73 protein-coding genes and 1 pseudogene (2 of these 74 running past the window's edge) are annotated in these 115,343 nt (G+C 71.7%); 27 read left to right on the plus strand and 47 right to left on the minus strand.

Annotated elements, in window-relative coordinates:
- Positions 1–3,502, minus strand: partial view of a chemotaxis protein CheB gene (locus tag WME97_RS23060; RefSeq protein ID WP_437554903.1) — the 5' portion only. 506 nt of this gene lie to the left of the window's left edge; only the first 3,502 of its 4,008 coding nucleotides appear in the window; it begins with the start codon at positions 3,500–3,502; its stop codon lies beyond the left edge, outside the window.
- 261 nt (positions 3,503–3,763) lie between these two features.
- Positions 3,764–4,915 (minus strand): lysylphosphatidylglycerol synthase domain-containing protein, encoded by a 1,152-nt coding sequence (locus tag WME97_RS23065; protein WP_437554904.1) that lies wholly within the window; start codon positions 4,913–4,915, stop codon positions 3,764–3,766.
- Between the two features lie 321 nt (positions 4,916–5,236).
- Here WME97_RS23065 and WME97_RS23070 point away from each other — a divergent pair, with 321 nt between their 5' ends.
- Entirely contained in the window at positions 5,237–6,529 is a 1,293-nt protein-coding gene (locus WME97_RS23070; protein WP_437554905.1) for a PAS domain S-box protein, read from the plus strand.
- A gap of 53 nt (positions 6,530–6,582) precedes the next feature.
- On the opposite strand, the gene WME97_RS23075 is transcribed toward WME97_RS23070, so the two are convergent.
- From WME97_RS23075 to WME97_RS23090, 4 genes are all read right to left on the minus strand, one after another.
- On the minus strand, positions 6,583–6,786 hold the full coding sequence (locus tag WME97_RS23075) for a hypothetical protein (RefSeq protein WP_437554906.1): 204 nt from the start codon (positions 6,784–6,786) through the stop codon (positions 6,583–6,585).
- A gap of 64 nt (positions 6,787–6,850) precedes the next feature.
- A complete protein-coding gene (locus WME97_RS23080) occupies positions 6,851–7,669 on the minus strand; it encodes a HugZ family protein (RefSeq protein WP_437554907.1) in 819 nt (272 codons plus the stop codon).
- A gap of 59 nt (positions 7,670–7,728) precedes the next feature.
- Positions 7,729–9,558, minus strand: a complete 1,830-nt coding sequence (locus WME97_RS23085) for a radical SAM protein (protein ID WP_437554908.1) — start codon at positions 9,556–9,558, stop codon at positions 7,729–7,731.
- Positions 9,559–9,584: 26 nt separating this feature from the next.
- Positions 9,585–10,868: a glycoside hydrolase family 1 protein gene (locus WME97_RS23090; RefSeq protein WP_437554909.1), complete on the minus strand. Its 1,284-nt coding sequence runs from the start codon at positions 10,866–10,868 to the stop codon at positions 9,585–9,587.
- A gap of 58 nt (positions 10,869–10,926) precedes the next feature.
- Here WME97_RS23090 and WME97_RS23095 point away from each other — a divergent pair, with 58 nt between their 5' ends.
- The 3 genes from WME97_RS23095 (at position 10,927) to WME97_RS23105 (ending at position 15,043) form a co-directional block, all read left to right on the plus strand.
- On the plus strand, positions 10,927–11,703 hold the full coding sequence (locus WME97_RS23095) for a tetratricopeptide repeat protein (RefSeq protein ID WP_437554910.1): 777 nt from the start codon (positions 10,927–10,929) through the stop codon (positions 11,701–11,703).
- 101 nt (positions 11,704–11,804) lie between these two features.
- The gene (locus WME97_RS23100; protein WP_437554911.1) at positions 11,805–13,502 is read left to right on the plus strand and encodes an AAA family ATPase; all 1,698 of its coding nucleotides are present in this window, start codon (positions 11,805–11,807) and stop codon (positions 13,500–13,502) included.
- Positions 13,503–13,792: 290 nt separating this feature from the next.
- Complete coding sequence (locus tag WME97_RS23105) at positions 13,793–15,043, plus strand: zinc-dependent alcohol dehydrogenase (RefSeq protein ID WP_437554912.1); 1,251 nt, start codon at positions 13,793–13,795, stop codon at positions 15,041–15,043.
- Between the two features lie 52 nt (positions 15,044–15,095).
- On the opposite strand, the gene WME97_RS23110 is transcribed toward WME97_RS23105, so the two are convergent.
- Positions 15,096–20,789 carry a sensor histidine kinase gene (locus WME97_RS23110; RefSeq protein WP_437554913.1) on the minus strand — a complete coding sequence of 1,898 codons (5,694 nt, stop codon included), beginning with the start codon at positions 20,787–20,789 and terminating at the stop codon, positions 15,096–15,098.
- A gap of 336 nt (positions 20,790–21,125) precedes the next feature.
- On the opposite strand from WME97_RS23110, the gene WME97_RS23115 reads away from it, so the two are divergent.
- On the plus strand, positions 21,126–22,160 hold the full coding sequence (locus tag WME97_RS23115; RefSeq protein WP_437554914.1) for a cation diffusion facilitator family transporter: 1,035 nt from the start codon (positions 21,126–21,128) through the stop codon (positions 22,158–22,160).
- Positions 22,161–22,179: 19 nt separating this feature from the next.
- Here WME97_RS23115 and WME97_RS23120 read toward each other — a convergent pair whose 3' ends face one another.
- The 5 genes from WME97_RS23120 to WME97_RS23140 form a co-directional block, all read right to left on the minus strand.
- The gene (locus WME97_RS23120) at positions 22,180–27,882 is read right to left on the minus strand and encodes a sensor histidine kinase (protein WP_437554915.1); all 5,703 of its coding nucleotides are present in this window, start codon (positions 27,880–27,882) and stop codon (positions 22,180–22,182) included.
- 290 nt (positions 27,883–28,172) lie between these two features.
- Positions 28,173–33,860 carry a sensor histidine kinase gene (locus tag WME97_RS23125; RefSeq protein ID WP_437554916.1) on the minus strand — a complete coding sequence of 1,896 codons (5,688 nt, stop codon included), beginning with the start codon at positions 33,858–33,860 and terminating at the stop codon, positions 28,173–28,175.
- A 111-nt stretch (positions 33,861–33,971) separates the two neighbouring features.
- Entirely contained in the window at positions 33,972–39,686 is a 5,715-nt protein-coding gene (locus WME97_RS23130; protein WP_437554917.1) for a sensor histidine kinase, read from the minus strand.
- A gap of 219 nt (positions 39,687–39,905) precedes the next feature.
- On the minus strand, positions 39,906–41,798 hold the full coding sequence (locus WME97_RS23135; protein ID WP_437555468.1) for a phosphoenolpyruvate carboxykinase (GTP): 1,893 nt from the start codon (positions 41,796–41,798) through the stop codon (positions 39,906–39,908).
- Positions 41,799–42,155: 357 nt separating this feature from the next.
- Positions 42,156–42,710: a GNAT family N-acetyltransferase gene (locus tag WME97_RS23140; RefSeq protein WP_437554918.1), complete on the minus strand. Its 555-nt coding sequence runs from the start codon at positions 42,708–42,710 to the stop codon at positions 42,156–42,158.
- Positions 42,711–42,847: 137 nt separating this feature from the next.
- On the opposite strand from WME97_RS23140, the gene WME97_RS23145 reads away from it, so the two are divergent.
- Positions 42,848–45,580, plus strand: a complete 2,733-nt coding sequence (locus WME97_RS23145) for a protein kinase domain-containing protein (protein WP_437554919.1) — start codon at positions 42,848–42,850, stop codon at positions 45,578–45,580.
- 155 nt (positions 45,581–45,735) lie between these two features.
- Here the strand turns inward: WME97_RS23145 and WME97_RS23150 are convergent, their stop codons facing one another.
- Positions 45,736–47,697 carry a DUF6345 domain-containing protein gene (locus WME97_RS23150; RefSeq protein WP_437554920.1) on the minus strand — a complete coding sequence of 654 codons (1,962 nt, stop codon included), beginning with the start codon at positions 47,695–47,697 and terminating at the stop codon, positions 45,736–45,738.
- A 220-nt stretch (positions 47,698–47,917) separates the two neighbouring features.
- Between WME97_RS23150 and WME97_RS23155 the strand changes: the two genes are divergently transcribed.
- The 5 genes from WME97_RS23155 (at position 47,918) to WME97_RS23175 (ending at position 53,452) form a co-directional block, all read left to right on the plus strand.
- A complete protein-coding gene (locus WME97_RS23155; protein ID WP_437554921.1) occupies positions 47,918–49,030 on the plus strand; it encodes a polyprenyl synthetase family protein in 1,113 nt (370 codons plus the stop codon).
- Positions 49,027–50,037 (plus strand): mevalonate kinase, encoded by a 1,011-nt coding sequence (mvk, locus tag WME97_RS23160; protein WP_437554922.1) that lies wholly within the window; start codon positions 49,027–49,029, stop codon positions 50,035–50,037. Before WME97_RS23155 ends, mvk begins: the two co-directional genes overlap by 4 nt.
- Complete coding sequence (gene mvaD / locus WME97_RS23165) at positions 50,034–51,047, plus strand: diphosphomevalonate decarboxylase (RefSeq protein ID WP_437554923.1); 1,014 nt, start codon at positions 50,034–50,036, stop codon at positions 51,045–51,047. Before mvk ends, mvaD begins: the two co-directional genes overlap by 4 nt.
- Positions 51,044–52,036, plus strand: coding sequence for a hypothetical protein (locus tag WME97_RS23170; protein ID WP_437554924.1), 993 nt, complete (start codon positions 51,044–51,046; stop codon positions 52,034–52,036). Before mvaD ends, WME97_RS23170 begins: the two co-directional genes overlap by 4 nt.
- 528 nt (positions 52,037–52,564) lie before the next feature.
- The gene (locus WME97_RS23175) at positions 52,565–53,452 is read left to right on the plus strand and encodes a hypothetical protein (protein ID WP_437554925.1); all 888 of its coding nucleotides are present in this window, start codon (positions 52,565–52,567) and stop codon (positions 53,450–53,452) included.
- 113 nt (positions 53,453–53,565) lie between these two features.
- Here the strand turns inward: WME97_RS23175 and WME97_RS23180 are convergent, their stop codons facing one another.
- Positions 53,566–54,654 (minus strand): hypothetical protein, encoded by a 1,089-nt coding sequence (locus tag WME97_RS23180; RefSeq protein WP_437554926.1) that lies wholly within the window; start codon positions 54,652–54,654, stop codon positions 53,566–53,568.
- 236 nt (positions 54,655–54,890) lie between these two features.
- On the opposite strand from WME97_RS23180, the gene WME97_RS23185 reads away from it, so the two are divergent.
- Complete coding sequence (locus tag WME97_RS23185) at positions 54,891–59,042, plus strand: PAAR-like domain-containing protein (protein WP_437554927.1); 4,152 nt, start codon at positions 54,891–54,893, stop codon at positions 59,040–59,042.
- Positions 59,043–59,057: 15 nt separating this feature from the next.
- Here WME97_RS23185 and WME97_RS23190 read toward each other — a convergent pair whose 3' ends face one another.
- Positions 59,058–59,996 (minus strand): hypothetical protein, encoded by a 939-nt coding sequence (locus WME97_RS23190; RefSeq protein ID WP_437554928.1) that lies wholly within the window; start codon positions 59,994–59,996, stop codon positions 59,058–59,060.
- A 285-nt stretch (positions 59,997–60,281) separates the two neighbouring features.
- On the opposite strand from WME97_RS23190, the gene hisC reads away from it, so the two are divergent.
- Both hisC and WME97_RS23200 read left to right on the plus strand, forming a co-directional pair.
- The gene (gene hisC / locus WME97_RS23195; protein ID WP_437554929.1) at positions 60,282–61,373 is read left to right on the plus strand and encodes a histidinol-phosphate transaminase; all 1,092 of its coding nucleotides are present in this window, start codon (positions 60,282–60,284) and stop codon (positions 61,371–61,373) included.
- Positions 61,364–62,584 carry a tetratricopeptide repeat protein gene (locus tag WME97_RS23200; protein WP_437554930.1) on the plus strand — a complete coding sequence of 407 codons (1,221 nt, stop codon included), beginning with the start codon at positions 61,364–61,366 and terminating at the stop codon, positions 62,582–62,584. Before hisC ends, WME97_RS23200 begins: the two co-directional genes overlap by 10 nt.
- Before the next feature lie 36 nt (positions 62,585–62,620).
- On the opposite strand, the gene WME97_RS23205 is transcribed toward WME97_RS23200, so the two are convergent.
- The 8 genes from WME97_RS23205 to nuoE all read right to left on the minus strand — a co-directional run bounded on the left by WME97_RS23205 (position 62,621) and on the right by nuoE (position 72,797).
- On the minus strand, positions 62,621–63,604 hold the full coding sequence (locus WME97_RS23205; protein ID WP_437554931.1) for a hypothetical protein: 984 nt from the start codon (positions 63,602–63,604) through the stop codon (positions 62,621–62,623).
- Between the two features lie 309 nt (positions 63,605–63,913).
- A complete protein-coding gene (locus WME97_RS23210) occupies positions 63,914–65,440 on the minus strand; it encodes an NADH-quinone oxidoreductase subunit N (RefSeq protein WP_437554932.1) in 1,527 nt (508 codons plus the stop codon).
- Complete coding sequence (locus WME97_RS23215) at positions 65,437–67,449, minus strand: complex I subunit 4 family protein (protein WP_437554933.1); 2,013 nt, start codon at positions 67,447–67,449, stop codon at positions 65,437–65,439. Before WME97_RS23215 ends, WME97_RS23210 begins: the two co-directional genes overlap by 4 nt.
- Positions 67,446–70,010: an NADH-quinone oxidoreductase subunit L gene (gene nuoL / locus WME97_RS23220; RefSeq protein ID WP_437554934.1), complete on the minus strand. Its 2,565-nt coding sequence runs from the start codon at positions 70,008–70,010 to the stop codon at positions 67,446–67,448. The genes WME97_RS23215 and nuoL overlap by 4 nt, the downstream gene beginning before the upstream one ends.
- 1 nt (position 70,011) lies before the next feature.
- Complete coding sequence (nuoK, locus tag WME97_RS23225) at positions 70,012–70,323, minus strand: NADH-quinone oxidoreductase subunit NuoK (protein ID WP_272093012.1); 312 nt, start codon at positions 70,321–70,323, stop codon at positions 70,012–70,014.
- Complete coding sequence (locus tag WME97_RS23230) at positions 70,323–70,961, minus strand: NADH-quinone oxidoreductase subunit J family protein (RefSeq protein ID WP_437554935.1); 639 nt, start codon at positions 70,959–70,961, stop codon at positions 70,323–70,325. The genes nuoK and WME97_RS23230 overlap by 1 nt, the downstream gene beginning before the upstream one ends.
- Positions 70,958–72,310, minus strand: a complete 1,353-nt coding sequence (gene nuoF, locus WME97_RS23235; protein ID WP_437554936.1) for an NADH-quinone oxidoreductase subunit NuoF — start codon at positions 72,308–72,310, stop codon at positions 70,958–70,960. Before nuoF ends, WME97_RS23230 begins: the two co-directional genes overlap by 4 nt.
- Positions 72,311–72,314: 4 nt before the next feature.
- Positions 72,315–72,797, minus strand: a complete 483-nt coding sequence (gene nuoE / locus WME97_RS23240; protein ID WP_044965469.1) for an NADH-quinone oxidoreductase subunit NuoE — start codon at positions 72,795–72,797, stop codon at positions 72,315–72,317.
- 648 nt (positions 72,798–73,445) lie between these two features.
- On the opposite strand from nuoE, the gene WME97_RS23245 reads away from it, so the two are divergent.
- On the plus strand, positions 73,446–74,858 hold the full coding sequence (locus WME97_RS23245) for a zinc ribbon domain-containing protein (protein WP_437554937.1): 1,413 nt from the start codon (positions 73,446–73,448) through the stop codon (positions 74,856–74,858).
- A 93-nt stretch (positions 74,859–74,951) separates the two neighbouring features.
- Positions 74,952–75,335: a DUF2752 domain-containing protein gene (locus tag WME97_RS23250; RefSeq protein ID WP_437554938.1), complete on the plus strand. Its 384-nt coding sequence runs from the start codon at positions 74,952–74,954 to the stop codon at positions 75,333–75,335.
- Positions 75,336–75,338: 3 nt separating this feature from the next.
- On the opposite strand, the gene WME97_RS23255 is transcribed toward WME97_RS23250, so the two are convergent.
- Both WME97_RS23255 and WME97_RS23260 read right to left on the minus strand, forming a co-directional pair.
- Positions 75,339–75,905, minus strand: a complete 567-nt coding sequence (locus WME97_RS23255; protein WP_012236860.1) for a hemerythrin domain-containing protein — start codon at positions 75,903–75,905, stop codon at positions 75,339–75,341.
- 153 nt (positions 75,906–76,058) lie between these two features.
- Entirely contained in the window at positions 76,059–77,063 is a 1,005-nt protein-coding gene (locus WME97_RS23260; RefSeq protein ID WP_437554939.1) for a serine/threonine-protein kinase, read from the minus strand.
- A gap of 371 nt (positions 77,064–77,434) precedes the next feature.
- On the opposite strand from WME97_RS23260, the gene WME97_RS23265 reads away from it, so the two are divergent.
- Positions 77,435–77,989, plus strand: a complete 555-nt coding sequence (locus WME97_RS23265; protein ID WP_437554940.1) for an exonuclease domain-containing protein — start codon at positions 77,435–77,437, stop codon at positions 77,987–77,989.
- Between the two features lie 28 nt (positions 77,990–78,017).
- Here WME97_RS23265 and WME97_RS23270 read toward each other — a convergent pair whose 3' ends face one another.
- Both WME97_RS23270 and WME97_RS23275 read right to left on the minus strand, forming a co-directional pair.
- Positions 78,018–80,489 carry a hypothetical protein gene (locus WME97_RS23270; RefSeq protein ID WP_437554941.1) on the minus strand — a complete coding sequence of 824 codons (2,472 nt, stop codon included), beginning with the start codon at positions 80,487–80,489 and terminating at the stop codon, positions 78,018–78,020.
- A gap of 33 nt (positions 80,490–80,522) precedes the next feature.
- A complete protein-coding gene (locus WME97_RS23275) occupies positions 80,523–82,466 on the minus strand; it encodes an ImmA/IrrE family metallo-endopeptidase (protein WP_437554942.1) in 1,944 nt (647 codons plus the stop codon).
- 137 nt (positions 82,467–82,603) lie between these two features.
- Between WME97_RS23275 and WME97_RS23280 the strand changes: the two genes are divergently transcribed.
- Positions 82,604–83,296, plus strand: a complete 693-nt coding sequence (locus WME97_RS23280) for an HAD family hydrolase (protein ID WP_437554943.1) — start codon at positions 82,604–82,606, stop codon at positions 83,294–83,296.
- Between the two features lie 16 nt (positions 83,297–83,312).
- Here WME97_RS23280 and WME97_RS23285 read toward each other — a convergent pair whose 3' ends face one another.
- Together WME97_RS23285 and WME97_RS23290 are read right to left on the minus strand one after the other, a co-directional pair.
- Positions 83,313–84,545, minus strand: coding sequence for an AAA family ATPase (locus tag WME97_RS23285; protein WP_437554944.1), 1,233 nt, complete (start codon positions 84,543–84,545; stop codon positions 83,313–83,315).
- 287 nt (positions 84,546–84,832) lie between these two features.
- Positions 84,833–85,705 carry a helix-turn-helix domain-containing protein gene (locus tag WME97_RS23290; RefSeq protein ID WP_437554945.1) on the minus strand — a complete coding sequence of 291 codons (873 nt, stop codon included), beginning with the start codon at positions 85,703–85,705 and terminating at the stop codon, positions 84,833–84,835.
- Between the two features lie 109 nt (positions 85,706–85,814).
- On the opposite strand from WME97_RS23290, the gene WME97_RS23295 reads away from it, so the two are divergent.
- Positions 85,815–86,900: an aldo/keto reductase gene (locus WME97_RS23295; protein ID WP_437554946.1), complete on the plus strand. Its 1,086-nt coding sequence runs from the start codon at positions 85,815–85,817 to the stop codon at positions 86,898–86,900.
- A gap of 48 nt (positions 86,901–86,948) precedes the next feature.
- Here the strand turns inward: WME97_RS23295 and WME97_RS23300 are convergent, their stop codons facing one another.
- Complete coding sequence (locus WME97_RS23300) at positions 86,949–87,575, minus strand: DUF4276 family protein (RefSeq protein WP_437554947.1); 627 nt, start codon at positions 87,573–87,575, stop codon at positions 86,949–86,951.
- Positions 87,568–88,218 carry an AAA family ATPase gene (locus WME97_RS23305; RefSeq protein ID WP_437555470.1) on the minus strand — a complete coding sequence of 217 codons (651 nt, stop codon included), beginning with the start codon at positions 88,216–88,218 and terminating at the stop codon, positions 87,568–87,570. The genes WME97_RS23300 and WME97_RS23305 overlap by 8 nt, the downstream gene beginning before the upstream one ends.
- A gap of 90 nt (positions 88,219–88,308) precedes the next feature.
- Here WME97_RS23305 and WME97_RS23310 point away from each other — a divergent pair, with 90 nt between their 5' ends.
- Positions 88,309–88,701, plus strand: coding sequence for a hypothetical protein (locus WME97_RS23310; RefSeq protein ID WP_437555718.1), 393 nt, complete (start codon positions 88,309–88,311; stop codon positions 88,699–88,701).
- 6 nt (positions 88,702–88,707) lie between these two features.
- On the opposite strand, the pseudogene WME97_RS23315 reads toward WME97_RS23310, so the two are convergent.
- Both WME97_RS23315 and ileS read right to left on the minus strand, forming a co-directional pair.
- A pseudogene (locus tag WME97_RS23315) lies at positions 88,708–88,833 on the minus strand (AAA family ATPase); the annotation flags it as partial.
- A 28-nt stretch (positions 88,834–88,861) separates the two neighbouring features.
- The gene (gene ileS / locus WME97_RS23320) at positions 88,862–92,725 is read right to left on the minus strand and encodes an isoleucine--tRNA ligase (RefSeq protein WP_437554948.1); all 3,864 of its coding nucleotides are present in this window, start codon (positions 92,723–92,725) and stop codon (positions 88,862–88,864) included.
- A 97-nt stretch (positions 92,726–92,822) separates the two neighbouring features.
- Here ileS and WME97_RS23325 point away from each other — a divergent pair, with 97 nt between their 5' ends.
- A complete protein-coding gene (locus tag WME97_RS23325; protein ID WP_437554949.1) occupies positions 92,823–93,416 on the plus strand; it encodes a Uma2 family endonuclease in 594 nt (197 codons plus the stop codon).
- 29 nt (positions 93,417–93,445) lie between these two features.
- Here WME97_RS23325 and WME97_RS23330 read toward each other — a convergent pair whose 3' ends face one another.
- The 5 genes from WME97_RS23330 to WME97_RS23350 form a co-directional block, all read right to left on the minus strand.
- Positions 93,446–94,063, minus strand: coding sequence for a thiamine phosphate synthase (locus tag WME97_RS23330; protein ID WP_437554950.1), 618 nt, complete (start codon positions 94,061–94,063; stop codon positions 93,446–93,448).
- Between the two features lie 31 nt (positions 94,064–94,094).
- Positions 94,095–94,412: a tetratricopeptide repeat protein gene (locus WME97_RS23335; protein ID WP_437554951.1), complete on the minus strand. Its 318-nt coding sequence runs from the start codon at positions 94,410–94,412 to the stop codon at positions 94,095–94,097.
- Between the two features lie 107 nt (positions 94,413–94,519).
- Positions 94,520–95,851 (minus strand): glycosyltransferase family 4 protein, encoded by a 1,332-nt coding sequence (locus WME97_RS23340; protein WP_437554952.1) that lies wholly within the window; start codon positions 95,849–95,851, stop codon positions 94,520–94,522.
- A 202-nt stretch (positions 95,852–96,053) separates the two neighbouring features.
- A complete protein-coding gene (locus WME97_RS23345; RefSeq protein ID WP_437554953.1) occupies positions 96,054–97,319 on the minus strand; it encodes a glycosyltransferase in 1,266 nt (421 codons plus the stop codon).
- A 301-nt stretch (positions 97,320–97,620) separates the two neighbouring features.
- Positions 97,621–98,403: a thiazole synthase gene (locus WME97_RS23350; protein ID WP_437554954.1), complete on the minus strand. Its 783-nt coding sequence runs from the start codon at positions 98,401–98,403 to the stop codon at positions 97,621–97,623.
- 123 nt (positions 98,404–98,526) lie between these two features.
- Between WME97_RS23350 and WME97_RS23355 the strand changes: the two genes are divergently transcribed.
- The 4 genes from WME97_RS23355 (at position 98,527) to WME97_RS23370 (ending at position 103,369) form a co-directional block, all read left to right on the plus strand.
- Positions 98,527–99,225: a hypothetical protein gene (locus WME97_RS23355; RefSeq protein WP_437554955.1), complete on the plus strand. Its 699-nt coding sequence runs from the start codon at positions 98,527–98,529 to the stop codon at positions 99,223–99,225.
- Positions 99,212–100,201: a matrixin family metalloprotease gene (locus WME97_RS23360; protein ID WP_437554956.1), complete on the plus strand. Its 990-nt coding sequence runs from the start codon at positions 99,212–99,214 to the stop codon at positions 100,199–100,201. The genes WME97_RS23355 and WME97_RS23360 overlap by 14 nt, the downstream gene beginning before the upstream one ends.
- A 17-nt stretch (positions 100,202–100,218) precedes the next feature.
- Complete coding sequence (locus WME97_RS23365) at positions 100,219–101,409, plus strand: HRDC domain-containing protein (RefSeq protein WP_437555472.1); 1,191 nt, start codon at positions 100,219–100,221, stop codon at positions 101,407–101,409.
- Positions 101,410–101,614: 205 nt separating this feature from the next.
- Complete coding sequence (locus WME97_RS23370; RefSeq protein ID WP_437554957.1) at positions 101,615–103,369, plus strand: mechanosensitive ion channel family protein; 1,755 nt, start codon at positions 101,615–101,617, stop codon at positions 103,367–103,369.
- Here WME97_RS23370 and bioB read toward each other — a convergent pair.
- The 8 genes from bioB to WME97_RS23410 form a co-directional block, all read right to left on the minus strand.
- The gene (gene bioB / locus WME97_RS23375) at positions 103,311–104,360 is read right to left on the minus strand and encodes a biotin synthase BioB (protein WP_437554958.1); all 1,050 of its coding nucleotides are present in this window, start codon (positions 104,358–104,360) and stop codon (positions 103,311–103,313) included. The two genes, WME97_RS23370 and bioB, sit on opposite strands and share 59 nt — an antisense overlap.
- Positions 104,361–104,491: 131 nt before the next feature.
- Positions 104,492–105,544, minus strand: coding sequence for a type IV pilus twitching motility protein PilT (locus WME97_RS23380; protein WP_437554959.1), 1,053 nt, complete (start codon positions 105,542–105,544; stop codon positions 104,492–104,494).
- A gap of 123 nt (positions 105,545–105,667) precedes the next feature.
- Positions 105,668–106,366, minus strand: coding sequence for a thiamine biosynthesis protein (locus tag WME97_RS23385; RefSeq protein WP_437554960.1), 699 nt, complete (start codon positions 106,364–106,366; stop codon positions 105,668–105,670).
- Positions 106,363–107,748 (minus strand): phosphomethylpyrimidine synthase ThiC, encoded by a 1,386-nt coding sequence (gene thiC, locus WME97_RS23390; protein ID WP_437555474.1) that lies wholly within the window; start codon positions 107,746–107,748, stop codon positions 106,363–106,365. Before thiC ends, WME97_RS23385 begins: the two co-directional genes overlap by 4 nt.
- Before the next feature lie 170 nt (positions 107,749–107,918).
- On the minus strand, positions 107,919–108,365 hold the full coding sequence (locus WME97_RS23395) for an ExbD/TolR family protein (protein WP_437554961.1): 447 nt from the start codon (positions 108,363–108,365) through the stop codon (positions 107,919–107,921).
- 5 nt (positions 108,366–108,370) lie between these two features.
- Positions 108,371–108,787 (minus strand): ExbD/TolR family protein, encoded by a 417-nt coding sequence (locus tag WME97_RS23400; protein WP_437554962.1) that lies wholly within the window; start codon positions 108,785–108,787, stop codon positions 108,371–108,373.
- A gap of 111 nt (positions 108,788–108,898) precedes the next feature.
- Positions 108,899–109,615 (minus strand): MotA/TolQ/ExbB proton channel family protein, encoded by a 717-nt coding sequence (locus WME97_RS23405; protein WP_437554963.1) that lies wholly within the window; start codon positions 109,613–109,615, stop codon positions 108,899–108,901.
- A gap of 168 nt (positions 109,616–109,783) precedes the next feature.
- Positions 109,784–110,575 (minus strand): energy transducer TonB, encoded by a 792-nt coding sequence (locus WME97_RS23410; RefSeq protein WP_437554964.1) that lies wholly within the window; start codon positions 110,573–110,575, stop codon positions 109,784–109,786.
- Positions 110,576–110,841: 266 nt separating this feature from the next.
- Here WME97_RS23410 and WME97_RS23415 point away from each other — a divergent pair, with 266 nt between their 5' ends.
- Positions 110,842–114,036, plus strand: a complete 3,195-nt coding sequence (locus WME97_RS23415) for a TonB-dependent receptor (protein ID WP_437554965.1) — start codon at positions 110,842–110,844, stop codon at positions 114,034–114,036.
- Positions 114,037–114,066: 30 nt separating this feature from the next.
- A complete protein-coding gene (locus WME97_RS23420) occupies positions 114,067–115,080 on the plus strand; it encodes a hypothetical protein (protein ID WP_437554966.1) in 1,014 nt (337 codons plus the stop codon).
- Positions 115,081–115,334: 254 nt separating this feature from the next.
- Here WME97_RS23420 and WME97_RS23425 read toward each other — a convergent pair whose 3' ends face one another.
- A protein-coding gene (locus WME97_RS23425; protein WP_437554967.1) for a hypothetical protein crosses the window boundary here: on the minus strand, positions 115,335–115,343 show its 3' end. The gene runs 1,293 nt beyond the window's last position; 9 of the gene's 1,302 nt are visible here — the last part of the coding sequence; its start codon lies beyond the right edge, outside the window — the gene reads right to left on this strand; the stop codon is at positions 115,335–115,337.

Raw genomic sequence — 115,343 nt, forward strand, 5'->3', positions numbered from 1 at the left:
CCTCCCCGTCGCTCCGCGCGCTCACGGTGCCGCCATGCTTTTCAACGAGGCCTCGGACGAGGGTGAGCCCCACGCCGAGCCCTCCCGCCGATCGGTCCAGGGTGCGGCTCGATTGCACGAAGAGCTCGAACACCGTGTCGAGCATGTCCTTCGGGATCCCGACGCCATCGTCCTTCACGCGGACCACCGCGTGCCCGTCCAGGCGCTTGGCCTCCAGGGTGACATGCCCCCCTCGCGAGGTGTACTTCGCGGCGTTGTTGAGCAGGTTCACGTGGACCTGCTGGAGCCGCGCAGGGTCGCCCTCGACCCAGATCGGCTCGGGATCGACCACGACCGAGAAATCGACGCCGCGCGTGTCCATGAGGTTCTTGACCGCATCGGCGGCGTCCTTCACCACCGTGCCGAGATCGAGCACGCGCTTTCGAAGCTCGATCTTGTTCTGCGTGACGCGGCTCGCCTCCAGCAGATCGTCGAGCAGGCGCGCCATCTGCGCGGACTGACGCTCGAGGATCTGGACGACCTTCTCGTCGAGCCCGGACGCGCCGGAAGGCGCGGAGCAGTCTTCCTTGAGCAGCGCCGTGGCGTGGACGATCGCGCCGAGGGGGTTGCGGAGCTCGTGCGACAGCATGGCGAGGAACTCGTCGCGCCTGCGCACAGCGTCCTTGATCTGTTCCTCCGATCGCTTCTGCGCGGTGACGCTCCGGAAGATCCCGATGATACCCACGATGTGGCGCGCCGCATCGATGAGCGGGAGCCGCGTGACGAGGTCCCACTCCACGAAGCCATCCTGCCGCACGCGCTGCTCCAGCTTGTAGTGCTGCGCCTCGCCGGTCCGCAGCACCACCTCATCCTCCTGGTGAACGGCGAGCGCCGCCTCGTACCCAGGCAGCTCGAAGCCGGTCTTCCCCGCCGCCTCGCCTGGATCGGAGAGGCCGAGGCGCTCCGCCATGGCGTTGTTCGTGCGAATGAACCGGCCGCGCGCGTCCTTGAAGTAGATCGCGTCGGGCACGCTGCGGAGCAGGCTGTTCAGGAGATAGCGCTCGTGGAAGAGCGCGTCCTCCGCCGCTTTCAGGCCGCTCACGTCGATGAGCGTGAGCACGACCCCCGCGATGGTGCCCTTGGCGCGGTAGGGGAGGATGCGAAGGAAGAACGAGCGACCATGCCGGTCGCGCAGCTCGCGCTCCACGCGCTCCCCCGTCGCGAGCACGCGCTTGAGATCCGCGGTGAGCTCCGGGTGATCGACCGCATACGTGAACGTCTCGATCGGCCTGCCGACGTCCTGCAAGAGCAGGTTGAAGCTCTCCGCGATCTGCGGCGTGAACTTCCTGATCTTGAGCTCCCTGTCGAGGAAGATGGTGCCAATGTCCGTGCTCGACAGGAGGTTCTCCATGTCGTTTCCGAGCTCGGTGAGATCGGCGATCTTCCGCTGGTACTCCGCGTTCACCGAGTAGAGCTCCTCGTTGACGCTCTGGAGCTCCTCGTTCGTGCTCTGCAGCTCCTCGTTGGAAGCGAGGAGCTCTTCGTTCGCGGCCTGCAGCTCCTCGTTGCTCGCCTCGAGCTGCTCGGTCATCGCCTGCAAGGTCTGCTTCGTGTGCCCGAGCTCCGCCTCGAGCGCGCCGAGCTGCTCGCGCGACACGTCGTCCAGGTCGATCTCGATCTCCGGCATCGCCGCCCGCCGCGGCGCCCCGTCGATCGCCTCGAAGGTGATGAGGACGTGGGGCAATGTGCCTCGCCGGCTCTCGACCCGGCGCATCGTGATCTTGTAGGTGCCGCCCTCCGCTTGCACCCCCTTGAACACGATCGCCGTGCGCTCCTTGATGACGCGCCGGAGGCCCCCTGTCAGCACCATCTTGAGGTCGCAGTCCAGCATCTCGAAGGCGTCGAGCCCCTGTCTGCCGTCCTTGACCTTGAGGAACCGGCTCGCGCCGCCGAACGCGTGGACGAGCTCCCCGGTGTCAGTGACGAGGAGGCTCGGAGGCATGAACTCGTCGAGCAGCGCGTCGTAGGTCCCGAGCAGGTGCGACGGCGGGTGGCGCGTGACGGGCGCGGTGATCCCCGAGCGCGGGGCGCTCCGGGCCTTCGGCGACACCGGCTGGAAGCGGGGCTCGACCTGCATCCGCCGGTCGCTGTACTTCCGGTAGATCCGCCATTGCTTGTCGACGATCTCGAAGTCGTGCGCGAGTTGCCCCGGCGTCTCGCTGGGCCCGAGGAAGACCACGCCCCCGCGGTTGAGCGCGAAGTGAAAGAGGCTCAGGACCTTCTGCTGCACCGGCGGCTGAAGGTAGATGAGCATGTTGCGGCAGCTGATGAAGTCGACGCGCGTGAACGGCGCGTCCTTGATCACGTTGTGGTGCGCGAAGACCACCGCCTGGCGGAGATCCGGGACAACCTGATAGCTGCGTCCGCGCCGGATGAAATGCCGCTCGAGCCGCTCGGGCGAGACGTTCATCACCGCCTCTTCCTCGTAGAGCCCGCGCGTCGCGACCTCGAGCGATCCATGGTGCACGTCGGTCGCGAAGACCTTGAACGGGCGGTGGCCGATCCGGGAGGTGAGCTCGTGGAGGAGGATGGCGAGCGAGTAGACCTCTTCACCCGTCGCGCAGCCGGCGACCCAGACGCGGAACGGAGCGTCGCGCGGCCCCGCTCGCAGGAGCTCGGGGAGCACCGAGCGCTCGAGGATGCCGAACGCCTCCTCGTTCCGGAAGAAGCGCGTCACGCCGATGAGGAGATCACGGTAGAGCACGTCGAGCTCGCTCGACTTGCTCCTCAGGCGCTTGACGTACTGTTCGATATCGTCCGTGTGCGCGAGCTGGATCCGCCGCTCGATACGCCGGGTGACGGTGCTCGGTTTGTAGTGCGTGAAGTCGATGCCGAACTGCTCCTCGAGCATCCTGTAGACCGCGCTCATCCCCTGATCGACACTGGCCGCGTCCCGCTCCGGCCGGCGCCCCTTGGACCTCACGTGATCGAGGAGGACGCGCGGCATGTCCTGGGGAGGCAGTACGCAGTCGGCCACACCGGCGTCTCGCGCGGTCTTCGGCATCCCATCGAACTGCGCGCTTTCGACGTCCTGCACGACGACCAGCCCACCCGCGTCGTGGACCGCGCGGATCCCCCGCGACCCATCGCTGCCGCCCCCGGAGAGGACCACGGCGATCGCCCGCGGGCCGCAGTCCTGGGCGAGGGATCGAAAGAACACGTCGATGGGCAGCGCGAGCTCCTGGTCGCGATCCCTCTCGCTGAGGAGGAGGAGGCCTCCGGAGATGATCATCTCCTTCTTCGGCGGGATCAGGTAGACGTGGTCGGGCTCGACCAGCATGCCGTTCTCGACGAGGTGAATGGGCAGCTCGGTGCGGCGCCCGAGGATCTCGTCCATCAGGCTCTTGAAGTCCGGCGACAGGTGCTGGACCACGACGAAGGCCATCCCGCTCTCCTTCGGGATGTTCGCGAAGAAGTGCTCGAGCGCCTCGAGCCCCCCCGCCGAAGCGCCGATTCCTACCACGTAGGGCGCCACCTCTGGCCGGACTGTGCGGGTTCTTGTTTTTGTGGCGTCGCGCACCTCGCGCTCGGTCGACATGACCGACCTCGACGGCAGCAAGCGTGCCCAGGCTGTGGCCGCTGGCGAGCGCCTTCACCTGGGCCAAAATCCCCGGAATTCAGGCGGCGGGCGGGCGTCGGACGTGTGACAAATTGCCTCGCTGCGCGCCCCATGTGGTGGTCTTGCGGCGCGGCGACGGCCTCGTCATCTCGTCACCTCACCGTCTCATCCTCTCGTCGCATCGCTCCCCGTCATGGGGGCGGGCGCCGGGCAGAAGGCCGCCCGGCCGCCGAAGAACACGAGCAGGCCGAGCGCTATCCACACGAGCTCCTTGGCGCGCTTGATGAGGACGAAGGCGGCGCCCACCGTGGCGGCGGCGGGCACGCCGAGCGCGGTCAGGAAGGCGACATAGCCGGCGTCCTGCACGCCGAGCCCGGCAGGCACCATGAAGGCGGCGGCACGGAGGAGCGCGAGGACGACCTCGAACGAGAGGACCTCGGAGAGCGAGACGTCGACCCCGAGGAGCCGGAGGAAGAAGTACGTCTCCGCCCCCTCGGCGAGCCACATCCCGAGCAGCAGCAGCGCCGCCGCCACGAGCGCCGAGCGACGCTCCCCGAGCGCGGCCGCGTGCCGGTCGGTCGCGGAGAAGGCCGCCTCTCTCGCCTCGATAGAGGCCTTCACGCGCTGGCCGGGCAGGCGCTTCAGCCAGGCGAAGATCCGCGACGCGACCGTGCCCGAGAGGAGCGCGCCCCCGAGCGCGAGCGCCACGGCGAGCAGGCCGAGCCCCGAGAGGACCACGAGCCACGGGAGCCCCGGCCCGCCGATCAGGGGGCGCGAGGCGCGCTCCAGGTGGCCAAAGCCGAGCGCGAGGGCGATCGCGACATACGCCGCGTTCGCGAGGACGATCAGCGCCCTGCGCGCCGCGATGCCGGCGACGGCCTGCGGCCCCGGGATCCCGCACCACCGGTGCAGCAGATAGAACGTGACCGACTCGGAGAGGGCGGCGCCGGCGGGGACGCTCATGGTGAGCGCCTCGGTCGACAGCGTGAGCGCGAGATACCGGGAGAACGGCGCGTGGCGGCCGGACGCGGGGTTGCGCGTGCGCGTGCCAAAGACGCGCCGGCTCGCTTCGGCCTGGAAGAGCCGCGCGACGAGGTTGGGGACGAGGGCGAGCGCCATCATCGGCGCGGACGCGGAGGCGATGAGCGCCGCGACGCCCGGGAGATCCGCGCCGCGCAGCGTGCTCCAGAGCGCCGCCGCCGCGATGGCGACCCCGAGCCACCTCAGCGCGACGGCGCCGGCGCCCGGGCGGGATCGCGCCCCGCGGAGAGGCTCATCGTGAGAATCACGGGCAGCGTCAGGGGCAAGGAGAGTCATCGCACATTCGCGCTCCGGCGCCGGCCGAGGGCCTGAGGTCGAGGGCGAGCGCTCGTATCGCGCAGGCTCGTCGCGCGCTGATGTCATGGGCGCAACGCCGCGGCGACACGTCGCGGCACGCAGCGACAACGACAAGCGCAGCGGTTCGTCGAGCTCGTCCGCTCCGGTCGAGCGCGCCCGACGCGCCCGAGCAGCCGACGAGCGCGCGGCGTGACGCCGGGATCGGCTATCTTCCTGGTTCGTTGGAGACGCGCGGGAGGGGAGAGCGGCTCCTCGGCGGGGCGGAGGGGGGCGGCCGGAAGGATGGAAGGAAGAACGAACGTGGAGACGGATCAGGACAGCATCGAGCGGCTCCGGGTGGAGAACGCCGGATTGCGAAAGGAGATCGACAGGCTCCATGAGCAGCTGGGGCGCCAGGAGGAACGGACGCGGCTGATCCTGCAGGCGGCCGGCGAGGGGTTCCACGTCGTCGGGATGAACGGCGAGATCCTCGACTGCAATCCATCCTTCGCCGGCATCGTGGGTTACGACCGGAGCGAGCTCCTGACGATGAACATCGGCCAGATCGACCCGCGGCCGCCGCACGAGGTCGTCATGGTCATCGAGGAGATCAAGGCCAGGGGGTCGCTCCGCTTCCTCGCGAGGCACCGCCACAAGGACGGCCACCTGATCGACGTCGAGGTGAGCTCTCACCTCGTCCAGAGCGGTGATGAGCAGTTCTTCTCGGCCTTCTCGCGCCCCCTCACGGAGCAGCTGAAGCGCGAGCAGGCGCTGCGCGAGAGCGAGCAGAAGTTCCGGGCGATCTTCGACGAGACGTCGATGTTCATCGGCCTGCTCACCCCGCACGGGGACCTGATCGAGTGCAACCGGAGGATGGCCGACTTCACCGGGGCGCGGCCGGGCGAAGCGCGCGGCGGGCCGCTCTGGCAGGCGCCGTTCTGGGTCGGCGGAGCGAGCGCAGGGGAGCGGATCAGGGAGTGTGTCCGCCGGGCAGCTTCGGGCGAGCCGTCCTCGTGCGAGGTGAAGATCCACGGGCCCGGCGGGCGCGTGGCGACGCTCGACCTCAAGATGAAGCCGATCCTCGACACGCTGGGCCAGAGCGTCCTCCTGATCGCCGAGGGGTACGACGTGACCGAGCTCCGGCGGGCCGAGGCGGAGCGCGCGGCGCTTCAAGCGCAGATGATCGACGCGCAGGAGGCGACCATCCGGGAGCTCTCGACGCCGCTCATCCCGCTCGACGCGGGGATCCTGGTGATGCCCCTCGTCGGACGGCTCGACCGGGTGCGCATCGAGCAGCTGCTGGAGCGCTTGCTCCAGGGGGTGGTGGCGCAGCGCGCGGCCACGGTCATCCTCGATGTCACCGGCGTGCCGGTGGTGGACGCCGAGATCGCGGACTCGCTGATCAGGGCGGCCCAGGCGGTCAAGCTGCTCGGCGCGGAGGTCATCCTCACCGGCGTCGGCCCCGAGGTGGCGCAGACGATGGTGGGCATCGGCATCGACCTCCGGGAGCTCGTCACGCTGAGCTCGCTCCAGAGCGGGCTCCACCACGCGCTGGGGCGCTCGCGCCGCGGCGGCGGGAGGAGAGCGAGCGGCCCGCGGCGCCGCGACGGGTGACGGGCTGCGGAGATCCTGGCCGGCGAGGCGTCGCCGTCAGGATCGCGCTCGGGTCAGCGGCGGATCGGCTCGGCGAGCCACCGGACCAGCGCATCGGTGTCGAGATCGAGCAGGGCGTCCTCGACCTCGCCCGGCCCGATGGCCTCTGCGCGCTCGAGGATCGAGCGCTCCTCCTCGGCGGTCGGCTGGCGCCCGACCCGCCGCGCGAAGAGGCGGCCGAGCCGCTGGGCGATGGCCTGCTGCTCAGCCTCCCGCACCGCATCGCGGCGGCGGTGGCGTCCCGGGCAAGCGGCGGCAGGACGGCGCCCGCGCGGCGCGCCGCTAGGCGGTGCGGCCGCGCGCCTCGCGGACCAGCGCCACCATCGCCTTCCGCACCTCGTCCGTCCTCGAGACCGGCGCGCCGAACGGGAGGCGCGTCGCCTTCGGCCCCGCTGGCGTGATGACGTCCAGCTCGAAGCCGTAACGATCGACCGAGGTCATCGTGGCGCCGGTGGCGTCCTTGATGCCGGCGAGGACCTTCGCGTACGCGAGGACGGCGTCGGCGTGATCGGTGTTCATGTGCTCGAGGATCCCCACGGCGTCGGCCGCGAGCGGATCGGGCTCGGCGGCCGCGTACGCGTCGGCCTCGACCCAGGACATGCGGCCGAAGCCGCCGACGTAGCGGATCGACACCGGGTCGAGCCGGTAGAAAGAAAAGTCCGTGAAATCGACGTAGTACGACGCACGCGGGTGCGTCGCGAGGAAGCTCGTCCGGGCGGCGGCCGCCTCCGCGCCTTCGAGGGGGCGGCACGGGCCGATCAGGGTCATCCGGCCGAGCGCGAGCGGGTCGGCCAGGCCCTCGGCGGGCTCGGCGAGGAGCAGCGACGCCTCGGCGCGGACCTTGAGGTTGCCTGTGTGCTCGGCGAGCGCCGAGAGCAGCAGCAGCGGGCGCCCGTGCGCGTCCACGGTGACGGCGACGAGCGAGCCGTACGGATAGCCGGCGGGATCCCGCGCGAGCGTGCACAGCGTGGCGGCGCGGGCCCGCTGCGCCAGCGTGCGGCAGCGCTCCGCGTGGCTCGGCGCCTTCGCGCCCTGGAGAGGTGGGTCCGCCGCCGGATCCGGGCCGGCGCCGGGGCGGCCGTGGTCTGTGCTCGTCGACATGGAAGGGCGGGTAGCACGCCGGGAGGGCCGGAGGAACCGGGGCCCCGCGCCGCGCGGCGCTACGACGGCAGCACCCGGAGCCGCCCGCGCTGCGCCGCTGCGTCGCGGGCGGCGGCCTCGGCCGCGCGCGGCGGCGCCGGCCGCGCCACGGCCTGCGGCCACACGGCGAAGTCCTCCGGGAGCGGCCCCGGGAGCGCCGGCTGCGCCGTCCGCTCCAGGAGCTGGAAGTCGCAGCGCGCGACGAGATCGAGCGGGAGCCCCTTGCCCGGCCCGCCCTTCGCGAACCACGCGCGCGCCGCCTGCACGTTGCGGATGAGCACGGCGTGCTGCGGGTCGCGCTTGGCGGCCGCCGTGAAGTGGTCCTGCATCGCCTGCCAGTCGCGCCGGCCCGCCGCGACGCACGCGAGCGCGTTGAGCGCGAGCCCCGGCAGCGGATGGCCGAGCTCCAGCGCGCGCGCGGCGTGCCGCTCCGCGAGGTCGAGCTGCCCCGCGTCGAGGTAGGCGACGCCGAGCTCCAGGTGCGCCGCGTGATGATCGCCGAGGAGCTCGAGGATCGCCCTGCGCTCCCCCACCCCCTCGCGGTAGAGCTCGCGCAACCCCTTGTTCTGCTCGAACCAGGCGCTCATCAGCGCCGTGTCCTCCTCCGAGGCGTCGAACGGCGTCTTGAGCTCCTGGAAGTCGCCGCGGAAATAGACGTCGCGCTGAAGCCAGCCGGCCGCCTCGGCGTCGTCGAAGTCGCGCGTGCCGGGGTAGATGGACAGGCACGAGAAGATGTACTGGTGCGGCCTCGCCGCCTCCAGGAACGCGAGCGTCTCCCGGAACGTCTCCGCCGTCTCGCCGCGGTTGCCCAGCATCATGTAGTAGCGGACCTGGATCCCGTACTTCTTCGCGAGCTCCGTCGACTCGATGATCTTCTTGACCGTGATCTTCTTGTCGATGTTCTTCAGGATGGACGGCGAGCCCGACTCGACGCCGAGGCTCAGGCGCTGGCAGCCGGCGAGGCGCATCTCGCGGAGCAGCTCCTCGCCGAGCACGTCGACGCGCGTGTCGCAGCTCCACAGGAAAGAGATCTTCCGATCGCGGATGCCGCGGCAGATCTCGATGACGCGCTTGCGGTTCGTCGTGAAGGTGTCGTCCTTGATCTGGACCATCTTCACCGGCAGCTTCGCCACGGCGGCCTCGATGGAGTCGAGCACGTAGGGCACCGACTGGCCCCGGAAGCCGCGGCCCCAGGTCGCCTCGGCGCCGCAGAACGTGCACGCCCAGGCGCAGCCGCGCGAGGTCATCACGATGTGCGTGGCGAAGTGGTCGTGCGGCGACGCGAGCGCGTCGAGCTCCTCGATCGCGGGCCGGGGCGGGCCGAGCTCGACCCGGCCGTCGACGCGGTACGCCGTGCCGGGGACGCCGAGCGCGGGCCGGCCGGCCTCGAGGCGATCGAGCAGCTCGAGGAACGAGTGCTCGCTCTCGCCGAGCGTCACCGTGTCGATCTCGGGGTGGTGCCGCAGCATCTCGGCCGCGAGCGGGGTCGCGTGCGGCCCGCCGACGACGATGTGCGCCCCGGGGTGGAGCCGCCGGATGCACCGGGCGGTGAGCGCCACGCCGCGCCGGTTGGCGGTCCAGCACGACAGGCCGAACACGTCCGCGCCGAGCTCGCGCACGACCCGCTCGACCTGCGAGAACGGGTACGACGAGAGGTTCAGCACCTTCACCTGGTGGCCCGCGCGGAGCGCCTGCGCGCCCAGCGAGAAGAGCCCGTACGGGGTCTGGTGGAAGTCCGGGTCGAGGTCGCCCTCGCGGTACTCGGCCGGCGGGCCGTCGCCGCTCGTGTCGGGCGCCTCCCCGGGCGCGGGGATCTTCCAGGGCGGTGGGTAGAGCAGCGCGATGCGCATCGATCCTGCCTTTCCGGTGCCGTCCGTCACGCGGGCGCGGCGCCGCGAGAGCGAAGCGCGCCGCCCGGGCCGTCTGCCTCGATGCTGCGCGCGCGCGCGATCCGGGCGTAGAGCTCGGCGCTGGGCCGCGGGCTGCGCTCCTGGGTCACGCGGTCGACCTCCACAAGCCCGAAGCGCGGGGCGTAGCCCTCGGCCCACTCGAAGCCGTCGAGCAGCGACCAGTGCATGTACCCGCGCACGTCGACGCCGCGCTCGATGGCCCGCGCGACCTCCGCGAGGTGCCGCACGAGGAACCGCGGGCGCTGGTCGTCGTCGGCGTCGGCGATGCCGTTCTCCGTGATGTAGATCGGGACCCGGGCGCGGGGCCACCAGGCGTCGAGCACGTAGCCGAGCCCCTCCGGGTAGATCTCCCAGCCGAGATCGCTGACCTCCGCCCCCTCGGGGACGAGCCGCCGGAGGAACCCGGCGCGCGCGTGCGCCGCCGAGAAGCGGACAAGGTCGCGGCTGTAGTAGTTCACGCCGAAGAAGTCGTGCAGGCCGCTGTCGCAGACGGCGCGCGCGAACGCGTCGTTGAACAGCCGCTCGAAGAGGGCCGCCCACATGCGGTCGGCGAGCCGCCCGAACCGCTCCGGCTCGATGACGCGCAGGTGGTGCGCGACGCCGACCGAGATGGAATGCCCGCGCCGGCCCGCGGCCTCGTGCATGGCGCGGTACATGGCGGCGTGGGCGCGGAAGAGGTTCTGGTGGGCGCGCACCGCCTCGACGGGCGAGCTCCGCGCCGGCGGCCAGACGCCGAGCAGGTGGGCCTGCAGGGCGAGCATGTTGGGCTCGTTGATGGTGACCCAGAGCTGGCACAGGTCGCCGAGCGCCTCGACGGCGCGCTCGGCGAAGCGCGAGAGGAGCGCCGGCAGCTCCAGCGAGAGCAGGCCGCCCCGCTGCGCGACCCAGCGCGGCAGGGTGACGTGATGGACGGTGACCATCGGGGTGATCCCGGCGTCCCGGTGCGCGCCGAGCACGTCCCGGTAGTGGTCCCACGTGGCCGGATCGAACTCGCCGGGCTCCCGCTCGACGCGGGCCCACTCGATGGAGAGCCGGTGCGCCCCCATACAGAGCCGCGCCTGGAGCGCGACGTCCTCGCGGAAGCGGTGCAGCTGGTCGCACGCGTCGTCCGGCGTATCGCCGCCGCGGACGCGCCCCGGCTCGCGCGCGAACGCGGCCCAGTCGCTCTGCGCGCAGTGCCCCTCGACCTGTGTGGCGGAGGCGGCAGTGCCGAACAGGAACCCGTCCGGGAAGCGCAGATCCTCACCCATGAGCGCGCATCCTACGCGAACTCGCGCCGGGCGGCTGCCTTCCGGAGCAGCCGTCCGATTGCTCGAGGGGCCGGGCGCCGGTACGCTCGGCCCGGTGTGCGCGGCGCGGTGCGTAGAGGCGGGGGGCGCGCGCCCCCGAAACAGCGCGCGAGCGCGCGCCCTCGCCGCCGCCTCGCTCGCCGCGGCGCTGCTGCACGGGGCCGCGCCGGCCCGGGCGGATGGGGTCGGCTGGGCGACGGCCCAGGCCGCCGAGCTGACGCGCCAGGCCGAGGCCCGCGCCGCGGCCGGCGAGGCCGATGTGGCGCTGCGGCGGTACCTGGAGGCGGTCCGCTTCGACGCGACCTACGGCCCGGCGTACCTGGGGCTGGGCGCGCTGTACGAGCGGGCGGGCGATCCGCGCGAGGCGGAGCGCGCGTACACGGTGGGGCTGGACCATGTGAGCGGCTTCGTCGAGGGCCACCGCGCCCGGGCGGCGCTGCGGTCGCGCGAGGGGCGGCGCGAGGAGGCGATCGCCGATCTGGAAGCGGCGGCGGCGCTCCGCGGCGACGACGGCGAGCTGCTCCAGGAGCTCGCGGCCGCGTACGTGGCGGCGGGCGCGCTGCCGGCGGCGCTCGGCGTCGCGCGGCGGCTCTCGGCGCTCGCCGCGCGGAACGGCGATCGCGCCCTCGCGGCCGCGGCGACGACGCAGGCGCGCGCGCTGTCGGTGCTGGTCGGCGAGGCCGATCCCGTGCGCGCCGGCGGCGCCGATCGCGGCCCGGTCCGGCGCGCGCTCGCGCGGCACGCCGCCGCGCCTGCGCGGGGGAGCGCGGCGGATCGGCGGCGCGAAGGGCGGTGATGCCACGACGGCGGCCCGGCGGCCGTATCGGCCACGGGGCGCGGCCAGCGGCGCGGCTCGCTTGACCTCCTATCGGACGGGCCGCATACGGCTGGAATCCCATGTCCCTCCGCGTCCCGCTCGGCATCGACGATTTCCGCCAGCTCCGCGAGTCCGGGCTGGAGTACGTCGACAAGTCCCACCTCATCCTGGAGCTCGTCGACAAAGGGGGCGTCCAGGTCGTCCTCCTCCCCCGCCCCCGACGGTTCGGCAAGACACTGAACTTATCGATGCTGCGCTGGTTCTTCGAGAAGCGGCAGGAGGACCTGTCCCACCTGTTCGAAGATCTCTCGGTATGGCGGGCCGGAGAGCGCTATCGCGAGCACTTCCAGCGGTATCCCGTCATCTACCTGACGCTGAAGGGAGCGAAACAGGAGACGTTCGAGCGCTGCTGGGCTGCCCTGCGAGAGAAGATCGTCGAGCTCTACAACCAGCACCGCCACGTGCTCGACAGCGGTCAGCTCGGGGAGGTGGAGCAGCGCCGCTACAAGGAAGTGCTGGACGGCACGGCGTCCGAGGCCGTTTATGGTCGGGCGCTCCTGGATCTGTCGAGCCACCTCCACCGCCTCCATGGCGAGCGCGTCGTGATGCTCATCGACGAGTACGACGAGCCCATCCACGCCGGGTATCTGCACGGTTATGCGCCTCGGATCCTCGACTTCATGCGCACGTTCCTCACCGAGGGGCTGAAGGGCAATCCGCACCTCCACAGGGCCGTCCTCACCGGCATCCTCCGGGTAGCGCGCGAGAGCATCTTCTCCGGGCTCAACAACGTGGTCGCCTATTCGCTCCTCCGATCGGACTTCAACACCTGCTTCGGGTTCACAGAGGTTGAGGTGGAAGCGCTGCTCGAGAAGGCGGGGCGGCGCGGCCTGCTGGAGGTGATCCGCGCCTGGTACAACGGGTACGACTTCGGCGGCGCCGTCATCTACAACCCCTGGTCGATCCTCAGCTTCCTCGAAGGGCAAGACCAGGATCCGCTCCCGTTCTGGCTCGGCACGAGCTCCAACGATCTCATCCAGAAGGTGATCGAGGAGCACGCCGTGACGCTGCAGCCCGCGCTGGAGGTCTTGATGGAGGGAGGCGAGCTCGAGCGCGTCCTCGAGGAGAACGTCGCCATCGGCGACCTCGCGCAGAACGAAGATGCGCTGTTCGGGCTGCTGGTCTTCTCGGGATACCTGCGCGCCGAGAAGCGCTCGCGCGGCCACGGGGAGCAGCCAGCGCACGCCCTGAAGATCCCGAACCGCGAGGTGCGGCTGCTCTACACGGGCACGTTCCGCCGCTGGGCGGAGGCGCGGCTCAGGCGGCAGGGCAGCAGCATGCAACGACTCCTCGCCGCGCTCCTCTCGGGCGACGCCGCGGGGTTCGAAGCGGAGCTCCAGGCGTTCGTCACCGGCGTGCTCTCGTACCACGACGCGACGAGGGTCGATCCGGAGGCGGTCTATCACGGCTTCGTCGCCGGCCTGCTCGCGGCGCTCGAGCCGGGCCATCAGGTGCGTTCTAACCGCGAATCCGGGCAAGGGCGGCCCGACGTGATGATCCGGCCGGCGCAGCCGGGCCGGCCTGGCGTCGTGCTCGAGCTCAAGGTCGCCCGCGCGCCGCGGGTCAGCCTCGAGCAGGCGCTCGACGAGGCGGTGGCGCAGATCCGGGCGCGCGACTACGCCGCCGAGCTCCGCGCGAGCGGCGCCGCGCCCATCTTCGCGCTGGCCGTCGCGTTCGACGGCAAGGTCGTCCGCGTCCGATCCGACGAGCCCGGATAACCGGGCTCCCCTGCGGCGGGCGGCCCCGGACGGGGCAGATTGTCACGATCGCCCCACTGCCCGAGGAGCAGCGCGCCGCGGATGCGAGCAGCGCGCCGGAGCCGGATCTCCGGGCGATGTCCCGCTGGCACCTCGGTTGCTGCCCTCCGCGCCGCGGCTGCACGCGCAGGCTGGCACGGGATCGGCACGGACACGCGGCGTCCAGAACCTCGGACATCTCTGCAGAGCGCGGCGGCCTGTGCCTCTCGGCCGGCCGGCGCGCCGCCCCTTGAGGGAGAAAGCGAGAACCCATGAAGGCGGTAGTGTTTCACGGCGTCGGCGACATCCGGATGGACGACGTCAAGGAGCCGAAGATCAAGGAGCCGACCGACGCGATCCTCCGGATCACGGCGAGCGCCATCTGCGGGACCGATCTCCACTTCGTCCGCGGCACGATGCCGGGGATGGTGCCGGGCACGGTCCTCGGTCACGAGGCGGTCGGCGTCGTCGAGGAGCTCGGCGCCGACGTGCGGAACCTGAAGAAGGGCGATCGCGTCGTCGTGCCCTCGACGATCGCGTGCGGCTACTGCTCGTACTGTCGCGCCGCGTACTACGCGCAGTGCGACAACGCGAACCCGAACGGCAAGCACGCGGGCACGGCGTTCTTCGGCGGCCCCGCCATGTCGGGCCCGTTCGACGGGCTGCAGGCCGAGCTCGCGCGCATCCCCTTCGCGGGCGTCGGCCTCGTCAAGCTGCCGAACGGGGTCAGCGACGACCAGGCCATCCTGCTCTCCGACATCTTCCCGACGGCGTACTTCGGCGCCGAGCTCGCCGAGATCAAGCCAGGCGACACGGTCGCGATCTTCGGCTGCGGCCCCGTCGGCCTGTTCACGATCGCGAGCGCCAAGCTCATGGGCGCGGGGCGCATCCTCGCCGTCGATCGCGTGCCCGACCGCCTCGAGATGGCGCGCGAGCAGGGCGCCGAGACCGTCGACTTCTCCGCCGAGGACCCGATCGAGGCCATCCTGCGCCTCACCGGCGGCATCGGCGTGGACCGGGCGATCGACGCCGTGGGCGTCGACGCCGAGCGCCCGCACGAAGGCCCCGCCCACAAGGAGGCAAAGCAGCAGGCCAAGGCGTTCGACCTCGAGGTCAAGCAGATCGCCCCCAACGCGCGGACCACCGGCGACGCCTTCCGCGCCGGCGACGGGCCGTCGCAGGTGCTGCAGTGGGCCGTCCGGTGCGTGGCCAAGGCGGGGACCATCGCCGTCATCGGCGTCTATCCGCAGACGTCGCGCACGTTCCCCATCGGAGAGGCCATGAACAAGAACCTCACCCTCCAGATGGGCAACTGCAATCACAGGAAGTACATCCCGAAGCTCGTCGACCTCGTGCAGACCGGCCAGGTGGATCCCACCACGATCCTCACCAAGAAAGCGCCCCTGGAGTCGGCGATCGACGCCTACAAGGCCTTCGATCGGCGAGACGCCGGGTGGGTGAAGGTCGAGCTCCGCCCGTCGCGGGCGGGGGCGCCTGCCCACCTGGACCGCGCCGTCGCGTAGTCCGGCGCCGCCTGCGCAAGGAGGCGCCGCGCCCACCCCCTGAAAGCGGCGCTCAGCTCGGCAGAGCGCTCGGATCGACGGTGCGCGGCGGCCCGGCGCGCGGCAGCTCGACGATGAACGTGGCGCCGGCGCCGGGCGCGCTCTGCACGCGGATCGAGCCGCCGTGCGCCTCCGCGATCCTGCGGCTGATGTACAGGCCGAGCCCCAGCCCGCCGTAGTGCCGGTGGGACACGGCGCGCTCGAAGCGCTCGAAGATCCACTCCTGGCGCGCCGGATCGACGCCGATCCCGTGATCCCTGACCGAGAGCCACGCCATCCCGGCCTCCTCGCCGAGGACGACCTCGATGGGCTTGCCCGCGCCGAACTTGATCGCATTGGCGAGGAGGTTCGTCACGATCTGATCGACGCGAGAGCGATCCCAGCGGCCCACGATCCGGCTGCCGTCCCGGAGCGAGACCGAGCACCCGGCGCGCTCCAGATCCAGCCTGAATCGCGCGACCACGTCGCGGGTGACCTCCCTGAGGTCGACCTCGGCGACGCTGAGCCTCAGCCGAGCCGCGTCGATCTGCGAGACATCGAGGAGCTCGCTGTTCAGGCGGGTCAGGCGCGCTCCCTGCCGCAACGCGCGGTCGACCTGCCTGCCCATGGCCTGCGGGTCGCAGAGCCGACCCGACCGGATGCCCCGATCCATCGCCTCGAGCGTGAGCGTGAGCGACGTCATCGGCGTGTTGAGCTCGTGCGTCGCCACGGTCAGGAACTCGTCCCGCATCCGGACGGCCTCCTGGGCAGCACGGTAGAGCCGCGAATTGTCGATCGCCATCGCCGCCCGGCGCGCCACTTCCTGGACGAACTCGAGATCGGCGTCCCCGTAGCGGCGCCCCGGCGCGGACGAGACGACGTTGAGCACCCCGAGCGGTTGTCCCCGCGCCACGAGCGGCACGGCGACGGAGCTACGTGCCCCGAGCTCGCGGAGGAGCCTCGCGTGCCCGTCGTCCTCGGCGTGTCGTCGGATGACTTCGTCGGAGATCTCGGGGAGCAGGAGCGGCTCACAGCTCCTGAGGACGCTGGCCGCCGGGTGGGGCGAGTCCCGGCCAGGAGGGTATCGCCGCCGTAGCTCCGCGAGCAAAGGCTCCTTCGCGGGATCTCTGTGGGCCCAGGCCGCGGGCCGGGTCGCTCCACCTTCCACGACGTCGATGATGCACCAGTCGCAGAACGATCGCACCGACAGCCGAGCGAGCCGCGACAGCGTCTCCCCATCATCGAGCGACCCGGAGAGGATCTCCCCGGCCTCGGCCAGGAAGGCCGCGCGCCGCACGGCCATCTCTGCCGCGGTCCGCGCGGACTGCTCCTTCGAGAGGAGCCGCGCGTTCTCCAGGGAGATCGCCGCCTGCGAGGCGAGGAGCGAGAGGGCGGTGAGCCGTTCCGGCGTGAACGCGCCCGCGAGGAGGTTGTTCTCGAGGAAGAGCAGGCCCACCACCTCGGCCCGCCTCAGGATGGGCACGCAGAGGAGCGATTTGGGCCGACTCCGCGCGAAGTAGGCGTCGCCGGAGAACCTGCCCGCATCGGCGGCCGCGTCGTGCAGGATGACCCGCTCCTCGGTCCGCCACACGTAGTCGACGAGCGACGAGGGGAGGCGCTGCGAGGAATCCACCGGCCCCGACTCGAGGGCGCTCACCACCGCCCCTCCTTCCTCGATCGCGGCCTCCGCTTCGATCGAGAGCCTTCCGTCCTGACTCAGGAGGATGCAGGCCCTCTGCGCGCCGCCCTGCTCGAGCACGACCTCGAGCAGCGTGCGCAGGAGCCTGTCGAGGATGATCTCGCGCGAGATGGCCTGTGAGGCCTTGGTCACCGAGAGCAGGTCGATCTGCTCGGGCCGAGCCGCGAAGGTGGCCGTGAACGGGCTGGGCCCCGGCTCGCGGAGGCGCGGGTTCTGCCCGTCGATCTGCGTCACCTTGCCGCGGGCGCCCCAGCGGGCGTAGCAGGTCCGCGCGTCGCCGAGGTAGGTGTCGGCGAACCTGTCGAACCCGTGTGCTCGGTAGAACCGAGACGCGACCTCGCAGGCGACCGCCTCGTTGTGGACGAAGCCGCTATCGCGCGCCGAGCGGATGGCCTCTTCGTAGAGGCGCTCGGCGTCGAGGAGCCGGCCCTCGATGCGCGCGATCTCGGCGGCGACCAGCGCCGCTCGGTTCCCGAAGTTCTCGGGGCAGTTCGTCGCCCATCGCTCGAGCTGGTGGTGGTGGGCGACGATGGCATTGAGGTGCCGGGGCCGCTCGTCGCTGGTCGCCGCGTCGTGGTGAGCCGCCCGCGCGAGCGCGCCATAGAAATGGTACTCCGCCGCCTCGAAGAACGCCGACGACGACGGGAGCAGCTGCTCTGCCCTCGACGCCGCCTCGATGGCGGAGGCGTGGTCGCCCGCGTAGAAGCGCGCTTGCAGCTTCCGGATCCAGTACCAGCAGGCGGCGACCGTCAGGGTGGGATCGCTCATGACGTGCTGCTCGAACCGGCCCTCGTTGAACTCCGCGTCGTTGAAGGTGGAGAAGTCCGACGAGAGGCCCCGGAGCGTCCGGATGAGCCGCCGGTTTCCGGTGTAGATGTCGACGATGAGATGGAACCTCGCCCTCCGCGCGAACTCGAGCTCTCTCTCGGCTTCGCGCTGCGCCTCGTCGAGCGGATCGCCGCCCGAGAGCAGCAGCGAGACCAGGGAGCTGCCGGTATAGGCCACATATGCGAGGTCGCCGGTCTCCTGCGCCACGTCGCGGGCGCGCCGCATGAGCTCGACGCTGGCGTGCAGGTGCCTCGTCCAGGGCAGGACCATGAACGCGAAGGTCGCGTAGACGCGGGCCTTGAAGCGGAGCAGCCCGTGCTTCTCCACCAGATCGAAGCCCAGCTTGCCGAAGCGGTACGCCGCCTGGTAGTCGCCGAAGCGCGGGCCGAGGCACGTGCTGAGGTAGACGTAGGCGAAGGACGAGGCGTCGCTGTTGCCATGCGCGATGCTGAGGTTCACGGCGCGACCCAGGATGAGGGCGAGCAGGTTGGCATCGGTGAAGAGCGCTGGCGCTATGGTCGACGTGAGGACGTCCACGGTCGCCCGCGAGGCCGGATCGGTCATCGGGGGCAGGTCGATGAGCTCCTCGATCGAGCGGCTCCCGAGCCGCTCCCATAGCCCCTCGTATTCCCGCTGGACCTCCTCGTCCGTCGGGTGCGGCGACCACGCGACGCCGACGCGCCGGAGGTATTCAAGGCACGCGCCGACAGCGCGGTCGCTCCAGTTCAGGGTCGTGAAGAGCTCAACGCGCTTGCGCGCGACGGCGGCCGCCTCGACGAGGTCCCGCGCGCGGCGCCAGAGCGCGGAGAGCCGCTCCTCCGCCGCCGGGGCGCCGGTGACGATCTCGCACTCGGCCAGGTGGAGCTCGATCGCGAAGGCGAGCTCGTACCGCGTGTCCCAGCCCTCACCTCTGAGAAGCTCGGCGGCGACCGTGAGATAGCTCAGCGCCGAGGCGTAGGCCGTGGCTCTCCTGGCGCGCTCGCCCGCCACGAGGTTGAGCTCGGCCACGCGCTCGCGCTCTTCCCGCGCCGTGATCAGCGCGGCGCCGCGGTTGAGCTGGTTCACGATCTCGAAGATCTTTTCTTCGATCTCCTCGGGCGGCGTCCGCGACGAGAGCAGACGGCCGATCCCGAGGTGCATCACCGCGCGCTCGTCCTCCGGGATGAGCGAATAGGCCGCCTCCTGGACACGGTCGTGGAGAAACTTGTACGCGCCGTCCGTGCGGACGACGAGCCCTGCGCGGACGGCCTCCCAGAGGACCGCGTGCAACACCCCCTCCGAGCGGCCATGGACGATCGCCAGGAACGCGGCCTCTGCGGTGTTTCCCAGACAGGCGAGCTGCTTCACTGCTTCCTGGGTGCTGGCAGGGAGCCGCATGAGCTTCCCGACCATCAGGGCCACCACGTTGTCGGTGAAGCCCTTGGCGCGGATCTTCGTGACGTCCCACCGCCAGGCCTCTGCGTAGACGTCGAACTCGATCAGGCGCTCCTCGTGGAGCGCCATGAGAAACTGGATCGCAAAGAAGGGATTGCCGGCCGTCTTCTCGTGGACGAGATCCGAGAGCGGCGCGGCGTCCTCGCGGCGGCAGTGGAGCGTGTCGCTGACGAGCGCGGCGAGGTGCTCGCGGGAGAGCGGGCCAAGCACGATCTCCCGGACGCTCGCGCCCCCCTTCCTCATCTGATCGAGCGCCAGCGTCAGCGGGTGGGAGCGGGTCACCTCGTTGTCGCGGTAGGCACCGATGACGAGCAGACACCGCGTCTCGGGGTGCGTCATCAGGTCTTCGAGGAGCCTGAGGCTCGCGGGATCGGCCCACTGGAGATCGTCGAGAAAGAGCGCGAGGGGGTGCTCCTTCCGGGTGAATACCCCGATGAAGCGCCGGAACACGACGCGGAACCGGCTCTGCGCCTCGGCCGGCGGCAGCGCGGCGACCGGCGGCTGCCGCCCGATGACGAGCTCGACCTGCGGGATCACGTCCACGATGAGCTGTCCGTTGACCCCGAGGGCGGCGAGCAGCCGCTCCCGGACGACCGCGATCCGGTCCTCGCTCTCGGCGAGGAGCTCGAGCGCAAGCTCCCGGAGGGCCTGGACGATCGTCGAGTACGGGATATCGCGCGTGAGCTGATCGAACTTCCCCGAGAGGAAGAATCCCCGCGCGCGGACGATCGGCTTGTGCAGCTCGCTCACCAGCGCAGACTTGCCGATCCCGGAATAGCCCGAGACCAGGACGATCTCCGGGGCTCCGGTGCCGACCACGCGCTCGAACGCGGACAGCAGCGCGGCGACCTCGTCCTCGCGGCCATAGAGCCTCTGAGGGATCTGGAAGCGGCCGGAGACGTCGCGCTCGGCCAGGGGGAACGGCTCGAGCCTGCCGTTGGCCCGGAGCTCGGCCAGGCACCGCTCGAGGTCATGGTGCAGGCTGCTCGCGGTCTGGTAGCGATCCTCCGCCATCTTGGCCAGGAGCTTCAGGACGATCGCAGAGAGGATCTCGGGCAGCTCCGGGACCAACGCGGAGGGCGGCCGCGGCTCGCGGGCAACATGGCAGTGCACCCACTCCGGTGGGTCCCGCGCCTCGAACGGCAGGCGCCCGGTGAGCATCTCGTAGAAGGTGACGCCGAGCGCATAGAGGTCGGCGCGGCTGTCGATCGCCCGGTTCATGCGGCCTGTCTGCTCCGGAGACAGGTACGGCAACGAGCCCTCGATGAGCCCGGGAGACCCCGCCGGCGGCTGCTCGCGGGAGAGGCGGGACGCGAGGCCGAAGTCGGTGAGCTTGACCTGGCCGGTGGCCGCGTTGACGAGGAGGTTCTGGGGCTTGAGATCCTTGTGGAGGATGCCTTGCGCGTGGAGCGCCGCCACGCCGGCCACGATACGGACCGCGAGGTCGAGGAACCGCTCGGTTGGCATCGGCGCGCCGATGAAGTGATCGAGCGACTCGCCGCCGAAATCCTCCATGACGAGCGCCGGCAGCCCCTCATACGTCTCGAGGGCGAGCGGCGTCACGACGGCCTCGTGATTCAGCATCTTGCCGATCGCGTACTCGTTCTTCAGGCGCTCGACGTCCTGCGGGCGGCTGCGCTTCGGGTCGATGATCTTCAAGATCACCGAGCGGCCATCGGAGCGCCGGACCGCGCGGTGCACGCTGGTCCTCAGGCCCTCGTGGAGGGTCTCGATGATCGTGTATGGCGAGGCGGTGCTCATCCCCATGGGGAAGGCACTCCGTGAAGCGCCGGCGCCCGGCGGCCTGGCGGCCCCTGGGGGCTGCCGTCGGCGCCGGAGCGCTCGAGTCCGCGCGCCTCGCCGAGACGACGCAGCCACACGACCGGCGTGAGCGCATGACGCCCGCCGGGGACCGCATTCTCTGCCACGGCCTCCCACGATCGTGTCACCCCAGCACCCCCTCTATCGATAGGTACCACGGGTCAGGCCCGGCAGTTCCGCGGTGCACGTCGCGGGCCCCGACGAGCAGGGACCTCCCCACTCGGGTGATCCTGACCACCACGCGCATGACGGGCAAGGGCGTCGCGGGGTAGCCTCCCGGCCATGAGCGGACCACGACCTGCCGCCCGCGCCGCCCGCCCCAACCCGTCCGCCCGCGCCGACCCCGCCGCCCGCCCTGACCCCGGCGTTGCGCCTACCGCCCGCGCCGTCGATCGCGGCGCCGCTCCCTCCGCCGAGCGCCGCCTCGACCCCGCCGACCGCGCCCGCGCCGCGCTGCGCGCCGGGCGCATCGCGGCGCTGACAGCCGGCGGCCTCGCCCTCGGCAAGCTCGTCGCCGGCCAGCTCGGCCAGTCGATGGCCGTGACCGCGAGCGCCGTCGACTCGCTCACGGACCTGTTCGCCTCCTCGGCCAACGCCCTCGCCATCCAGCTGGCCCACGCCGCGCCCGACCGCTCGCACCCGTTCGGCCACGCGAAGATCGAGACCCTCGCGACCGCCGGTCAGGGCCTGCTCATCGGCGGCTCGGGGGTCTACCTGCTCATCGAGGGGATCCGGCGGCTGCTCGCGCCCGAGCCGCTCCGCCTCGCCGCCGTCACGCTCGGCGCGATGGCCGCCGCCGCGCTCATCACCGCGGCGCTCGTGGCCTACCTCGGCCGGGTCGCCGCGCGCACCGGTTCGAGCGCCATCCAGGCCGACGCCGTCCACTACCGCACCGACATCGCCGCGAACCTCGCCGTCCTCGCCGGCGTCGCCCTCACCTACGCGACGGGCTTCTCCCGCATCGACGGCGTCCTCTCGGTCGCGGTCGCCGTCTACATCCTCACGTCCGCGGGGACCCTCCTCCGGCTCGGCGTGCGCGACCTCATCGACACGAGCGCCCCAGAGGAGCGCGTCGGCGCCATCGCGGCCGCGCTCGACGCCATGCGCGCGCGCGGCGAGCTCCTCGGCCACCACAGGCTGCGCACGCGGATCGCCGGGCGCACGCTGTTCGTGGAGGTGCACATCGAGCTCCCGGGCGACCTCCCCCTCGCGCGCGCGCACGCGACCAGCGACCGCGCGCGCGACGCCATCCTCAGCATCGAGCCCGACGCAGAGGTGCTCGTGCACATCGACCCCGAGCGCGACGAGCCGGCGTGAGGGCCCCCGGCGGCGCCGCTCAGCCCGGCTGGGCGCGCGGCCCGGCCCCGGGCGGCGGCCCGGCCCGCGGCAGCTCGACGACGAACGTCGCCCCGGCGCCGAGCGCGCTCTCGACGTGGATCGAGCCGCCGTGCGCCTCCGCGATCCTGCTGCTGATGTACAGGCCGAGCCCCAGCCCGCCGTAGTGCCTGTCCGACACCGCGCGCTCGAACCGCTCGAAGATCTGCCCCTGGCGCGCCGGGTCGATCCCGATCCCGTGATCCCGCACCGAGAGCCGCGCCATCCCCGCCTCCTCGCCGAGGGAGATCTCCACCGGGTTGCCCGCGCCGAACTTGATCGCGTTGGCGAGCAGGTTCGAGACGATCTGGTCCACGCGAGAACCATCCCAGAGGCCCACGACCCGGCCGCACTCCCGCAGCGAGACCGCACACCCGGCGCGCACCAGATCCAGCTTGAACCGCGCGAGCACGTCGCGGACCACCTCCCCGAGATCGACCTCCGCCACATCGAGCCTCAGCCGAGCCGCGTTGATCCGCGAGACGTCGAGCAGCTCGCTGTTCAGGCGGGTCAGGCGCGCCGCCTGCCGCAGCGCGCGGTCGACCTGCCGGCCCATGGCCTGCGGATCCCAGGTTCGACCCGATCGGAGGGTCCGTTCCATCGCCTCGAGCGTGAGCGTGAGCGACGTCATCGGCGTGTTGAGCTCGTGCGTCGCCACGGTCAGGAACTCGTCCCGCGCGCGGATGGCCTCCTGGGCGGCGCGGTAGAGCCGCGCATTGTCGATCGCGATCGCCGCCCGGCGCGCCACCTCCTGCACGAGCTCGAGATCCGCATCCTCGTAGCGGCGCTCCGGCACGGACGAGACGATGCTCAGGGCCCCGATCGGTTGTCCCCGCGCCACGAGCGGCACCGTGATGGCACTCGCGGTCCCTAGCTCTCGGAGGAGCCTCACGTGCCCGTCGTCCTCGCAATGCTCCCGGAGGATGGCCTCCGAGAGCTCGGGGAGCAGGAGCGGCTCACCGCTGCGCAGGACGGTGGCCGCGGGATGGGGCGAGTCCCGGCCAGGAGGATAGCGCCGCTCCAGCTCCTGGATCAACGACTCCAGCGTGGGATCTCGGTGCGCCCAGGAGATTCGCCGGATCTCTCCACCTTCCACGACATCGATGACGCACCAGTCGCAAAGCGATCGTACCGAGAGCTGCGCGATACGCGACAACGTCTCGCCATAATCGAGCGACCCGGAGAGGATGTCCCCGGCCTCGGCCAGAAAGGCCGCGCGGCGCTCGGCCGCCTCGGCCGCGGTCCGCGCGGCCTGCTCGTTCGCGAGCAGCCGCGCGTTCTCCAGGGAGATCGCTGCTTGTGTGGCGAGCAGCGAGAGGGCGGTCAGCCGCTCCGGCGTGAACGCGCCCTCGACGAGGTTGTTCTCGAGGTAGAGCAGGCCCACCACCTCGCCCTGCCTCAGGATGGGCGCGCAGAGCAGCGACCTGGGCCGATGCCGCGCGAAGTAGCCATCGCCGGAGAACTTGCCCGCGTCCGCGGCGGCATCGCGCAGGATGACACGCTCCTTCGTCCGCTGAACGTAGCGGACGAGCGACATGGGGACGCGCCGCGAGCCATCCTCCGCCCTCGGCGGGAGGAGGGTCGTCGCCGCCCCTCTCTCTTCGAGGGTGGCCTCCGCCTCGATGAAGAGGCGCCCGTCCTGGTACAGGAGGAAACATACCCTCTGCGCGCCGCCCTGCTCGAGGACGACCGCGAGCAGCGCGCGCAACAGCTTGTCGAGGACGAGCTCGCTCGACAGGGTCTGCGATGCCTTGGTCACCGAGAGCAGGTCGAGCTGCTCGGACCGCACCGCGAAGGAAGCGGTCGGGGCGAGCGGCGTCTTGTCCCAGAGGTGCGGATGTTGCTGGTCGATCTGCTTGACCTTGCCGTCCGCCCCCCAGCGGTCGTAACAGGCGCGGGCCTCGCGGAGGTACGTGTCGGCGATCAGGTCGAACCCTCGCGTCCGGTAAAACCTCGACGCGATCTCGTGGGCGAGCGCCTCGTTGTGGGCAAAACCGCTCTCGCGCGCGGAGCGGATGGCCTGCTCGTAAAGATGCTCCGCCTTGTCCCATTCGCCGCCGATGCGCGCAATCTCGGCGCCGACCAGCGCCGCGCGATCGCGGAAGTTCTCCGGGCAGCTCGAGGCCCAGACCTGGAGCTGATGGTGGTGGGCGACGAGCGCCGCGAGGTGCTGCGACCGCTCGTCGGCGGATGGAGGTGCCGCGTCGTGGCGCGCCGCCCGCGCGAGCGCACCATAGAAATGGTATTCGGTGAGCGCGAGGAACACCGGCGACGTCCGGAGGAGCCGCTGTGCCTTCGCCCCGGCCTCGAGGGCAGAGGCGTAATCACCCGCGTGGCACCGCGCCTGCAGCTTGTGGAGCCAGTACCAGCCCGCGGCGATCGAGAGGCGCGGATCGCGCTCGAGGCGCCGCTCGAACCGGCCCTCGTCGAAGTCATCCTCGTTGAAGGAGCCGAGGACCGGCGAGAGCCCCCGGAGCGTCCGGATGAACCTGAGCTGTCCGGTGATGAGGTCGACGACGAGGCCGAACTTCGCCTTCCGCGTGAACGCGAGGGCTACCTCGGCCTCTCGCTGCACCTCGCCGAGCGGATCTCCCTCCGTGAGGAGGAGCGTCACCAGGACGGCGGACAGATAGGACGAATACGTGAGATCGCCGGTCTCCTGCGCCGCGTGAAAGCCGCGTCGTAATGGTTCGAGGCTGGTGCGTACGTGCCTCGTCCATGGGTTGATGGTGTACCAGAAGACGAAATAGACACGGGCCTTGAAGCGGACTATCGCGCGCTTCTCCATCAGATCGAGGCCGAGCTTGCCGAAGCGAAACCCCGCCTGATAATCGCCGAAGTGCGATCCGAGGAGCGAGCCGAGCCGGACGTAGGCGAGGCATGATGCGTCGCAGTTGCCATGCTCGAGGCTGAGGTTCACCATGCGAGCGATCAGGAGGCTCAGCAGGTTCTTGTCGGAGAACAAGGCCGGCACATCGCACGACGAGAGGACGTCCATGGTCGCGCGGCAGTCCGGGTCGGTCATCGTGGGCAGATCGAGGAGCTCCTCGAGCGGGCGGCTCCCGACCCTTCGCCACATCCGCTCGTATTCCTGCTGGACCTCCGCGTCCGTCGGGTGCGGCGGCCACGCGACGCCGACGCGCCGGAGGTACTCGAGGCACGCCTCCACGCTGCGGTCGCTCTGATCCAGGGTCGTGTAAAGGGCCATGCGCACGCACGTGACGGCGGCGAAGTCGACGACGTTCCGCGCGCGGCGCGAGAGCATGGCCAGCCGCTCCTCGGCTGTCGGCAGCTCGCCGGTCAGGTACTCGCACTCGGCCCGGTAGAGCTCGAGCGCGAAGGCGAGCTCGTAACGAAGCGACCAGCTCTCCTCGGTGAGGAGCGCCGCGCCGGCGGCGACGTACGCCAGCGCCGAGGCGTAGGCGGTCGACCCCTTGGCGCGCTTGCCCGCCACGAGGTTGAGCTCGGCGACCCGTTCACGCTCGCCCCGCGACGTGATGAGCCCGGCGCCGCGGTTGAGCTGGTTCACGATTTCGAAGATCTTCTCCTCGAGCTTCTCGGGCGGCGTATGCGACGCGAGCAGCCGGCCGATCCCGAGGTGCATTTCCGCCCGCTCGCCTTCGGGGATGAGCGAATAGGCCGCCTCCTGGACGCGGTCGTGGAGGAACTTGTACGCGCCGTTCAAGCGAAAGATGAGCCCCTCATGAACTGCGTCCCAAAGATCCGTGTGCACGTCCTCCTCCGAGCCGCCCTGAACGGTCGTCAGGAGGGTGACCTCCACGGTGCCTCCCAGACAGGCGAGCTGCGTCAGCGCTCTCTGGGTGCGCCGGAGGAGCCGCGCGAGCTTGCCGACCATCAGGTCGACCACGTTGTCCGTGAACCCCTTCGCGCGGATCTTCGCCACGTCCCACCGGAAGGCCGCGGCGCGCTCGTCGAACGCGATCAGCCGCTCTTCGTGCAGCGCGGAGAGGAACTGGATCGCGAAGAACGGGTTGCCAGCCGTCTTCTCGTAAACGAGGTTCGAGAGCGGCGCGGCGTCCTCGCGGCGGCAGCGAAGCGCATCGCTGACGAGCGCGGCGAGGTGGTCCCGGGAGAGCGGGCCGAGCACGATGTCCGTGATGCGCGCCCCCTCCTTCCGCGCCTGGTCGAGCGCCCGCACGAGCTGATGCGAGGGGGTCACCTCGTTGTCGCGGTACGCGCCGACGACGAGGAGATATGGCGTTTCGGGGTGCGTCACCAGATCATGAAGGAGCCCGAGGCTCGCAGCATCGGTCCACTGCAGATCGTCGAGGAAGAGCGCGAGGGGGTGCTCCTTCCGGGCGAACACCCCGATGAAGTGCCGGAACACGACGCGGAACCGGTTCTGCGCCTCCGCCGGCGGGAGCTCAGAAACCGGCGGTTGCCGGCCGATGACGAGCTCGAGCTGAGGGATGACCTCCACGATGAGCTGTCCGTTGATCCCGAGGGCGCCGAGCAGCCGCTGCCGGATGTCCGCGATCCGGTCCTCGTCCTCGGCGAGGATCTCCAGCACGAGCTCCCTGAAGGCCTGGACGAGCGTGAAGTACGGGATGTCGCGCTTGTATTGATCGAACTTCCCCCAAAGAAAGAGCGCTCGCTCCCGGACGATCGGCTTGTACAGCTCGTGGACCAGCGCCGACTTGCCGATGCCCGCATAGCCTGAGACCAGGACGAGCTCGGGGGCTCCCGTGCCTGCCACGCGCTCGAACGCGCGCAGCAGCACGGCCACGTCCTCCTCGCGGCCATAGAGCTTCTGAGGGATCGCGAAGCGATCGGAGACGTCGCGCTCGGCCAGGGGGAATGGCTCGATCCGGCCGGTGGCTCGCCACGCCGAGAGGCACCGCTCGAGGTCGTGCTGGAGCCCGCGCGCGGTCTGATAGCGATCCTCCGCCATCTTCGCCAGGAGCTTCAGGACGAGCGCCGAGACGACCTCGGGCAGCTCCGGGGCGAGCGCGGAGGGCGGCGGCGGGACGCGGGCGACGTGACAGTGCACCCACTCGAGCGGGTCCCGCGCCTCGAACGGCAGGCGCCCGGTGAGCATCTCGTGGAACGTGATCCCGAGCGCATAGAGATCGGTGCGGCTGTCGATCGCCCGGTTCATCCGCCCCGTCTGCTCCGGAGCCAGGTACGGCAAGGAGCCCTCGATGAGCCGGGGAGGCCCCGCCGGCGACTGCTCGCGGGAGAGGCGGGACGCGAGGCCGAAGTCGGCGAGCTTGACCTGACCTGTGGCCGCGTTGACGAGGATGTTCTGGGGCTTGAGATCCTTGTGGATGACGTCCCGCTGGTGGAGCTCCGCCACCCCGGCGACGATACGAACCGCGAGCTCGAGGAACCGATCGACCTTCATGGGGGCGCCGAGCAAGCGGTCGAGCGACTCACCGCCGAAATCCTCGACGACGAGCGCCGGCAGCCCCTCGTACGTCTCGAGGGCGAGCGGCGCCACGATGGCCTCGTTGCTCAGCGCCTTGCCGATCGCATACTCGTGCTTCAGGCGCTCGATGTCCTTCGGGCGGCTGCGCCTCGGGTCGAGGACCTTCAGGATCACCGGGCAGCCATCGGCGCTCCGGACCGCGCGAAGCAGGCGGGTACTTTGGCCCTCGTGGAGGATCTCGGTGATCGCGTACGGGGAGGCCGGGCTCACCTCCATGGGGAAGAAACGCCATGGATCGCTGGCGCCCGGCGGCTCCGTGGAACAGGAGAGCTGTCGACGCCGGAACGGTCGCGTCCGCGCGCCTGGCCGAGGCGACGCAGCCGCACGGCCGGCGTGAGCACACGGCGCAGGCCGCGCACCGCAGTCCCTGTCACGGTCTCCCGCCGTCGTGCCACCCGAGGCCCCCTATCGGTAGATACCACGGCTGAGGCCCAGCAGTTCCGCGGTGCACCTCGCAGGCGCCGACGAGCAGGGATCCCCGAGGCCCACGTGCATGCCCGCGCCGCTCAGCCCGGCAGGGAGCTCGGCTCGGAGAGGCGCGGCGGCCCGGCCCGAGGCAGCTGGAGGACGAACGTCGCCCCGGCGCCGAGCGCGCTCTCGACGCGGATCGAGCCGCCGTGCGCCTCCGCGATCCTGCGGCTGATGTACAGGCCCAGCCCCAGCCCGCCGTAGTGCCTGTCCGATACGGCCCGCTCGAAGCGCTCGAAGATCTGCCCCTGGCGCGCCGGGTCGATCCCGATCCCGTGATCCCGCACCGAGAGCCGCGCCGTCCCCGCCTCCTCGCCGAGGGAGATCTCCACGGGCTTGCCCGCCCCGAACTTGATCGCGTTGGCCAGCAGGTTCGAGACGATCTGGTCCACGCGGGAACCGTCCCAGAGGCCCACGATCCGACCGTGCTCTTGCAAGGCGACCGAGCACCCGGCGCGCGCCAGATCCAGCTTGAACCGCGCGAGCACGTCGCGGACGACCTCCCCGAGGTCGACCTCCGCCACATCGAGCTTCAACCGAGCCGCGTTGATCCGTGAGACGTCGAGCAGCTCGCTGTTCAGGCGGATCACGCGCGTCGCCTGCCGCAGCGCGCGGTCGACCTGCCGGCCCACGGCCTGTCGGTCCCAGGGCCGCTCCGAGCGGACCCCCCGATCCATGGACTCGAGCGTGAGCAGGAGCGATGTCATCGGCGTGTTGAGCTCGTGCGTCGCGACCGTCAGGAACTCGTCTCGCATCCGCACCGCCTCCTGCGCGGCGCTGTAGAGGCGTGAATTGTCGATCGCTATCGCGGCCAGGCGCGCCACCTCCTGGACGAGCTCCAGGTCGGCGTCCCCGTAGCGGCGCCCCGGCGCGGACGAGACGACGCTCAGCACCCCGATCGGCTGTCCGCGCGCCACGAGCGGCACGACGATGACGCTGCGCGTCCCGAGCTCGCGGATGAGCCTCTCGTGATCGTCGTCCTCGCAGTACTGCCGGAGGGCCTCTTCGGGGATCTCGGGGAGCACGAGCGGCTCGCCGGTCCGGAGGACCTGGAGCGCCGGGCGGCGCGATTCCCAGCGAGAGGGATACCGCCGCTCCAGCTCCTCCATCAACGGCTCCTTCGCCGGGTCCCTGTGCGCCCACGACAGCCGCCGGATCCCTCCACCTTCCACGACGTCGATGAGGCACCAGTCGCAGAGCGTCAGCACCGACAGCCGCGCGACGCGCGCCACCGTCTCTCCGTAATCGAGAGATGCAGAGAGGATCTCCCCCGCCTCGGCCAGGAAGGCCGCGCGCCGCTCCGCCGACTCGGCCGAGGTCCGCGCGGCGCGCTCCTGGGAGAGGAGCCGCGCGTTCTCCAGGGAGATCGCCGCCTGCGAAGCGAGGAGCGAGAGCGAGGTGAGCCGGTCCGACGTGAAGGCGCCGGCAAGGAGGTTGTTCTCGAGGTAGAGCAGACCCGCGACCCCGGACTGCCTCAGGATGGGCACGCACAGGACCGATCGGCGCCGATACCGCGTGAAGTAGTCGTCCCCGGAGAACTTGCCCGCATCCGCGGCCGCGTCATGCAGGATGACGCGCTCCTTCGTCCGCTGGACGTAATGAACGAGCGAGCCGGGGACTCGCTGCCACGAAGCGTCGTCCAGCGAGGGCGCGAGGAGGATCGTCGCCGCGCCTTTCCCTTCCAGGGTGGCCTCCGCCTCCAGGGTGACGCGCTCGTCCTGGCACAGAAACAGGCAAGCCCTCTGCGCGCCGCCCTGCTCGAGGACGACCGTGAGCAGCGTCCGAAGGAGCTGGTCGAGGACGATCTCGCTCGAGATGGTCTGCGACGCCTTGATCACCGAGAGCAACTCGAGCTCGTCGGAGCGCGCCGCGAACGACGCGCTCGGGGCGACCGGCCTCCGGTCCGAGAGCCGCGGATTCTGCTGGTCGATCTGCCTGACCTTCCCGTCGGCGCCCCAGCGAGCGTAACAGGCGCGGGCCTCGCGGAGATAGGTGTCCGCGATCAGAGCGAACCCTCGGGTGAGGTAGAACCTCGACGCGATCTCGTACGCCAGCGCCTCGATGTGGACAAAGCCGCTCTCGCGCGCGGCGCTGATCGCCTGCTCGTACAGCTGCGCCGCCTTGTCCCATTCGCCGCCGGTGCGGGCGATCTCGGCGCCGACCAGCGCGGCGCGGGCGCCGAAGTTGTCGGGGCAGTTGTTGGCCCAGACCTCGAGTCGCTCGCGGTGGGCGGCGAGCGCGATGACGAGCGGGGGCCGCTCGTCGGCAGGCGCAGCGTCATGGCGACCCGCCCGCGCGAGCGCACCATAGAAGTGGTACTCGGCGACCACGAGGAACGACCGCGACGTCCAGAGCAGCCGCTGCGCTCTCTCGGCGGCATCGATGGCAGCGGCGTGGTCGGCCGCAAAAAGGCGCGCTTCCAGCTTGCCGATCCAGTACCAGCACGTGGCCGCCGAGAGGCGTCGTTCGCGCTCGAGGTGCCGCTCGAACCGCCCCTCGTCGAGATCGTCCTCGTCGGAGGGGAGCGCCGGCGTCGAGCCTCGAAGCGCCCGGATGAACAGCAGCTGCGCGGTGATGAGATCGACGATGAGACCGAACTTCGCCTTACGCGCGAACTCGAGCGAGCTCTCGGCCTCTCGATTCACCTCGTCGAGCGGCGCTCCCCCGGTGAGCAGGAGCGAGATCGAGCCGTTGAGGGCATAGGACGCATAGGCGAGATCGCCGGCCTCCTGCGCCGCGAGGAAGGTCCGCCGCAGCGGATCGACGCTGGTGCGCATGTGCCTGCTCCAGGGGTTGATCATCAGCCAGAAGACCAGGTCGACGCGGGCCTTGAAGCGGAGCGGCCCGCGCTTCTCGGCCAGCTCCAGGCCGAGCTCGCCGAAGCGGTAGCCCGCGCGGTAGTCGCCGAAGTACGCGCCAAGGGCCGTCCCGACCCAGACGTAGGCCATGCAGGCTGCGTCGCTGTGGCCATGCGCGAGGCTGAGGTTCGCGATGCGGCCGACCATGAGGCAGAACAAGTTCTCGTCGGTGAGCGACGCCGGCGGCTCGCCCGACATGAGGACGTCGATGAGCGTGCGGCAATCCGGATCCGTCATCGGTGGCAAGTCGACGAGCGCCTCGATCGGGCGCCTCTCCAGCGTTCGCCGCATCCGCTCGTATTCCTGCCGGACCTCCTCGTCCGTCGGGTGCGGCGACCACGCGACGCCGACGCGCCGCAACGACTCGAGGCAGATCTCGACGGCGCGCTCGCTTCGATCCAGCATCGTGTAGAGCTCCACGCGGGCGCACGTGACGGCGGCGATGTCGGCGAAACTCCTGGCGCGGCCCGCGAGCGCCGAGAGCCGCTCCTCCGCCGCCCCGAGCTCGCCGGTCACGAACTCGCAGCCGGCCCGGTGGAACGCGAGCGCAAAGGCGAGCTCGTACCGCCGCTCCCAGCCGTCGTCTTCCCGCTCCAGGAACGCCGCGCCCGCGGCGAGATACTTCAGCGCCGACGCATAAGCCGTCGATGCCTTCGCGCGCTTGCCCGCGATGAGGTTGAGCTCAGCGGCCCGCGAGCGCTCCTCGCGCGATGTGATCAGCGCGGCCCCTCGGTCGAGCTGGTTGACGATCTCGAAGATCCTCTCCTCCAGCTCCTCCGGCGCCGCCCGCGACGCGAGCAGCCTGCCTATCTCGAGGTGCGCCGCCGCGCGCTCGCCTTCGGGGATGAGCGAATAGGCCGCCTCCTGCACCCGGTCGTGAACGAACTTGTACGCACCGTCCAGGCGGACGACGAGCCCCTCGTGCGCTGCGCCCCGGAGATCCGCGTGCATGTCCTCCTCCGAGCCGCCCTGGACCATCGCCAGGAGGGCGACCTCCGCGCTGTTTCCCAGGCAGGCGAGCTGCTTCAGCGCGCTCTGGGTGCTCGGAGGGAGCCGAGTGAGCTTGCCGACCATCAGGTCGACCACGTTGTCGGTGAAGCCCTTCTCGCGGATCTTCGTGACGTCCCACCGCCAGGCCTCCGCGTGGACGTCGAACTCGATCAGGCGCTCCTCGTGGAGCGCCATGAGAAACTGGATCGCGAAGAAGGGGTTGCCGGCCGTCTTCTCGTGGACGAGATCGGAAAGCGGCGCGGCGGCCTCGCGGCTGCAGTGCAGCGCGCCGCTGATGAGCGCGCCGAGGTGCTCTCGGGAGAGCGGGCCGAGCACGATGTCCGAGACGCGCGCGCCCTCCTTCCGCGCCTGGTCGAGCGTCAACAGGAGCGGGTGCGAGGGGCTCACCTCGTTGTCTCGGTACGCGCCGATGACGAGGAGATGGCGCGTCTCCGGGTGCGTCACCAGCTCACAGAGCAGGCCCAGGCTCGCCGAGTCGGCCCACTGGAGATCGTCGAGGAAGAGCGCGAGGGGGTGCTCTTTCCGGGCGAACACCCCGATGAAGTGCCGGAACACGACACGAAACCGGCTCTGCGCCTCGATCGGCGGAAGCTCGGGAACAGGCGGTTGCCGGCCGATGATGAGCTCGACGTGGGGAATCACGTCCACGATGAGCTGCGCGTTGCTCCCGAGCGCGCCGAGCAGCCGCTGCCGGCAGGCCGCGATCCGGTCCTCGCTCTCGACGAGGATCTCGAGCACGAGCTCCCGGAACGCCTGGACCAGCGTGGAATAGGGGATGTCGCGCCTGTACTGGTCGAACTTCCCGGAGAGGAAGAGCGCTCGCTCCCGGACGATCGGCCTGTAGAGCTCGTGGACCAGCGACGACTTGCCGATGCCCGAATAGCCGGAGATCAGCACGAGCTCGGGAGATCCCGTGCCCACGACGCGCTCGAACGCGCAGCGCAGCGCGGCCGCGTCACTCTCGCGGCCGTAGAGCTTCCGGGGGATCTGGAAGCGACCTGAGACGTCGCGCTCGCCCAGGGGAAACGGCGCGATCTGGCCAGTGGCCCGCAGCTGCGAGAGGCACCGCTCGAGGTCGTGCTTGAGGCCGCGGGCGGTCTGATAGCGATCCTCGGGCATCTTGGCCAGGAGCTTCATGACCAGCGTCGAGAGCACCTCGGGCAGCTCGGGCACCAGCGTCGAGGGCGCCGGCGGGAGGCGCGCGACGTGGCAATGCACCCACTCCAGCGGATCCTGCGCCTCGAACGGCAGGCGCCCGGCGAGCATCTCGTAGAACGTCACGCCGAGCGCGTAGAGGTCGGCGCGGCCGTCGATCCCCCGGTTCATTCGCCCCGTCTGCTCAGGAGACAGGTACGGCAATGACCCCTCGATGAGCCGCGGGGGCCCTGCCGGCGGCAGCTCGCGGGAGGAGCGGGACGCGAGGCCGAAGTCGGCGAGCTTGACCTGACCGGTGGCCGTGTTGACGAGGAGGTTCTGCGGCTTGAGATCCTTGTGGAGGATGTCCCGCTCGTGGATCGCCGCCACGCAGGACGCGATGCGGACCGCGAGCTCGAGGAACCTCTCGGCGGCCATGGGCGCGCCGATGAGGTGGTCGAGCGGCTCGCCGCCGAAGTCCTCCAGGACGAGCACCGGCAGCCCCTCGTGCGCCTCGAGGGCGAGCGGCGCCACGATGGCGTCGTGGTCGAGCAGCTTGCCAATCGCGTACTCGTGCTTCAGCCGCTCGGTGTCCTTGGGGCGGCTGCGCCTCGGGTCGAGGACCTTCAAGACCACCGGGAGGCCGTCTGCGCTCCGGACCGCGCGCAGCAGGCAGGTCCGTTCGCCCTCGTGCAGCGTCTCGGTGATCGTGTAGGGGGACACAGCGCTCCTGTCGATGCGGACACCGATGGGGAAGACGCGCCGCGAAGCGCCGGCCCCCCGGCGGCTGGCGGGACATGGGGATACCACGCGGGGCGATCCAGCGCGCGCCGCTCAGCCCGGCAGGCCGCGCGGCTCGGCCCCGCGCGGCGGCCCGGCCCGCGGCAGCTCGACGACGAACGTCGCCCCGGCGCCGAGCGCGCTCTCGACGCGGATCGAGCCGCCGTGCGCCTCCGCGATCCTGCGGCTGATGTACAGGCCGAGCCCCAGCCCGCCGTAGTGCCTGTCCGACACCGCGCGCTCGAACCGCTCGAAGATCTGCTCCTGGCGCGCCGGGTCGATCCCGATCCCGTGATCCCGCACCGAGAGCCGCGCCGTCCCCGCCTCCTCGCCGAGGGAGATCTCCACGGGCTTGCCCGCCCCGAACTTGATCGCGTTGGCCAGCAGGTTCGAGACGATCTGGTCCACGCGGGAACCGTCCCAGAGGCCCACGATCCGGCCGCACTCCCGCAGCGACACCGAGCACCCGGCGCGCGCCAGATCCAGCTTGAACCGCGCGAGCACGTCGCGGACGACCTCCCCGAGATCGACCTCCGCCACATCGAGCCTCAGCCGAGCCGCGTTGATCCGCGAGACGTCGAGCAGCTCGCTGTTCAGGCGGGTCAGGCGCGCCGCCTGCCGCAGCGCGCGGTCGACCTGCCGGCCCATGGCCTGCGGGTCGCAGCTTCGACCCGATCGGAGGGTCCGTTCCATGGCCTCGAGCGTGAGCGTGAGCGACGTCATCGGCGTGTTGAGCTCGTGCGTCGCCACGGTGAGGAACTCGTCCCGCATCCGCACCGCCTCCTGCGCGGCGCGGTAGAGCCGGGCGTTGTCGATCGCTATCGCGGCCCGGCGCGCCACCTCCTGCACGAGCGCGAGATCGGCGTCCCCGTAGCGGCGCTCCGGCGCGGACGAGACGACGGTCAGCATCCCGATCGCCTGTCCCCGCGCCACGAGCGGCACGATGACGGAGCTCCGCGTCCCGAGCTCGCGGATGAGCCTCGCGTGCCCGTCGTCCTCGGCGTGTCTCTGGATGATTTCGTCGGAGATCTCGGGGAGCAGGAGGGGCCCACCGTCCCGCCAGGCACGGGCCGACGGGTGGGGCGAGTGCCGATCAGGAGGGTATCGCCGTCGCAGCTCCTCCAGCAAAGGCTCCTTCGCTGGGTCCTTGTGGGCACAGAAAGCTCTCCGGGTCTCCCCGCCTTCTGCAAAGTCGATGACGCACCAGTCGCAGAACGATCGCACCGACAGCCGCGCGAGCCGCGACAGCGCCTCTCCGTGATCGAGCGACGCGGAGATGATCTCCCCGGCCTCCGCCAGGAAGGCCGCGCGCCGCTCCGCTGCCTCGGCCGTGGTCCGCGCGGACTGCTCCTTGGCGAGCAGGCGCGCGTTCTCCAGCGAGATCGCCGCCTGTGTGGCGAGGAGCGAGAGCGCGGTGAGCCTTTCGTGCGTGAACGCGCCCGCGAGCAGGTTGTTCTCGAGGTAGAGTATGCCCGCCACCTCGGCCTGCCTCAGGACGGGCACGCAGAGGAGCGATCTGGGCCGATTCCGCGCGAAGTACTCGTCTCCGGAGAACTTGCCCGCGTCGGCCGCCGCGTCGTGCAGGATGACGCGCTCCTTCGTCCAGTGGACGTAGCGGACGAGCGACATGGGAATGCGGGGCGAAGAGCCCTCCGCCGGACCCGGCCGGATCGCCGTCGAGACGCCCCGCTCGTCGAGCGTCGCCTCCGCTTCGATGACGAGGCGCGAGTCCTGACACAGTATGAGGCAAGCGCGCTGCGCGCCCCCCTGCTCGAGGACGGACGTGAGCAGCGTGCGCAGGAGCTGGTCGAGGACGATTTCGCCGGAGATTGTCTGTGATGCCTTGATCACCGAGAGCAGGTCGAGCTCCTCGGACCGCGCCGCGAAGGTGGCGGCCTGGGCGAGCGGCCTCGTATCCCAGAGGCGGGGATTCTGCTGGTCGATCTGCTTGACCTTGCCGTCCGCCCCCCAGCGGGTGTAGCAGGCGCGGGCCTCGCGCAGGTACGTGTCCGCGATCAGATCGAACCCCCGCGCCCGGTAGAACCTCGACGCGACCTCGTACGCGAGCGCCTCGCCGTGGACGAAGCCGTTCTCGCGCGCAGCGCGGATCGCCGCTTCATAGAGGAGCTCGGCGTCGAGCGCCCGGCCCTCGAGGCGCGCGATCTCGGCGCCGATCAGCGCGGCGCGGCCGCCGAAGTTCTCGGGGCAGCTCGAAGCCCAGACCTCGAGCTGCGCGTGGTGGGCGGCGAGCGCCGCGAGGTGCCGGCGCCGCTCGTCGTTCGACGCCGGCGACGCGGGCGCCACCTCGCAGCGCGCCGCCCGCGCGAGCGCGCCATAGAAATGGTAGTCGGTCACATAGAAGAACGACTGCACCGCCCAGAGGAGCCGCTCGACCTTCGTCGCCACGGCGAGGGCAGCAGCGTAATCGCCGGCGTGAAAATGGGCCTGGAGCCTGCAGATCCAGTACCAGGTGGCGGCCACCGAGAGCCGCGGATCGCTCTCCAGGTGCTGCTCGAACCTGGCCTCGTCGAAGCTCACGTCATTGAAGGAGGAGAAGCTGGGCGTCAAACCGCGGAGGCACCGGATGAGCTGCAGCTGCGCGATGACACAATCGATGATGAGGCCGAACCTCGCCTTCCGTACGAAATCGAGCGCGCTCTCGGCTTCGCGCTGCACGTCCCCGAGCGGCTCCGCCTTGGCGATCAGCAGCACGAGCGAGGCATTGCGGGCGAAGGCCGCGAAGGTGAGGTCGCCGGTCTCGCTCGCCATGTCGAAGACGCGCCGCATGAGCTCGATGCTGGTGCGCACGTGCTTCGTCCACGGATTGACCAGGACTCCGAAGTCCAGGTAGACGCGGGCCTTGAAGCGGCCGAGCCCGTGTTTGTCCACCAGATCGAGGCCGAGCTTGCCGAAGCGGTAGCCCGCGCGGTAGTCGCCGAAGCGCGAGCCGAGGACCACGCCGACATGGACATAGCCGAAGCACGATCCGTCGCTGTTGCCGTGCTCGAGGCTCAGGTTCACCATGCGACCGACGACGAGGCTGTGCAGCCTCTGGTCGGTGAACAAGGCCGGCGCCTGGCCCCAGGTGAGGATGTCCATGATCGCGCGAATCGCCGGATCGGTCATCGGCGGCAAGCCCACGAGCGCCTCGATCGGCCGGCTCCCGAGCTGAGCCCACATCCGCTCGTACTCCTTCTGGACCTCGTCCTGCGTCGGGTGCGGCGACCACGCGACGCCGACGCGCCGCAGGACCTCGAGGCAGATCTCGACGGCGAGCTCGCTCCGATCCAGCGTCGTGTAGAGGTCCACCCGCACACACGCGACCGCCGCCGCGTCGACCAGGCTCCCTGCGCGGCGCGAGAGCACCGAGAGCCGCTCCTCCGCCGCGCCGAGCTCCCCGGTCAGGTACTCGCACTCTGCGCGGCGCAGCTCGATCGCGAAGGCGAGCTCGTACTGCCGCTCCCAGCGGTCGTCTTCCGGCTCCAGGAACGCCGCGCCGGCGACGAGGTAGGTGAGCGCCGAGGCGAAGGCCGCCGACGCCATGGCGCGCCTGCCGGCGACGAGGTTGAGCCTGGCGCCTCGCTCTCGCTCCTCCCGTGACGTGATCAGCGGAGCGCCGCGGTCGAGCTGATTGACGATCTCGAAGATCTTCTCCTCGAGCTCCTCCGGCGCCGTACGCGCGGCGAGCAGCCTGCCTATCGCGAGGTGCGCCTCAGCCCGCTCGCCTTCGGGGATGAGCGAATAGGCCGCCTCCTGCACCCGATCATGGATGAACCTGTACGAGCTGGAGAGGCGCTGGACGAGCCCCGCGGAGACGGCCTCCCGGAGGTCCGCGTGCGCGTCCTGCTCCGTGCGGCCGCGGACCATCGCGAGGAGGGCGACCTCCGCGGTGTTCCCCAGGCAGGCGAGCTGCTGCAGCGCCCTCTGCGCGCTCGGAGAGAGCCGCGCGAGCTTGCCGACCATCAGGTCGACGACGTTGTCGGTGAAGCCCTTTCCGCGGATCCTCGCCACATCCCACCGGAAGGCCTCGGCGTCCTCGTCGAGCTCGATCAGCCGCTCCTCGTGCAGCGCGGTGAGGAACTGGATCGCGAAGAAGGGGTTGCCGCCCGTCTTCTCGTGGACGAGGTCCGAGAGCGGCGCGGCGTCCTCGCGGCTGCAGCGGAGCGCGTCGCTGGCGAGCGCGGCGAGGTGCTCCCGGGAGAGCGGGCCCAGCGCGATGTCGGAGATGCGCGCGCCCTCCTTCCGGACCTCTTCGATCGCCACCAGGAGCGGGTGGGAGGGGCTCACCTCGTTGTCGCGGTACGCGCCGATGACGAGGAGATGATGCATCTCGGGGTGCGTCAACAGATCGCGAAGGAGCCCGAGGCTGGCCGAATCGGTCCACTGGAGATCGTCGAGGAAGAGCGCGAGGGGGTGCTCCTTCCGGGCGAACACCCCGATGAAGTGCCGGAACACGACCCGGAACCGGTTCTGCGCCTCGATCGGCGGGAGCTCGGGGACAGGCGGTTGCCGGCCGATGACGAGCTCGACGTGGGGAATCACGTCCACGATGAGCTGCCCGTTGCCCCCGAGCGCGCCGAGCAGCCGCTGCCGGAAGGCCGCGATCCGGTCCTCGCTCTCGGCGAGGATCTCGAGCACGAGCTCCCGGAACGCCTGGACCAGCGTGGAATAAGGGATGTCGCGCTTGTACTGGTCGAACTTCCCCGAGAGGAAGAGCGCTCGTTCCCGGACGATCGGCCTGTAAAGCTCGTGGACCAGCGTCGACTTGCCGATGCCGGAGTAGCCGGAGACCACGACGAGCTCGGGGGAGCCCGTGGCCACCACGCGGTCGAACGCGCAGAGCAGCGCAGCCACGTCGCCCTCGCGGCCATAGAGCTTCCGAGGGATCTGGAAGCGACCGGAGACATCGCGCTCGGCCAGGGAAAACGGCGCGATGCTGCCGGTGGCCCGGACCTGCGAGAGGCACCGATCGAGGTCGTGCTTGAGGCCGCGGGCGGTCTGATAGCGATCCTCGGGCATCTTGGCCAGGAGCTTCAGGACCAGCGCCGAGAGCACCTCGGGCAGCTCGGGCACCAGCGCCGAGGGCGCCGGCGGGAGGCGCGCAACGTGGCAATGCACCCATTCCAGCGGGTCCTGCGCCTCGAACGGCAGCCGCCCGGTGAGCATCTCGTGGAACGTCACGCCGAGCGCATAGAGGTCGGCGCGGCCGTCGATCCCCCGGTTCATTCGCCCCGTCTGCTCAGGAGACAGGTACGGCAATGATCCCTCGATGAGCCGCGGGGGCCCTGCCGGCGGCAGCTCGCGGGAGGAGCGGGACGCGAGGCCGAAGTCGGCGAGCTTGACCTGGCCGGTGGCCGTGTTGACGAGGATGTTCTGCGGCTTGAGATCCTTGTGGAGGATGTCCCGCTCGTGGATCGCCGCCACGCAGGACGCGATGCGGACCGCGAGCTCGAGGAACCTCTCGGCGGCCATGGGCGCGCCGATGAGGTGGTCGAGCGGTTCGCCGCCGAAGTCCTCGAGGACCAGCGCCGGCAGCCCCTCGTGCGTCTCGAGGGCGAGCGGCACCACGATGGCGGCGTGGTCGAGCAGCTTGCCGATCGCGTACTCGTGCTTCAGGCGGTCGACGTCCTTCGGGCGGCTGCGCCTCGGGTCGAGGACCTTCAGGACCACCGGGCGGCCATCGGCGCTCCGGACCGCGCGCAGCAGGCGGGTCCGCTGGCCCTCGTGAAGCGTCTCGATGATCAGGTAGGAGGGAGCGCTCACGTCCATGGCGAGCCCCATGCGGAAGGCCCGCCGTGGAGCGCTGGATCCTGGCGGTCTAGCAGGACATGGGGGCAGCTGTCGACTCGGGCGCGGTCGAGTCCGCGCGACCCGCCTCGTCATGCCGCCGAGCGGCGTGAGCGGCCGCCAGCCTCGTGCTCGTTGGGCGCCGACGCGGGGGAGCGCCCGCGCCATGTGCCGCGCGGGCGCCCTCACCCGGGGAGGCCTCTACGCGCCGAGCTCGTCGACGGCGTCGTCGCCTTCGTGCTCCTCGAGGTAGCGCTCGGGCGCGAGCTCCCACCGCTCCGGCGAGCGCCAGAGCTGCGACAGGAGCAGCTCGCGCATCAGCAGGATCTCCTTGGGCAGCCGGTCGTAGAGCCGCTCGAAGAGCTCCCCGTGCGAGCCGAACTCGACCTTCCACGCCTCGCGGTCGACGGCCATCAGCTGGTAGAATTGCTCCTTCGAGAAGCGGTCCATGCCCCGCCACTCGATGTCTTCGTAGCGCGGCATCCAGCCGAGCGGGCTCTCCTCCGCGAAGCCGCGGCCGTGCACGCGGTCGACGATCCACTTGAGGACGCGCATATTCTCCCCGAAGCCCGGCCAGAGGAAGTTGCCCTGGTCGTCCTTGCGGAACCAGTTCACCGAGAAGATGCGGGGCGGATTGACGATCTGGCGCCCCATCTGCAGCCAGTGGTTGAAGTAATCGCCCATGTGGTAGCCGCAGAAGGGCAGCATCGCCATCGGGTCGCGGCGCACCTGGCCGATGTTGCCGGCGGCCGCCGCCGTCATCTCCGAGCCGATGGTCGCTGCCGTGTAGACGCCGAAGCTCCAGTTGAACGACTGGACCACGAGGGGCACCGTCGTCGCGCGCCGCCCGCCGAAGACGATCGCGCTGATGGGCACCCCGTTCGGGTCGTCCCAGCGCGGATCGATGGACGGACACTGCGACGCAGGCGTCGTGAAGCGCGCGTTCGGGTGGGCCGCCTTGCGGCCGCAGTCCGGGGTCCAGTGCTTCCCCTGCCAGTCGATGAGCTCCGGCGGCGGCTCGTCGGTCATCCCTTCCCACCAGACGTCGCCGTCGGGCGTGAGCCCCACGTTGGTGAAGATCGTCCCCTTCCGGATGGTCGCCATCGCGTTCGCGTTCGACTTGTCCGACGTCCCCGGGGCCACGCCGAAATAGCCCGCCTCGGGGTTGATCGCATAGAGCTGCCCGTCCCGCCCGGGCTTCATCCAGGCGATGTCGTCGCCCACCGTCGTGACCTTCCAGCCCGCGAACGCCTTCGGCGGGATGAGCATGGCGAAGTTCGTCTTGCCGCAGGCGCTCGGGAAGGCCGCGGCCACATACGTCTTCTCGCCCTTCGGCGACTCGACCCCCAGGATCAGCATGTGCTCCGCGAGCCACCCCTGCTCCCTGCCGAGGACCGAGGCGATGCGCAGCGCGAAGCACTTCTTGCCGAGCAGCGCATTGCCGCCATAGCCGCTCCCGTACGACCAGATCAGCCGCTCTCCCGGGAAGTGGACGATGTACTTGTGCTCCGCGTTGCACGGCCACGGCACGTCGGCCTGCCCCGGGGCGAGGGGCATGCCGACCGAGTGCAGGCAGGGGACGAAATCGCCGTCTCCGAGCGCCTCGAGCACCTTGCGCCCCATGCGCGTCATGATGCGCATGCTCGCGGCGACGTACGGCGAGTCGCTGAGCTCCACGCCGATGTGCGCGTAAGGCGAGCCGATCGGGCCCATGCTGAACGGGATGACGTAGAGCGTGCGGCCCCGCATCGACCCGGCGAAGAGCCGGCGCAGCGTGGCCTTCATCTCCTGCGGCTCGGCCCAGTTGTTGGTGGGGCCGGCGTCCTGCTTTCGCCGGCTACAGATGAACGTGCGGTCTTCGACCCGCGCGACGTCGCTCGGGTCCGAGCGCGCGAGGTAGCTGTCCGGGCGCTTCTCCGGGTTCAGACGGATGAGCGTGCCCGCCTTGACCATCTGGTCGCACAGCGCGTCGTACTCCTCCTTCGAGCCGTCGCACACGTGCACGTTGTCCGGCTGGCACAGCGCGACGACCTCGGCGATCCATTGCCTGAGCTTCTCGTTCGTGATCTTCGCCCGCAGGCCGGGGATCGACACCGGCGGCGGCGGCTCCGAGTGGAACGAGCTCTGGCTGTTCTGGCTGGCTGCTACGGACACTTGCGTACCCTCCTGGCTCTCTGGGTCGAACGCGCTCTGCAAAGCGCAGGCCCTGCCCGCCCTCGACGGCAATTCTGGCCGAAATGCGGCCGGAAGGCTGCCCTGATTCTTCCTGAGCCCGATCGCTACAGCAGGGCTGCGCGCACCAGGTGCGCCCGCGGGGCGAGCCCTGCGCCGCGCGCTGGGTCGTCGATCCGCCCGAAATCCGACCGAAATCCGTCCAGCGGTTCGCCCCGACGGCTGCCTCGCGGGCAGCCGCGCCACCCGCCCATGCCCCCGGTGCCTACGCGCCGGTGCTCACCATGGCCACGCCACGTACAGCGGTTCCCGCGCGAACGCCGCCCGGGCGCGACGCCCCTTCTCCGAGAGGAACAGCATCATCCTGAGCTCCTTGTACTCGGAGTGGCGCTCCGGCGTGCCGATGCGCGTGATCGCGCCGGGCGGCGCCTCCCAGCCGCATCCTGCGTAGAAGCGCTCGAGGCTTGGGTTGCAGAACAGCGCGGCGACATCGGCGTCGCTGTCCTGGAGGAAGCGCGTCGCCATCTCCACGACCTGCCTCCCGTGGCCTTCGCCCCGGTACGGCGGGGACGTGAAGACGTTGCCCAGGCCATAGACGACGTGCTCCTCCCCCGCGTGGCTCAGCGAGAGGCGCATCACCGAAGCGTAGCTGAGCAGCACCTCCTCCTCGCTGATCGTGAAGTGCGCCGTGCCGATGTCAGACGGATACGTGTGCTTGAGCAGCCGGAGTGGACCCGTGAATATCGACGGCCACGCCGCCCGCATGAACGACACGGCCTGCCACCGGAAGGCGTCGGGGAGCTCGTCTCGATGGTAAATATGCTTTTCTTGCATGGGTCTCTGGGCCCTGGCGCAAGACCCCGGCAGCCTGCCGTGGCCCCGCCCGCGGGGACGGTTGACAAGGATAACCGGCTTTGCTCATATACCCAGTCCGCTCGGAGCATGGCGCGCCCCTGAGGACGGCCGGTAACATGGTGGGCACGGGTCAAGACACCTCGGACGCGGAGCCGACCCAGGCGGCGATCATGGGCAAGTACCGGCTGATCGCGAAGCTCGGCCGGGGCGGGATGGGCGAGGTGTTCCTGGCGATCGCGCGCGGGCCGGGATCCTTCAACAAGCTCGTCGTTGTCAAGCGCCATCGCGGCGTGGGCGGAGCGGGCGGGGACGGCGAGAAGGTCGTCGCCATGTTCCTGGACGAGGCGAAGCTGTCCGCCCGCCTCAACCATCCCAACATCGTCCAGACCTACGAGGTCGACCACGACGACGCCGGCTACTTCACCGTGATGGAGTACCTGGAGGGCCAGCCGCTCAGCGCGCTCATGCGGGCGGTGGCCGAGGGGCAGCCGGGCGCGGCGGGCTTCACGCGCGGCGTCTGGGTCAGGATCGTGGCCGACCTCCTGAGCGGCCTCCACTACGCGCACGAGCTCCGCGATTACGACGGCGCGCCGCTCGGCATCGTCCACCGCGACGTCTCCCCGCACAACATCTTCGTCACGTACGACGGCGCGGTGAAGCTGCTCGATTTCGGCATCGCCAAGGCGTCGATCAACACCGACCTCACCGAGACCGGGAAGCTGAAGGGCAAGACGTCGTACATGGCGCCGGAGCAGGCCGTCGGCAGCGGGTCGACCGATCGGCGGGCCGACATCTTCGTCGCGGGGATCGTGCTCTGGGAGCTCCTCACGCGGGAGCGGCTCTTCGGGGGCGACGCCGTGAGCGCGCTCTGGAAGCTGGCGGCCGTGGACGAGATCCCGCGGCCCTCGCTCCTCCGGCCGGACGTCCCCCCGGCCCTCGACGCCATCGTGACGCGGGCGCTCGACCGCGATCCGGCAAAGCGGTTCGCGACCGCGCAGGAGATGCGCGCGGCGCTCGAGGACTACCTGCGCGCGGCGGGCGAGGACGTCGGGTCCGACGAGATCGGCGCGAGCATGCTGGGGGTGTTCGCGGAGCGCCGGGCGAGCATGCAGCGGCAGGTCAAGGCGTACCTCGATCAGAGCGCGCAGGGCGTGGACCGCCCGAGCGTGCCCGTCGAGCCCCGCCCGTCTCGCGTGAGCCATTTCGAGGGCGCAGAAGGGAGGCGCATTCAGCCCGTGATCGCCCTCGACGAGGAGCTCGGGCAGAGGACCTCGGGGACGCCGGGCCCAGGGCGCTCCGCCTCGGACTCGACGAGCCTGAAGTCGAACCTCCGCACGGCCGCCGCGCCTCAGCAGCGCAGCTACTGGATCGGGGCGCTCGGCGCGGCCGTGCTGGTCGCGGCGGCGGCGTTCTCGACGCGCCGCCCTGGTGGGCAGCCGCCCGCTGCCGGCTCCGCCGCGGCCGTGCTCGTCGAGCCGGACGCCGGCGCTCGCTGCACCGGGGTGCTCCGCGTCCGGATCACGACCGGCGACACGGGGACTGCCACCGACATCTCGCCGCCCTACAACTACGGGGTCTACGACTACCTGCGTCACCTCAACGACAGTCAGGGAGGTCTCCGGGGCTGTCCCATCGACGTCGACATGAAGGACGCGCAGTACGACCCCGCCAGGACGGAGGAGGTCATCGAGGCGTGGCGGCGGCAGCCCGGGTGGAGCGACGTCTCCACGCTGTTCGTGTTCGGCACCGGGCCGACGACCCGTGTCGCCCCGAGGCTCACGGAGGAGAAGAAGCTCATCATTCCCGGCTCGTACGCCGGCTCGCTCGCCACGCCGGTGCCGATCTCCGCGGACGTGTCCCACGCCGAGTTCAACGCCCTGGGCCAGAGCGCCTCCGCGACAGAGCACAAGACGAGCCCTGGATATCCCTACATCTTCTTTCCGGCCACGGACTACTCGACGGCGATCCGCATCGGCATCAAGGCGGCCTGGAAGATCGCGCCCGGGCGCATCGCGATGGTGCACGACACGATAGACAAGTGTCTTTACTGCGTCGATCCGCTCGCCGCGGGCAAGGCCTACGTGGAGGAGCTGCCCGGGATGCTGCTCGGCCAGGATCTCATCGTCCCGCAGACGTCGTCCCTCGAGGATGAGGGGCGCATCGTCGACGCGGTGATCGGCTATGTGAAGCGGGAGATCGAGAAGAAGCGAGCGGACCCGTCGTATGTGCCGGCGAGCTGGTTCTGGGCCGGCAACAGCGTCCTCTCCTCGTCCTTCGTCGGGAAGGGCGCGGCCGCGGCGCAGAAGCTCATCCAGCAGGCGTTCCCGGGGCCGGAGAAGAACCGCTGGCAGCTGCGCGTGATGGCGAACAACTGGGGCATCGGCGAGAGGACCTTGGCGATCTGCGGGGCCGACTGCGCGGGGATCTTTTATGGGCTCTTCCCCGTGCCTGTCTACGGCGACACCCAGCACTCGAGCGGGATGGCGGAGATGCTGCGGATCCACAGGGCCTACCGGGAGAAGGACGGCCACCCGCTGGAGCTGTACCAGGACCAGCCCTACGTCCAGGGCCACGCGGCGGCGCTCATGTGGCGCGAGGCCGTCGAGCGGGCCATCGACACCGGCCGCACGCACCCGACCGGAGAGGACCTGAAGGCTTCGCTCGAGGGCTTCCAGAACGTGGTGCTCGACGGGATGACGGCGGGGCCGATCTCGTTCAGCGCGACGGACCATCGGCCGCAGGCGAATGAGTCGGTGTACACGATCGGGGCCGCGGACGGGGGTGGCGTCGGGTTTCGGTTCGTCGATCACTGCTCGATCGAGCTCGATGCGAAGTGGCTCGGGTACTGAGCTGAGCCCGCGCCGCGCTGCCGGGAATGGCAGAGAGGCCCGAGAGAATGGAACCGCCAAGACGCCACAAGACGCCAAGATTTTCTATGTTTCTTGGCGTCTTATGGCGTCCTTGGCGGTTCCTCTCTTTCCGCGACGAACCTCCCGCAACAGGGCTAAGTCGGCCCAGAGATCCGCCAGAACCCGATCCTCGCGGCCCCCGCCAGATCCGGCCCGACCGGCCCCTTCCCCCAGAAATGGTCATCGTAGTTGGGCACCGTCCACCCCTGCCCGTACGCCCCCATCACCGCGTAGATCACCTCGTCGTCCGGCTGGACCTCGATCGCCGTCGTCACCCACGCCTGCCGCACCGGCGCCGGGCTCGCGTCGTCGAGCAGGTAGCGCGCGAACATCGATCCTTCGGTCGTGTCGTCGAACGACTCCGTCGCATAGCCGAGCAGGAGATGCAGCCCATCGAACGCGCCCGCCCACCGGTAGCGCCACGCGCCGCCGTCGTCCTGGAGCGGTCCGCAGGCGGCCACCACCATCCACTCCAGGTTGGCGTTGCCCCACCGGGCGTCGTTGAAATGGAGGACCCGGTCGTTCATCGCGCTGCAGAACATGAACCCGACGCCGTTCGCGTGCCCCGTGTAGAACGTGAGATCCACCGAATCCGCGAACGACGCGTCCTGGCCGCCCAGGGCCGGATCCTTGAAATCGACCTCCCACGCGCGCTGATCGCCCCAGTTGAAGCGAGACTCGATTCCCCCCTCCCGGAAGCTCTTCATCAGCCCATCGACGTTCGCCGCCGAGTGATCCAGGCCGCCGCAGAGCCCGACCCACTCGGCGCCGACCACCGCGCGGCCATCGTCGACCGGCGGCGGGAGCGGCGGGCGCGCCGCGCCGATCCCCGCCGACGCGCGGCCGAACGAGAGCCGCTGCGCCGCCGTCGCGACCAGACCGTCGGCGTCCGTGACATAGAGCGAGAGCGTCTCCGTCTCCCCGCGAAGACCAGAGACGCCAGACACCTTCACCCGCGCGCCGCCTTCGCGCCCTTCGTCGACCGCGTCGAGCCCGTCGAGCGAGCGCGCCGACGATACCCACCTGTACGTGTATGGCGCAGCACCGCCGGTGACGCTCGCCTCCGCGAGCGCGGTCGCGCCGTCCACACGCACCGAGATCTCGGCCCTCGGAGCGTCTATGACGGCCGGCACGATCCTCTTGCGGACGTCCATCACCTCCCCGCCGACCGTCCGCCGTGCGCTGCACACGTAATGGGGCAGGATCCGCCGTACCTCGCGGGACAGCGGCGGCGCGTAATAGACGAGCTCCGGCTCGGCCGCGATCACCGCGCCGCCGCCCAGCGCGCCGGCGCACAGCGCGGGGGCCTCGGCGGCGGGGACGATCGCGACGTCCTCCCCTCGCGCGAGCTCGCGCCGCGCGTAGATCAGGTGCGTCACGGCGCCCTCGCCGTCGAACGTCACACGGACCTTGGCCCCGGGGCCGATCAGCCGGATCCCCTCGAGCTCGTCGCGAAAGCTCACCTGCGTGTCGAGCTCGGCCCGCGCCACATAACGGCCCTCCGCGTCGACCGCCTCGAGCAGCGCGTGGCCAACGGCCAACTCGCTCCCGACCGGCAAGCCCGCGGCGTCCAGCGCGGCCCACGCCCGCGCCGCGGCGTCCGGCTCCGGCAGGACGCGCAGCGCCGCGAGCGCCTCGAAATCCAGGGCGTCATCGCCCGCCGACGTCTCGAAGCCACGCTCGTCGCGGAACCCAGGCGCGGGCGGCGCGTCGGCCTTCCTCGTGGGCAAGCGCTGGAATCGCGCGCTGTCGAGGTAGCGAATCGCGCCGTCGGCCACGAGCGCGCCGGCGCCCCCCCGCGCGGGATCCTCCGCGAGCCCGAGCGCGCCGGCGAGCGCCGATGCCCGCGCGACGTCGGCGCCACCGCCGATCACGCGGTATGCGGGCAGCAATCGCGTCTCCCTGCCAGGCGACCCCGCGGCAGGCGACGCCGCGCGGAACACGCCGCGATCGGCGCTCTCCGGGAGAGCCTCGCGGGCGTCGCGACCGCCGCACCCGACGACGCCGAGGGCCACGAGGAGAAAGACGCCCAACACCCCATCCGGTGATCTCTTCATCAAAGTCCCCCTTTCCCTGCGGCCACGGCGAGGCTCGGCGCGCAACTCCGCACGAGCGATCTCGCAGGGAGCCTCCGCGCGGCGCTCGCGGCCCGCGACGCGAGCACCTCGCATTGCACGACCCAAGCCACCTCGGCCGCGCCGCTCCGCGGCGCGACTCCCCGCGCTCTCGGCCGAGATTGACCGCCTCGCGTCCGGCTCCTAGGCTGCCGCGCATTCCATGACAGCGCACACGAAGGACGGAGAGAGCGCGCCCGGCGCCGGCGATCGGACGCTCGAAGGGACAGCGGATCCCGGCGCGCGCCTGTTCCTCGACTTTCTCTCCTCGATCCGCCCCCGCGTCGACGCCGCGCTCGATCAGCGCTGGCGCGACAAGGCGGCCTCCGTGCAGCGCTACGGCCGCGAGGTCGAGGCCATGGTCTCCGAGGCGCGGAGCCTCACGCTGCGCGGCGGCAAGCGGTTCCGCGCGGGGCTGCTCGTCGCCGCCTACCAGGGCGTCGCGCCGGACGCGCCGCTCGGCCCCGCGATCGACGCCGGCATCGCGCTCGAGCTGCTCCAGACGTACCTGCTCATCCAGGACGACTGGATCGACGGCGACACCGTCCGGCGCGGAGACCGCACCGTCCACGTCGCGCTGGCCGAGACGCTCGGCGATCCACACCTCGGGGCCTCGTCCGCGATCCTCGCGGGCGACCTCACCTGGAGCTTCGCGCTGAGCACGCTCGCGGGCGCGGACGCGCCGCCGGCGACGACGCTCGCGGCCGTCCGGCTGTTCTGCAAGATGCACGAGGACGTCGTGATCGGGCAGCACCTCGACGTCGTCGGCCGGGCCGAGGACGTCGAGCAGATGCACGCGCTCAAGACGGGCAGCTACACGGTGCGCGGCCCGCTCGCGCTCGGCGCCACGCTGGCCGGCGCGCCGGCCGAGACCGTGGCGGCGCTCGAGCGGTTCGCGGCGCCCGTGGGCGTCGCCTTCCAGCTGCGCGACGACCTCCTCGGCACCTTCGGGAGCGCCGCGGCGACCGGCAAGCCGGTCGGCAACGATCTGCGCGCCGGCAAGCGCACCGCGGTGCTGGCCGCGGCCGAGGGGCGCCTCGACGCCGCGGGCCGGAGCGCCGTCGAGCGCGCGCTCGGCCGCAAGGAAGCGAGCGACGACGCCGTGGCGGCCGCGACGCTCGCGCTCGAGGCGTGCGGCGCGCGGCGCGCGGTCGAGGAGCGCCTCTCCGCCCTGTGCGGCGAGGCCGAGGTCCTCGCGCGCTCGCTGCCCGTGAGCGCGCCGGCGCGGCAGATCCTGTGCGGGGCCGCGAGCGCGCTCCGGTGGACCGGCGCATGACCGAGGCGCTCGGCGAGGCGTCCGGCAAGGTCATCCTGCTCGGCGAGCACGCCGTCGTGTACGGGGCGCCCGCGCTCGCCGCCGGCATCGAGCGCGGCGCCCGCGCGCGGGCGATCCGCTGCTCCGGCGCGAGCGCCCTCCTCCTCGGCGGGCGCGAGCTCCGCGCGGCGCCGGCCGAGGAGGACGTCGCGCGGGCGTTCGCGGCGCTCCTCGGGGCGCTGCCCGACGTCGGCCCGGTGCGCGTCGAGGCGGAGAGCGATCTGCCGCCCGGCGGCGGCCTGGGCAGCTCGGCCGCGCTCGGGGTCGCGATCGCCCGGTCGGTGGCCGCGCTCACGCGCGCGCCCGCGGCCGCCGCGCGGACCGCGTCCGAAAGCGCGGCCGACGCCGCCGCCGTGACCGCCGCCGCCGCCGCCTGGGAGCGCGTGTTCCACGGCAACCCGTCGGGCATCGACACGACCGCCGCGGCCCGCGGCGGCTGCTTCCGCTTCACCCGGGCGCACGGCGCCACCTCCGTCGCCCCGCGCGACGACCTGTGGCTCTGCGTGGGCTCGACCGGGGTGTCGTCGTCCACGCGCAGCATGGTCGAGCTCGTGGCGAGGCTCTTCGAGCGCAAGCCCACGCTGGCCGCGACGTCCATCGCGGGCATCACCGCGCTCGTCGAGAACGCAGCCCTCGCGATCGAGGCGGGCGATGCGGTCGCGCTCGGCCGGCTGATGGACCTGAACCAGATGCTCCTCGCCGGCATGTTCGTCTCGACCGAGGCGATCGAGGCCCTGTGCAAGCTCGCGCGCGAGGCCGGCGCGCTCGGCGCCAAGCTCACCGGCGCCGGCGGCGGCGGCTCGGTCATCGCGCTGCTCCCGCCGCCTCCGCCGGGCGACGGCGGGGCGGCGGCGTCGAACAGCGCCGCGGACCGCGTGCTCGCCGCCTGGCGCGACGCGGGGTACAGCGGCTTCGTCACCCGGGTGAAGGCGGGCGTGACGAGGACGGAGCCACAGGAGCAAGCATGAGCGTCGTGAGCCGGGCGACCGCGATCGCCCATCCGAACATCGCCCTCGCGAAGTACTGGGGCAAGCGGGCCGATGGCCACAACCTGCCCGCCGTCCCGAGCCTCTCGGTGACGCTCGCCGGGATGGAGACGACGACCGAGGTCGCCTTCGACGCGTCGCTCGACCGCGACGAGCTCCACCTCGGCGGCGCGGCCTTGCCGCCGGACGCGGAGGCGACGCGCCGGGTCGCCGGGCTCCTCGACCGGGTCCGCGCCGCCTCGGGGCGGCGCGAGCGCGCCCGCGTGGTCAGCCGGAACGACTTCCCCACCGCGGCGGGCCTCGCCTCGAGCGCGTCGGCGTTCGCCGCGCTCGCGCTCGCCGCGAGCGCCGCCGCGGGCCTGCCCACCGCGCCAGCGCTGGTGAGCGATCTCGCGAGGAAGACCTCGGTCTCGGCCGCGCGCTCCGCGTTCGGCGGCTTCGTCGAGCTCCGCGCCGGCCGCCCCGGGGACGAGGCGCTCGCCGCGACGCCGCTCGCGCCCGAGGACCACTGGCCGCTCGCGGTCGTGATCGCGGTGACGCGCGAGGGCCCGAAGGACGTGGGCTCCAGCGACGGCATGCGGCACACCGCGATGACGAGCCCGTACTTCCCCGCGTGGGTGGACGCGGCGCCGTCGCTCTTCGACGCGGTCCGCGCCGCGGTCCTCGCGCGCGACCTCGCCGCGCTCGGCGCCGCGGCCGAGGCGAGCGCCCTGTGCATGCACGCCTCGAGCATCGCCGCCTCGCCGGGCCTGCTGTACTGGACCGGCGCCACCGTCGAGGTGATCGCCGCGGTGCGGAGGCTCCGCGCCCAGGGGACGCCGGCGTTCTTCACCATCGACGCCGGCCCGCACGTGAAGGTCTTCACGACGCCCGAGGCGCAGGCCGCCGTGGGCGCGGCGCTGCTCGCCGTCCCTGGCGTCCTCCGCACCATCACGGCGATCCCCGGCGGCGGAGCCCGCCTCGCGTCATCTTCCGGTTCCGGGGGCGCGTGATCGTCCGGGCGCCTGGCAAGCTTGTCCTCTCGGGCGCCTACGCCGTGCTCGAGGGCGCGCCCGCGCTCGTGGCCGCCGTCGATCGGTACGTCCTCGCCGACCCGGCGCGGCCCGCCGCGCTCGTCACCGAGGAGGTCCAGGCCGCGATCGACGCCGGCGCGCTCGACGCGGCGGCGTGGTTCGATGCGTCCGCGCTCCGCTCTGCGGCGCCGGAGCCGCCTCTGGCCTCGCCGGGCGCGCCGCCCCGCGAGGCGAGCCGCAAGCTGGGCCTCGGATCGAGCGCCGCCATCCTCGTCGCGACGCTCGCCGCGCGCGCCGCGGCGGTCTTGGAGGCGCGGGCGGCGCCGGGCGGCCCGGGCGCGCCCGCGTGGGATCCGCGCGCGCTCTTCCTCGACGCGCTCGCGGCGCACCGGCGCGCGCAGGGCGGAGGCAGCGGCGTGGACGTCGCGGCGAGCGTCTACGGCGGCGTGCTCTGCTGCCGGCTCGGGCCGGGCGGCGAGCTCGACGTGGCGCCGCACGCCCTGCCGGGCGGCCTCGTGATCGAGGTCTTCGCCAGCGACGCCTCGGCGCGCACGAGCGCCATGCTCGAGCGCGTGCGCGCGCTCGCCGCCCGCGAGCCGGAGGCGCACCGCGCGCTGCTCGGCGCGGCCGCCGAGGGGGCGCGCGCCGCGATCGAGGCCGCGGACGCTCGCGCGCTCGTGGCCGCGCTGGATCGCCAGGTCGACGCGCTCGCCGAGCTCGGCGACCGTTCGGGCGCGCCGATCGTCACCCCCGCGCTCAGGCGCCTCCGCCCCGCCGCGGCCGCCGAAGGCGCAGCGATCGTGCCGAGCGGCGCGGGCGGAGGCGACGTCTCACTCTTCGTCGGCGGCGCGCCGCCCTCGACGGCATGGCTTGCCGCGGCGCGTGAAGCCGGCCTCGAGCGCGTGCCGATGTCGCTCGGCGCCCGCGGCGTCCACGTGCTGGACGCAGCCCCTCCGCTCCCCGCCTGAGCGCGTCCCCTCGCCGATCGTGCGCCGCGCGGTGCCGGAGCGCTTGGCACGGAGCCCGCTCTGCTCGCTCCCGGATCGACCGCGGCGCTGCGCTCGGGCGACGCACCGCGGTCCTTCATGAGGCCTTCGGGACGCGAACAGCAGGGAAAGCATGGACTTCGTGGAGCTGGCGATGCTGCAGCGCCGCCGTGAAAGCTTGAGTTTTCATGGTGATACCGCCTGGACGGCCGATGAGCGCGGTGGGCGCCCGGTCCTCCAAGGCGGGCTCCGCGGGCAGGAGGCTGCCGGCGCGGGCTCGGCGGGCGTGACCTGCGTTCACAGCGCGCTGACGCATCGGCGCGGGGGCGCGCGCAGGCGCGCCGGACCGCCGACCGTCGGTCGCGGCTCGGGCGCGGGGGGTGGTGAACGGGGTGAGGTGGCACGAGGACCAGAGGACCAGGTGAGGAGGGGGGCTCCATGACGACGTGCGATCGAGAGCTTTGCCGATTGGAGGATGTGCTTGGCGCCAGCATGGCCGAGTCGAGGGCCATGCTGGCAGCGTTCGGCGTCCAGGTCGCACCGCTGCGGAGGCGCACCGCGAGCACGTACCTGGGGCGGGTGCTGGTCCACCCGTACAACCTGCTCGTCGTGGGGAGCGCGCTCCTCCTGAGCTTCATCGGCTGGAGCCCGCTGCTCCTGCTGCTCGGGCTCGGGGCGGAGCTCGTGATCCTGTGCGTCGTCCCCTGGCGCGGCTTCTTCCGGCGCAGCATCGACGCGCAGCTCGACGAGGTGGATCGGGCGGCCTGGTCGAGGGCGCGCGAGTCGTTGATCCGGCAGATGGACATCCGGCACCAGCAGGAGCTCGCGCGGCTCGACCGGCTGATCGATCGCACCCGCGAGAACATCCGGCGCCGCGGCGGATCGATCCCGCCCCTGCTCGACGAGGGCTTCGGCCTGAGCCGCCTCATCATGAGCTACATCCGCCTCGCGATCGCGCACAAGGCCGGCCAGGAGTCGCTCGCGATGACCAACCACGGCGAGCTCATGGACACGATCCGCTCGCTCGAGGCGGTCCGGAGCACGTCCGCGGGGCGGACCCGCGGGCTGTCCGAGCGGCGCCTCTCGATCGCCTACCGGCGCGCCGAGTGCTGGAGCCAGACCCGCGACGGGCTGGAGGTCGTGTCACAGAAGCTCGCCACCATCCTGGAGCTCATCCAGCTCATGCACGAGCAGTCGATGACGCCGGTGGATTCGCCCGCGACGTGCGTGGAGATCGACAGGTTCATGCGCGAGCTCGACGATCTCGACAACGGCGAGAGCACGCAGCGCGAGCTCGCGGAGCTCGACATGGACATGGACAGGGCGTTCGAGCTCGAGGAGCTCGAGACCGAGCACATCCAGCACAGCCGCCCCCCGATGCGCCTCGTCGCGCGTTGATCCCGCGCGTGACGCCTTGACCCCGCCGTCGCGCCGCGTGGCGCGCTGAGGACGTGCTCGCCGTTGCGGACGCTTTCAGGGGCGTGACCGGCGCACCGCCGCACCAGGACTGATCACCGGGACGCTGGCGCCTTCGCGAGGACCTCGGCGTTCTCGATCCACGCCGCGAAGACGGGCAGCTTGCTGCGCCGGGCGAGGACGAGGACCAGGAACGGCATGGCGCAGCTGAAGCGCCGCGGGGGTGACATCAGGCCAAAGGAACGCGACGGCGAGGGTGCCTTTGCGCCCCCGTCGTCGAGGCGAAAGCGGATGACCTGCTCGATAGGGCCCAGGCGGACGCGCCCGAGGGACGGACTCTCGAGCACGCGGTCGGCGAGCTCGCTTGAGCGGGCAGCGCACGCGATGTCGATCACCGGCATGAACAGGCCCTCGGCGGCGGAGAAGCGGGCGCGCGGGTGCGCGTCGTCTTCTTGAAGAAGGGAGAGCGCGCGGTTGATCGTGCGTCCTAGCGTCGATCCGGCGGGTAATGTGGCCACAATGATCCTGACCTCGGGCTCGGCCGCGTGGAGCTCGACGACGAACTGGTTGTATGCGGCGTCGATCTCCTCGTCCGAGAGGCCCACGAGCTCGGCGTCCGTGTAGCGGGGGAAATGCACGAGCGCCTGCGTTGCCCGCGACTGCCAGACGGATTCGGGCTCGTCCGGGCTCGACCACACGCCGAAGCAGGGGACCTGAACGCCGTGGTGAGATCGAGGGAATGGAGCGCGGGCCAGCGCAGGATCGAAGCGCGGGTGCATTGCGAAGCCGCTCCACAGGGCGATCCTGTCCGGGTCCGCGCCGGACGGCGCGCCCAGGGGCCAGTCCACGCCGAAGAGACGGCAGCTCTCCCGCTGGAGCGCCTCAGCCGAGCTCTCGGCAAGCGGCCCGGCCCAGGCGGCCCAGTACGCCGGGTCCAGGGTGCTCTCGTCGATCGGGCTTTCGCGCATGGCCTGCGCGAGCGGCGCCGCCGGCTCACCGGTCCCGGCAGGCGCGATCTCGAGGGGAGCCCCTGCCAGCGAGGCGAGCCTCTGCCACGCGATCGCGCTCACGCCGGTCCACACGAGGCTCACGCCCGGCCGGTGCTCGACGTCGAGGTGAGGGCAGACGCGCACATGCGCGTGGAGCGCGTCGTGGTGGCAGACGGCGAAGGCGGTGGGCGGCATGGCGACGAGGGCAATTTAATCGCGGACGCCTGCCTCGCGCCGAGCGAGCCCGCGCCGCCAGCGCCAGGAAGAAGCACGAGCCCGACGTTCCTGCCTGATCATCTCCCTTTCCCGCACGTCAGCCGCGCCCCCGGCGAGGCCGTCCGAGCCATGTAGCTTTCCCGGGCTACCGGACGGCGGGCTCGCGATTGCCGCGATTGCACACGCTCGCGGGACCGTGGGACCATCCTGTCACCATGGGTAAGGTCACCGCCCTCCATATGGACACCATCACCGAGAAATCAGGTCACCAGATGACCGGTATGGCGGTGAGCGTGTGTCTGACCCCGGCCGCGCCCAGCCCGTTGCCGATCCCCTACCCCACCATGGGCACGGTCTCGGAGGGGATCATCGACCCGTGCATGCGCACGAAGATCGAGGGCGCGAAGATCCTCACCGTCGGCGGCTGCATGAAGGCGTGCCACGGCAACGAGCCTGGCACGCTCAAGGAGGTCGTCAGCCTCAACACCGGCGGGCCTTGCTTCCCTTGGCTCGGCGCGCCGAACGTCATCATCGAGCTCGGCATGGCCGGCATCACCGGCAGCATGGGCCAGATGAACAAGAGCATCACCGTCGGCGCAGGCGCCAGCGCGAGCGGCGCAGGCGGGGGCGGCGGCGGTGGTGGGGGCGGCGGCGGCGGCGCCGGGGGCCCGGGCGGCGGCAGCCCGCAAGGCGGCGGCAACGGCGGCGGAGGCGGCGGCGGGAGCAACAGCGGCGCCGCGCCGCCGAGCCCGCCTGCGCCGCCGGGCGCCGAGGGCCAGGCGGCCGCGGGCCATCCGATCGACGTCGTGACCGGGACGCTGTTCACGATCCCGGCGGCCGACTTCACGCTGACCGGGTTCCTCTGGGTCCAGTGGATCCGCACCTACAGCACCTCGGCCGTGCGCCACCGCTGCGGCCTCGGGTGGGGCTGGTCGCACAGCCTCGCCTGGCGCGCCGAGCGCAACGGCGATCACCTCGTCCTCGTCGACGACCAGCAGCGCCGCACCGAGATGCAGCTGCCCGGGGCCGGTGAAGCGCTGCTCCTCCCCCACGGCCGGAAGGTGCACCTCGACGGCGACGCGATCGTCGTCGACCTCGGCGACGACCTCGTGCGGGTCCTCCGGCCCACCGCGGATCCGCGGGCGTACGCGCTCGCCGAGCTGCGCGACGCCTTCGGCAACGCGGCCACGATCGACTGGGATCAGGACGAGGTCGTGGCCATCACCGACTCGGTCGGCCGCCGCGCGGAGGTCTCCCGCGACGGGAACCTTCGCATCTGGTCCGTCGCCGTCGCGGACGAGGGCGGCAAGGAGCACCGCCGGCGCCTCGTGACCTACGAGCTCGACGGGCGCGGAGACCTCGTCCGGGTCATCGACGTGGGCGGCGCGGAGACCCGGTTCAGCTACGACGACGAGCACTACCTGCGCTCCGAGACGCGGGCCGACGGCGTCGTCTTCCATTTCGTGTACCAGGACGCGGGCGGCGAGCGGCGCTGCGTCGAGACCTGGGGTGAGCTGCCCGGCGGCGACCTCCTCGCCGCGCTCGGCGCCCCCGAGGCGCACGTGGCCGGCGGTCCCCGCGGCATCTTCCACACGCGCGTCGCGTACGGGCCCGAGCCCCACCAGACGACGGTGACGGACGCGCTCGGCCACGTGCATCGCTACCAGGGCAACGCGCTCGGCCTCGTCGAGCGCTACGTCGACCCGCGCGGCTACTCCATGCTGTTCACGTACGACGGGGTCGGGCGCCTCATCGCCGTCACCGACGGCGCCGGGGCCACGCAGCGACGCCGCCACGATCTCGCCGGACGGCTGATCTCCCTCAGCGACGGAGGCGGCACGGTCCGGTACCAGACGGACGAGGAGCGGCAGGGCGTCACCACCATCGCCCCGAACAGCCACCGCTCCACCGAGCGGCGCAGCCGGGGGCGCGTCGTCGAGATCGAGGACGCGCGCGGCAAGACGACGACCGAGTACGACGCGCGCGGCAAGAACACGAAGATCACGTACCCGAGCGGCCTTGTCGACACGCTCGAGTACGACGCGCACGGCAACCTCGTCCGCTACGCCCAGGGGGAGCGCGTGTGGACCTACGTGTACGATCTCCTGGGCATGCCCGTGCGCATCGAGTCGCCCGGCGGCGCGGCGACCACGCTCGAATACGACTCCTCGGGCAACATCGTCAGCGCCGTGGGGCCGAGCGGGCAACGCACCGAGCACGCCTTCGACGGGCTCGGGCTGTGCACGGCGACCTCGTACCCCGGCGGCGGCCGCGCGCACTACCGGTACGTGGCCAGCGCGCTCGTCGAGCAGGTGCTGCCGGACGGCTCGCGCTGGACCATGGGCTACGACGCGCTCCTCCGGCTGAGCTGGATGCAGAACGCCGCGGGCGAGCGGCGCTCGTTCGAGTACGACGCGGCCGGCAACCTCGTCCGCGAGACGACGTTCACGGGGCTCCAGTACCGCTACGAGTACGACGGCGCGGACCGGCTCGTGTCGATCCTCCGCCCCGACGAGTCGATCGTGCGGCTCTCGCGCGACGGCGCGGGCAACGTCGTCTCGCGGGAGTACTCGTCGGGCCTCGTCGAGCGCTTCGAGTACGACGCCCTGGGGCGCGTCGCGCGCGCGACGAACGGCGCCTGCACGACGGAGCTCGCGTACGACGAGCGCGGCGCGATCCTGCGGGACACCCAGACGTGCGGCGGCTTCAAGTTCGTCACGAGCTACGACTACGACGAGGGCGGCCAGCTCGTGGCGCGCCGGTACTCGTCCGGCTGGCGCGTGGCGCTGGAGCACGACGCGTACGGGCGGGTCGCCGCGATGGACGTCGGCCATCCGGACGCCGCCGAGCGCTTCGTCTTCGAGCGCGACGAGCAGGACGGCGAGCGCGCCCGCCGGCGCGACGGCGGCGCCGGCGCCATCCTGACCCGGCGCAACGCCGAGGGTTTCCCGGTGGAGATCCAGGTGGAGGGCGCGTCGGGTGGCGTCGTCCGCTCCCGCGCCTACCGCTGGCACCCGGTCGGGGCGCTGGCCTCCGTGATCGACAGCGAGCGCGGCGAGCGCCGCTACGAGCTCGACGCGCACGGGCGGCCCGCGGACGTCCGCGGGCTCGGCGCGACGGAGGCGTTCTCCTACTCGCCACACGGCACGGCGATCGCGCGGGGTGAAGCGTCGGTCGGCGCCGGCGGGCGGCCGCGCGCGGCGGGCGATCAGGCCCTCACCTGGGACCGGCTTGGCCGGCTCTCGGGCCGGGACGCGCCCGATCCGCGGCGCACGTGGCGGTACGCCTTCGACGAGAACGATCGGCTGACCGAGGCCGTGCGCGGCGACGGGCTGAAGATCCAGTACATCTACGACGCGCTCGGCCGCCGGGTGGCCGAGATCGTCGGCCAGGGGAGCACGTGGTTCGGCTGGGACGGCGACAGCATCGTCGAGGAGCGCTCCTCGGGCGGGCAGGTCACGCGCCGCGTCTTCGACGCGTCAGGTCACACGCCGCTGCTCGAGTCGCAAGGCGGCGCGGGCTTCCGCCTCGTGGCGACCGACGCCGCGGGGACGCCATGGCTCACCCTCGACGCGGCCGGCGAGATCACCGAGATCGATCTCACCACGTGGGGCGAGGTCGCCCACAAGCGCGGCGAGCCGGGCGCGCTCCGCTTCGCCGGGCAGCGCGCCGACGAGCTCACCGGCCTCCACTACAACCGGTACCGCTACTACGCGCCCGACCTGCGCGTGTTCATCTCGCCGGATCCCATCGGCCTCTCGGGCTCGCTGCAGGAGATCGGCTTCGTCCCGAACCCGACGCTCTTCATCGACCCGCTCGGGCTGCTCACGATCATCACGGCCTCGAACGATCCCAAGCTCCACAACGCGTACTACTCGCAGTACGCGGCGAAGTACCCGGGCGCGACGATCCTCAAGCCGAACCAGGTCGTGCCTGGCAGCCTCAAGGGGGAGACGGATGTCGTCGTCGACACCCACGGCTGGCCGGGCAGCGTCGAGTGGGCGGGGAAGAAGATCTCGGGGGCCCAGCTCGCGGACAAGCTGAACGCCGCCGGGTTCAACGGGAAAATGCCTGGAGCGCGCGTGGACGTCGTCACGTGCAACGGCGGGACGAAGCCGAACTTCATGGGCCGCAGCGTCGCCCAGGCGGTCGCGGACCGGACCGGCGCGACGACGTCCGGCGCGACAGCGAAGGGCGTCCCGGGCGTGGCCTCCGCCGGGCAGATGGGCAACGCGGGCGCCTCCGGCCTGGTCAGCGGGATGCCCACCGGCCTCGGATCCGGCAACGCCCCGGGCAACCTGCACGTCAACGGCGGCGGGCACCTGATCAAGGACATCAAGCCGCGCTGGTACACGTTCGGGCAGTGACGGGCGGCTCGCCGCTCAAGATGCGTCGGGGGTTGCGCCCTCCAGCGCCTCCGGCGCCTCGATCCAGGCTGCGAGCCGCACCTCGTCCTGCGGCGACGCGCCCAGGACGACGACGAGGAAGGGGCCGTTGCAGACGAAGGGGCGCTCGTACATATCGCCGCGCCCGAGGGTGATCGGCCCGGGCTCGCTCGGCGGGAGCGCGTCCCAGCCGAGGCGGAAGCGGACGGCATGGCGGGCGTCGCCGATCGGGGAACCGTCCCCGCCTGCGAGCGGCTTGCCGATGAGCTCCTCCTGGACACGGACTGCGCACAGGTCGAGCGGGGGAATCCTTAGCGCACAGTTCCAGTCGAACGGCTTCGCGCCGAACCATCGGCCGCGCCAGCTCCGCGACTTCCGCACAGACGCGACGACCTCCGCGACAGCCGCCCCGAGCGTCTCAGGGCGCGGGCATCGCGCGACCACGACCCGCTCATCGTCCTTGGCGTCGAGCTCGATCATGAAGTCATCCACGTCCCGGTAGCGATGGATCCGGAGCTGCGCCGCGGCCCTCGCCCACGTCACGTCGTCGACGTCCTTCCAGAGCCCGAAGACCGGCACGACACGCTCGCCGAAGAAGACACCCTCACGCTGGCTGGCGAAGGGCGACACGAACGACGGACGCACGAACGAGAACGCGTACGCTCCGAGGACGTCCCCGGGCGCGCGCTCCGGCAACGCGCCGTCAGGGACGGGGCCGAACCGGCGCGCGATCTCCTGCGCTACATGCCGGAGCGCTTCATCTGCTCTGCCGACGCGCGCGACCGACCACGGCGCCTCGGCGGCGTGCGGCGCGGCGACCGCCTCGCCACCTCGCTCCTCCAGAGGGAAGTCCGGGGAGAAGATCAGGTTCAGGCCTTCAGGGATGGGAGAGGACAGCGACGGCACGAGCACGGTCGCAGGGCTCACCACGGGCATGGGGTCACCTCGTCCTGATAACGCGTGAGATCCATCGGCGGTGCTGCCCCGCTTTCGTGCACATCTCCGGAGCGCGCTGAGCTGAGATGGACGCTCTATACCTGCGGCGCCACCGACGGCAAAGATGACCTCGTGCCCACCGCCACAGCGCCGGAGCGCTCGGCGGACCACGGCCGCCCCGCCGCCCAGGAAACGCGCACGTCGAGGTGTTCCCGGTCCGGCGCGGGGTGTATACCGCTCTCCTCCTCCCTCATCGCCGCGCCCGCGACGACCGTGGACCGAGCCATGCCGCTGCCCGATTTCCTCCCTGCGCTGCTTCGTCCGGAGCTCGCCGAGCTCCACGCCTACACCCCGGTCGCGGGGCACTTCCCTGTACGCCTCGACGCCAACGAGAGCCCGCCGCTGCTCTCGGCCGAGGCGCGGGGGGCCCTCGCGCGGGCCGCGGCGCCCGAGGACTGGGGCCGCTACCCCGACGCGCGCGCCCTCGATCTCCGCGAGGCCATCGCCGCCCACTGCGGCGCCGAGCCCGACGAGATCCTGGCCGGCGTCGGCTCCGACGAGGTGATCTCGATCGTGCTCACCGCGCTCACCCGCCCGCGGCAGGGCGCGGACGCGGCGAGCGTCGTCACGGTCAGCCCCACGTTCGTCATGTACAAGCTGAGCGCGCGCGCGCGCGGGATGCGCGTCGTCGAGGTCCCGCTCGACGCCGGCTGGGATCTCGACGTGGCGGGCCTCCGGCGCGCCGTCGACTTCGCGCACCCCAACGTCGTCTTCATCGCCTCGCCGAACAACCCGACGGGCGGGCTCATGTCGGAGGACCGCCTCGAGGCGGTCGTCGCCGCGGCGAGGGACGCCCTCGTGATCGTCGACGAGGCGTACATCGACTTTGCCCCGCGCAACCAGCTCGCCCTCCTGCGCAAGCACCCGAACGTCGCCGTGCTGCGGACGCTCTCGAAGATCGGCCTCGCGTCGCTGCGGATCGGCTGGCTCATCGGCGCCCGGGAGCTCGTGGCCGAGCTCGACAAGGTCCGCCAGCCGTACAACCTGCCCACCCCGTCGCAGCGCGCGGCCGCCTTCGCCCTGCGGGAGCTCGGCGGCGAGCTCCGCCGCGCCGCCGCCGCCGTGACGGCCGAGCGCGAGCGCCTCGCGGCCGGGCTCGCCGAGCTCGGCCTCTCGGTCGCGCCGAGCCACGCCAATTTCCTCTGGATCGGCACGCGCCGCCCTGCCGGCGAGGTCTTCGAGGCGCTCGCCGCGCGCGGCGTCCTCGTGCGCAGCTTCCACGCGGCGGGCGGGCGCCTCGCGCACCGGCTCCGCATCACCGTCGGCCTCCCGGAGGAGAACGATCGCCTCCTCGCCGAGATCGCCGCGTGCGCGTAGCCGTGCCGCTCTCCGCCGCGCGGCGCGCGCCGCGCGTGTTCCTCGCGACGTTCGCGGAGATCGCGGCGCACGCGGCGCTGACGGCGCTGACGGCGTTGGCGCCATTGACCGCGTTGACGTCCATTGCCGGCTGCGCCGCGCCCCGGGTCGCGCGCTCGATCGACGGCCAGATCATCGAGGGTCGTTACATCGCGGCGCACGCCTATGCGCTGTATGCGATCGGCGCCGAGGCCGAGGCACGCGGCGATCTCGCGACGGCGCTGGAGGCGTACGAGCTGGCGGAGGACGGAGACCCCGACAGCGCGGACATCTGGACGCGTATCGGGTCGGTGCGCTGCCGGCTCGGGCGCGGAGAGGCCGCGGGCGCCGCCTTCGAGCGCGCCCGCGCGATCGAGCCCGACTACGAGCCGGCCTACCGCGAGCAGGCGCGCTGCGATCTCTCGGCGGGGCGGCTCGAGGCGGCGCTCGGGCGGATCGATCGGGCGATCGTGCTCGATCCGGATCGTGACGACGGCGCCCTGCTCCGGGCCGAGATCCTGCGGCGGCTGGGCCGCACGGACGACGCGCGCCTCGCCTTGCGGGCGCTCGTCGTGCGGCGCCCTTGGTCGACAGAGGCGTGGCGCGCGCTGCACGCGGCGGCCATCGAGGCGGGCGATCGCGCGGTGGCCGAGCAGGCTGCGCGGCGCCTGCTGGAGCTGGCTGCGCCGGGGGCAGCCGTCCTGGGGCGGCGGACTCCGTCAGGGGGGCAGCTGGCCGAGGTCGACGAGGCGCTCGTCCTGGGCGAGCTCCGCCGCGCCCGCCGCCTGGCGCGCGACGCGGCTCTGACGCCCGCCGAGGTCGCGGTGCGCGCGGCCGCGCTGGGCCGCCTCGGCGAGGCCCGCGAGCAGGCCGAGCTCGTCTCGGCGGCCGATCCGGCGAGCGCCGAGGCGCTCGTGGCGCTCGCGGTGGCGGCCGACCTGAGCGGTGATCTCGACGCGCTGACGCGGGCCTGCGACGCCCTCGACCTGTCCGCGGCGGCGGGCGGCCCCACGGTGGCCCCCTCGCGGCTCGCCCGGCTCCTCTTTGCCGAGCTGCTCTTCCGTCGCGTCGGCCGCGACGCCGCGCTCACCTGGCTCGGCCCGCCGCTACCGCCCGCGCTCGGCGCCCCGGATGCGCTGTCCCAGGAGGTCGAGCGGCGCGTCCACCGAGAGCTCACGGGCGGCGCACCCTGATGGGCGCGTCAATGCCGCGTGCCCTCGCTGTGTACGTCAAGGCGAGGGCTTGGTGTGCGGCTTCTCCTTGTACTTCTTGAGGTCGAAGTTGAGCTCGAAATCGAGCGTGTTCTCGCCCTCCTTGATCTCGATCTCCCGCTTCACGTCCTGATCGATGGCCGGCAGCAGGGCGGCGGTGAGCACCTTGCCCACGGGGATGCCCTTGATCTCGTACTTGCCGTCGAGCCCGGTCACGTCGTGGGTCGCGAACTTGAGCACGAAGACCTCGGCCTTGAGGAACGGCTTCGGCAGCTTGTCCACGAGGTGGTAGTAGCCTGGCTGCGGCGGGTAGAACTTCACCGGATCGCCCTGGGGCACGGCGACGAGGACCGCCATGAAGGGGGCGCCCTCGAGGTTCGGCATGTACGGCTCCAGGGGATCGAGGTTCGCGACCTCGAGCCGCTGGCCGTAGGTCATGACCACCGTCCGCTTCGAGAACGCGCACCCGTGGATGGTCACCTTCTCCGCCTCTTCGCGCTCCGGCACGTAGCCGCTGTAGTTGACGACGGTGACGAGCGCGTCGGCGACCCCGTTCTGCTGTCCCACGCGGAACAGCCGACCGTAGGTCGCGGCGGCCTCGCCGCACTTGCCGATAGGGAAGCTGAGCCCTGTATCGGGCGGCGGGTCGCCCTTGATGGTGACGCGTCCTCGCAGCGTCCCCGTGGGCCCGCTGTACGGCGCCCGTCGCTTCGGGTTCATCACCTTCACGACGTCCTCGGAGGTCAGCGAGATCGCGTCCGCCTCACCCGCCCCGGCCTGCGCGCTCGCCGCCGCGCCGACGCTCGCGCTCGCCGCCGCGCCGACGCTCGCGCTCCCCGCTGCCGCCGGCGCCGCGCTCCCCGCGGCCATAGGCCCTGCGCTCCCTGCGGCCACAGGCGCCGCGCTCCCCGCCGGTGTCGCGCTCCCCGCGGTCGCGCCGCCGCTCGCGTTCCCTCCCTGACACCCCAGGGCCCCGAGCAGCGCGACGCACGCCGCTCGCATCCTTCCATCCCCCGCTCTTCTCTGCAGCTTCTCGCCGGTTCGCATCGGCGCCGACTTTAGCAACTCGCGCGCCCCGCGCAGCATCGCGGTTTCACGGCCGGACGAAGCGCGAGCGCCTCGATCGCCAGCGCTCCGTTGCCATACGAGTTGGCAGCGCTCTTCCAGGCCCGCACCCGCGTTGCCGAGCGGGGGTTCACCCGCACAGGAGACGGGCCCAGATCGGCGTTTTCGGCGCGCAGGCGCACTCCGGTGCGCTGAGCACCGAAAACGCCGAGGTGGGCCCGTATCCGAAGCGGGTGGGCCCCCGCTCTAACGAGAGGCGAGGACCGCGCGGACGGCGATCCCGAGCGAGGTCGTCGGCCAGATGCCGAGGACCATCACGAGCACCGCGGACACCACAAGGGCCGCGTTGACGTAGCCCGAGCGCATCGGCCGCGCGATCGGAGCGCCGGGGGCCGGCTCGCGCATGTACATGTACACGAGCACCCGCAGGTAATAGTAGGCCGACAGCACGCTGTTGAGGAGCAGCGCCACGGACAGCGTGTACAGCTCCGCGCCCATCGCCGCCTTGACGATGTAGAGCTTGCCGAAGAAGCCCGCGGTCGGCGGCACCCCGGCCAGCGACAGCAGGAAGAGCGAGAACGCGAGCGCCGCCACCGGGTGCCGCTTGCCGATCCCGGAGAGGTCCTCGTAGCTCACCGCCTCGGCCCCACGGCTGCCGCAGAGGATGAGCGTCCCGAAGGCGCCGACCGTCGAGACCGTGTAGGCGAGCAGGTAGAACATCACGCTCGCCTGCGCGTCCTCGCTCGCCCGCACCGTCGCCGCCACGCCCACGAGCAGGTACCCGGCGTGCGCGATGCTCGAGTACGCGAGCATCCGCTTCACCGACTCCTGCCGGCCCGCGATGAGGTTCGCGACCGTCATCGTGAGCAGCGCCATCACCGCCACGGCCGGCGGCCAGCCCGCGGCCCACGACGAGAGCGCCGGGCTACCGAACGCGCCGAGCAGCACCCGCAGGAGCGTCGCGAACGCCGCGCCCTTCACCGCCACCGCCATGAACGTCGTGGCCGGCGTCGGGGCGCCCTCGTACGCGTCCGGCGTCCACATGTGGAACGGCACCGCGCTCACCTTGAACGCGAGCCCGACGAGCACCAGCGTCGCCCCGATGAGCAGCAGCGCCGGGTTCGGCGCCGCCGCCCCCTTCGCGCCCGCGATGGCCTCGCCGATCCCCGCGAGGTCGGTGTGCCCCGTCGCCCCGTAGATCAGCGCGCCGCCGTACAGCAGCAGCGCGGCCGCGAACGAGCCGAGCAGGAAGTACTTGATCGCCGCCTCGGTGCTCCGCGGCGACGTCCGGCGGAACCCGGTCAGCGCGTACGCCCCGAGCGACATCGTCTCCAGGCCGAGGAAGAGCGTCAGCAGATCCCCCGCGCCGGCGAGGATGATCGCCCCGACCGTCGAGAAGGTCAGCAGCGGATAGAACTCCCCGCGATCGAGCCGGTGCTCCGGGAGGTACCCCCCGGCGAGCAACGCCGCGAGCGCGCCGCCCAGGCAGAGCACGAAGGAGAAGAACAGCGTGAAACGGTCCATGACCAGGTAGGGGGCGAGCGAGTCGAACCCCTCCAGCGTCTCGGGGCCGACGAACCCGACCGCGCCCGAGAACACCGCCCCGGCGAGGAGCGTGATCGCGGTCCCGAGCGCGATGTCGGACGAGGGGCCGGAGCGGCGATCGTGCGACTCCTCGCGGCGGTGCGAGAACGCCTCCGCGAGCATCAGCAGCGCGCCGCCGAGCGAGACGACGATGAGCGGCGATACCGCGATGTACGGTCCGAGGATCATCGCGCCGCCTCCCCCGCGCGCGCCGCGAGCGCGCCGTCTCCTCGGCGCGCGCCCCGATCGCGCCGAGCCTGCTCGTCTTCACCCGCCCCCGCCGCGCCCTCACCGGAGCCCAGCGAGGGGGCGCCCTTCAGGAAGGCGGGGGAGAACGTGTCCTCGGGCAGGAGCTTCGCGTTCCGTTCGTCCGCGAAGAGGATCGCCTGCCCGGAGACGACCTTGAACTGGTTGTAAGTAGACAGGACCGACTCCTTCATCCGATCGAGGAAGATCGCAGGGAACAGGCCGATCACGAAGATCATGAGGATCAGGGGAGCGAGCGCGAGGCCCTCGCGGGGCGTCACGTCGGGCAGGTGCTTGTTCTTCGGGTTCGTGAGCGGCCCGAAGAACATCTTCTGCACCACGCTCAGCATGTAGACGGCGGCGAGGATGACGCCCGCCGCGGCGCCGATCGTGTGGATCCCGCTGAACGTCCCGAGGCGCTCGGAGGCGTAGGTCCCCATGATGATCATGAACTCGCCGATGAACCCGTTCGTGCCGGGCACGCCGACGGAGGCGAAGGTCACGATCAGGAAGAGCGTCGCGTAGACCGGCATCACCTTGGCCAGGCCGCCGAACTCCGAGACCTCCCGGGTGTGCCGGCGGTCGTAGATCACGCCGACGAGGAGGAAGAGCGCGCCGGTGGAGACGCCGTGGTTCACCATCTGGATCACCGCGCCCTGGATCCCGCTCGGCGTGACGCCGAAGAGCCCGAGCATCACGTAGCCGAGGTGGGCGACCGACGAGTACGCCACGAGGCGCTTCACGTCGGACTGCTTCCAGGCGACGAGCGCGCCGTAGATCACCCCGCCGAGGATCGCGATGCCGGCCAGGTTGGCCGCGAGGCTGGAGGCCGGGCCGGGGAAGAGGCCCATCGAGAAGCGCAGGTACGCGTACGTCCCGATCTTCAGCATCACCGCGGCCAGGATCACCGAGCCGCCGGTCGGCGCCTGCACGTGGGCGTCCGGCAGCCACGTGTGCACCGGCCACATCGGCACCTTGATGAAGAACGCGATCGAGAACGCCCAGAAGCAGAGCATCTGCGCGCTCCGGGGCAGCACCACGCGCGACAGCGCGAGGTAATCGAACGTGTAGGCGCCCGTGAGCTTCTGGTTCGCCCACACAAGGTACACGATGCCCGCGAGCATCAGCATCGAGCCCGCCATCGTGTAGACGAAGAGCTTGATCGCCGCCTTGATCTTCTCGACGCCGCCCCAGATGCCGATCATCACGAACATCGGCACCAGCATCAGCTCCCAGAAGAGGAAGAACAGGAACAGGTCGAGCGCGACGAACGCGCCGAGCATCGCCCCCTGCAGGAACAGGAGGCAGAAGCAGAGCTCCTTGATCCGGCTCTTGATCGAGCCGAACGACGCGTACGCCGCGATGGGCGCGATGAACGTCGTCAGCAGGACGAGCCAGAGGCTGATGCCGTCGATGGCGACGTGCCACCGGATGCCCAGCGTCGGGATCCACTCCTTGATCGACTGGAAGTGCCAGCCCACGGTCATCGGCACGGTGAGCAGCCACAGCGAGGCGAGGAAGCCCGCGCCGAGCACGGCCAGCGTGAAGCCCCGGAGCAGCGAGAGCAGCTGCCGCGGCACGAACAGCACCGCGGCGGCGCCCACGAAGGGCAGCCCGATGAGCACGTTGAGCAGCGACGGCCACTCGTCCGTCGCTCCCGTCGCTCCCGCCGCCTCCGCCGCGGCGCCGGACGGCCAGAGCCACTGCACGAAGAGCACCGTGAGCGCCGCGATGAGCCCGAGGCCGGCGCGCTGCCACGGGGTGTACCCCGCGGCCGCGTGGGCCTCGCCGTGGTGGTCGTCGCCATGGTGGTCGTCACCGTGGCCGTCGTGGTGATCGTCGCCGGCGTGGGCGCCGTCGGCGCCCTGCCCGCCGCCCGGCGGGAGGATCGCCCCCACGACGCCGGCAGCGAGCGCCGGCCAGTACTGCGTTACGAGGTCGAGCGCGCTCATTGCAGGCCTCTCGGCTGGATCAGGTCATGGATCTGCTCCGCCGGGGTCGCCCCCGGGGGCAGCGCGGGCACGTCCGAGCCCAGCATGGTGGTCGGGCCCGCGGGGGTCTTGCGGCTCGCCGGCCTGGAGAACGAGAAGGTCTCGGTCGCCTCGCGGTCGAACGCGTTGCGCACGCGGAGGACGACGTCCTTGGTCTCGCCGGGCTCGAGCTTCACCGTGACGTCGGCCGCCTCGGAGAAGTCGCGCGCCGGCAGGCCGGGCGCCTCCCAGCGGTACCGGTAGCCGAGCCCCGGCGCCGCCGAGAGCCTCACCTCGCCGGACCGGCGCAGCTCCGCGTCGTCGACGTTCGCGTCCGCGTGCGGCTTGACGAGGAACCAGCCGACGCCGGCGAGGCCGACGACCATCGACGCGGCGTAGACCTGCACGCGGCCCGTCTGGAGCGCGCGCAGCACCGTGCCGAAGAACCCGACGAGCGCCGCGGAGAGCTTCGCGATGATGCCGTCGATGATCCACTTGTCGGCCATCGTGAAGATGTCGGCGATCGCGTCGACCATGCCCACCACCGTGGCGTTGTAGAGCTCGTCGATCCGCCACTTGTCGTAGATGAGCCGGTAGAGCCCCGGGACGCTCTCGGCGAAGCGCCGCTCGGGCTCGCCGCGCTTGTTCCAGTACACGAGCATGGCCAGGCCGATGCCGGTGAAGCAGGCCGCGACGCCGGGCAGCATCATCGGGAAGAGCAGCCCATCCACCCCCTCGCGCACCTTCACCGCCCGCTCCGTCAGCGAGAAGACCGGCTCGAGCAGGTGCGCGAGCGGCGCGAACGCGTGGTTGTGGGTGAGGTGCACGAGCGGCTCCGCCATGAGGAAGCCGGCGAAGACCGACAGCGCCCCGAGCACGATCAGCGGGATCGTCATCGGCAGCGGCGACTCGTGCGGCTCCGGGCCCTCGAGCTTCTCGCCGTGCGCGTGCCCGTGGTGATCGTCGTGGTGGCCGTGCGGGTGCGGGTCCTTCCAGCCGCGCACGATCGTCCAGCCGCGGAACTCGCCGTGGAACGTCTGGAAGTACGCGCGGAACATGTAGAACGCGGTCATCGTCGCGGCCAGGATGCCGACCCAGTAGATCGCCGGGCCGAGCCACTCGGGCCACTGCCACACCGGCTGCCCGCGCGTCGAGACGGACTCGATCCGGCCGGAGAAGGCGCGCCACAGGATCTCGTCCTTCGACCAGAACCCGGCGAACCCGGGGAAGCCCGCGATCGAGAGGCACGCGAGGAGGAAGGTCCAGCGCGTCAGCGGCATGTAGTTCTTGAGGCCGCCCATGTTGCGCATGTCCTGGGACTGGTCGGTGTCGTGGATGCGGGCGTGCATCGCGTGGATCACCGAGCCGGCCCCGAGGAAGAGGCAGGCCTTGAAGAAGGCGTGCGTGAGGACGTGGAAGAAGCCGGCGGCGAACGCGCCGACGCCCACGCCGATGAACATGAACCCGAGCTGGCTCACCGTGGAGTAGGCGAGCACCTTCTTCAGGTCGTTCTGGAAGAGCCCGATCGAGGCCGCGAACAGCGCCGTGGCCACGCCGGTCACCGCGACGACCGCCATCGCGAACGGCGACAGCACGAACACCGCCGAGAGCCGGGCCACGAGGTAGACGCCCGCGGTCACCATCGTCGCGGCGTGGATCAGGGCGGAGACCGGCGTCGGGCCGGCCATCGCGTCGGGCAGCCAGACGTAGAGCGGGATCTGCGCGCTCTTGCCGGCGCAGCCGAGGAACAGCGCGAGCGCGGCCAGCGTCCCCGCGTACACGAGCACCGGCTGCGACGGGATGAGGAAGCTCAGGAAGCCGGGCACGGTGTCGGCCGACATGTTGCCGATCGGCCAGATCTTCACCGCGGCGAGCAGGTTGCCCGCGTTCGCCGCAATGCCGTCGAAGTTCAGCGTGCCCGTGTAGTAGGCGAGCATCGCCATCGCCACGAGGAGGCCGAAGTCGCCGATGCGGTTCACGACGAACGCCTTCTTGCCGGCGCTCGCGTTCTTGTCGTCCTTGAACCAGAACCCGATCAGCAGGTAGCTGCACATGCCGACGCCCTCCCATCCCACGAAGAGGACGGCGAGGTTGTCGCCCATGATCAGCACGAGCATCGAGAAGATGAACAGGTTCAGGTACGCGAAGAACCTGTAGTACCCCGGGTCCTCGCGCATGTACGCGGACGAGTAGAGGTGGATGAGGAAGCCGACGCCGGTGACGACGAGGATCATCGTCCCGCTCAGGCCGTCGACGCTGAAGGCGGCGTCGATCGGGATCGACTGGCCCATCCGGCCGGTGATCGAGAACCAGCGCCAGGCCGTCCAGGTGAGCTTGCCGCCCTCGTGCGGCAGCATCAGGAACGTCGTGACGGCCGCCAGGAAGGCGCCGCCGAGCGCGGCGAGCGCCATCAGCCGGACCGCGTCCTTGCCGAGGCGCTTGCCGAAGAGGCCGTTCACGAACGCGCCGAGCGCCGGCAGGCCCAGGATGACCGCGAGCAGCGCGAACTCGGACGCGGGGAATAAGACTCTCAGGGCTTCCACGCTAACTCCTCAGGAGATCGGCGTCGTCCGAGCGCATCGTCTTCCGGATGCGGTAGAACGCGAGCACGATCGCGAGACCGACTGCGGCTTCCGCCGCCGCGATGGCGATGACGAAGAAGGTGAAGATCTGCCCGGCGTGATCGTGCGGGTGCACCCGGTTGTACGCGACGAGCGTGAGGTTCACGGCGTTGAGCATCAGCTCGATGCTCATCAGGAGGACGAGGAGGTTCCTGCGCAGCAGGAAGCCGATCGACCCGATCACGAACAGCACCGCCGCGACGACGAGGTAGTACTCGATGGGGACGGAGATCATCAGTGCGGCTCCTTCGCCGACAGGGTGGCGTGTCCCGCGAGGGCGCCCGGCTGCGCAGCCCCCTGATCGCCCGGCTCCGGCGACGCGGTGTCCGCGCCTTCGCCGGCGGGCAGCAGCGTCGGGTCGACCTGCTTGCCGCGGGCGACGGCGACGGCGCCGATCACGGCGACGAGGAGCAGCGCGCCCGAGAGCTCGAACGGCACGATCCCCTTCGTGAAGAGCTCGTGCCCGAGCGCCTCGATGGTCCCGAGCGACTCGGGGGCGGCCGGGACGGCCAAGACCCCGGGCTTCGACGCGCTCGCGACCAGGGCGAGCGCGCCGATGCTGCTCGCCCCGAGGACGCCGGCGCCCACGTAGCGCGGCACCGCGGTGCGGGCGTCGCGCGGCGACGTCGCCGACGGGCCGAGGAGCATGATCACGAAGAGGAAGAGGATGACGATCGCGCCCGCGTACACGAGGATCTGGATCGCGGCGAGGAACTCCGCCGAGAGCATCAGGTAGAGCCCCGCGATGCCGACGATCGACGTGAGCAGGCCCATCGCGCCGCGGATCGGGTTCCTGGCCGCGACCGTGGCCAGGCCGCCGAGCAGGACGAGCAGCGACGCCAGCCCGAAGAAGGCGAACTCGAAGATTTTCACGGCGTAAGCACCCCTGTCGACGAGCGGCCCTTGGTCTGGATGTACGCCTCGAACTCCTTGCGGAACTTCCGGAGGAAGCCGAGCGCGGGCATCGCCGTGCCCTCGCCGAAGGCGCAGATGGTGTTGCCCATGATGTTGTCGGCGATCTCGTGCAGCCGATCGAGCTCCTCGATCGTCCCCTCGCCGTGCACGATGCGATCGAGGATCCGGTGGATCCAGGCGCTGCCCTCGCGGCACGGCGTGCACTGGCCGCACGACTCGTGGCGGTAGAACCGCATCAGGTTGTGCATCGCGAGGACGGGGCACGCCTTGTCGCTCAGCACGATGGCGCAGCAGGTCCCGAGCATCGTCCCGAGCGCGCGGAACGTGTCCACGCCGAGCGGCACGTCGAGCACGCTCTGGCCGTGCCACGGGTGGAGCGGCGACTTGTCGCTCGGCGCGTTGACGACCTCGTCGGCGCGCAGGATCGGGCACGACGAGCCGCCCGGGATGACGGCGAGGAGCTTGCCGTGCTTCACGCCGCCGCCGTACTCGTAGATGAGGTCGCGGAGCGTGACCCCGACGGCCGCCTCGAAGATCCCGGGGTTGTTCACGTGGCCGCTCACGCCGAAGAGCCGGCAGCCGCCGTCCTTCAGGTGGTGCAGCGAGGAGAGCTTCGAGAAGTTCTCCCCCCCGAGCTCGAGCGCCGTGGGCACGGCCGCGATCGTCTCCAGGTTGTTCACGGTCGTGGGCATCCCGAACGCGCCGAACTGGGCGGGGAACGGCGGCTTGAGCCGCGGCTCGCCGCGCTTGCCCTCGAGCGAGTTGAGGAGCGACGTCTCCTCGCCGCAGATGTACGCGCCGGCGCCGGTGTGGACGTAGACCTCGACGGGGTAGTCGATCCCGAACGGGCGCTTGCCGAGGTAGCCCTTCGCGCGCGCCTCCTCGATCGCCCCCCAGAGCCGCGCCTTCGAGAGGTGCAGCTCGTCGCGCACGTAGATGTACGCGGCGTGGGCGCCGATCCCGAAGCACCCGATGATGCACCCCTCGACGACGGCGTGAGGGTTCTTCTCCATCAGGGTGCGGTCCTTGAAGGTGCCGGGCTCGCCCTCGTCCGCGTTGATGACGAGGTAGTGCGGCCGCTCGGGCTTCGGGGGCCACGGCATGAAGCTCCACTTCACGCCCATCGCGAAGCCGGCGCCGCCGCGGCCGCGGATGTTCGCCGCCTTCATCTCCTCGACGAGCGCCTCGCGCGTCATCCCGAGGGCGCGCTTCGCCTGCTGGTAGCCGCCGCCCTTCTCGTAGACGGCGAGCTTGTGGCCGTCGGGCGTGTCGTAGTTCTTGGTCAGATAGCGCGTCAGCCGGAGCATCTCGTCACCTCGTCAACCGATCGAGGATCGCGTCCACCTTCTCGAGCGTGAGGCCCTCGTGGTAGTCGCGATCGACCTGCATCATCGGGGCGGTGCCGCACGAGGCGAGGCACTCTGCGGTGCGCAGGGTGATCTTCCCGTCCTTCGTGGTCTCGCCGGCGTGGATCCCGAGCCGCTTCTCGCAGTGGTGGAGCACCTGATCCGCGCCGTTGAGCGCGCAGCTCAGCGTGCGGCACACCCAGACCTGGTGCTTGCCGACCGGCTCCTTGTTGAAGAGCGTGTAGAAGGTCGCGACCCCCTGGACGTGCGCCGCCGAGAGGCCGAGCTGCTCGGCGACCCAGCGGAGCACCCGCTCGGAGACCCACCCCTCCTGTTCCTGGCAGAGGTGGAGCACGGGGATGCACGCGGCCTGGCGGTTCGGGTAGCGCGCGAGGATCTTCTCGAACTCGGTTCGCCGCTCGGCGGTCAGAGCAAATTGTTCGGTCATGTCGGCTGTTGGCACGGTCCGCTGGCTCCCTGGGCGCGCCGCGCTCGCGGCGTGCCCGCTTCCACATGCAGTCGGGACCCCGCAACGCGGGTCCCTTTCAACGAGGGTCCGCCCGGCAGACCGGGCGCTACCTCGTGCGCCTCCGATCTGGAGGCGCCTGCCGGAGGCGGACAGCCCCGCGCACCGGCGGCCGGGCATTCGGTTGTCCGTCGTACGGAGCCGTCCCGAGGCGCGGGCACGCTAGTGAGCGACGGTGGTCACTGTCAAGGCGCGCCGGGGGGAAACATAAAGCGGACCACACAAAGCCTGCCGCTGCCCAGAAACCGGACGGCTCCCCCCGAGGTGCCCGTGCCCTCGATCGTTCTCCTAGTCGTGGTCGTGTAGTCGTGTAGTCGTGCTCGTGGTCGTGGACGTGGACCCGGGCCCCCCGCCTGGACCCCCCTCCCGTCCCCGTCCCCCGCCTGGAGCACGTGGCCACGCGGTACTCCCTGGGTTTTCTGACGAAGACCGCGTAGCCTGCCGAGAAGTCCGCAGCGTTCTTCGTCTTTCACTTGAGAACCGGAACGCGCTTCAACTACCCTCGGCGCCCATTACGACGCGCAGGGGCGCGGACATCCGTAACAGCGAATCCCCCGCCGGAGGTGGTGCGTGTTCTGTCCGAATTGTGGGACGCAAAACTCGGAAACGGCGTCCACGTGCACGAAGTGCGGCTACAACCTGAAGAGCGCGGCCGCGCCGAAGTTCAAGGGCACCATGCTGATGAGTCAGCCGTCCTCCGGGGCGGGCGCGGCGGGACCGCGCGCGCCGGGGGCGCCTCCGCCTCCGGCGCCTCCTGCCGGAGCGCCGCCGGGCATGGCCGCGATCCCGAGCCCGCCGCAGGGCCTCGCCGGCACGGTGGTCGGCGTCCCGCCGGCGGGGCTCGGCGCTTCGGCGGGGCCTCTCCCTGCCCCGCCGCCTCCCGGGATGGGCTACGGCTCGCCGTCCCCCGGCGGACAGCAGCCGTCTGGCCCGGCCTTCGGCGGCGCGGCCGCGAGCCCGTCGGGCGGCTATGCGCCGTTCGGCCAGCAGCCCCAGGGCGTGAACCCGCTCGGCGGCACCATGGCGATCGACCAGCTGCCCGGGTACGGCGCCCCGGGCCAGCCGCCCGGCGGCATGGGCGGGGCCGCAGGCGCGCCGCCCGGCGCGTTTCCTCCGCCCGGTGGCTACGGCCAGCCCCCTCAGGGCGGCTACGGGCAGCCCCCGCAGGGCGGCCCGGGTGGGAATCCGTTCGGACCGCCCCCGGGCCAGGACCCGATGGGCGGCCTCGGCGGCGCGCCTCCCGGCTACGGGCAGCCGCCCGGTTACGGACAGCCGCCTGGTTACGGGCAGCCTCCTGGCTACGGGCAGCCGCCTGGCGGCGCGCCTCCCGGCTACGGGCAGCCTCCGCAGCACGGCGCCAGCGGATACGGGCCGCCTCCGGGCCAGGACCCGATGGGCGGCGGTTACGGCAGCCCCCCGGGCGGCAGCTACGGCAGCCCTCCGGGCGGCGGCTACGGCGGGTCGCCGGCTGGCGGCTATGGCAGCCCTCCGGGCGGCGGCTACGGCGGGTCGCCCGGCGGCAGCTACGGCAGCCCTCCGGGCGTGAGCGATCCCGGCTACGGCGGCTCGCCCGGCGGTGCTCAGATGTCGGCGCCCGGTCAGTTCGGCCAGGCGGCCAGCAACCTGGGCGTGTACGGCGGCGGCGGCTCGATGGCCCCGGGCGCGAAGGGTGAGATCCGCAATCCGGTCACGGTGTGCGTGATCGGGATGGTCTGCTTCCTCTACGCCCTCTGGCAGATGTGGGCGATGCTGAACGAGCTCCAGCAGGCGACGAAGGACCCCGAGTTCAAGCCCTGGTACCTCTTCGTCCCGTTCCTCAACTACTACTTCCTGTGGGTGAAGGTGCCGGAGCAGGTGACCCGGGCCAAGCAGATGGCCGGCTCGCGCAACCAGCAGGCCGAGGGCATCGTGCTCTACGTCTTCCTGCCGCTCTACGCCCTCGCGAAGGACCTCAACGAGGTCTGGGACCCGAACGCCGCCTGATCCGCGCCGCGGTCCTCCGCCGTGTCGCCGTCCAGCTCGACCGAAGCCCGTTCGCCCGCTCCGTCGGCCCTGTCCCGATGGAGCGCGGCGCACGTGCGCGGCCGCGCTGCGCGCCTGGGCACGGTGGCGGCGGTGCTCGGGCTCCTCGTCGCGTGCGGCGCCCCGCTCTGCCCGTTCGCGATCGTCACCCGCCACCCCTGCCCCGGCTGCGGCCTCACGCGCGCGACGCTCGCCCTCGCGCAGGGCCACCTGGCCGACGCGCTGCGGCTCCACCCTCTCTCCCCGGTCATGGCGCCGCTCGTGATCGCCGCGCTCGCGTACAACGCGGCGATCTACGTGAAGGACGGCCGCATCGCGGCCGCCGAAGGGATGAAGGGCGCGTGGATCACGCGGCTCGGCATCGCGCTGGCGGTCCTGATGCTCGCCGTCTGGATCGCGCGCTTCCTCGGCGCGTTCGGCGGCCCCGTGCCGGTCTAGCAGCTAGCAGCCGCGGACGCGGAGCGCTTCGCCGCGGCGCCGCGACACAGGGCGCAGGGCGCGCACGGCGTGGGCGCCGCGCCGGGGCCAGCCGCGCTGCGAGCGCGCGAGCGGGGCGCCCGCGGGCACGCCGACGCGCAGCAGCACCTCGTAAGCGCGCTCCAGATCGCTGCCGATCACGTCGAGCTGCTCGTCGGTCAGGCCCCGCTTCGCCTTGGGGAACAGGATGTCCTCCTCCTCGTCGGCGTGGTGGGCGAAAATGTCCCGCAGGAGCCGGAGGCGCGCCTCGAAGCGCACATCGGTCACGCGCGTGCGCAGCAGGTTGTCCGCCGCGAAGCGCGCGAGGCCGTGCTTCTCGTACGCGTCGTGGAGCGGCTTCCTGTCGCCGGCCATCCGCTCGGCACACACCGGATAGAGGTACGTCTCCTCGATGCGTACGTGCGCGTCGATCATCCGGGAGAGCTGCGCGACCATCGCCGTCCGGAGGCCCGGGCTGGGCTCGGCGGCGATGCGCGCCATCAGGGCGCTGACTTCGAGATGCTGCTGCTCCAAGAGATCGAGTGCGTCCATGGGGTTCCCCTCGCGTGAAGCTCACCGCCCCGCGCCGCCGCGCTTGAGCAGCGCGTGCACAGCCCCGGATCGCGGTGCCGGGCGGCGCGGTGCAGGCGGCACCGTCGTGGCAAGGAGCGGGCCGGCGCCGGGCCGCGCGGAGCGCTGCCTTGGCTACACCGGCACGCCGGCGAGGGCGTCGCGCATCGCCGAGGCGCTGGGGAAGCGGTGGTCGGGGTGCTTGGACAGGGCCCGCGAGAGCACCTCGTCGAGCACGCGCGGGACATCACGGCGCTCCCGCCGGAGGGGCACGGGCGCGGACCGCACGATCGCGACGAGCACGTCGAGATCGCCCCGGCCCCGGAACGGGAGCTTGCCCGAGAGGGCGTAGTAGATGAGCAGCGCGGCCGCGAACAGGTCGCTCCGCTCGGTGATCGCGCGGCTCCGCATCGCCTGCTCCGGCGACATGAAGAGCAGCGTGCCGACGAGCGACCCGGGGCTGTCCGGCGTCACGCCGTCGCCCGTGTCGACGCCGGGCTCGTGCGCGAAGCCGAGATCGATGAGCTTGACCGTCGTCGCGGCCTCCCCTGCCCCGGCGCCCCGCGCCCCGGGGACGAGCAGGATGTTGCCGGGCTGGAGGTCGCGGTGGACGACCTTCGCCGCGTGCATCGCCGCGAGGCCGGCGAGGATCTGGTCGGCGAGGGCGAGCGCGCGGCCGATCGGCAAGGGGCCGCGCTGCCGGACCTCCTCGCTCAGCGTCACGCCGTCGAAGAGCGGCATCACGAAGAACGGCCGCCCGTCCTCGAGGCGCCCCTCGCCGAGCACGGGGCAGACGTTCGGGTGGTCGATGCGGCGGGCGAGCCGCACCTCGCGGGCGAACCGGCTCTCGATCCCGGAGTCCCCCGCGTGCACGCGCCGGAGCGCCTTGAGGGCGACCGGCTCTCCCGTCGCGGCGCGGCGGGCCGCGTACACCGCGCCCATCCCCCCCTCGGCGATGAGCCGCTCGATGTGCAGTCCGTGCTCTGTACGACCGACGAGCGGATCGACGGCCAGCCGCCCACACGCCGGGGCCCCCGTGGTGATCCCGCCTACCGCCCCGGCCCCACGCCCCGGCGGGAGCCCCTTCGGCGCCCCCCGCTCGCGGCCCGCGTGGCGGACGATCCCGGAACGAGGCGGCAACTGTCGCTCCTCGGCTGGACCGCGGCGCGCGTCGGCAGGGTCAGGCAGCGCCTCAGCGATCACGGACCTCTCCCTGGCCGAACCGGAGGAGCAACGCAGTTGGGAGCCAGGATCCACGTAGAGAACCTCGTCAGAAATTACCTGACGAGTGTCCATGGACCAGGCCCGCCAAGCAAGCGGATTGGGTGCCTAAACGACCAACGACGTGTGGGTGCACCTCCGGCTTATGTCCCGTTTCTACTCAGTTTTTGCCCGGACGAAGCGAACCGCCCAAGGCGTTTCCGGACGGTCGGGAAAATCCTGAAGGAAATTGCGTCCCGATCCCCGTTACCTTCGCGGCGCACTCCTCACTACATGCCGAGGGCGACGACGTGGCGAAGCGTCTTGATCTCATTCTCGTGATCGACGTGGAATCGACCTGCTGGGACGGCGACCCGCCGCCGGGCGAAGAGAACGAGATCATCGAGATCGGCGTGTGCCCGCTGGAGGTCGCCTCGTGCCGGCGCCGGGAGCGGCGCTCGATCCTGGTGCGCCCTGAGCGCTCGCGCGTGAGCCCGTTCTGTACGGGGCTCACGACGCTGACGCAGGCGGAGGTCGACGCGGGCGTGTCGTTCAGGGAGGCGTGCGCGACGCTCCGGAGCGAGCTCAAGGCGCAGGATCGCCTCTGGGCGAGCTACGGCGACTACGACCGGCGCATGTTCGAGCGGCAGTGCCAGTCGCGCGGCGTGCCGCTCCCGTTCGGGCCGAGCCACCTCAACGTGAAGAGCCTCTTCGCGGTGACGCACGCGCTGTCGCGGGAGGTGGGGATGGCCGAGGCCCTGGAGCGCGCCGGCCTGCCGCTCGCGGGCACGCACCACCGCGGCGTCGACGACGCCCACAACATCGCGGGCCTGCTCGCGCACCTCCTGCTGGCCGCGCGGCGGTGACGTCGGCGGCGCCGGCGGCATCGGGCGCTCAGGCGATCGGCGCCGCCTCGAGGGTCTCGGGCTGCGCCCCTGCGGCGTCCCGGGGCGGTGGTTCGCCGGCGGCGCCTCCGGGCGACACCGCACGCTCGTCGTCTCCCGCGGCGGTCGCCCCGGCCGCGGCGGGCGGCACGGTCGCCGCGGCGAGGAGGTAAGCGAGGCCCGCGCCGAGCAGCAGGGCGCTGTAGCCGAGGTTCAGCGCGCACAGGGCGCCGAGGGCCATCGCGGTCGCGCCCGCGAAGGCGCAGAGCGCCCAGCACCACGGCAGCAGCGCCGACGAGACCGAGTCCACGATCTTGACCCCGAGCGGCACGAGCGAGCCCGCGAGCACGCCGAACGGCACGAGGATCGCGATGGCGAGGAGCGCGCGCGGGAAGGCCCCGAGCCCGAGGCCCCACCGCGCGAGCGGCACGAGGCCCACCGCCGAGAGCGCCGCGGCCACGGCGAGCGCCTCCGCCACCCTCGCGGAGACCGCCGTCGCGGCGCCCGGGGCCACCCGGGCGGTGAGGTAGCCGCCCACGCCGGCCGAGACAAGGAGGAGCACGAGCACGGCCGGGAGCTCGTGCGCGGGCAGGTCGAGCAGGAGGAGAGCGTGCCGGAACACGGCGAGCTCCACGAGGGCGAACCCCGCGCCGATCGCGGCGAAGAACGCGAGCGCTCGGGCGGGCGGCGTCGACGACGCGGTCGACGCGCGCGCCCCGACGTCCTGCGGCGCGAGGCGCCCGCGCCGACGGCGCGCGGCGAGCACCGGGAGCAGCACGCCGAGCGCGGAGAGGACCGCGCCGACGGCGAGCAGCAGCGCGAGCGCGAAGAGGGCGGTGTGCCCGGCGCGGAGGGCCCCGACGTCGCCGAGCACCGCGGGCAGGCGGCGCGCCGGGACGGTGTACGCGAAGAACGGCCTGTCGTCGGTGGGCGGCGTCAGATCGGCCTCCGCGGCCGCGCCCTCGGCGACGCGCGCGGCCGCCGCGGGGGCCGTGGGCGCGGCCGCCGCGACGAGCAGGCTGCGGACCGGGGTCGCCGGGCGGTCGGGGGCGAGGACCTCCGAGAACCTGTGCTTGCGGCAGTGGCGGCGGAGCGCGTCGACGTCCTCGCGCGCGAGCGGCGTGCGCCGGGCGAGCAGCGCGGTCCTCTGCGCGGCGCTGCACGCGAAGAGGTGGTCCTTCGGCGCGGCCACGCCCGCGCGGCGCAGCGCCGCGGTCACGAGCGAGAGCAGCCGATCGAAGTCCGCGTCCGCGCGGGCCAGGACGAGCGTGCCTTCGGGCAGGAGGCGCGAAAGGAAGTCCCCGACGCCCTCCAGCGTGTGGAGCCGGCTCTCCGAGAGCGCGAGCGCGCCGGTCGTCGACGCTTCGACCGTGTCGGCCGACGGGATCACGATGTTCCTGAAGAGCAGCGGCGTGCGCCTGGCGAAGCTCCGCCCGTCGCCCACCACGAGGTGGACCTCGGGCTTGTCGAACAGGTTGCCGCTGAACGCGGCGTACCTCCCGCGCATCACCTCGAGGACGCCGCGGTCGCCCTCGACGGCGACCACGTCCTTCTGCCCGGCCTTGAGCGCGGCGCGCACGTCGCGCCCGCCCCCGGCGCCGACGACGAGCGCGGGGCCCTGGTCCTTGTGCAGCGCGTACGCCATGTCCTCGGGCTGCGGCGGGGGCGTCGTCTTCGCGTCGAGGATCGGGCTCGCCGCGGCGCCGCCGAGCCGCATCAGCGCCGCGCCGGCCTTCGGTCGATCGACGGAGATCAGCGAGCGCTCGGTCCAGGCCTCGTGCTCGGTCCGGTCGGGCGACGGCCGGCGGATGCCGGCGAGCCGGAGCCACGGGGCGCCGACGTCGCCGGCGAGCAGCACGAAGGAGCCGAGCACGAACGTGGCGACGAGGCCGCCGGGCGCCCGCTCCTCGCCCTCGCAGCAGCGCGACCCGAGGTAGAAGAAGATGCCCGCCACCGCGAAGAAGATCGCCGCCGCGAGCGCGGCGCGGGGCGCGCCCGCGCGGAGCGCGCCGGCCGCGGCGAGCCCGCCGAGCGCGCCGCCGACGAGATCGAGCAGGTAGAGCCGGGGCATCTCCGGCGCCGCGTGCCGGATCGCGGCCGCGAGCGCGAGGCCCGCGAGCGCGAACGGGACCGTGGAGGCCGCGTAGCACAGCGCGAGCCACGGGAGCGACCCCGGCGCGGGGACGGACAGGGGCTCGCGGTGCGCGAGCAGGATGACCGCGGCGAGGGTCGCGCCCGACGCGAGCGCGGCGAGGGTCGCCATGCGGGCGAAGAGCGCCGGCGGGCGGGCGAGCGACGGCACGACGTAGAGCAGCGCGCCGCCCACGCCCGCGCCGACGAGCGACAGCGAGAGCGCGAGGAACGCGTGGATCTCGCCGAACAGCGCCGCGTAGATCCGCGCGAGCGAGATCTCGAGCAGGACCGAGGCGCACGCGAGGGCTGCGACGCCGCTGAAGAGGCCGCTCCGCTGGGGGACCCGCATGGGCCCGCTCCTACCACAGCGCGAAGCGGCGTTTCACCTCTCTCGACCGAGCGGGGCGAGCGGCCACGGCGCGAGCAGCGGCACCGGGCCGCTCGGCCGGAACCCGGGCGCGCCGCCCTGCGCCTCCGCCTCGGCCCCCGCCGGAGCGCCCTTCGCGCCGCGCGGCGGGTGCCCGCCCAGGCGCGGCGCCGCCGCGCCGCTCTGTTGGCCCAGGCGCGGCGCCGCCGCGCCGCTTTGTCGAATCGCGCGCGCGCACTCGTCGACGGTCAGGCGGCGCGGCCCGTACGCGGAGGCGTTGGCCGCGTCGGCGTCCATCAGCCGGGTCGGCGTGTCGATCCCGAAATCGTCCGGGTGCCCCGGCTCGTCGAGCAGCACGTGGCCGAGCTCGTGCGCCAGCGCGAACGACGCGCGATCCGCGCGCAGGCCGGCGCGATCCTCGATGATCGTGTTCCGGATCGCGCCGCCGTCGGCGAAGATGAACGACTCGCCGATCCGCCCGCCGCCCGCGAAGCTCGGGACCATCACGACGTCGACGGTCGAGGGGTCGCCGTCGTCGAACGCCTTGAGCAGCGCCCGCTCCTCGACCGTGCCGGCGATCGCGTCCGTGTCGCTGAAGTGCTGGAGGCCGTCGTCGAGGTCCACGGCGCCGATGCACGCCGTGAGCGTCGCGTCGGTGCTCAGCGCGCCCGCCGCCGGCGGCTCGATGGTCGCGAGCGCGCCGCCCGGCCGCCGCACGAGCACGTCGGAGGTCCCGTAGGCGCCCGCGCCGATGACCGGGTTGTCGGAGAGGCGCACCGAGAACCCCGCCGCGCCGATCGCCGCGGCGACGGCCCGGGCCGCCGCGTCGGGGCGCGCGCGGGGCGCGATCGCCGCGGTGATCTCGTGGCCGTCGACGCGCACCCGGATCGCGCCGCCGCTGGCCGGCAGGCCGTGGTCGCAGCCGATCGCGAGCAGGTGCGGGCGCGGCGGATCGACGAAGGTGACGTCGAGCGCCTCGGGCGGGCCGAAGCTCACGCCGCACGCGCCCCAGAGGGCGTTCGCCCGCTCGACCTCCGCGCGCGCGATGGCGAGCGCGCCCGCGTCGTCGCCGCCCATCGGCGGCGGGCCGCCGGCGCGGGGGCGCACCATGACGATCCGGAGGCGCGCGCGGGTGCGCCCGAGCGGCCCGAGCGGCGAGGCGCGCGGGCCGGCGACGCGGATCATCTGGACCTTCGGCCCGCCGGGCAGGGCGACGACGAGCGCCCCGCCGACCTCGCCCTTCACGGAGCGATCGACGATCATCGGGTGGTTGCGATCGATGTCGTCCGCGACCACCCGGAGGGGGCGCGTCGATCCGCACACGAGGCCCGGCGGCGCGTCCTCCGGGCACCGCACGTGGCCGAGCGGCACGTCGGAGAGGCGATCGATCACCCCGCCGGACGGCGCCGCGGAGTGGACGTCGAGCGTGAGCGGCAGATCCTCCGGCGCGCCGATGACGAGCAGCCGGATCGCGTCGGGATCGTCGAGGTTCGCGAACGGATCGTCGCCGAGCCGGTCCGGGGGCGTGCGCTGCAGCGAGGCGTGGGAGCGCGCCATGTCGATGCGCCGCCCGGCGCCGTCGATCGCGCGCACCTCGAACGCGCTGATCGTCCGCGCCTCGCCGAAGAGCGCGATCTCGCTGCGCCCGGCGCGGACCGCCTGGATCTCGACGCGGCGGGCGCCCGCGGGGATCGCCGCGCCGGGCTTGACCGGGCTGCCGTCGACGAGGAGCCGCAGGCCGGCGGGGATCGCCGCGGGCGCCTGGCTCGCGCCGCGCGGCGCGCGCAGCGCCAGGAGCTCCGGGGCGGGCGGCGCGCGGGGCTGCTCGCCGTCCGGCACGCCGTCGGCGTCGTCGTCGTCCAGATCGACCGCGACCAGCGCCGGCTCGGCCGCCGCGGCGCCGGCCGGGCCGAGCAGCCCGCCGAGGAAGACCGCGAGTGCAGACAGCCGCCTGTTCATGTCGTCATCGCCCTGCCCGCTCGCCCTCCCCGGCCAGTCTATCGCGACTCCGGCCGAGCGCAGCCGCCGCGGCGCGGGAGGGGCCGTCGGGAGCCCTCCGATGGCGGTGCGTCCCGCCCTGCGCCACGTGTCGCGCCATGGTCAGCGTCAGCGCCGTCATTTTCGGTGTCGACGGCACGATCCTCGACACCGTCGATCTGCACGCGGCCGCCTGGCAGCAGGCCTTCCGGCGGTTCGGCCGCGAGGTCCCGCGGGAGAAGCTGCGCGGCCAGGTCGGCAAGGGCGCGGACCAGCTGCTGCAGACGTTCCTCTCGCCCGAGGAGCTCGGCTGGATCGGCGCCGGGATCTCCTCCCTGCGCGACCAGATCTACGGGCGCGAGCTCCTCCCGGGCGCCCGGGCGTTCCCCTGCGTGCGCGAGCTGCTCCAGCGCGTCGCGCGCGACGGGCGCCGGATCGTGCTCGCCTCGCCGACGCCGCGCGGTGAGCTCGACGCCAGCGTCGAGCTCGCCCGGGTGGGCGATCTGGTCTCATGGACGGTATCGGCCGACGACGCGGACAGGTCGAAGCCGCGCCCCGACGTCCTCGAGGCGGCGCTCGACCGGCTCGGCAGCGTCGATCCTCGCGAGGTCGTGCTCGTCGGCGACGCGCCGTCCGACGCCGAGGCCGCGGCGAAGCTCGGCCTCCTCTCGGTGGGGCTCCTCTGCGGAGGCTTCCCTGAAATGGAGCTCCTCGAGGCCGGGTGCGCGGCGATCTACCTCGATCCGGAGGATCTCCTCGCGCGCTACGGCGCGTCGCCGCTCGCGCCGCCGGGGGAGCGGCTCGCGTCGTAGCGACGCTCGGGCGGGCTCAGGGGGTGCCGGACGGACGCACGGCGCGCGCCGCCGGGGCGCCGAGCCGCTCCCTGAGCGCCCTCCGCTGCGCCTCGTCGATGGACGACGCGGCGGTCGAGCCGCCGCGGCGCTCCACCGAGTAGACGGCGTCGGCCGGCAGGAGGTCGAGGAGCGCGGGGCTCTCGGTCGTGAGCAGGAGCTGGCGCTGGGCGGACGCGCCGCGCAGGTACTCGAGGAGCGCCGGGAGCGCGGCGCGATCGACGCCCGCGTCGGGGTGCTCGAAGCCGGCGAGCACGAGCGGGGGCTCCTGCGAGAGCGCCGTGACCATGGCGGCGAGCCGCAGCGTGGCGTCCGGCTCGTCCGCGGCGGCCCGCCAGCGCTCGCGCCCGTCGCCGTCGACGCCGTGGCGCAGCTCCGGGACGAGGAACCCGCCGGACGACGACGCGCGGGCGCCGTCGACGTCGCCGATCACCTGGGACAGCCCCGCGAGGAACTGGTCCTGCCATCGCTCCTTCGCGAGCGCGCGGAGGACCGAGCCCCAGTTGTCGCCGCTCGCCTTGAGGCGCCGGGAAGCGCTGAGCTTCTGGGGCGAGCGCAGCGTGCGCGGCGCGAGGGAGTAGAGGACCGCCCGGCGCAGCTCGTCGAGCATCGGGGTGAGCGGTCCATCGGAGAGCAGCGGCAGGACGAGCTTCGTGCCGCTCACGGCGATGGGGGCGACGCCGCGGTACGCGAGCGTGCCGCTGCGCCCCTTGTCCTTGCGCGAGAACCCCTTCGGGCTGCCCTTCAGCCGGTCGAAGGAGACCTCGGGCGCGTCGCCGCCGGCGTCGAAGACCTCGCGCAGGCCAGGCTTGACGAGCCGCGTGAGCGCGCTGCGCTGCCACCACGCGGCCGTCTCGCTCTTGACGCGCGCCTCGCCCTCCCGCTCTCCCGGCGCGAGCTGCACGAGCCAGAAGCCGTGGCCCTCGGTCCTCGAGACCGCGACCCCGAGCGTGGTGAGCGCGCCATCGCCGCGCGCGCCCTCCAGCGCGCCGCCGCGTCGGTTCGCCGCCGCCAGATCGAACGCCCCGTTGGCGCACTCGGCGAGGAACCGCACCGCGTCGAGCAGGCAGCCCTTGCCCGAGTCCGGCGGACCGACGAGCGCGGTCAGCGACCCGAGCGTGAGCTCGATCCCAGCCCCGACGCTGCCGTAGTTGCTGACGTAGACGTGGGTGATCATCGCCGCGCGGAGCCTCGGTTCGAGGACGTGCACCCCCCACGGAGAGAGCCTGCCGTCCGGGCAGACCATCGCCCGTCACGGGCCGGCGATACGCGGCCCTCGGTCTCGGTACCGTCCTGAAAGTCTCCGATGCGCCCCACCCGACGAGGATCATCGAACGCCTCGCCAGCGATGTCCGCAACAAGATCCTTGCGGAAGGAGCGCCGCCCCGCGATGCGAGGCGGTCACACCCGCAGGATCGTAAGGCCCGGCACGTAATCGCGCCGGAGGCCCGCGTTCCGCGCGGTCGCATCGAACGCCCTGGAGCCCCCTTGAAGCGTTCACCCACGGCCTCCACCTGAGCCGCTGATCTCGCCGGTCGAGCGTCGCTTCATGAACGCCACCGGCGAGAGCCCCGCGAGCTCACGGAACTCCCTGACCAGGTGCGGCTGATCGCAGTACCCGCTCGCGAGGGCGATCTCCGACCACGACCCGCGGGCGACCTGCGCGTTCGAGACGACGCGCTGGAAGCGGGCGATGCGCGCGTACTGCTTCGGCGAGACGCCGACGGTCGCAACGAAGGCGCGCCGCAGGTTCCGGGGGCTGACGTGGAGCGCGCTCGCCGTCTCTTCCACGGTGATCCCTCCGAGCGAGAGCTTCCGGAGCGCGGCGCGCGCGACGGCCGCCGATGCGGGCTCGAACACGTCGGGACCGAGCATGCGGCCCTCGAGGGCGCGTTCGATCGCCTCCAGGCGAGCCCGCGCGGGGTCCCGCGTGACGCCGGCCCCGACCGCCACCAGCTGCTCGAGCAGGGCGTCGGCGCGTCGGCCCCAGAGATCGCGCGCCGGAACGATGCGATCGGCGAGCTCGTCCATCGGCACACCGAAGAAGGGGTACGCGCCGCCAGGTCGAAAGACCACCTGCACCGCGAGCAGGAAGCGCGGCACGCGCTTGTACACGGCGCGCGTCTTGGGCCCGAGGACGACGATGTCGGCGCGATCCGCGTCGAGCAGGCGGAAGACGAGCGACGTCGTGCCATCGGGCAGCAGGTCGAGGTTCGTGATTGGCGGCGCGCTGGCGCGGACGGCGACGACGAAATTGCGGAGCACACGCGACGCCGGCGCGCCGGCCTCCGGATGCGGGGCGCGCCGCGCGATCGCCTGTTCGATCGATCCCACCACGTTCACCATCGTGGGCTCGCGTCGGACAGCCATCAACCCACCCGGCCCCGTCTCGGCCGTTTCCTCCAAGATTGCACGCCGGCACGGGCGCACGGTGCGGTCCAGCGAGGGCGCTTCAGCCCGAACCCCCAGGAGGACCACGATGAACCTCGACCACTACGTCACCCTCGGCCGCTCCGGCCTGCGCGTCAGCCCCCTGTGCCTCGGCGCCATGACCTTCGGCGAAGACCACGGCTTCGGATCCAGCGTCAAGGAGTCCGAGGCGATCCTCGATCGCTTCCTCGAGCGCGGCGGCAACTTCATCGACACCGCCAACGCCTACACCAAGGGCCACTCCGAGAAGATCATCGGCGACCACATCGGCCGCCACCCGAGCAAGCGCGACCGGGCGGTGATCGCCACCAAATTCACCGCCAACCTCTACCTCGGCGACCCCAACGGGGGTGGCGCCGGGAGGAAGGCCATCTTCGCGCAGTGCGAGCAGTCGCTGCGCCGCTTGCAGACCGACTACATCGACCTCTACTGGATGCACGTCTGGGACAGGAACACGCCCATCGAGGAGACCGTGCGAGCCCTCCACGATCTGGTGGCGACCGGCAAGGTCCGCTACGTCGGCGTCTCCGACACGCCGGCGTGGAAGGTCGCGCAGGCGCACGCTCTGGCGGGCTTCCGCGGGTGGGCGCAGTTCATCGCGCTGCAGATCGAGCACTCGCTCCTCGAGCGCACGGTGGAGGGGGAGCTCATCCCCATGGCGCGCGAGCTGGGCCTCGGCGTCACGCCCTGGTCGCCCCTCAAGAGCGGCGTGCTCTCCGGCAAGTACACGCGGGAAAATGCCGGCAAGCACAAGACCGATCGCGGCCCGTTCGTGCTCTCCGCGCTCACCGACAAGGCGTACGCCATCGTCGACAAGCTCGTCGAGATCGCCAGGGATCTCGACACCACGCCGGCGCGCGTGGCGCTCGCCTGGGTGGTGGCCCGGCCGGGCGTCACCTCCACCATCATCGGCGCGCGCACGCTGGCGCAGCTCGACGACAACCTCGCCTCCCTGGAGGTGAAGCTCGCGCCCGATCAAATGGCCGAGCTCGACGCGCTCTCGGCGCCGACGCTCGATTTCCCCGCCGGCTTCCTGCGCCTGGCCGGCGCGTTCATGAACGGCGGCACGACGATCAACGGCGAGAGCGCGCCGGCATGGCCGATGGCGCCGAAGAACGACAGCGAGCGGTACTGAGCACGCACCGAGCGCCGGGACGAGGGCGCTCGTACGGGGCGTCTGGCGCTAGGGCCGCGGAGGCGGGTAGACCTTGAGCGCTGCGGGCGCGGCGAGGAACCGCAGCGCGTTCTCGAGCGTGCGGAACGACCTCGCCCCGGAGGTGCGGAGCACGCCGAAGTCGATCCACTGGGTGAGCTTGAGCTGATCGAGCGTGGGCTTGTACGCCTTGCCTCTCGGGAAATGCTTCGAGAGCCACCCCTTCACGTCGCGGATGCCCTCGGGATCTTCCGGGCACGTCGTGCCCTCGGCGATGCGCACGCCAGGCCGGATCTCCCGTCCCGCCATGAGGTGGATGCACGGCAGGCACCACGCCTCGAACTCCCGGTGCGCCAGCACCACGGCGACCGGGAACGGAAGGCTCGCTGCCGCCACCCATGCCGCGGTCTCGGGGCCGGCCGAGGCTGGGCATCCGTCGTCCTCGTCACGGAGCAGCAGGGCGAACGTGCAATCGCGCTCGCTTCGCAGGAGCTCGCAGGCTTGCAGCACCCCGGCGCGGGTGTTGAGCGCCTTACCGCGCTTGGGAGCTCCCCAGACGGCGTGTGGCAGCCCGAGGTCGGCCCACAGCCGGATGACCAGGTTCCTCGCCGCCTCGACCTCGCCGTGGCCCTCGACGACCAGGTAGGCCTTAGCCATCGCTCGTGGAGCCTTCGGGGCGGAGGCCTTCGGCGTGGAGGAGGTCGCTCGTCGACATCAGGCGCTTGCGAACGAGATCTCGTTGCCGCTCCTCGACGCGCGCGACCGTGGTCGCACCGTCGCGCCGCTCCACGACGCGGATGTCATCGATGGGTACCAGATCCAGGAGGTCGGGGCTGTGCGTCGTGAGCAGGATCTGGCTGCGGGTCGTCGCCTCCTTCAAGAAGTCGAAGAGCAGCGGGATCGCGCCCGGATGCACGCCGAGCTCGGGCTCCTCGAAACCAAGGAGCGCCGGCGCAGGCTCCTGGAACAGCGCCGTGAGGAGTGCCGCAACGCGCAGGGTGCCGTCCGACTCCTGCGCAGCCCCGTGCCAGCGCTCGCGCCCCTGCGCGTCGACGCCATGGCGGAACTCCGGGATCAGGAACCCTCCCGCCTCCGTGACGCGGTACTCGTCAATGTCCGAGGCGACGCGTCCAAGGGCAGCGACGAGCTCGGCTCCCCAGGTCGCTCGCTCGAGCGCCCTCAACGTCGAGGCCCAGTTGCTACCCCTCGTGCTCATCGGTTTGGATGGATCCGGGTGCTGTGGAGCGCGCAGCACGTCCGGGAACAACGAGTAGATCGCGACGCTGCGCAGCTCCTCCATGAGCGGAGCGAAAAGAGCGGGGCCTACCGGCGCGAGAAGAGGGATCTGCGAAGGATCGTGGCGAAAGGACGATGGAACTTCCAGGTACCAATGTCCCTTGTGCGTGACGAAGTGCTGCGGCGCCGAAAAACCGGCGTCCTCGTTCGGCGTGGTACCGCGCGTGTGGTTGCCAAGGAGCGTTCTCCGTTCCTCGTCGGACCACATTTCCTCGGGCTTCTCGAGGAGCTCAAAGAAGTGAGTTCGGGTCCTGGGATCGGGCGCCTTCCCTGGGAACCACACCGCGCGCTCGCGCTTCACGCACAACCTGCCGTACTCATCGGCCGACGTGAGCGTGAAGCCCCAGATGCCGGCACCCTGTTCGCGCTCGATGTGCACTTCAAGGAGCACATCGGTGGACTCACGGGCATTTCCGTAGCGCAGCGCATCGAGCCCGTGCCGAACGGCAATCGGTCTGTCGATCCCTCCGCTCGCGCACTCGGCTAGGAAGCGCAGCACGTCTGCGACGTTGCTCTTGCCCGAGGCGTTCGGCCCCACGAGGACCGTCATCGCCCCGAGCTCGAGCTCGATCCGCTCCCCGATACTGCGAAAGTTACGGGCACAGATCTTCGTGATCATCGCAGCTGAGCCTCCCCCCCCGGCGCCCTCACGCCGTGCGCGCGAGCGCGATCACGAGCGCCTCGCCGTCGACGTTGACCTCGCGCCGCTCGGCCTTCCCCCACGCCGCGGGCGCCGCGCCCAGCACGAGCTCAGCGGCGAGCGCCTCCTGCATGAGCATCTCGCGCGCCGCCTCGGCGACCTTGCGGGCCCGCTCGCCGCCGTCGAGCGCGAGCCGGATCCGCTCGGTGAAGCCGAGGTCGAGCTCCTTGCGCAGCCCCTGGACCCGCGAGAGGATCTCCCGGCCGAGCCCCTCGTCGCGGAGCGCGTCCGTGAGCGCCGTGTGCAGCACGACGACCCCCGCGCGGCCGCCGGCCGCCGCGAACCCCTCGCCCGCCTCGACCGCGACGTCGATCTCGTCGGGGCCGAGCTCGACCTGCTCGCCGTCGAGCGCGATCGCGATCTTGCCCTCGGTCGCGAGCGCCGCGCGGAGCGCCGCCGCGTCGGCCTTCGCCAGCACCTGCTTCGCGAGCTGCACCTTCTTGCCGAGCTTCGGCCCGAGCGCGCGGAAGTTCGGCTTGAGCACGTAGCGGACCGCGCTCCCCTCCTCGCCGGGCTTCAGGAAGCGCACCTCGTGGACGTTGAGCTCCTCGGCGATGAGCGGCACGTGCTCGGCGAGCGCCGCCGCGAGCCCCTGCTGCGACAGCACGACGTCGGCCCGCGAGAGCGGCTGCCGCACCTTGAGCTTGTTCGCCGTGCGCACCTGCAGGCCCAGCGAGACGAGCTCGCGCACCGCGCGCATCTCGATCGCGAGCGGCTCGTCGACCGCGGCGGCGTCCGCCTCCGGGAACGCCACGAGGTGGACGCTCTCCGGCTGCGACGCAGGCCACGGTCGCCGCACCAGGTTCTGGTACATGGCCTCGGCGAGGAACGGCGTGAAGGGCGCGCTCAGCTTGGCGAGCGCGACGAGCACCTCGTACAGCGTGAAGTACGCGTCGCGCTTGTCCTGGGCCGCCCGCACGGTCCCCGGCGCAACCTCCAATGTATCGCCGATCGAAGGGGCCCAGAAGCGCGCGCGGCTCCGGCGGACGTACCAGTTCGAGAGCGCGTCCACGAGGTCGACCAGCCGCTGCGCCGCCTCGTACAGCCGGTACTCGTCGAGGTGCGCCGTCACCTCCCGCGTCGAGAGCGCGAGCTCCGACAGGATCCACCGGTCGAGGAGCGACCGCTCCCGCGCCGGCCGGTAACCGGCGCTCGCCGCGAGCGCCGCGGGCGACGTGTCCGTCGCGCCCGGGTTCCCCTCCGCGGGCGAGAAGCCGTCGATGTTCGCGTAGATGGTGAAGAACGAGTAGACGTTCCGGAGCTTGACCGCGAACTCCTTCTGGTACGCGCGCACGTTCGTGAGCGAGTGGCGCGTGTTCGTCCACGGCGGGGAGGACGCGTAGAAGAACCAGCGGAACGCGTCGGCCCCGGGCGCGGGCGTCGCCGGATCCTCGATGAAGACGCGCTGGTCCTGCGGCAGCCTGGGCACGTCGTTGGGCATCACCGAGAGCGCCTTGTCGGCCGGGGAGAGGCCCAGGCGATCGAGGTCTCCGCGCGAGAGCGCGACGATGCGGCGCGGGAGGCGCTTGTTGCCCGTCGCCGGCCTGAGCTCCAGCGTCAGCGCCGCGCCCTCGCGATCGGCGCGGTAGACCCGCACCTTCGCCGAGTCGCCCGTGAGATCGAGCCCCTCGTAGTCCTCGCGCGCGATGATCGCGATGCCGTCCTTCGCCGCGCCGAGCCCGGCGCCTCCGCCGTCAGCCGCCGCGAACTCCATCCGGACGCGCTCGAGGATGACCTCGGGCGGCGTGTAGTTGCCCTTCGACTTGCTCTCCTTCTTGCCCTCGCGGTCGCAGACGTGCCCGAGCACGACGCACGTCTGGTACGGGTGCGGGTAGCTCCGGATGCGCGACAGCCCGAGCTTCTCCTGCGTCGCCTCGTCGAAGACCAGCGTCGAGACCATCAGCAGCGAGTAGAACCAGCCCCGCGTCTGATCGATCGCCTCGCTGATGAAGTCCGCCGGGAACGCGCGATCGAACAGCTCCTTCGAGCCCTCCGCGTGCGGGTAGCCCCACTGCGCGAACGGCATGCTCCCGCTGTCGAACCAGGCGTCGATGACCTCGGTCACGCGGCGCATCTCGCCGCCGCACGTCGGACAGGGGAACGTCACCTTGTCGATCCACGGCTTGTGGACGATGAGGTGATCGTTCAGGCCGGGGTCGGCCTTCTTGGCGTCGCGGAAGTGGTCGAAGGCGCGCGGGTTCAGCGCCTCGATCTCGGCGACCGAGGCCGGGGCGAGCTGGTGCTCCTCGTCGTTCGCGCAGACCCAGACGTTGAGCGGCGTCCCCCAGTACCGCTCGCGCGAGAGCGCCCAGTCCACGTTGTTGGCGAGGAAGTCGCCGAAGCGGCCCTCCTGGATGTGCGACGGGTGCCAGTGGACCGCGCGGTTGTTGGCGATCGCCTTGTCGATGTTGTCCCGGGTCCTGATGTACCAGGCCGGCCGCGCGAGCTGGATCAGCGGGTCGTCGTCCGCGCGCCAGCAGAACGGGTAGTCGTGGCGGTACTTCTCCTCGTGGACGAGCAGCCCGCGGGCCGCGAGATCCTTGATGATCAGCGGATCGGCGTCCTTCACCCAGAGGCCCGAGAACGCCGTGAGCCCCGGCTCGAACGTGCCGTCCGGCCGCACCGCGCAGAGCATCGGGACGTCGGCGCCCGGCTCGGCGAGCTCCGCGATCCGCCGCCGGTGCGCGTTGAAGTCGTCCTCGCCGAACGCGGGCGCGACGTGGACGATGCCGGTGCCGGAGTCGAGCGTGACGAAATCCGCGCCGAGGACGACCCAGTAGAGCGGCTCTGCCTTGCCGTCCTTCCTGCGCAGGGAGGCGCCCTCGAGCGACCTCGCGAAGGCGTCGAACGGCGGGCGGTAGCGCTTGCCGACGAGCTCGCTCCCCTTGAGCTCGCGGAGGACGGGCAGGTCCCGCTTGAACTTCTTGGCGAGCTCCTCGCGCAGCGCCGCGGCCACGATGAGCTTGCCGGCCACGGGCGCCGCGCCCCCCGCGGGCGCGCCCGCGTCCACGACGACGTAATCGAACTCGGGCCGGACCGCGGCGTAGCCGTTCGAGGGCAACGTCCACGGGGTCGTCGTCCAGGCGCAGAGCGCGGTGTCCGGCTCGTCGACGAGCGGGAACGCGACGAACACGCTGGGGTCGTCGACCGTCTTGTAGTTCGAGCCGACCTCGGCCGCGCTGAGGGCCGTCCCGCCCTGGGGCCACCACCAGCAGACGCGGTGGCCGCGGTAGAGCAGCCCCTTCCTGTGCAGCTGGGAGAGCGCCCACCAGACGCTCTCGACGTAGCTCCGGTGGTAGGTGACGTAGGCGCTGTCGAGGTCGACCCAGAAGCCGATCTTGTCGGTCAGGTTCTCCCACGCCTCGGTGTACCGGAAGACGGAGTCGACGCAGCGCGAGATGAACGGCTCGACGCCGTACCGCTCGATGTCGGCCTTTCCGTGGATGCGCAGCTCCTTCTCGACCTCGACCTCGACCGGCAGCCCGTGCGTGTCCCAGCCGGCCTTCCGCGGCACGTCGTAGCCGCGCATGGTCTTGTACCGGGGGAAGACGTCCTTCACGGCGCGCGTGAGCACGTGGCCGTTGTGCGGCATGCCGTTGGCGGTCGGCGGGCCCTCGTAGAAGACGAACGTGCCCCGCGAGGGGCCGGTGGCGCGGGTCTCGGCGCGGAGCGTCTTCTCGAAGATGCGGCGCTGCTTCCAGAAGGCGAGGATCTTCGCCTCGTCGGCGGGGAAGTTCAGCTCGGTCGCCACCCTGTCGAACAGGGGCTCGTGCGGGCCGTCGGTCGGTTTCTTCGAGGACGCTTCGGACATGGCCGGGCCTAGTAGCAAGGCCCATTGCCAGCGTCGAGGGAAGCGCTGGCCGGCGCGGAGCGCGCGCGATGAACGGCAGGGGTGCTAGGATCTGCCGATGAGCGCGCAGCACCCGCTATTTCCAGGCAATGCGCCCGAGGTCGAGGCCGCGTTCCAGGCCGTGCCGGACGAGATGGTCGCCGAGATCCTCGACGGGGAGCTGTACACGTTCCCGCGGCCGGCGCGGCCGCACACGCGGACGGCGTCACGGCTGGGCGTGAGTCTCGGGGGACCATTCGATCTGGGCACCGGGGGACCTGGCGGATGGGTCATCCTCGACGAACCCGAGCTCCACCTGGGACCGCGGCCCGACAAGGTCGTCCCCGATCTCGCCGGCTGGCGCCGCGAGCGCATGCCCGATGCGCTCGGGCCCGAGGACGCGCCCGCGCACTACGACGTCGCGCCCGATTGGGTCTGCGAGGTGATCTCCCCGCGCACAGAGCGCGTCGACCGGGGCAAGAAGATGCGGATCTACCGGCGCGAAGGGGTCCGCCACGCCTGGCTGCTCAACCCGGTCGCGCAGACGCTCGAGGTCTACCGGCTCGACGACGGGCGGTGGTCCTTGCTCGACACCTACGAAGGCGAGGAGGTCGTGCGGCCTGAGCCGTTCGAGGTGGTCGAGCTGCCGCTCGCCGCGCTCTGGGCGCGGTAGCCCGCCGCGCGGCGCCGGCAGCGCGCAGCTCACCCCGCGCGCGGCGCCGGCAGCGCGCCGCCGAAATCGGCGCGGATGGCGGCCACCCCGTCCGCGCCCGCCTCGAGGCAGGCCGGCGCCGAGGCCGCGTCGATGCCGCCGAGGGCGAGGAGCGCGACGTTGCGCGAGGCCGCGGCCAGGCGAGCCCGCGCCTCGCGCAGGGCCGCGAGGCCGAGCGGCGGACCCTTGCCGGGCGTCGCGAAGATCGGCGAGAGCACGGCGGCGTCCGCGCCGGCCTCGGCCGCCCGGAGAACGTCGTCGACGCCGTGGCACGCGACGGAGACGAAGGCGCCCGCCCCGAGCAGGGCGCGCGCGTCGGCCACCGCGACCGAGCGGCGGCCGAGGTGGACGCCGTCCGCGCCGAGGAGGAGCGCCAGATCCAGGCGATCGTTGACGAGGAACGAGGCGCCGAGCGCGGCGGTGGCGTCGCGCAGGCGCCTGCCGAGCGCGTGGAGCGCCGCGCCGGAGAGCTCGGGATCGCGGAGCTGCACCGCCACGCGGGCGCGGGCCTCGGGGGGCAGGGCGCCGAACGCCGAGAGCCGCGCGAGCAAGACCGGCTCCGGGACGTCCGCCGCCTGGGTGATGAGGGTCAACCTCGGGGTGAACATGGCCGTCCTCCAGCGCGCCGGCGGCGGCGCGTCATCGCGCTCCGTCGCCCGGGGGGCGCTCCGTCGGGGCGCCCGCCTCGCCGAGCGCCTCGAGATCCTGCCGGGCCATCCGGGCGAACCGGCTGGCAGGATACCGCTCGACAAGGAAACGCAAGGTGTCGACCTGGGCGCGGCGATCGCCGCTCGCCTTGAAGCGCTCGGCCAGCGCGTACAGGGCCTCGCTCGGGTCCTCGTACACGCGGCGATCCGGGTCGACCTCGCTCGCGCACTGGTAAGGCGCCTGCGCGACGGCGGCGAGGATCGCGATGGAGCCGAAGGCCGCGCGGAAGCCGGTGAACACGAGCGGCATTCGCCGATGAACGAGCGCGAGCGTCAAGAGGACGCCGCGGCCCCGGCGACGCCGCTCCTCCGGCCGAGCCGCGCGGGCCCGCTCGGCCGGGCCGGCCGGAAACGGGGCTAGTTGAGGGGCGCGCCCGTCCGGGCGGCGCCGTTCTCGAGCCCGCCCTTCGAGGCCGGGGCGCCGAAGGGCGCGTCGCCCGTGTCCTGACCGCCGGTGCTCGACAGGGGCTCGCCGCAGGCGCGCAGGAGCGACTCGTGGAGGGCGCGCGCGCTGTCATCCCAGTCGCGCCGGCCGGCGAGCTCCGCGACCCGCGCCGGGTCGTAGTCGGCCCGGGCGGCACGGAGCAGCGCATCCATCAGCACGCCCCGGTTCCCCGGCGGGATGAGCTCGCCGAGCTCGGCGCTGCGCAGGACGTCGGGGATGCCCCCCACGCTCGTCGCGACCACGCGGCGCCCCGAGGCGAGCGCCTCGAGCAGGACGTTGGGCGTCCCCTCGTGCTTGCTCGGGAGCGCGAGGGCGTCGCACGCGCCGAGCCACAGCGACACCTGATCGTGCGGCAAGTAGCCGGTCACCGTCAGCCGGCCGCCCAGGCGGGCGGCGGCGGCCCTGCACGCCTGCTCCTCGGCGCCGCTGCCGACGAGCGCCAGCTCGATGTCCGGGTGGACCGGCGCGAGCCGCTCGAACGCCTCGATCAGATCGAGCACGCCCTTGTCGCGGCTCAGGTGGCCGACGAAGACGATCAGCCGCGAGCTCGGCGACTTGCCGAGCGCGGCGCGCGCCTCGGCGCGGTTGCGAGGCTGGAACGTCTTCACGTCGACGCCGTTCATCACGATGTCGATGCGATCGCGCGGCACGCCGAGCGCCTCGACCCCGTCCGCGAGCTTGCGGCTGACGGTGACCACCCGGGCGGCGCGCGTGAGCCCCCAGCCGAGCGGCCGTCGCAGCCGCCGGTCGCGCGGGATCACGTCGATATCCGAGCCGTGTGTCTTGATCACGGCCGGCACCCCGAGCAGTCGCCCCAGACAGACCGCGGCAAAGCCGTCCGGGTAGGCGAAAGCCCCGACGATCACGTCGGGCAACGGGCCGCGCCCGATGAGCTCCGGGAGCATCGACGCCGCATACAGCGGGCCGTTCAGCGCGGGCGCGATCCTCGGCACATAGAGGTACCGCGGGTGCCGGACCGCCAGCCCGTCGATGACCTCCTCGCGCGGCGCGCTGGCGCCGATAGGCCACTTCGAGAGGCGCGCCATGCCGGGGAACCACGGAATCGTCGCGAGCACCCGGACGTCGCAGTAGCGCGACAGCGCGGCGAACTGCCGCCGATTGTACGGCGCCTCGTCCGGGTGAACCGCGTTCGGAAAGATCTTCGTGATCAGCAAAACGCGCATCCGCCGCAAGAGCTCCTCCTCTCCGAGCGGGCGAGCGCCTCGAAAGAGGACGTCGTTCACGCTCGGTCTCGTATTCGGTCTAGCCAGTCTCGCTCAGTCTCGTCAATCCCGCCAATCTCACTCGGTCTCGCCAACCTCGGTCAGCCCCGTTCAGCGCCCCATTTTGCCTCGCTCAGCATCGTTCGGTGTCCCATTTTGCCTCGCTCAGCATCGTATTCGCCCTGGTCAGGTTCGATTCAGTCTCACCTGATGTCGTATGTCGTTACACGTCCAGACCGACCCGATGACCAACCCGTCCGTTGCCGTCGTCCCGTCCAGCGGCCGGCCCGGAGGCCCCCGCGGGGGTCGACCACGCGCGCGCCCGGGACGGGGCGTCGCCCCCGCGCCGCCTGGCGATGAGCTCGTCGAACAGGCGCACATGCCCGTCGACCATCGCTTCCAGGCTGAACTGCTCGGTGAACTTCGCTGGGCCGCGCGCGCGCGCTCGCTCGCGGAGCTCCCCGTCACGGGCGACCCGCGAGAGGTGCTCGACCAGCGCGCCAGGGTCCTTCGACGGGACGAGGAACCCGTCGACGCCGTGCTCGACGATCTCGGGGACGCCGCCGACGCGGCTCGCCACGATCGGCTTGCCGAGCGCGAGCGCCTCGAGCAGCGCGAGCGGCAGCCCCTCCCAGAGCGACGGGAGCACGTAGGCGTCGAACGCGGAGACGAGCTCCGGCACGTCCGAGCGATACCCGGGGAAGATCACCCGGTCGCCGAGCCCCGCGTCCCTGGCTTGCTGCTCCAGCTCCGGCCGGAGCGGGCCGTCGCCGGCGATGATGAAGCGCGCCTCCGGCGCGCGCCGCAGCACCTCGGGCGCCGCCTCGAGGAGGTAACGGAGCCCCTTCTGCTCGATGTGCACAACGGCGCACCCGAACACGAACTCCCGCTCGCCGATGCCGAGCTCCGCGCGGATGCGCGCGCCCGCGCCGCTCTCGCGGGCGCGGCCGAAGCGCGTCCCGTCGATGCCGTTGTGGATGACGCGGACCGGCGCGCGGACCTTCACGTCGTCGACAAGGATGCGCCTGAGGTCGTGCGACACCGCGACCATCTCGTCGGCGAGGTAGGCGTAGTAGCCGAACTTGCGCCGATCGAAGCCCTTCGCCCGGTTGATCTGGTTGTGCTCCGAGTAGACGACCAGCGGCCGATTCCGGAGCAGGCGCGCCGCGAAGCCAGCGAAGATGAGCGGAGCACGGTTGTGAACGTGGACGATATCGACCGAGCGCTGGTGAAAGAAGCGCCGGATCCACAGCAGCGCCTCTGGGTCGCTCTTGAGGCCCGGCAGCACCGGCCGGAGATCCTTCGTGATCACGAGGCACTTCGAGCGGGGGAGCTTGACCTCCGAGAACAGCCGTCCCTCGCCGTCTAGGCAGATCAGCGAGAGGTCGAAGCCGTGATCGCCGAGGCGATCGAGGAGGCTCAGGACCACCTTCTCGAGCCCGCCGACCTCGAGGTTGTTCACGACCATGCAGACGTTGGGCTTGCTCATATTCTCCTGAGCGGACCGTCAGGTCGCCGCGGTCGTCGTCAGAGCGTCGTGACGCGCCACGACAGCGTGTCGACCGTGCGATGAGCGTTCCGTGTCATTTTGGCTCAGGTAAGTGAGCGTATCATGACATGCGGATGCTGTTCGCTTGACTTGGCGGCGCCGCAGCAGCGCCGTGCTGGACGTCGGACTTGCTCGTTCATCATCCCTCATCGCGCCCGCGAGCGCCTCCCGCATCGGTGGAATATGCCGGGAACGCGAGCGCGCGGAGATCGAGGTGCGGGGCCACACCCGCAGCGCCGCGCTACAGCGCGGCGATCTTGCCCTGCTCCGGCGATGACGCCGTCGCATAGAGCTTCTTCGGCATCCGCCCCGCGAGATACGCCATCCGACCGGCCCTCACCGCGTCCTTCATCGCCTGCGCCATCAAGATCGGGTCCCGCGCGCCCGCGATGGCCGTGTTCATCAATACCCCATCACACCCGAGCTCCATCGCCACCGCGGCGTCGCTCGCTGTCCCGACTCCCGCGTCCACGATCACCGGCACCTTCGCCGTCTCTCGGATGATCATCAGGTTGTACGGGTTGCGGATGCCGAGCCCGCTGCCGATCGGCGCCGCCAGGGGCATCACGGCCGCGCACCCGATGTCTTCCAGCTTACGACAGACGATCGGGTCATCCATGCAGTAGGGCAGCACCGTGAAGCCCTCCTTCACCAGGATCCGCGCCGCCTCGAGCGTCGCCTCGTTGTCCGGGAACAGCGTCCGTTCGTCGCCGATGACTTCGAGCTTCACGAGCTCGGACAGGCCGAGCTCGCGCGCGAGCCGGCAGGTGCGGACCGCGTCCTCGACGGTATAGCAACCGGCCGTGTTCGGCAGGATCGTGACGCGTCCCTGCTGGAGCAGCGACATCATCGACCCCTCGCCCCGTTCCTTCAAATTGACGCGGCGGAGGGCCACCGTGACGACCTCCGCGCCGGACGCTTCGAGCGCGCGACGGGTCTCATCCAGGTCCTTGTACTTGCCCGTCCCCACGAAGAGGCGGGAAGTAAACGTGTATTTGCCGATCGTCAACGCGTCGCTCGTCATCGCAGGCTCCTCGGGTCTCGACCCAGACGATCTGCTAGTCGGACCGGGACACAGGGTCCAGCGCGTCGACGAAAACCGGCGCTTCCGGCGCGCCTCGCTCGCCAGCATGGTATCTTTGCGCCCATGTCTCCCAGAGCTTTTGGCATAGCCCTCCTCGTCGCGTTGCCTCCAGCGCTCACGCTCACGCCCCTCCCGACAGCGGACAGCCATGCGCAGGCCGGCCAGGAACGCGCCGGGGTGAGCCGCGGCGCGCTCCTGTCCGGTCCGCGCGCGGCGCAGGCGGCCGTGGCCATTCAGCTCTCGCTGGACGAGCTCGTCGCCGCGGCCTCGTACGTCGTGGTCGCGACGGCGATCGAGCAGCGCAGCCAGTGGGAAGAGCTCGGCGGGGCCCGGAGGATCGTCACCTACACCCGCCTGTCGATCGACCGGACCGTGGCCGGACAGCCCGACGGCGAGGTCTGGGTCAGGACGCTCGGGGGCGTGGTCGGGGACGTCGGACAGCACGTGTCGGGCGACGCGCAGCTCGCGATCGGCGCGCAGGCGATGGTCTTCGTCTCCAAGGTGGGCTCGGCCCTGGTCGTCTCCGGGATGGCCCAGGGCCACTACCCCGTCGTCGACGGCGAGGACAAGCCGAGGGTCGCCGGCGGGGCCGGCGCGCGGCGCATCGCCGTGCGGCGGCTGGCCGCGAGCCCCGACAGCGGGACCGTCCTGCCGCGGCCGGGCCCCGCGATCTCGGCCCGCGAGCAGCTCGTCGGCGCGGCGATCGACGCGGCGATCGACACGGTGAACCAGGCATGGAAGGCGAAGCATGCGCAGAAGTGACCTCGCGCCGCGCCCCGCTGGCGCGCGCCGCCCCGCGCGCGCCCACGCCATCGCCGCAGCCTGCAGCGCGCTCGTCGCCGCGGCGCTCGCCTACCCCGGGGACGCCCTGGCCTTCTGCCGCACGAGCGTCTGTCCGCCGGAGGAGACAGCGTCGGGGAAGGCGGAGACCGCGGCGGTCTGCACGCCGCCCCAGGGCAACGACTGCGGCACCCCGCTCGCCTGGCCTTCGCCGTGCGTGAGCTACGCCCTCCAGGAGGACGCCTCGGTCCAGGTGTCGCTCCAGGAGGCGGAGGCGATCTTCGAGCAGGCGTTCGCCGCGTGGACGGAGGCCGACTGCGGCGACGGGCAGACCCCGCGCATGGAGGTCACCTACCTGGGCCCGGTCGCGTGCGACGCGCACGAGTACAACAAGCGCAAGGCGAACGCGAACATCGTCATGTTCCGGGACGACGGGTGGCCGTACGTCGACAGCGGGAACACCCTCGCGCTCACGACCGTCACCTACCACCTCAAGACCGGCGAGATCTACGACGCGGACATGGAGATCAACTCGTTGTCGCTCTCCCAGGGAGCCGACGGCGTCTCGTTCGACCTCCTGAGCATCGCCACCCACGAGGCCGGCCATTTCCTCGGGCTCTCGCACTCGATCGAGCACGACGCGACCATGTTCGCCAACTACCGCTCTTCGCTCCGCGACCTCTCCCAGGACGACCGCGACGGGATCTGCGCGGTGTACCCGCCCGGGGAGCCGATCAAGGGCTGCGACCCCACGCCGCGCCACGGCTTCTCTGCCCTGTGCGCCGCGGATCAGCCCGAGGTGAAGGAGTCGGACGGCTGCGCCGCGGCCCCGCGCGGCAACGCTGGCCAGCGCGGGCGTGGCGGCGGGCTCGTCCTCGCCGCGCTCGCGCTGGTCGGCGTGGCCGCGCGAGCGCGGCGCGGCGCGGCAGCGCGGGCGGGCCGGGAGGAGGCCTGCTGAGCCAGAGCCCTCCCGTCCTGGTCGAGCGCGAAGGCGAGCTCGCCCGGCTGGTCGAGCGCGCCGGCCGCGCCGACGCGCTCGCGGTCGACGTGGAGGCCAACGGGCTGTTCGCGTACCGGCCGCGGCTCTGCACCGTCCAGCTCGCCTTTCGCGAGGGGGACGACATCGCGGTCGGGGTCGTCGACGCGCTCCGCGTGCCTGTCGCGCCGCTCGCGCGGCTCCTCGGGGCCGCGGGCCCGCCCAAGGTGCTGCACGACCTCACCTTCGACGCGCGCATGCTCGCCGAGGCGGGCGCGCCGCTCGCTGGCGCGCACGACACCTCGGTCGCCGCGCGCATGCTGGGGTGCGCGGCGACGGGGCTCGCCGCGCTGCTCCTGTCGGAGCTCGACGTGAAGGTCGACAAGCAGCTCCAGCAGCACGACTGGGGGCGCAGGCCGATCGAGGACGCCGAGCTGCGCTACCTGGCCGACGACGTGCGCCACCTGCTCTCGCTCCGCGCGCGGCTCGCGGAGCGCAGCCGCGCCCTCGGGATCGACGAGGAGATCGAGGAGGAGTGCGCCTACAAGCTCGCGACCGCCCTCGGGCCGCCGCGCGATCCGCGGCCCGCCTACGCGCGCATCAAGGGGGCCCAGGCGCTCGATCCGCAGGGCCGGGCGATCCTGCGGCGGCTCGTGGCGGCGCGCGAGGCCGCCGCCGAGGGGGCCGACGTGCCCTCTTTCAAGATCGTCGCCAGCGAGGTGCTGCTCGAGCTCGCGCAGCGGAGGCCTGCCAGCGCAGACGACGTGCGCGCGATCCGCGGGGCCGCGGCGGGCCGCGCGGCCGGGTGCGTCGCGACGTGGCTCCGCGCGGTCGAGCAGGGGCGCAGCGACGGCGACGTGCCCGAGGACGAGCGCGCCCTCTTCCAGCAAGCCCGCCCGCCCAGGAAGGAGCTCGCCGCGCGGCGCGCGGTGGAGACCCGGATCGTGGCGTGGCGCAGGGCCGAGGCGAAGGCGCGGAAGGTGGACGAGCAGGTCGTGCTGCCCGGTCACTGCGCGCAGGAGCTCGCGGAGATCGCGCTGGCGGAGGGCCACGCCGGGGACGAGGCGATCGCCGCCGCGATCGCGCGCATCCCGGGGCTCGGCGCGGGACGGCTCGCGCGTTACGGCCGCGCGCTCGCGGCGCTCGTGGCCGCGACGCGGCCGGGCGAGCCGCCAGCCGCCGCGAGGTAGCGCCGCGCGTCGGCTCCGCGTGTCGGTTCCGCGAGTCGGCCGCGCGTCGGTTCCGCAGGTCGGTTCCCTCGGTTCCGCAGGTCGTTTCCGCGCGTCCGCGATCCCCTGCGCGATCTCCGACACGTGGAGCCCGCTGCGAGCGAGCGCACGTGGCGCGCGCGCCGCCCGGTCGACAGAGCCGCCGGGCGATGGAATAGCAGGGCCCATGCCCTCGACCGATCACCCCAAGGCGCCGAGGAGGCTCCGCCTCTGGCCGCCGGCGATGTGGCTCCGCGCCGCGTTCGCCTTCGCGCTCGTGTTCGGGTGCGCCCTTCTGGGAGCGAGCGCCGGAGAGCTGTCCCCTCCGCCGCCCCCGCCCTCGTCGCCGCCCGCGGCGAGCGCCGAGGTCGGCCCGGAGCCGGAGGCGACCCCGGTCGCGCCCGACTCGCCTCGAGCCTCCATGCGCAGCTTCGTCGAGCTGTGCCGCGCGGGCGACTACGCCGAGGCCGCGCGCTACCTGGACGTGCCGCCGAGGGCGAACGGCGCGGAGCTCGCGCAGAAGCTCAAGGCGGTGCTCGATCGGCACCTCTGGCTGGACGTGGAGACGCTCTCGCCGCAGCCGCAGGGGGACACGCAGGACAACCTCGGGGCCAGCGTGGAGCAGCTCGGCAAGATCCCGACGCGGACGGGGTCCCAGCCGGTGCGCCTCGTGCGGCGCACGACGCCCGACGGCGTGCGCTGGATCTTCTCGCGCGCCACGGTGGAGCGCGTCGACGAGTGGTACGCGCGGCTCGAAGATCGCTGGCTCCGCGATCACCTGCCGCCGGCGCTCCTGCGCCCCGGCCCGCGCGAGCTGCTCTGGTGGCAGTGGCTCGCGCTGCCGGTCCTCGCGCTGGTCGGCTGGCTCGTCGGCGCGGTGCTGAGCTACCTCCTCCGCGCCCTGCTCCGCCGCGTCATCGCGCGGACGGAGTCCACGCTCAACGCGGTGCTCCTCGCGGCGCGCGGTCCGTTCACGTTCGCGGCGGCGCTCCTCGTGATCACGGCCGCGCTCCCGTGGCTCGGGCTCTACCTGCCGGCCGAGGAGTTCCTCGACAAGGTGCTGCGCGCGGGCGTCTTCGTCGCCGTGTTCTGGTTCGCCCTGCGCACGATCGACGCCGTCGGCGGCCGCCTGCTCGCCGCCCCCGCGACGCGCGACAACCCCGCGGCGCGCTCGCTCGTGCCGCTCATGGGGCGGATCGCGAAGGTCTCGATCGTGATCATCGGCGTGATCGCCGTGCTCTCGGAGCTCGGCTACCCGGTGGCGAGCCTCATCGCCGGCCTCGGCATCGGCGGCGTCGCGCTGGCCCTCGCCGCGCAGAAGACGGTGGAGAACCTCTTCGGCTCGGTCGCGATCGGCATCGACCGGCCGTTCCAGGTCGGCGACTTCGTGAAGGTGGACGCGCTCCTCGGCACGGTCGAGAGCATCGGGCTCCGCTCGACGCGGATCCGCACGCTCGATCGGACCGTCGTCACGATCCCGAACGGCAAGCTGGCCGATCTCCAGATCGAGTCGTTCACGGCGCGCGACAGGATCCGCCTCGCCTGCGTGCTGGGGCTCGATCGCGACACGTCGCCCGAGCAGCTCCGCGCCATCGTGGAAGAGTGCGAGCGCGCGCTGCGGGAGCACCCGAAGATCTGGACCGAGGACGTCGTTGTGCGCTTCATCGGCGTCGGCCCGTCGTCGCTGGACGTCGAGGTGATGGCCTGGTTCCAGACGACCGACTTCGGGGAGTTCCGGGAGTTCCGGCAGGCGATGTTGATCACCTTCCTGCAGATCATCGATATGGCCGGGTCGAGGCTCGCGTACCCGACGCATACGCTGCACGTCGCGCCGCGCGGAGGGGAGCTCCCGCAGCCGGAGGGGGCCGCGGCGGGAGGTCCGGCTAACGGGCAGCGCGCGCCGCGGCGGGCGCCATCGGCTGAAGCCCCGCCTTCTCGATGAGCGCGCGGTCCTCGTCCTGGCCGGGGTTCGGCGTGGTGAGCAGCCTGTCTCCGTAGAAGATCGAGTTCGCCCCCGCGTACATGCAGAGCAGCTGCGTCTCGCGCGAGAGCTCCGTCCGCCCCGCGGACAGGCGCACCATCGCGCGCGGCATCATGACCCGCGCGACCGCGATCATCCGGACGAACTCGATCGGATCGACCGGAGGGAGGCTCTCGAGGGGCGTCCCCGGCGAGCGCACGAGGGCGTTGATCGGCACGCTCTCCGGGTGGGGGTCGAGGCGCGCGAGCTCGACGAGCATCTCGCAGCGGTCGGCGATCGACTCGCCCATGCCGATGATGCCGCCCGAGCAGACGGTGATGCCCGCCCGCCGGACGTTGCGCAGGGTGACGAGCCGCTCGTCGTACGTGCGCGTCGAGATGATGGATTTGTAGGCCTTCCGCGACGTGTCGAGGTTGTGGTTGTAGGCGTCGAGGCCGGCCTCCTTCAGGCGGCGCGCCTGGTCGTCCGTGAGCATGCCGAGCGTGCAGCACGCCTCGAGGCCGAGGGCCTTCACGCCGCGCACCATGTCGAGGACGCGCTCGAAGGCGGGGCCGTCCTTCACCTCGCGCCACGCGGCGCCCATGCAGAACCGCGTCGAGCCGCCGTCGCGGGCGCGCTCCGCGGCGGCGAGGACCGCGCCGACGTCGAGCATGCGCTCCGGCCCGACCTCGGTCTCGTAGTGGCTCGACTGCGGGCAGTAGGCGCAGTCCTCGGGGCAGCCGCCCGTCTTGACGCTGAGCAGGGTGCAGAGCTGGACCTCGTGCTCGCCGTGGAACGCGCGGTGGACCGCGCGGGCGCGGTCGATCAGCTCGAAGAGCGGGAGGTCGTGCAGGGCGACCGCCTGCTGGACGGTCCAGTCGTGGCGGGGCGCGCCCGCCGGCGGGGCGTGCCCGGCCGGGCTGCTGCATCCATTCCTGTGCTCCGCCGCCTCTCGTTCGATCCCTTCGAGCATGGGCTCGCTCATAGCCGGGCTTGAGGCGCCGCCGCAAGCAAGGCGCGACAGGGAGGGATTTCCTGGCTGCCTGGCGGGTTCGCGGTCCGAGATTCTGCTCTGTTCTGGCGGTCTTGACCCGATTGACGCCTCTAGAGCGTCGTCACCGCCTTCGCCGTCTCCTTGGCGATGGTCCCCTGCGCGACGAGCTGCCTGAGGTGCGCGTCGAACGTCTGCATACCGTACGGCGTGACCCCCTTCTCCATCAGCTCGCGCAGCGACGGGCTCCCCTCCGGCCGGCGGATCGCCTCGCGCACCGCGGCCGTCCCGACGAGCACCTCGGCGGCGAGGACCTCCCCCGCGCCGTCGCGGCGAGGGAGCAGGCGCTGCGCGACGATGCCATGGAGACAGTCGGCCAGCCGGTCGCGCACCTCGCTCGGGCTCTTGCCGAGCGCGATCAGCCGCCCGAGCGCGCGCGTGACGTCCGCCGAACTGACCGCCGCGAGCACGAGGTGCCCGGTCTCCGCGGCGTGAAGCGCGAGATCGAGCGACTCGCCGTCGCGGAGCGCGCTGATGAGCACGACGTCCGGGTCCTGCCGCAGCGCGGAGCGCAGCGCGGTCGGGAAATCCGCGGTGTCGACGCCGATCTCGCGCTGGCTCACGCTGGAGCGGTTGTCCTCGTGCACGTGCTCGATCGGATCCTCCAGGGTGACGATGTGGCGCGGCACGGTCGCGTTGATGTGCCCGACGAACGCGGCGAGGGTCGTGCTCTTGCCGCTGCCGGCCGTGCCCGCGACGAGGACGAGGCCGTGATCGTGCTCCACCATCGCCCGGACCGCCGAGGGCACGCCCAGCTCCTCGAACGTCGGGATCTTGAGCGGGATGCTCCGCAGGATGATCGCGAGCGAGCCGCGCTGGCGATAGATGTTCACGCGAAACCGGCCGAGGCCCGGGACGACGTACGCGGCGTCGAGCTCCTGGAGCGTGGCGAGCAGCTCGCGCGAAGGGCGCCCGGCGAGCAGCACCCGCGCGGCGGCCTCGCTGTCCTCGGGCCGGATCCTGTCGACGCGGAAGTAGACCATGTCGCCGCGCACCCGCGCGCCCGGCGGCTGACCGACCTTGAGGTGGATGTCGCTGGCGTGGGCGGCAAGCGCCTTGCCGAGGAGCTGATGGAGGAAGGCCTCGGAGGTGTACGGCGTCGTCACGGGGGGCAAGGTACCAAATTGGAACCCGACCGGCCCAAAGCGCGGCTGCACGAACCGAAAGCCGACAGGGCGCCGCGCCGCCGCGCGGGACGGCCGCGCGGCCCGGGACCGCCGCGCGGGACGTCAGGGACGCGGCGCCGCCGGGCCTCCCGCGGCGCCCGCGACGGAGCCCTCGGGATCCAGATCTGCCGGAATACGGAGAGGATCGACGAGCCCCCGCTCGGCGAGCGCGCGCGCCGCCGAGATGGCGAGCGCGCGCTGGTCCGAGGGGAGGTCGCGCCGGCCCGCCAGCTCGACCAGGGCCGCGGCCGCGCCGCGCGCCCCGTCCGGGTCGAGCGGCTCGCGCGGGCGCGGCGGCCGCCCGGCGATCCCGAGGAGCGCCTCGAGCAGGGGCGGGAGCGACGGCCCGGACGCCGCGCGGGCGCGCTCGGCGAGCGGCCCGAGCGCCAGGTCGGCGTCCTCGGCGTGTGGCAGCGCGCGCAGGGCCGTGAGCGTGATGTCGCCGCCGTCGTCGAGCGCGGCGAGGAGGCCGGAGGCGCCCTCGGCCTCGGCCAGCCGGGCGCAGTCCAGCGGGTCGTCCCCCGCGGCGAGGCGCCAGCGGGGATCGGTGAGCCGAGGGCTCGGCGGGCGCGGCGCCAGGGAGGGCGACGCGGCGGCCGAGGCGGGCGACGCAGCGTCGCGAGGGGCGCTCCCCTGCTCGCGGCGACAGCCGAGGGGCGCGAGCAGGACGAGCGCGAGGGGCGCGACGAGCGCGAGGCGCGCCGCGACAGGCCCCCTCCGCCGCGCGCGGCGGACGCCCTCGCGGCCCCTCCCCTGCTTCACGGCTGATCGAGGATCGAGAGCGACCGCTTCGTGGGCGCGTTCTCGGGCTCCTGCCGCGCGTTGTACTCGTCGACCACCCGGTTGATGTGCATCGAGCAGAACTTCGGCCCGCACATCGAGCAGAACTCCGAGGTCTTGAAGTACTCCTGGGGGAGCGTCTCGTCGTGCATCGCCTGGGCCGTCTCCGGATCGAGCGAGAGCGCGAACTGCTGCTTCCAGTCGAAGGCGTAGCGGGCGCGGCTCAGCGCGTCGTCGCGATCCCGCGCGCCCGGGCGCTTCCGCGCCACGTCCGCGGCGTGGGCCGCGATCTTGTAGGCGATGAGGCCCTGCTTGACGTCCTCGGGGTTCGGCAGGCCGAGGTGCTCCTTCGGCGTCACGTAGCAGAGCATCGCGGCGCCCGCGAAGCCGGCCATCGTGGCGCCGATGCAGCTCGTGATGTGGTCATAACCAGGCGCGAAGTCGGTGACGAGCGGGCCGAGCACGTAGAACGGCGCCTCGTGACAGAGCTCCATCTCCTTCTGCACGTTCATCGCGATCTGGTCGAACGGCACGTGCCCGGGGCCCTCGATCATCACCTGCACGTCCTTCTCCCAGGCGCGCTTCGTGAGCTCGCCGAGCGTCTTCAGCTCGGCGAACTGGGCCGCGTCGCTGGCGTCGTGGAGGCAGCCGGGGCGGAGGCCGTCGCCCGCCGAGATCGTGACGTCGTACTTGGCGCAGACCTCGAGCACCTTGTCCCAGTGGGTGTAGAACGGGTTCTGCTTGTGGTGCTCGATCATCCACTGCGCCATGATCGAGCCGCCGCGCGAGACGATGCCGGTGATCCGGCCCTTCACGAGCGGCAGGTGCTCGAGCAGCACGCCCGCGTGGATCGTGAAGTAGTCGACCCCCTGCTTCGCCTGGTGCTCGAGCATGTCGATGAGGTCCGCGGCCGTCATCTTGTCGGTGCCCTTGCACGCCTCGAGCGCCTGGTAGATCGGCACCGTCCCGATCGGCACAGGGGAGTCCGCGATGATCGCGCGGCGGATGCCGTCGATGTCGCCCCCGGTCGACAGGTCCATCACCGTGTCTGCGCCGTACTTGATGGCGTAGCGCAGCTTCTCGAGCTCGCCGCTCACGTCGCTCGTGGTCTGGCTGTTGCCGATGTTCGCGTTCACCTTGCAGAGCGACGCGATGCCGATGCACATCGGCTCGAGGTTCAGGTGGTTCTTGTTCGCGGGGATGATCATCCGGCCGCGCGCGACCTCGCTGCGGATGAGCTCGGGCGAGAGCTTCTCACGGCGGGCGACGTACTCCATCTCCTCCGTGACGACGCCCTTCCTCGCGAAGTGCATCTGGCTCTGGTTCGGGCTCCCGGCGCGCTTGCTCACCCATTCGGACCGCAACATCGACGACCTCGCTTTCGAGGTGGGCGGTTTAGGTCGCGACCGCGCGCGACGCAAGCGCCGTGTCGCGCCTGGCCGCCCGACCTAGAGTCGGCGAGAGAACGCGCCTCCACCAGCGCTCGCCCAGCGCTCGCCGCGCGAGCGCGCCGCTGCCCACGCGCGCGCCGCTGTCAGGGAGGCGGCGCTTGGGGGAGCTCGGTCATCATGCCGAGCGTCTGGGCGCCGGCGGCCTTCGCGCCGTCGAGCACCTCCACGACGGTGCCGTAGACGGCGCCGTCGTCGGCGACGACGAAGACGATCCTGTCCTGAGGCCTGCTGTAGCGCTCGAGCAGCGGCCTGAGCTTGCCCACGAGCTCGGCGCGCTCGACCGGCTCGTCGTTCACCCGCAGCTCGCCCTGCGCGCTCACCCGGACGACGAGCTGGTCGGGCGGCGGCGGGGTGTCCTGCTTGACCTGCTCGGTGTCCGGCACGCGCACGCCGATGTCCTTCTCGAGCAGCGGCGTCACGACCATGAAGATGATGAGCAGCACCAGCACGACGTCGACGAGCGGCGTCACGTTGATGTCGGAGTTCAGGGGCACCGCCGGCTTGATGACGAACTTCCTCTTCGCGCTCATCGCCGCTATCTCCCCTTCAGCTCCTCGACCGCCAGCGAGACGCTCTTCGCGCCCGACTTGCGCGCCGTCTCCATCACCCTGCGGACGTCGCCGAACGAGAGGCGCTGGTCCCCCTTGACGAGCACCTTGCGCCCCGGCTGCGCCGCGAACTCGCGCGAGAGCCGCTCGGCGAGCCCGGCGTCATCGTATCTGTCGTTCTCGACCCACACCGTCTTCTCCAGCGTCACGGAGAGGATCAGCGGGTCCACCTCCTTCTTCTCCTCGTCCACCTTCGCGGCCTGCGGCAGCTTCACGTCCTTGCCGCGCTGGAGCATCGGCGTGACGACCATGAAGATGATGAGCAGGACGAGGACGACGTCGACGAGCGGCGTCACGTTGATCTCGCTCTTGGGGCCCCTCTGCGGGCCGACACCCATCCCCATCGGAACGCTCGCTTCCCTGCTGGGCGCGTCACCGCCCGCCGCGCCGCAGGCGTGAGGCGCCGGGCGCCGCGCTCCGCGGAGAGGCGCGCGCGGTGTCGCGCGGGTCCCCTGTCAAGCAGCCTCTTCGGCGGCCGGCGCGAGGCGCCCGTCGAGCCGCTTCGCCACGACGTCGAGGAGCTCGTTCGACGACTCCGAGATGTCGATCGCCCGGGCTTCGATCCAACCCTGGAGATAGTTGTAGCCCATGACGGCCGGGATCGCGACGATCAGCCCGAAGGCGGTCGTGATGAGCGCCTCGGCGATACCCGCCGAGACGGTGCCGAGGCCGCTGGTGCCAGCGGCCGCCATCTGCTGGAACGCCGTCACGATGCCCATGACCGTCCCGAGCAGCCCGACGAACGGCGCCGTGGATCCGACCGTGGCGAGCAGGCCATAACCTCGCTTCAGGCTGAGCACCTCGCGCTGCGCCTGCCGCTCGAGCGCCCGCGAGACCGACTCGAACACGCCGTCGCGCTCGTGCCCCTGCGCCGGCAGCCGCGACGGCGTGCTCGAGGCATAAGCGGCGAGCCCGGCGCCGATGACGCGCCCGAGATAGCCGCTCTCCCCGCCCGGCTGCGCGGCGGTCCAGGCCCCCTCGAGCTCGCCTCGGGCGAGCATCGGCCCGACCCGCGCCGCGAACGCGCGGGAGGCGGCGCGCGACAGGAACGACACGACGATGCGCTCGCCCAGGACGATCAGCGACGCAACGGACATGATGGCCAGCGCGAAGACAATCAGCTTCGCGAAGAGCCCCATGTGGCCCCACAGCTCGATCAACGTGAATTGCATCGTCTCGCGCCTCCCGGCGCCCCATGTGGCGTGATGGATCTGGCTATGCTGAAACAGCGACTCTGGACGCTGGAGCGGACTCGGCAGTACCACGGCGCGGACCTACCACGTCCCCTTCTCTACTACGTGCTCCGCCCTCGCAACAATACCCGTCTCGTCTGGCCGCCTTCAGGGCATCTTCAGCCTGATGGGAATGGTGTAGTCGACGGAGACGGGGCGTCCCTGATAGATCACGGGCGTATACCGGCAGGTCGTCGTCAGCGTGTTCAGGATCGCCTCATTCATGTGCGGCAGGCCTTTGGCGATCCTGCAGCTGGTGAGCTTGCCCGCAGGAGTGATGACGCACTTGACAAGCGCGAGGCCTTCGACCCTGGCGGCGAGCGCTTCGCGCGTGAAGCTGGGCCTGCAACCTGAGACCTCTTTCGGACGCTCCATTCCGGCGCCGAACGCCAGCACCACGTTCTGCGGCGGCGCCGTGCTGCCCACCTGGCCGCCGACTTTACCGCCCAGCTGACCGCCCATCTGCCCGCCGACCTCGCCGCCGACGGTGCCCCCCTGAACGCCGCCCTGGACTCCACCCTCGACGCCGCCCGGCTGCTCCGGCGCATCCTCCTTGACCGGCTCCGGCTTTGGCTCTGGCTCAGGCGCCTTGGCCTTGGGCTTCTGCGGCATGTCGTAGATGGTGTCAGGCGTCTTGACGGGCTTCGGCTGCTCGATGCGCTCCACCTTCGGCGGGCGCTTCGCGCCGCCGCCCGGAGGCGGCGGTGGCGGCGGCGGAGGGGGCGGCGGCGCCGGGGCGAAAAATGTGACCTCGACGTCCTTCGGCTTCTCGGTTCGGGGGCGCGTGGCCTGCCAGAGGATGGCGCCCGCGATCGCCACGTGGGCGACGATGGAGAGCGCTGTCCCCGTCCCTAGCCGCCCCTGGGTGGCGGTAGCGCGACCGAGTACCGAGTCGAACATGAGGGGTCGTAACTCCTAGGACTCGAGCCGATCGAGGTAGAGAAGCCGCGACGTATGGAAGCGTGCGGCGCCTACCCGGAGTGTACAAGCGAGCGAGTCCTACAAAAAAGTCTATTGTCTGGCGCGATTCCTGTCTAGGGTGAGGAAGGACTCGAGGGGCATACACTTCTGGAGGGAATTCCGTGAAGTTTCTCGAAAAGAGGCTGGAACACGGAGGGCGCTCACGTGCGCCGTTGGGGCCGTGGGCGGCGTTGCTGCTGCTCGCGATGACTTTGTTGACGGCGTACCCTGCGTTCGCGCAGACGGGCAGCGGTGTGCTCCTCGGGCGGGTAGTCGACGCGTCGAACAGGGCGCCGGCCGCCGATGTGGTCGTGACGGCCACATCGCCAGCGCTGCAAGGGGAGCAGCTGGTCGTCACGGACGGCACTGGCCAGTACCGTATCCCGAACCTGCCGCCGGGCGACTACACACTGCGCTTCGAAAAGGACGCGTTCAAGCCGTACGCGCGCGGCGGGATCGCGGTCCGCGCCGCGACGACCATCCGCGTCAACGTCGAGCTGCTCCCGGAGGCGCTCAAGGCGGCGGAGATCGTCGTTGTCGGCCGCGCGCCGACGGTCGACGTCGGCTCGAGCAGCGTGAGCCAGAGCATCACCCAGGACTTCACCCGGCGCATCGCCGTCTCGCCCCCCACGGGGAAGGGCGCAACGACCCGCTCCTTCGAGTCGGTCGCCGCGACCGTCCCCGGGGCGCAGGCCGACGAGTTCGGCACGTCCATCGCCGGCACCTCCTCCCCCGAGAACCAGTACGTGATCGACGGCCTGTCGGTGAACGACCCGGCCTACGGGATCGTCGGCACGCCGCTCACGATGGAGTTCATCAAGGAGGTCAACGTGATCGCCGGCGGGTACATGCCCGAGTTCGGCCGCGCGACCGGGGGCGTCCTCGATGTCGTCACGAAGAGCGGCGGCAACGCGTTCCAGGGCTCGGTCTTCTTCAACATCACGCCCGGCGTCCTCGAGGGCGCGCCCAAGGCCGTCCGTCGCCAGGGCGAGACCATCCAGACGGACGAGACCCTGTCGTCGATCCGCGACTACGGGTTCGAGGTCGGCGGCCCCATCCTGAAGGACAAGCTCTGGTTCTACGCGGGCGCGGATCTCGCGTTCAAGAGCTACTCGATGGAGCGCAACCTGTTCGCAACGCGCTACGACCCCACCACGTTCGAGCCGGTGACGGATCGCGCGACCGGGCTCAACGTCGTCGATCGGCTGCCGGGGACGCAGCGCTTCTACCGCGCCGAGGAGCAGACGCTGCAGTACCTCGGGAAGCTGACCTACCAGATCGATCCGGACCACAGCGTCGCGCTCTCCGTCTACGGCTCGCCCTCCACCTCGGGCGGCAATGGCACGTTCGGGTTCGACCCGCAGCAGGGCGTGACCGAGCTCTCCAACATCATCGGCGAGTACGGCGCGATGGCGCACGAGTACGTGGCGTCGTCCACCGACGTCGCGCTGAAGTGGTCGTCTGCGTTCAAGAACAAGACCCTGCTCCTCGACGCGACCCTCGGCTGGCACAACCAGCGGAGCGCGCGGCTGCCCCCGGACGGCTCGGAGCTCGGGACGCGCGAGGGCCTGGCGGGCGTGCCCCTCATGGTCTGGCAGCGGTACTCCCCGAACCCGTACTCGATCGACGATTTCGAGAAGCTCTCGCCCGAGGCCCGGGCCATGTGCAAGCCGCTGACGACGCAGACCGGCGAGATCGCCGCGGTGCCCTGCGCGGTGCGCCAGTACTGGCAAGGCGGCCCCGACTTCATCGACGACGCCGCGCTCAACCGCTTCCAGCTGAAGGCGATGGTGACGAGCATCTTCGAGGGGCTCGGGCACCACGTGGTCAAGGCCGGCATCGACGGAGAGATCACGACGTACAAGCACATCAAGGGGTACGCGGGCGGCACCACCTACGTGGAGGAGGGAGAGTGGGATGCCTCCCATGACGAGCGACAGTTCGGCTTCCTGACCGGCCCGGACGGCCTGTCGACCGGCCCGGGCGCCAGGGACTATGTGATCCAGGACAAGCTCACGGTGTCGTCGCTCGGCGCGACGATCGGCGCCTTCGCACAGGACAGCTGGAGCATCCTCGACCGGGTGACGTTGAACATCGGCGTGCGCTACGACGCGCAGTACCTGTACGCGAGCGACGGCGCGCTCGGGCTGGCGCTCGCGAACCAGTGGTCTCCGCGCGTGGGCGTCGTCTACGACATCACGCAGGAGGGCCGGTCGAAGGTGTTCGCGAACTACGCGCGGTATTACGAGAGCGTCCCCCTCGACATGCTGGATCGCGCGTTCGGCAACGAGCGGTACACCCGCTCCTTCCACCGCGGGGGTGCCAGCGGCTGTAACCCTGGGAATCCCGAGGACGCGACGGGTTATGGCGCAGGGCAGTGCCGGAATGACGACAACCGGGTTCCGCTCGACGAGGCCTTCGGCGCCCCAGGGGCCTTGAACCACGACCCGAACAAGAACTGGTTCACGTTCGGCGGCGGCAAGGCCCCGGTGGATCCGGACATCGAGCCCCAGTCGTCCGACGAGCTCGTGCTCGGCGGCGAATACGAGATCCTCCCGAACGGGCGTATCGGCGCGATGTACACGAAGCGCTGGATGAACAACGTCATCGAGGACATGAGCCGGGACGAGGCGAACACCTACTTCCTCGGCAACCCCGGGAAGGGGATCGCCAAGGACTTCCCGGAGGCGAGGCGCGACTACGACGCGCTGACCCTCTATTTCAACAAGACCTTCTCCGACCTGTGGCTCGCCCAGGTGAGCTATACGCTGTCGTACCTGCGAGGCAACTATCCGGGCCTCTTCAAGCCCGAGACCGACCAGCTCGATCCGAACATCAACACGGAGTTCGATCTGGCGTCGCTCCTCGTCAACCGCGATGGGGCCCTGCCCGGCGACAACACGCACGAGATCAAGATCTACGGCGCGAAGGCGATCGAGCTCCCGAAGGGAATGGTCCTCGACCTCGGCCTCACGTACAGGTCCCGCTCCGGCGCCCCCATCGACACCTGGGGAGCGCATTACCTGTATGGCCCCGACGAGACATTCGTCCTGCCTCGAGGCGAGGGCGGCCGCCTCCCCTGGATCCACAACATCGACGGTCACATCGGCTATTCGGTCAAGCTCGCGAAGGACAGCGAGCTCACCGTCACCATGGATGTCTTCAACCTCTTCAACTTCCAGGAGACCGTCCAGGTGGACCAGCGCTACACGGCCGAGTACGTCGACCCCTGCGTCGGTGGAACGAAGGAAGATCTGAACCCGAGCAGCGGCCCGACGTGCGTGAAGAACCACAACACCGGCGAGCCGCTCGATCCCAAGGCCGTGAACCCGAACTACGGCGAGCCGACGCAGTTCCAGACACCGCGGCAGTTCCGGTTCGGCGCGCGGGTGACGTTCTAGGCGCGGCGCGCGCGGGAAAGGATGCAAGCGATGAAGAAGCGATGGCTTGTTTGGATGGCAGGGCTCGCGGCGCTCTCACCGCTCGCGGCGATGTCTCCGGGCTGCTCGCAGCCCAAGCCCGAGTGCACGGTCGGCGGCGCCCTTGCGTCCCCGTTCGCAGCGAAGTTCACCCGGATCGACGGGGATGCCGAGGGCCCCTGTGCTCGGAAGGACGGGACTGTCGAGCTGGCCGGGATGCAGGTGTACGATCGGGACGAGAATGGCGACCAGCTCCCCGACGCGGACCCGAAGCGCGTCGCGATCCAGACCCTGGAATTCGGCACTTGGTACCGTGGCGGCGCCGCGATCGACCCGAACCCGGATCTGAACCCGTTCGCGATCGGTGCCTTCACGGCGCGCGAACCGGATGACAACGAGATCTGCACGGTGCCGACGTTCGATCCCGCCGAGGTGGTGTTGCTGCCCGGCGGCGAGGGCGGCGCCGGCGAGGGCGGAGCCGGTGGTGCCGGCGAGGGCGGCGCTGGCGGCGCCGGGGAAGGCGGCGCTGGCGGAGCCGGTGGTGCTGGTGGCGCCGGGGAAGGCGGCGCTGGCGGAGCCGGTGGTGCTGGTGGCGCCGGGGAAGGCGGCGCTGGCGGAGCCGGTGGTGCCGGTGGCGCCGGGGAAGGCGGCGCTGGCGGTGCGGGCGAGGGCGGCGGTGGGGAAGGCGGCGGCGTACCGCCGGTGGCGCTGGGATCGCACAAGCTCGAGTGGCGCAACATGCGCGTGTACGTGACAGCCGCCAACCTCGGCAATCAATTCGAGGCAGAGGTCACCTACTCGGAGGAGAGCTGCTCGGCGACGTACAAGGTCGTCGGAGTCTGGCCGGCGATCGATTGTCGGGTCTACGCCCCGAATCCCGAGCCCGGGGGCGCTCCGATCCCCACGGACAAGGTCGATGAAGCTCTCTGCGTGGATCCTCGCATCTCCCCGGAGCTCAAGGTGAAGTGCGACGCTGGCGCGGGCCTGTGCGTGCTCGACGCGGACTCCATCCCCGCCCTGAAATAGGCAACCTGGCGGGCGGGGCGCCCATCGCCCCGCCTGCGCTCCTCCGGCCCCTCTCCCCTCACCTCCCGTAAAACGTCATCGCCCGGGCGCATCCCTGGTCGTCCGAAGGCGGCGGGCTCGAAGAGCCCCGTTCGCCGCGCAACGCCGTCGATGGTCGATGGTCGAGCGAGCGGTGATGCGCGTCCGCGACGACGCGCCCGGCCGGCGGCCCCGAGATCAGCGAAGCTCACGCCGCGATCCCTCGGACCGCCGGCTCACGGCGC

Origin of the sequence: Sorangium sp. So ce367 (genome assembly GCF_051520455.1) — a bacterium.
GTDB lineage: Bacteria > Myxococcota_A > Polyangia > Polyangiales > Polyangiaceae > Sorangium > Sorangium cellulosum_B.

Bases quoted from the DNA above. Each gene is read 5' to 3' on its own strand.
- WME97_RS23270 (WP_437554941.1), bottom strand. From the start codon at position 80,489: ATGCGGGTCCCCCAGCGGAGCGGCCTCTTCAGCGGCGTCGCAGCCCTC.
- WME97_RS23395 (WP_437554961.1), bottom strand. From the start codon at position 108,365: ATGAGCGCGAAGAGGAAGTTCGTCATCAAGCCGGCGGTGCCCCTGAAC.
- WME97_RS23175 (WP_437554925.1), top strand. From the start codon at position 52,565: ATGCTGGCAGCGTTCGGCGTCCAGGTCGCACCGCTGCGGAGGCGCACC.
- WME97_RS23120 (WP_437554915.1), bottom strand. From the start codon at position 27,882: ATGGAGGTGAGCCCGGCCTCCCCGTACGCGATCACCGAGATCCTCCAC.
- nuoE (WP_044965469.1), bottom strand. From the start codon at position 72,797: ATGACCGAACAATTTGCTCTGACCGCCGAGCGGCGAACCGAGTTCGAG.
- WME97_RS23415 (WP_437554965.1), top strand. From the start codon at position 110,842: ATGACTTTGTTGACGGCGTACCCTGCGTTCGCGCAGACGGGCAGCGGT.
- WME97_RS23335 (WP_437554951.1), bottom strand. From the start codon at position 94,412: ATGCCGCTCGTGTTCACCGGCTTCCGCGCGGCCTTCGGCTCCATCGCG.
- hisC (WP_437554929.1), top strand. From the start codon at position 60,282: ATGCCGCTGCCCGATTTCCTCCCTGCGCTGCTTCGTCCGGAGCTCGCC.
- WME97_RS23360 (WP_437554956.1), top strand. From the start codon at position 99,212: ATGCGCAGAAGTGACCTCGCGCCGCGCCCCGCTGGCGCGCGCCGCCCC.
- WME97_RS23255 (WP_012236860.1), bottom strand. From the start codon at position 75,905: ATGGACGCACTCGATCTCTTGGAGCAGCAGCATCTCGAAGTCAGCGCC.
- WME97_RS23205 (WP_437554931.1), bottom strand. From the start codon at position 63,604: ATGCGAGCGGCGTGCGTCGCGCTGCTCGGGGCCCTGGGGTGTCAGGGA.
- WME97_RS23350 (WP_437554954.1), bottom strand. From the start codon at position 98,403: ATGACGAGCGACGCGTTGACGATCGGCAAATACACGTTTACTTCCCGC.
- ileS (WP_437554948.1), bottom strand. From the start codon at position 92,725: ATGTCCGAAGCGTCCTCGAAGAAACCGACCGACGGCCCGCACGAGCCC.
- WME97_RS23150 (WP_437554920.1), bottom strand. From the start codon at position 47,697: ATGAAGAGATCACCGGATGGGGTGTTGGGCGTCTTTCTCCTCGTGGCC.
- WME97_RS23100 (WP_437554911.1), top strand. From the start codon at position 11,805: ATGTCCCTCCGCGTCCCGCTCGGCATCGACGATTTCCGCCAGCTCCGC.
- WME97_RS23065 (WP_437554904.1), bottom strand. From the start codon at position 4,915: ATGACTCTCCTTGCCCCTGACGCTGCCCGTGATTCTCACGATGAGCCT.
- WME97_RS23400 (WP_437554962.1), bottom strand. From the start codon at position 108,787: ATGGGGATGGGTGTCGGCCCGCAGAGGGGCCCCAAGAGCGAGATCAAC.
- WME97_RS23295 (WP_437554946.1), top strand. From the start codon at position 85,815: ATGAACCTCGACCACTACGTCACCCTCGGCCGCTCCGGCCTGCGCGTC.
- WME97_RS23215 (WP_437554933.1), bottom strand. From the start codon at position 67,449: ATGAGCGCGCTCGACCTCGTAACGCAGTACTGGCCGGCGCTCGCTGCC.
- WME97_RS23345 (WP_437554953.1), bottom strand. From the start codon at position 97,319: ATGAGCAAGCCCAACGTCTGCATGGTCGTGAACAACCTCGAGGTCGGC.
- WME97_RS23130 (WP_437554917.1), bottom strand. From the start codon at position 39,686: ATGGACGTGAGCGCTCCCTCCTACCTGATCATCGAGACGCTTCACGAG.
- WME97_RS23185 (WP_437554927.1), top strand. From the start codon at position 54,891: ATGGGTAAGGTCACCGCCCTCCATATGGACACCATCACCGAGAAATCA.
- mvk (WP_437554922.1), top strand. From the start codon at position 49,027: ATGACCGAGGCGCTCGGCGAGGCGTCCGGCAAGGTCATCCTGCTCGGC.
- WME97_RS23140 (WP_437554918.1), bottom strand. From the start codon at position 42,710: ATGCAAGAAAAGCATATTTACCATCGAGACGAGCTCCCCGACGCCTTC.
- WME97_RS23310 (WP_437555718.1), top strand. From the start codon at position 88,309: ATGTCCCTTGTGCGTGACGAAGTGCTGCGGCGCCGAAAAACCGGCGTC.
- WME97_RS23280 (WP_437554943.1), top strand. From the start codon at position 82,604: ATGGTCAGCGTCAGCGCCGTCATTTTCGGTGTCGACGGCACGATCCTC.
- WME97_RS23155 (WP_437554921.1), top strand. From the start codon at position 47,918: ATGACAGCGCACACGAAGGACGGAGAGAGCGCGCCCGGCGCCGGCGAT.
- WME97_RS23290 (WP_437554945.1), bottom strand. From the start codon at position 85,705: ATGGCTGTCCGACGCGAGCCCACGATGGTGAACGTGGTGGGATCGATC.
- bioB (WP_437554958.1), bottom strand. From the start codon at position 104,360: ATGCTCGAAGGGATCGAACGAGAGGCGGCGGAGCACAGGAATGGATGC.
- WME97_RS23410 (WP_437554964.1), bottom strand. From the start codon at position 110,575: ATGTTCGACTCGGTACTCGGTCGCGCTACCGCCACCCAGGGGCGGCTA.
- WME97_RS23090 (WP_437554909.1), bottom strand. From the start codon at position 10,868: ATGGGTGAGGATCTGCGCTTCCCGGACGGGTTCCTGTTCGGCACTGCC.
- WME97_RS23105 (WP_437554912.1), top strand. From the start codon at position 13,793: ATGAAGGCGGTAGTGTTTCACGGCGTCGGCGACATCCGGATGGACGAC.
- WME97_RS23110 (WP_437554913.1), bottom strand. From the start codon at position 20,789: ATGGGGATGAGCACCGCCTCGCCATACACGATCATCGAGACCCTCCAC.
- WME97_RS23210 (WP_437554932.1), bottom strand. From the start codon at position 65,440: ATGATCCTCGGACCGTACATCGCGGTATCGCCGCTCATCGTCGTCTCG.
- WME97_RS23370 (WP_437554957.1), top strand. From the start codon at position 101,615: ATGCCCTCGACCGATCACCCCAAGGCGCCGAGGAGGCTCCGCCTCTGG.
- WME97_RS23080 (WP_437554907.1), bottom strand. From the start codon at position 7,669: ATGTCGACGAGCACAGACCACGGCCGCCCCGGCGCCGGCCCGGATCCG.
- WME97_RS23330 (WP_437554950.1), bottom strand. From the start codon at position 94,063: ATGTTCACCCCGAGGTTGACCCTCATCACCCAGGCGGCGGACGTCCCG.
- WME97_RS23180 (WP_437554926.1), bottom strand. From the start codon at position 54,654: ATGCCGCCCACCGCCTTCGCCGTCTGCCACCACGACGCGCTCCACGCG.
- WME97_RS23325 (WP_437554949.1), top strand. From the start codon at position 92,823: ATGAGCGCGCAGCACCCGCTATTTCCAGGCAATGCGCCCGAGGTCGAG.
- mvaD (WP_437554923.1), top strand. From the start codon at position 50,034: ATGAGCGTCGTGAGCCGGGCGACCGCGATCGCCCATCCGAACATCGCC.
- WME97_RS23275 (WP_437554942.1), bottom strand. From the start codon at position 82,466: ATGAACAGGCGGCTGTCTGCACTCGCGGTCTTCCTCGGCGGGCTGCTC.
- WME97_RS23085 (WP_437554908.1), bottom strand. From the start codon at position 9,558: ATGCGCATCGCGCTGCTCTACCCACCGCCCTGGAAGATCCCCGCGCCC.
- WME97_RS23300 (WP_437554947.1), bottom strand. From the start codon at position 87,575: ATGGCTAAGGCCTACCTGGTCGTCGAGGGCCACGGCGAGGTCGAGGCG.
- WME97_RS23115 (WP_437554914.1), top strand. From the start codon at position 21,126: ATGAGCGGACCACGACCTGCCGCCCGCGCCGCCCGCCCCAACCCGTCC.
- WME97_RS23420 (WP_437554966.1), top strand. From the start codon at position 114,067: ATGAAGAAGCGATGGCTTGTTTGGATGGCAGGGCTCGCGGCGCTCTCA.
- WME97_RS23405 (WP_437554963.1), bottom strand. From the start codon at position 109,615: ATGCAATTCACGTTGATCGAGCTGTGGGGCCACATGGGGCTCTTCGCG.
- WME97_RS23305 (WP_437555470.1), bottom strand. From the start codon at position 88,218: ATGGAGGAGCTGCGCAGCGTCGCGATCTACTCGTTGTTCCCGGACGTG.
- nuoK (WP_272093012.1), bottom strand. From the start codon at position 70,323: ATGATCTCCGTCCCCATCGAGTACTACCTCGTCGTCGCGGCGGTGCTG.
- WME97_RS23190 (WP_437554928.1), bottom strand. From the start codon at position 59,996: ATGCCCGTGGTGAGCCCTGCGACCGTGCTCGTGCCGTCGCTGTCCTCT.
- nuoF (WP_437554936.1), bottom strand. From the start codon at position 72,310: ATGCTCCGGCTGACGCGCTATCTGACCAAGAACTACGACACGCCCGAC.
- WME97_RS23355 (WP_437554955.1), top strand. From the start codon at position 98,527: ATGTCTCCCAGAGCTTTTGGCATAGCCCTCCTCGTCGCGTTGCCTCCA.
- WME97_RS23145 (WP_437554919.1), top strand. From the start codon at position 42,848: ATGGTGGGCACGGGTCAAGACACCTCGGACGCGGAGCCGACCCAGGCG.